This window comes from Bacillus sp. UNC437CL72CviS29, from assembly GCF_000482345.1.
Classification (GTDB): domain Bacteria; phylum Bacillota; class Bacilli; order Bacillales; family Bacillaceae_G; genus Bacillus_A; species Bacillus_A arachidis.
The window spans coordinates 57,672-173,014 of sequence record NZ_AXVB01000006.1 but is presented as its reverse complement, the minus strand read 5'-3'; the positions used below and the strand labels follow the sequence as shown (position 1 = coordinate 173,014).

Genomic DNA, 115,343 nt, shown 5'->3' with positions numbered 1-115,343 from the left:
GTTATTTGTTTGGAATAGAACAGGGAATGTGACAAAGTCATTATAAAATCCATAAAACATTGCATTTCCAAATAAAATAAATGACAGCAAAAAGCTTATTCCAATAATAATTCGATTTCGATATTTTGATGCTAATAAAGCTAGACCAAAAAATAAAAGCAATGAAGCAATTGGATTAAACAAAAGCATCATTTCTTCGAAGAAGCTATCAATTTTAATATCGAAGGCTAGCTTGTACACAATATATGTTTTGATCCATAATAAAACGACTGCAACAAGTGCAAATCGTAATTTTGGGAACAAATGTTGTAACATAATATACTCCTCTCCTATACTTATGACAGTTATAGTGATTGTACCTTACTGAATAGAAGTTTCACTATATATACGAACAGCCCTATATGATTATGATTATTATACTATGTGTACTATTATACGAGAACAAAGCGGGATTGTGGATGATTTTTGTAATAATCGAGTAGAAAAAGAGAAGTGGGAGAAAATAAAATGAAACTTTAATTCATGGATGCTGATCCATTGATTAAAATAATGGGATGAAAACGTTGCGTAAGAATATGGAGGTTGTAATGAAAAAGTTACTTTGTTTAGCATTATGTAGTGTTTTTATATTATTTTCTTCTCCAGCAGCGATTGCAGCACAATATGATGTACCTTTAATGGAGGATGCCCTCTATTCTGTATTGTTTCCAAAAATAAACGCTGCGATTGAAAAGAATTATGGAAAACTAAAGCCATATGATTGTCCCAAAATCGTGAGTTTAAAAAAAATTTATAGTGGTACATATGTATTTCAAGCTGTAATTGAAGTGACAAAATATGAAGTTAAAAGGGGAAAGGTGCTTCCGCCATTTGAAAAAATAAGAATTACGTTTGATAATGATGAGGGAGAATGGACTGTGAAAAAAATAGATATAAAGCGCTTGCCGAATGATACGAAATTAAATTGTAAAAAATTAATGTAAAAAATTGTTTGACAAATAAATTATTCGTTTGGTATTGTTAATACCAATATAAGCTGTTTGAAAATTAAATAGTATTACCTCATCTACTCTCAAAGGTAGAGGCCGCGATAGGAAAGAGTAAGCTATGGGAGATTTAGTGGAATCTGTGATCATAGATTGAAAGGGACTATTGCCGAAATATAAGATTGACCACATCATTCATATATTGGGACTACATTGAATAAATGTAGTACTGTCATAAAATTTTATTTTATGGAGAGCTATTTGGAGATGTTGATGCGGTTTCTTATTTGAGAAGATAACAACTCGTTTATTTTTTCATGATATATGATTCCTAATAAGAAACGCGTGTGAACATTGTTCCGCGCGTTTTTTGTTTATCCAAAAGCGTGCTGCAATGAATAGAAGACTGGGGTTATAAGTTGTAGAGGGAATAAGGGAGGAATTCAAATGTATTTACACGGCACAAGCCGAATCAATGAGCAAGGACACTTAGAAATTGGAGGATGCGATACAGCGCAACTAGCTAAACAATATGGAACACCACTTTATGTATACGATGAGGCTTCTATTCGTGAAAAATGTCACGCGTTTCATCGTGCTTTCCAGGAAAGTGGATTCTCTTATCAAGTAGCGTATGCAAGTAAAGCGTTCTTGTGCATGGAGATGTGCCGAGTAGCTCGTGAAGAAAATATGTCGTTAGATGTTGTTTCTGGCGGTGAATTGTATACTGCTCTGCAGGCGGGCTTTCCTGCATCGCGCATTCATTTTCATGGTAATAATAAGACCGAAGAAGAAATCATAATGGCACTACAAGCAGATATTGGATGCTTTGTAGTAGACAATTTCTTTGAAATGGAAGTATTACATGATTTAGCACAGCAGTATGGAAAAATTGTAAATATATTAATTCGAGTTACACCTGGGGTAGAGGCACATACGCATGAATATATTACAACAGGGCAAGATGATTCGAAATTTGGTTTTGGGGTTTCTACTGGCCAGGCAATGCAGGCAATTCAAATAGCGTTAGGAAAATCAAATTATAATGTGTTAGGCATTCATTCGCATATTGGGTCACAAATTTTTGAAACAGCAGGATTTGTTCGGGCGATTGAAGTATTGTATAACTTTTTAGAAGAAATAAGAGAACAGACTGGTTATGTTGTAACGGTGTTAAACGTCGGTGGAGGTTTTGGGATTCGATATACGGAAGCTGATACACCACTTACACTTGAAACATATGTGCATGCTGTCACTGATGCAGTGAGAGAACAATTTACACGAAATAATTATCCCCTTCCTGAAATATGGATTGAACCAGGTCGTAGTATCGTTGGGGATACAGGAACAACAATTTATACAGTAGGAGCTGTAAAAAATATTCCTGGTATTCGTAAATATGTGTCAGTCGATGGTGGAATGACAGATAATTTAAGACCAGCTTTATATGGAGCACGTTATGAGGCGATCTTAGCAAATCGAGGGAAAGCAGCGGCTGAAGAAGTTGTTTCAATTGCTGGAAAGTGTTGTGAGAGTGGGGATATGCTTATTTGGGATATAGAATTGCCACAAGTTGCTCCAGGAGATCTGTTAGCAATTTCTTGTACAGGAGCATATGGATATTCTATGGCGAACAATTATAATCGCATTCGTAGACCAGCTGTAGTATTTGCAAAAGATGGAGAGTCGCAAGTTGTTGTTGAACGTGAAACATATGAAAATATAATTGGGAACGATCGCATACACATAAAAGAGCTTGTGTAATCAATAAGAAGGAGTTGCTTAGACTGAGCAACTCCTTTAAAAAAGAAAAAATATAAAATATATCGGAAAACTAGGATTGAAAAAAATCAGAATTATGATAAAATACAGATACAAAGCTTATCAAGAGAAGCGGAGGGAACTGGCCCTACGAAGCTCAGCAACCTGCTTATGAAAGCAAGGTGCTAAGTCCAGCAAAATGGCATCCATTTTGAAAGATAAGGTAAAATATATTACCGAACAGTCTTTTCGAAATGGAAAAGATTTTTTTTATGAATAAAAAGGGGGGCTGTTCGTGGGAGTACGTGGACATTTTGACGAAGTAGCTGAGAAAATTCAAACGATGCTTGCAGGTATGAAATATGGTTCCATTACAATTGTTGTGCAAGATGGAAAAGTGATTCAGCTTGAGAAAAGTGAAAAAGTACGCTTAAAGTAAAAAGCGCTGACTAGAAAAACTAGAGGCGGTTTTAATCTATTTTATTAGGTTAAAACCGTCTTTTTGTGTTATAGGGGGAAATAACATGCTGACGTATGAAACGTGGAAAGAGGATTTCATTTCTTTTTCTGAGGAAGATGAAACGAAGGGAGCATTACAAGTATTAGAATGGGCTTATAAACATTATGAGGATGATATTGTATACGCATGTAGCTTTGGTGTAGAGGGGATGGTGTTACTACATCTTATAAATCAAGTAAATCCATCTGCAAACGTTGTATTTTTGGATACAAACGTTCATTTTCAAGAAACATACGATTTAATTAAGCGAGTGCGCGAAAGGTTTCCGAATCTCAAAATTACTGAAAAACAACCCTCGCTAACGCTTGAAGAGCAAGCAAAGGAGCATGGGGATAATCTGTGGGAGCATAATCCCAATCTTTGTTGTAAATTAAGAAAAATTTTACCGCTGGAAGAGTCTTTATCAAGTAGGAAATCTTGGATATCGGGACTAAGAAGGGAACAATCTGAAACACGTAAACATACAAGATTTATCAATCAAGATCATCGCTTTCAATCTATTAAAATTTGTCCACTCATTCATTGGACGTGGAAGGAAGTGTGGCGTTACGTATTTAAGCATCATTTACCGTATAATCCGCTGCACGACGTTGGGTATCCAAGTATAGGTTGTGAAAAATGTACATTGCCTATTGGAGAAGGAGGAGATTCCAGAGACGGACGATGGGCTGGAAAGTCGAAAACGGAATGTGGCCTTCATTATCAATAAGAATTTAAGCACTTTTAAATATATGTGAAAGAGGCGGACAGGAAAATGAGTAAAACAAACATATTAGTAAATCGCGTTGATGAATCATATGAAATAAAGGGAGTTACAAAAGAAATTGAATTAGACCAAATGGCTTTAAGTGATTTAGAGCTTCTTGCAGTAGGTGGTTATAGCCCCCTTACAGGATTTTTAGGGAAAGAGGATTATCAATCTGTAATAGAAACAATGCGCCTAGTAAAAGGGAGTGTATGGAGTATCCCTATCACACTACCAATAACGGAAGCAAAGGCGAAGCAATTAAAAATTGGTGAAGAGGTTCGTCTTGTCAAAGAGGGAATCACGTATGGTGCCATTCAAATAGAAGATATTTTTACACCGGATAAAGAGAAAGAAGCGTTGCTTGTCTATAAAACCACTGATATTGCCCATCCAGGTGTGAAAAAATTATATGATAGACCGAATATTTATGTTGGAGGAACAATCACGCTTGTAAAGCGTTTTAAAAATGATAAGTTTGCTTCTTATCACTTAGATCCAAGCGAAACTCGTGCAGAATTTAAAAAGCGAGGTTGGAAAACGGTAGTAGGTTTTCAAACAAGAAACCCTGTCCACCGTGCACATGAGTATATTCAAAAGTCTGCACTGGAGATTGTAGACGGCTTATTTTTGAATCCGCTTGTTGGTGAAACGAAATCAGATGATATTCCAGCTGATGTGCGTATGGAAAGTTATGAAGTGCTGTTGAAAAATTATTATCCGAGTGATCGTGTCTTTTTAAGTGTTTTTCCAGCGGCAATGCGTTATGCGGGACCACGTGAAGCGATATTTCATGCGCTAGTTAGAAAAAACTTTGGCTGTACACACTTTATTGTCGGACGTGATCATGCGGGGGTAGGTAATTATTATGGCACGTACGAAGCGCAAGAGATTTTTGCGAACTTTACAGTAGATGAGTTAGGGATTACACCACTCTTTTTTGAACATAGTTTTTACTGTACCAAATGTGAAGCGATGGCTTCTACGAAAACGTGTCCACATAGTAAAGATGACCATGTTATTTTATCTGGTACAAAAGTACGAGAGATGTTACGAAATAGAGAAATTCCGCCAAGTACATTTAGCCGTAAAGAGGTGATAGAAATATTAATTCGTGGTTTGCAAAAAGAAGTCGTTACAAAATAAGGAGAGAGTAAGATGGGAAGAAATATTACTTGGCATACAGCATCTGTTTCAAAAAAAGAAAGACGGAAGAAAAGTGATCACCACAGTTTTGTGCTCTGGTTCACTGGATTATCAGCTTCTGGAAAATCAACAGTAGCCAATGTGGTTGCTAAAAAGTTGTTCGAAAGAAATATAGGGAATTATGTACTCGATGGCGATAATATTCGTCATGGTTTAAATAAAGATTTGGGCTTTTCCGAAAGTGATCGGACAGAAAACATTCGTCGTATTGGTGAAGTGGCGAAGTTATTTGTAGATCAAGGGACAATTGTATTAACAGCATTTATTTCACCATTCCGAGTGGATCGTCAGCAAGTACGCGATATTCTTGAAACGGACGAATTTATCGAAGTGTTTGTAAAGTGTCCAATAGAAGAATGTGAGAAACGTGATCCGAAAGGACTCTATAAAAAAGCGAGGCAAGGCGATATTAAGCAATTTACTGGTATTGATTCGCCGTATGAGGAGCCTGTAGAGGCAGAAGTGGTAGTAGAAACAAATCTTTATTCAATCGAACAATGTGCAGAACAAATTATTGGTTACTTACAAGAGCGTAGCTTTATATAGGGGGAATAAAAATGAGTTATGAAAAAGTGTGGGCAAACAATGAAAAGTTAAATGCTACAGAGAAAAAGAAATTAGAAAAAGACGGGTTAGAAATTTTTAAAGCGATTCCGTATTATGCTGAACATGGATTTGATTCTATTCCAAAAGAAGAATGGGATTCATTTAAATGGGCGGGGTTATATTTACAGCGGCCAAAAGAAGCGGGATATTTTATGATGCGCGTGAATATTCCTTCTGGTATTTTAACGAATGAACAAGTGGAGGTATTGGCTTCGATTGCGGAAGATTATGGTCGTGATGTTCTGGATATTACTACAAGGCAGGCGATTCAATTCCATTGGCTTGAAATTGGTCAAATACCAGATATTTTTGACCGATTAGAAAAAGTAGGATTATCATCAGCTGGAGCTTGCGGTGATATTACAAGAAATATCATTGGGAATCCTCTTGCTGGTATTGATGGTGACGAATTATTTGATACAGCACCAATTGTAAAAGAAGTGTATGAGTTCTTCCAACATAATGAAGAATTCTCGAATTTACCTCGAAAATTTAAAATGTCAATCAGCACAAATGTATATAATGCAGCAAATGCTGAAATTAACTGTGCTGCCTTTATTCCAGCTACAAAAGAGATTGATGGAAAAACAGTGGAAGGATTTCATTTACGAGTAGGCGGAGGATTATCTGCCCGTCCGTATTTAGCGCAAGAGCTAGATTTGTTCATCCTTCCTGAGCAAGTGAAAACAGTAGCGATTGCAATTGCTACAGTTTTCCGTGATTTCGGATATCGTGAAAAACGACATTTAGCACGTTTGAAATTCTTAGTTGCCGATTGGGGACCGGAAAAATTTAAAGACAAATTATTAGAATATACAGGGCCTTTACATGATAAAGGAAAAGATGCTTTAAAAGGGTGGAACGCGGGTTATTTCTACGGTGTTCATAAGCAAAAACAAGGTGATTTATCATACGTTGGTTTTAACGTACCTGTTGGACGTTTACATTCTGAGGAGTTCTTTGAAATTGCTAGAATTGCGAAACAGTACGGAAATGGAGAGATTCGTACATGTAATTCCCAAAATTTAATCATTCCGAATATTACGAAAGAAAATGTGGAGGGACTGTTAAAAGAACCTTTATTTGAATCTATTTCTGCAAGTCCAAAATCTTTTATAGGATATGCAGTATCGTGTACAGGGATTGAATATTGTAACCTTGCATTAGTGGAAACGAAAGAAAGACTACGTAATATTGCAGATTATTTAGATACGCAGCTTGTTTTAGATGTTCCGGTTCGTATTCATATGGTAGGGTGTCCAAATTCATGTGGGCAAAGACAAATTGCAGACATTGGTTTGCAAGGGGTGAAATTGAAAACGAAAGAAAAAGGAATTGTGGAAGCGTTTGAAATTTATGTAGGTGGTACGTTATTAGATGGTGGCGTCTATAACCAAAAATTAAAAGGGAAAATTGATGGGGAAGACCTTCCAAATGTTCTTGTATCATTTTTAACATATTTTAAAGAGCATAAACTGCCAGCTGAAACATTTTATGAGTTTGTTGGACGCATTGGTATAGAAGATTTACAATCCGCGTTAAATGTTATTTTAGAAGAAGTGATTGCATCATAGGGGGGAGGGCAATATGGATTTATATCGTTTTGAAGCAGTATTGGAAAATGGTGTTATTCCTGTAGTAGTTGTTGCACAAAGTGAAGAACAGGCATTTAGACTTGTGGAAGTAGAATTAGAGAAGTATTTTTTACCGCTGCCAGAAGTTAAGGAAATCTCTCTATATGAAAAAAAGAAGATTCGAAAAGGGGCAGCATTTGTCATTCATGAGCAAGAGACGTCGTAATACAAAATATTGGAAAGTTGGTAGAAAACGAGTGGAAATCCCACTTTGTTCTTTATAGTCATGACGTAAATGTCAGTAAATCAAAATGGGTATATATTGAAACTTCCATTCGTAATAGGGATGGAAGTTTCACTTTATAGTAGAAATGAGGAGAGATGATGGGAAAAGTATATATTGTTGGCGCAGGGCCGGGAGATCCAGATTTAATTTCTGTAAAAGGAGTCAAGTGTATCAAGCAAGCAGATGTCATTTTATATGATCGTCTTGTAAATAAAGAATTACTTTCTTATGCAAAGCCAAATGCAGATTTAATATATTGCGGGAAGCTCCCAAACTATCACACGATGAAACAAGAAACAATTCATGCGTTTCTTGTTAAATATGCGAAAAAAGGGAAAATTGTAACGCGCTTAAAAGGTGGGGATCCATTTGTATTTGGAAGAGGGGGAGAAGAAGCTGAAGTATTAGCGAAGCAAGGTATTCCATTTGAAATTGTACCTGGTATTACAGCTGGGATTGCTGCTTCAGCATATGCAGGTATTCCTGTTACTCATCGAGACGCGAGCGCGAGTTTTGCTGTTGTGACAGGGCATCGAAAAGATGGTGCTGAAGAAGAAGTGAAGTGGGAAAACTTAGCGAAAGGGGTCGACACGCTTGCTGTTTATATGGGAGTAAGTAATCTTCCTTATATATGTGAACAACTTTTGAAACATGGAAAAGAGGAAGATACACCTGTTGCTATTGTGGAGTGGGGAACTACATCATCTCAGCGAACTATTACAGGAACGTTGGGAACAATTGTAACGATTGCCGGGAATGAGCAGATTCAAAATCCGAGTATGATTGTGATTGGGGAAGTTGTTCGTTTTCGTGAAAAAATTCATTGGTTTGAACAACAGGCTGATACTACGTATCCAGTAAGTGGAGTGTTATAAAATGAAAGCTGTATTATATATATGCCATGGAAGTAGGCTCCGAGAGGCGAAAGAGGAAGCAATAGATTTTGTTTCTTCTTGTATGAATCGTGTGTCAGCTCCTATTCAAGAGCTGTGCTTTTTAGAGTTAACAAGGCCTTCTATTTCAGAAGGGTTTGCCGCTTGTGTAAGAAGAGGAGCAACAGAAGTTGTTGTTGTTCCTGTTTTTTTATTAGCAGCAGGGCATGTGAAAGAAGATATTCCAAATGAATTGAAAAAACTGCAAAATAAATATCCGCACATTGCAATTACTTATGGAAATCCGTTTGGTGTTTCAGAACCCCTTGTATCAGCTACGTACGAGGGAAGTGGCATTAAAGTTTCTGAAAGCGAAGTGACTTTATTACTTGTCGCAAGAGGAAGTAGTGATCCTAGGGCATTAGAAGATATGAAACGTATTGCTTCTTTGTTTGAAAAAGAAGAGAAAGTTAAAAAGGTAGAAGTATGTTATTTAGCTGCAGCAGAACCGCGATTTGAAGAAAAGTTAAAAGAAGTTGTAAAACGAGCTAATGAGAACATCGTCGTTCTTCCTTATTTATTATTTACAGGATTGCTAATGAAACATATTGAACGAGAAGTTCGCAATTATAGTAATTTGAATATATATGTAAGTCCTTATTTGGGAAGAAATCATGTGTTTCAAGAGGTATTGATCCAGAAGACGGAAGAAATTTTAAGGGGAGATGAACGTGTATCCACTTACAGTTCGAATTACAAATAAACGAGTTATTGTCATTGGTGGTGGACGAGTAGCGTCATATAAAATAGCTCCTTTACTAAAAGAAGGAGCGGATATAGTTGTAGTGAGTCATGATTTAGATCCGAGCTTAGTGAAGCTTGTAGAATCAAAGCAAATTCGTTGGTTTCAAAAGGACTATGAAAAAAGTGATTTAGAAGATGCATTTTTAGTAGTAGCAGCTACAAGTGATGCGATATTAAATGAACATATTGCACAAGATGCATCATTAAACCAGCTTGTTAATGTAATTACTAACCCTGAAAGTGGAAATGTTCATTTTCCAGCGACTATTCATAGAGGGAAGCTCAATGTTGCTGTTTCTACTGGAGGTGCAAGTCCAAAACTTGCGAAAAAAATTCGAGATGATATTGCGGAAAAATATGATGATGTGTATGAAGGGTACCTTGATTTTTTATATGAGGCGAGAATGAAGGTGAAGAAATTGTCTCTAGAAAAAAGAAGACAGCACATTTTATTACAAGAAGTGTTGAAGTCTGAGTACATTCAAAATCCGCAAAAAAGGGAAAGATTTTTACAAGAGTTAGATGAAAGGGGATATAAAAGAATAGATTAAATACTTCTTTACAAACATAGCAATCTACTCTATAATCACTAGTAACTTCAATATATGAAATCGATGAGCAAGAAGAGTACGTATATTTGATGCGTTCAGAGAGCTGGGATAAGGTGTGAGCCCGGTACGATAAAATATACAGAATGGGCTTGCGAGAGGTATGCTGAACATTTTAGTAGGCAGCCCGGGTTCCGCCGTTAAAAGGATAGGGTATCGGATGTTTCCTGTACCTGAACAAGTGGGATTGTTTAATCCAATTGAGGTGGTACCACGGTATTCTATTACATATATCGTCCTCTACATGCATAGTAGCGTGTAGGGGACTTTTTTATTTTCTAAAGGAGGTGTGCGAGTATGAAATGAAAGTGTATAATTAATAAAAGTGTAAATATTCAGAAAAGGGGATTTTATCATGAAAGAAACACAGCAATGGACGTCGAAAATAGGTTTTGTACTCGCAGCAGCCGGAGCCGCAGTAGGACTTGGAGCGATATGGAAATTTCCATACGTTGCAGGTAATGGTGGAGGAGGAGCATTTTTCCTAGTCTTCTTATTATTAACTTTGTTTATTGGTATGCCTCTTCTTATAGCTGAGTTTGTTATAGGTCGTAGTACACAAAAAGAAGCGGTTACTGCATATAAATTGTTAGTACCAAATAGTAAATTATATCCATGGATTGGTCGTATGGGCGTTGTTACTTGTTTTAGTGTATTATCCTTTTATAGCGTCGTAGGTGGATGGATTTTATTATATCTATATTATAGTGTGACAGGGGATTTTTGGAGCGGGGCAGTTGAATATGGAAAATTGTTTGAACAAACAATTTCGAATCCTGCTAGTGCAGTAGGCGCTCAGCTGATCTTTATGCTTTGTACTATTTTCGTTGTAAGTAAAGGTGTAGAAAAAGGAATCGAAAAAGCAAGTAAGTATATGATGCCGCTATTATTTATTTTGTTTATTGCTATTATTATCCGTTCTCTTACACTTGATGGCGCATGGGCCGGGGTAGAGTTTTTCTTAAAACCTGATTTTTCAAAGTTAACAGCAGATACGATTTTATATGCGATGGGACAATCTTTCTTCTCGTTAACGGTAGGAGCCTCTGTGATGGTAACGTATAGTTCGTACTTAAAGAAGGAGGAGCATTTAGCGAAATCAGCAACATCCATCGTAAGTTTAACTGTTTTTATTACAGTACTTGCAGGTTTAGCGATTTTCCCGGCGATCTTTGCATTGGGGGTTAAACCAACAGAAGGACCGGGATTACTGTTTATCGTTCTTCCTGCTGTATTTGCGAAAATACCATTCGGACAATTTTTCTTTATTATGTTTTTAATTTTATTCTTCTTTGCAACTTTAACTTCTGCAATCTCGATGCTTGAAATTGTTGTCGCGTCTGTAGCGAAAGATAATGAGAAGAAACGTCCTTCAGCATCATTTATTATCGGATTACTCATTTTTGCCGTTGGAATTCCATGTGCTCTATCATTTGGTGTTATGAGTGATGTAAAAATCTTTGGGAAAACATTTTTTGACTTAGTAGATTTTACGGTAAGTAATGTATTGCTGCCGTTAGGAGTACTAGCGATTTCATTGTTTGTGCCAAATAAAATGAGTAAAGATTTATTAATGAAGGAGTTAGAAGTTACAGAAACAAAAGGAAAAACATTATTTAACGTGTGGTTTTTCTTGTTACGCTATATTATTCCAGTAACAGTAGTAATTGTATTTTTGAATGCAATTGGTGTGTTTCAAATGTTTACAAAATAAAAAGGCGAGGGGGATTCCCTGCCTTTTTATTTTATCCCGCTATTCGCGGACAGTAATACTCTCGTTGGTTAAAGTTTCACTTTATTGTGATGTAGATGTTTGTAATAAACGAGTATATGTCTTATAAGCTGTAGCAATTGATATAACGGAACCAATTAAAAATAGGATCGCACTACCAAGCGTAAATAATCGGCCAACATATGTTTCTTTGGCTTCTTGTAGTTCTGCTTGTTGTTCTATATTCATGTGTATCCCCCCAGATGAATAGGCATTTTGTTTTAGTTTATGTAAAATGCCTATAAAGTGTTAAAAACAAAGGGGCTTATAATAAAGAATATAATTTGGACATAAATAAAAAAACTCGGTATGCACCGAGTTTTTTATTTATAATCCGATATAAGGAGAAGGATCAACGGCATTTGTTTTACCTACATTCCATTCACCGATATGAAGTTCGAAGTGTAAATGCTGTCCGAAAGATTGGCCAGTGTTTCCCATGAATCCTAATTGTTCGCCTTGTTTTACAGTTTGTCCGTTCGATACAGAACGACTGCTCATATGAGCGTATACTGTTGTATAAGTTTTACCATTGATACGATGTGATAAATACACGACATTTCCGTAACTGGATGACATCTCGGAACGAATGACAACGCCATCAGCAGCTGCAATAATTGGAACTGTTCCGGAAGCAGCGATATCAATTCCTTTATGGTTATCTAAAGAACGTGCGCCGAATCCAGATGTTTTTGAACCGGCTGCTGGCTTAATAAATCCACCTTTGTTTGTATCTTGTGGTGTTGGAGCAGCTTCTGAAGATGTAGTAGCTTGTTTCAAAGTTTCCTCTACCTTACGTGCCTCTTCAGCTTTCCGAGCTTCTTCTGCGCGTTTTTCTTCTTCAATCGCCTTTTGAACAGCTTGACGTTGATTTTCTAAAATACTTTTTGATTCTTCTAATCCTTCAATCTCAGAATCTACTTTTGATACTTTGGTATGTAAATCGTTAATAAGTGTCTGTTGTTCTTGTTGGTTTTTCTGAAGTTCTTGTTGTTTTTGCTCCAATTGTTGCTCGGATTCTTTTAGTTGTTGTTCTATTTTTTCAACGGCCTCTTTTTCTGCCTTTACAGTTTCTTGATCAGTTGTTTGCTTTTTTACGATGTCTGTGTCGTTATTTAAAATTAAACTAACAGAATACACATTATCGACAAGGTCGGCAAAATTGTTTGAGTTCATCAATACTTCAGTTATGATGTTTGTTCGTGGTTTCTCTTGCATAGATTGTAGTCGTTGTTTAATGACATCTTGGCGAGTGTCAATATTAGTTTGTAATTGCTCAATATGTTTCTTTTTTTCAGCAATTGTTTGTTGTGTTTTACTAATTTCTTTTTTTGTATCGTTTAATTCAGTTTCGTTTTTATTAATAGAAGTCGTTAAATCATCGATTTTTTTCTGTAATTCTTGTATTTCTTTTTCAATTTGTTCTTTCTCTGCTGATTTGTCCTGTAATTCTTGTTGATTGCCTTCTAACTCGGCTTGAATATTAGATAATTTATCTTGACTTGTTTCTGCATATGCTGGTGATAGCAAAGGAGAAACAAAAATAGTCCCTGCGGCTAAAACGCTGAAAGCTGCAAATTTCTTCTTCATTGTTGTCTAGCTCCCTTCTCTATGAATGTATATATCATAAGGAGAAGAAGAGTGTCTATTGTTGTAATCATAATGTAAAGGAAATTTTATAAAATTGCTAAGATTTGTCGGAATTTAGCATGATTTGGAGGAGTTTGTCATCAGTTTGAAACTATGTAATGGGATCCAAAATCGGATTTAAAAATTTTTTTGATGTGAAACGAGTGAGAAATGTTGGCATTTTTCATAATGAAATCGTTTTTTTGAAACCTATAAATCACTAGTGAGGAATCGTTCTCATGTTAGGTTTTCTGACATGGGTTTTGTTTTTGTCAAGAAAATTATTTGTATTCATGCAAAGTTATTTTGTTGTCAGATTTAATTTTATGATTTATCATTTTAAACAGGGACAAATGTAGTGAATTGTCGAATAATATGTAATACTCTTAATTTCACTGTTTCATAACAAACGAGAAAAATAGAGTAAAAGCATCTAAGAAGGGGGTTGCAGCAAGTATGAAAAGAATTGGACTTGCATGGCAAATTTTAATAGGTCTTGCGCTGGGTATTGCGGTAGGGGCGATTTTTTATGGCAATACAGCAGTTGTAGGATACTTACAACCAATTGGTGATATTTTCATTCGATTAATTAAAATGATTGTTGTACCAATTGTCGTAGCGAGCATCGTTGTTGGTGTTGCTGGCGTAGGTGATGTAAAGAAGCTTGGACGATTAGGCGGAAAAACAATTATTTATTTTGAAATCATTACAACAATTGCAATCGTTGTAGGCCTACTGGTAGCGAATATTTTCCAACCAGGACAAGGCGTAGATATGAGTAAATTAACAAAGACAGATATTTCTAAATATACACACACGACAGAACAAGTACAGAGTCACTCTTTTGCAGATACATTTGTAAACATTGTTCCGACAAATATTGTGAAATCTCTAGCTGATGGTGATATGCTTGCTATCATTTTCTTCTCTGTACTATTTGGTTTAGGCGTTGCAGCAATTGGTGAAAGAGGAAGACCAGTTCTTCAATTTTTCCAAGGTGTGGCAGATGCGATGTTTTATGTAACGAACCAAGTTATGAAATTTGCACCGTTTGGTGTATTTGCTTTAATTGGTGTTACAGTTTCTACATTTGGTCTATCGTCATTAATCCCATTAGGGAAATTGCTCATTGTCGTATATGGAGCAATGATTTTCTTCGTTGTCGTTGTATTAGGCTTGACAGCGAAAATATTCGGAATTAATATTTTCCAATTCTTCAAGATTTTGAAAGATGAACTTATTTTAGCATATTCTACTGCAAGTTCAGAAACGGTTTTACCGAAAATTATGGAGAAAATGGAGAAGTTTGGTTGTCCAAAAGCAATTACTTCTTTCGTTATTCCGACAGGCTATTCGTTTAACTTAGATGGATCTACATTATATCAAGCAATTGCAGCAATTTTCTTAGCGCAAATGTATGGTATTGATTTATCAATTTCGCAGCAAGTTACATTATTGCTTGTATTAATGGTGACATCTAAAGGGATTGCGGGTGTACCAGGCGTATCATTCGTTGTATTGTTAGCAACACTTGGCACAGTAGGTATTCCGCCGGAAGGCTTAGCATTTATCGCAGGTATTGACCGTATTTTAGATATGGCTCGTACAGCAGTTAACGTAGTTGGTAACTCTTTAGCAGCTGTTGTTATGTCTAAGTGGGAAGGTCAATATGATGAAGCAAAAGGACAAGCTTATCTAAAAGAACTTTCAGAGAAGCGAGCAGCTTAATTGGTAATGAATAAAGCCCTCACAATAGAGTGAGGGCTTTTCTGCATAGAGAATGGAGAGGGAATAATGAAAAGAAAGTATGGGGATGGTTCTTCTTGGAATCGGTTAATAGAGAAAACATATGAAGTAAAGGCAATAGAGCAAGGTATGTTAGGTATATTGCGTATACAAAAGGTAAAAGAGCCGAGCTATAAGAAATATAATGATCGAGAGCTTTGTATTGTAGATGCAGGTTATACGTGGGTGCAGTATTTTATAAACAATAAGAACTTTGCCATCACAGCTATGTTAAATGAAAAAAGGGAATTAGTGCAGTATTATATTGATGTGGCTAAAGAATATAAAATAGATGAGCGAGGTATGCCATATTTTGATGATTTATATTTGGATGTAGTGTTATTACCTAATGGGGATATATATTTGCTTGATGAAGATGAATTAGAAGAGGCATATAGAGATGGAGATATTTCTAAAGAGGAATATAATGAATCGGTGGATACAGCAAAATGGCTTATCGAAGTAATTGAAAAAGAAAAATTCCCTTGGATTACACTTTTAGAAAAAGAAATTCAAAAATTAAAATGAATATTTTTCGTTTGTAATGCTTGATTTATTCGTACTTTTGTATAAATATCAAAAAAATACCAACTATTTTTATACAAATAATAATTGACTTTTGATTAGTAAGCGGGTAAAGTTAGGGAAGAAATTATTATTAAAAAATAAAATATGAAACCTTCTTATAAAGAGAGGCGGAGGGACTGGCCCTACGATGCCTCGGCAGCGGACTCACGATAGAGTGCTGTGCCAAATCCAGCAAGCATGTGCTTGAAAGATGAGGAGAGTGTTTCTTATAGATGTATAAGACCTCTTCTCTTTGGAAGAGGTCTTTTGTTATTGGATAGAAAAGGTTTAGAATTAGGGGAGAGATGTTATTTTGAAACAAACGAGAGGAAATGGCTTAGCATTATTACCACTTGGAATATTTTTAGCACTATTTATTGGTTCTGGAATCATTACAGGTGATTTTTATAAATTGCCGATACTAGTAGCGATTTTAATTGCTGTAGGAATTGCATTAGCGATGAATAGAAAAGAAAGTTTTACAGCAAAAGTAGAACGGTTTGCCAAAGGGGCTGGTAATCCGGATATTATGATTATGGTGTTAATCTTTGTACTTGCAGGTGCGTTTTCTGAAACAGCAAAAGGAATGGGTGGAGTTGATTCTACAGTTAATTTAGCGCTGTCTATTTTACCGCAAGGATTTATCGTTGCTGGAATTTTTGTTATAGGGTCCTTTATTTCATTAGCAATGGGAACTTCAATGGGAACGATTGCTGCATTAGCACCAATTGCAGTCGGTATTAGCCAACAAACAGATATTTCTATTGCACTAGTAATGGCAACAGTTGTTGGCGGAGCGATGTTTGGTGATAATTTATCATTTATTTCTGATACAACAATTGCAGCGGTTCGCTCGCAAGGTACGGAAATGAAGGATAAGTTTAAAACAAACTTTTTAATTGTATTACCAGCTGCTGTTATTACCATCGTATTATTGGTTGTGCTTACACTTGGAAATGATGCAGAAATAAAAGCTCATGCATTCGATTGGGTGAAAATTTTACCGTATGCGGGTGTGTTAATAACCGCGTTACTTGGTTGGAATGTACTTATTGTATTAACGGGCGGAACGGTTTTATCAGGTATTATTGGTCTTATTGATGGGAGTTACACATTGGCAAGCTTCTTTAAAAGTGTAACAACAGGAATTAATGGTATGATGGAGCTAGTACTTTTATCGATTTTAATCGGAGGAATGGTTGAAATCATTCAATATAATGGTGGTATTCAGTATTTAATGGACGTATTAACACGTAATATTCGTTCGAAAAAAGGTGCTGAATTTGGAATTGCTGGTTTAGTAAGCATGACAAATATGTGCACAGCGAATAACACGATTTCTATCATATTTACTGGCCCTCTTGCAAAAAACATTGCGGATCAATATGAAATTGATCCACGAAAATCAGCAAGTGTATTGGATCTTTTCTCATGTTGTATACAAGGGTTGATTCCGTATGGTGCTCAAATGTTAACGGCAGCAGGATTTGCAGCATTGTCACCGGTTGAATTGTTACCATATGCGTTTTATCCAATTTTGGTTGGGATTTGTGGTGTGATTTCTATCTTAATAGGCTTTCCGCGATTTTCAAAAGTAGCAGAAAAAAAGCAATATCATAAAACAGCTTGACCTTAATGTGAATCGTATAGAATATAAAAACGCTCAGCCAATAAATGCTGGGCGTTTTTTGCTACTTATAAATCCTTCTTTAAATAGTAATGCTTATAGTCTCTTCCTACATTATCAAGAATACCAAATTCTTGATAACCGTGCTTTTTATAAAAGTCTAAGGCTTGAAAGCTTAAAGTATCAACTTTTATAAAATCACAACTTCTTTCTAAAGCAATTTTTTCTACTTCTAACAACAATTTGGATCCATATCCTAATTTGCGGATGTCTTCATCAATCAAAAGAGTATGAATCTCTAACCAGTTCCAGCAAACTTCACCTAATAGTCCTCCGCGGACCTTGTCATTTTCATCTTTAAGAAATAAATGAATTTCTGAGTATCTTCCTCTTAAATCTGGTGGGAAATGTTTTAAATTATATTCGTAAAGAGCATTGTTGATATAGTTTTTATCGGCAGTATTCATTTCTTTTACAATATGAAAATTCATAATATAAGTCTCCCTTTATTTGGATATAGCCTTCTTCCTCATTTTAACATATTTTTCAAAGTTAATTTCTAAAAATTTTGATTTTGTGTAAACTTCACTATATTTAACTTTAAAGCGAATATTATCATTCAAAGTAGCAAAAAAGTCTTTGTTTCTATATATATGAGATTTGTAAAGGGCTGAATGCGACTCAGTCTTAAGTCCGAGATGAAAACGGTTCTTAAGCTCGTTATGGAAAAACGAAAAAATAGTTAAGATAAGAGTATCAAATCGAAGGGAGGCAAGCACAAGATGAAACAATTTCTAGCGTTTATCGCAGCTGGTATTTTGGCTTTAATTGCTCTTGGAAGTCTTGCTGGTATAGTAGGATTCGCAATTGGAGCAGGAATTGTGTATTGGAGCTATAAATCATTTGTGCGGGCACAATCATTTTTTGGGAAATTAGCTTGGGGTATTGGTGGTTTAATCGGCTTGTCAATCGCCCTATCTCATTCACCGGCATTAATCGGTATTGCGGCATTAGTAGTTCTATACTACGGATACCGTGAGTGGAAAAAAGAAAAACATGTAGTAGTTGATTCTGCTTCAGAAGGTTCTAAACCATATAGTAACTTTGAAGATGAATGGAATAAGTTAATGAAAAACTAATATAAAACAACTTAAATCATAAAATAAAAGAGAGGAAGATTTATAATGAAACAATCTTTATTCGGACGTGTGCGCGATGCAATTTTAGCAGATTTTCATAATGTATTAGATGAGAAAGAAAGAAAGAATCCAATCGCTATGTTAAACCAATATTTACGCGATAGTGAGCGTGAAGTAACAAAAATTGAAAAGTTAATCCAACGTCATAAAACATTAAAATCTAACTTTGCTCGTGAACTTGAACAGGCTCGTTACTTCGTAAATAAGAGATCAAAGCAAGCTGTAATTGCGCAAGAAGCAGGAGAAATGCAATTGCATGAACGTGCATTAGAAGAAGTAGCATACTACGAAGGGCAAGTGGCTCGACTAGAAGAAATGTATGCAGGTGTAGTGGAGCAAATTGATGAATTAGAACGCCGTCTTTCTGAAATGAAAAATAAGCTAAAAGAAATGAATGCAAAGCGTATGGAATTAATGGCACGCGAAAATATGGCTCATGCGAACCGTCGTATGAATACAGCTCTTCATAAAATGGATGAGAATAATCCGTTCTTACGATTTGAAGAAATTGAAGATCACATTCGTGATTTAGAGCTTCGTATGAATGAGGATCATGAGCGTGATACATTTGATATGAAAATTGCAAAACTTGAACGCGAAATGAAAGAAAAAAATGAAGTATCTTTAGACAAAGAAGTAATAAAATAATTGTAGTATATTATAAAATGAGCTTATGATATAGTGGTAGAAGAAAAGGTGTTGGAAAGCAATACCTTTTTCTTCTATTTATATGTAACAAGAAGGGGGGAGCTGAAATGAAGAAACAATTTTCAAAAACACAATTATTGGGGATGCTCCTCATCGTATTTGGATTTGGTCTTTTTCTTGATATGGTTCTCGGACATTTTGAACCAGGGGCCCTTATTTTTGCGTTTATTATGATTATGTTCGGAAGGCATTATCGGAAAAAGAATCGTTATGTGAGAGGGAATGTGTTTTTATTTGTTGGGGGGATTGTTTTTTTATTCTTCCTGTTTTCATCAGCGGCCTTCGTGCTAGTTGTATTTGCTTGCATAGCTTTTATTGGTTATCAACTTATTCAAGGACAGCAGAAACCAAAAACTATACAAGTTGAAATTAAGGAAAAAGGATATATAGATGAAGAAAAACAAATCTATCGCACAGAACCATACCTTAAGAATATAATGGTTGGTAACATAAGAATGATGGACCATATTTATGAGTTAGAAGATATTAATGTCCAGTACGGAGTCGGTGATGTTGAAATTGATTTGACAACGGCAATGATTCCCGAAGGAGAAACGGTCATTGTTATTCGTGGTGTTATTGGGAACATTCGTTTATATGTTCCGTATGATATCGAACTATCTTTAAACCATTCTGTCATCATGGGGAGAGTTTCGCTTCCGGGGCATGAAGAAACAGGTTTTAATCGAAATGTGACGTTTAGGACAGAACAGTATAAAGAAACTTCTCGCCGAATTAAAATTATTTCTTCGCTTGTCGTAGGCGATACGGAAGTGAGGAAAGTATAATGAAAAAGCAAGGAAATATTTCATGGATGTACATTCGTTATTCTATGTTATCTTCTGTTAGTATTGCACTTATTTGTACAGTTGTATATGTATGGAAAAGCGGACAGGATGTATATGATTTATTATGGAAAGAATCCATTGCTTCTGTTCCAATCGGCTTGTTAATTATAAGTACAAGTCTTCTTATGGGTGGAATTGTAGGATATGCGATTGGTTATTATATGCAGCAGCGTATTCAAGGCTTGAATACTTTCTTGTTTGAAGTAGAGCGTGGGAACTTTCCAAAGGATGTTTCGTTTACTGCAGAAGATGAATTTCATGAAGTAGAACGAAAAGTAATTGCGCTTGCTCGAAGATTAGAGGAACAAGCTGGATTATTTCAAAAGGTAACGAATGAACGAGCTCATTGGAATGAAGAAATGAGACAAGAAGCGATTTCTCAGGAAAGGCATCGACTAGCAAGGGAACTGCATGATTCAGTGAGTCAGCAGCTTTTTGCAATGTCTATGATGATGTCAGCGATTAATGAACAAGTAGATCATATGCCAGAAACAACGAAAAAACAATTACAACTTGTAGAAAATATGGTTGTCAATGCGCAATCGGAAATGAGAGCATTACTTCTCCATTTACGTCCTGTACAACTTGAAGGTAAAAAGTTAACAGAGGGTATAGAGGAGTTGTTAACAGAACTTTCTAGAAAACAACATATGAAAATTGAATGGTTGATTGAACCGATTCAATTAAAAAAAGGTGTAGAAGATCATTTATTCCGTATTGTACAAGAGGCATTGTCTAATACATTACGACATGCCAAAGCGAAGAAAACGGAGGTACGCCTTCGCCAAATTGATCAATATGCGATTTTGAAAATCATTGATGATGGTGTTGGATTTGAAGTAGGTGTCAATAAAGCTGGATCATATGGTCTAAGGTCCATTCAAGAGCGTGTTCATGAAATTGGTGGAACATTAAAGGTGCTAAGTTTTCCGAATAAAGGTACACAAATTGAAGTGAAAGTACCAATTATGATAGAGAGAGAGGAAGAGTAGCATGATTAAAGTATTGCTTGTTGATGATCATGAAATGGTGCGGATGGGTGTATCAGCATATTTATCCACTCAGCCGGATATTGAAGTTGTTGGGGAAGCTGAAAATGGAAGAAAAGGTTCAGAATTAGCATTAGCATTAAAGCCAGATATTATTTTAATGGACCTTGTTATGGATGAAATGGATGGTGTGGAGGCAACGCGTACGATTATTCAAGAATGGCCAGAAGCAAAAATTGTTGTCGTGACAAGCTTTTTAGACGATGAAAAACTATATCCTGTCATTGAAGCAGGGGCAACGAGCTATTTATTAAAAACATCAAGAGCGAGCGATATCGCAGATGCAGTACGAGCGACTTATGATGGAGAAACAGTACTTGAGCCGAAAGTTACTGGAAAAATGATGTCTCGTATGCGTCAAAAGAAAGAACAGCCACTTCATGAAGATTTAACGGAACGAGAGTTTGAAATCTTATTATTAGTTGCAGAAGGAAAAAGTAATCAAGAAATAGCAGATGAGCTATTTATTGCACTAAAAACTGTGAAGACACATGTAAGTAATATATTAAATAAATTGAATGTAAGTGATCGTACGCAGGCGGTTATTTATGCTTTTAGACATCAGTTAACGAAATAAGATGGAGCTTCCACTGGATATGACTGGTTTCATTAGTGGAAGTTTTTTATCTTATGATTGGTGGACAGAAAGATCTCCACTTCCCACCGATTAAAGTTTCACTTTATTGACGAATTCATTTGAGAGCGCTATCATTTGAGTAGAAACGAGTAAAAAAGAAAAGTTAGGAAATTACGTGAATGTATTGCAAGCACTTAAGGAACAATATGATATTGTAAAAGTGGAAACAGTTGATACGAACATTAAGTATTATACAAAAGCATATAAAATAAGTAGTTTCAATCATACTTCTTATCAAATAAAAAAACTCCCGTTTAAGGGAGTTTTTTTATTTACCCGCGATACCACCCTAGTTCATACATATAGAAATATATTTATATGTACGAAGCTTTGCAACGTACAACATGATACGTGTTCTTCGTAACGGGGGACGACAGGTAAGAACTTGCTACATCGTTCGGTTCTACTTCTTAGAGATGATTTTCGGTTACGCGCTGAGCATCGCCTTTCAGCAAGATGCCTACTCTTTGGGGAACAGCTGTATAACGTACACGTTCTCGTCGATGAATTTTGTTTAAGTATTCTGAAAGGACTTTCATATGTCTTATTTAAAAGTCAATATGTTTTTTGAATAGAATTTTGAGGAATTGTATCAATATGAGAAATGGAACGAATATAATTTGCAAAAGCTTCTTGATCTGTCGGGCCTTCTATACGATTTCTTCCTGATTTGAAAGTTATAAATTTATCTCCTCCGTTTGCTAAAAAAGAGTTGGCCACAACAGAGTATGTTTGATCATCTTGCAGAGGAGTTCCATTTTCTAATGAAATAGATTGGATTAAATTATTTTTCCAGCTATAACGAAGGCCAGAAATTTGTAGCATGCGAGTTTCTTCTTTCCATTGTTCTTGCAAGATGTTTCGAATTTCTTTTCCTGACAACTCCATCTTGATTAATGGGTTACCGAATGGTTGTATGAGGAAGGCATCTTCCCACGTAATTGTTCCTTTTTGTAAATCGTGCCGAATGCTCCCGGGATTTACAAAAGCAATATCCGTTTGCATAGTTTGACGTTGAGCTATAGCAAGAAGGGCGCCTAATTTTGATTCGCCACGTTCGTTTCGATCACGGGTTAATTCGTAGTTTGCTATTCCTAATTGTTCTTCTATTTTAGAATGGATTTTAGATGTATAAGAATCTATCCATTTTCTTATATGAGAATCAGGAGAAAGCGTATTTTGGTAGACTGGGACAATAGTTGCATCTTTTCTTATAATGTCTTTGGTTTTACGATTTAATGTAACAGTGACGTTTGAAAAAGCTTTTCCATATGAATAAGCTTGAACAAGGAGTTTCCCGTTTACGTTTCCATTTACATAAGAATGGGTATGTCCACCAAAGATAATATCGACGTCAGTATCTAGGTTATTTGCTAAATTAACTAGAGCTCCAGTGGTATTATCACCGGTTGTATTACCACCAAGATGAGCAAGAATTATAAATGCATGAATGCCTTTCTTTTGTAGTTGATGTACATAGGAATTAATGGAAGTAGCTTCATCCAAAAAGAGGACAGAAGACATATTGGTATGCATTGTTAGAAATGGAGTATCTTTTGTGACGACACCAATGAATGCAATGGGAATACCATCGATCCATTTAATTGTATAGGGAGGAAAGAGTGCCTTTTTTGTTTTACTATCTAAAGCATTTGCACATACATAGGGGAATGAACTGCCTGAAAACGAATTTATTTGTGCAGTAGATTCACCACTAATGAGTTGCTGAAGAGCAACTGGTCCTCTATCAAATTCATGGTTTCCAATTGTACCAACATCAACTTGAAGCTTATTTAAAAATTCCATCGTTGGTTTATCATGAAACAGTGCCGAAATCGGAGGACTCCCGCCAATCATATCTCCTGTATGAACAAGTAAGGTGTTGGGGGTTTTATCGCGGTAGGATTGAATGTAGGCGGATATGTAATCGGCGCGTCCTACAGCTTTACCATGCAATGTTGAAGTGGTATTTAATTGGCCGTGCAAATCATTGAGGCCAAGGATCTGCACGGATATGTCGGCAGGTAGAGAAGGAGAGAATAGCACGGGAAAAATCAGTCTGATAAGAAATGGGAATAATATGAAATAGTTCATATTGACACTCCTCTATTAAACATATTTTAGGATGCGGAAGTTTCACTTTATTGTATGAGGAGTGAAAGGGAATCTTTTGTAAAAAAATCGTAAAGTATAGAGGGAATGTAAATTTTTTGAGAAATATGACAATTGAGATGGAAAGGCAGGAATCTTTTTTATCAATAGCGAATAATACTACAATCCACTTACGGAAAAGAACAGACCAAAAAGAGGTGACGGAAATGCTTGCGATGGGTATATTGTTTGGAATTGTAGTAATTTGTGGTTTCATATGGTTATATTATTCGCGTTCGTTTAAACAAGCAGAAGTGTTGCTCTTTCAAAAAGGAAGTTTGTTGACCAATCAATCTAGATACTTAGTGTGTCCAAAGTGTGGAAGTGCACAGGCTAGAAGTGGAGGATATCAAGAGTGTTGCAAAATTAGGTTATGAAAGGAGAAAGCCTCACAAAATTATGTGAGGCTTTCTTAAGATTTTGTGGCACTCCAAATGGTCCAACGATCTTGTTCGACAATGGGAGCTATGTTGTGTAGCTTAGAGCGGATATGGTGGAGTAATTGAGAAAGTTCTTCGTCTGTTAATTCGTATAAAATAGATCGGCCTGTCCGTGGTGATAAATCTTGTAGTAATGTTTCAATGGAATCATGGATTTTTCGAACTTCCCAAATTGTTTGAAGGGGAAGTGGATGCATACCGTTTTGTGTGATTAATTGCTGTATATAGGTTGCTTTTGGTCTTCGCTTTTCCTCTATTGGAATGAGCTTAGGATAGACGGAGAAGAAATACCCACGAATATGTTCTGGGCTTCCTAGAATTGTACAATCTTCAATGGTACGATCTTGAAGAATAAGCATGCCATTTTTCTTTAAGATACGTGAGGCCTCTTGTAAAAACTTTGGGACGTCTTGTAAATGATGAACAACAGCACGAGAAATTACAATATCAAAAGTTTCATTAGCAAATGGCATATGGTGGGCATCACCGTGAATGAATGAGATGTTTTGGATGGAAGCGCAATTTTCTATTGCTGCTTGTAGCATTTTTTTTGAGAAATCGAAACCAACGACATTGCTAGCTCCCATGAGAGCCAGTTCTTTCGTATAAATACCACCACCGCATCCAATATCAATTATGCTTTTACCTTTTACATCAATTATATTTTGGATTATTTCACACCAAGAAATATCTGCTTTTCGTGTGGCATAAGTGTACCTATTATTGGCATCATGAAAATTAATGGACATGTAAAAGCCTCCTTTCGTGTATAGTATATCTCATTTCATCATACATAGCGTTTTTGTTTCATTTTCAAGGACAATAAGCTTTTCTTATTGTTCTATATAGGAGGGCGCGGAGTGAGTAAAAAATATTTGCTAATTATATTCATTTTTTTATTAGCATCGTGTAGTCAGTTTGAACAAAAAAAGGAGAAAAAACAAGTAGAAAAGACGGTGAATTCTGTGCAGGAAAGTATACAAGTAACAGTTATACAAAAAGGAAAGCTCGAGAAGGTTTTAAGCCAAGAGGAAGCAAAAGAAGTAGTGGAGATTATTAATAAGGCTGAGAAACAACAAATAACAGGGAGTTTTGGAGAGCCAGAGTATGAAATACAAATTGAGAAAAATGGAAAGAAGAAAACATATCGTGCATGGTTAAGAGGAGAAGATCGACGTGGTTGGTTACAAGATGAAAAGGGTACGTATATGCTCACAAAATCTGATACAGAACAACTGTTATCTATACTTCCGACTGTGCCTGAATCAACAAGTGATGATACGAAAGTAAATACATTAACAGAAGTGACAAAAAAGGATTTACAAATTACTGCTTTTCACATTAAAACAAATGAAAAAAGCATAAATTATACAGTATTTTATACGATTTCGGATTCTTTATATAAAACGTTGGAGAAAGATAGGGAGTACTATTTTCAATTGACGTTTCCTTCTAAAGTACAACAAGTGATTGGAAAGAAAACAAGTGAAATCATGCAAGGTGAGAAAGTGAAAGAGGGGTATAAACAATATGAAGTGAGTATTGTTGTACCAGTAGAGCATGTATCAACCTCTCAAATAAAAGCATTAGAAACTTATTACGATGAGTATGATTTACAAGTATTAAATTACAAAAAAGAAAAAGTAGGAGCGTTTCAAAATATTATTCAGATTGTAAAAGATTATGGTGAAAAAATGAATTTGCAAAGATAGCTAAACTCTTTCCTAGGAAATGAAAAATAGAGTGAACTAAAAGGTTCACTCTATTATTTTGTTTTTGCAGATGGTTCGTTCATTGATTTTCGTGTAATAAGATAGGAAATCATAAGAGCAGAAAGGACAATAAGAGCGATAAACAAATGATTGGGTAACCAATCTAATAATAGTAAATAGCCAACTGTATAAAAAATTAGTGTTGAGGCTAAAAAGGATAAAGTGCCAATCATGAGAGATTGTAATGACATTTTATGTCTACCTCCTTCCGTTATTTTTCTGTTCTCAAGCAATCAATCTTAGTATTGTATTGAAGAAAAAGAAGAATAACTGCTTGAAACATATTCTTTTCTTATTTTTGGCTAATTTTGGATTATATAAACGTCATTTCTGATAAAAGAAAAAATATGACATACATAGAAAGAGGGAGAGATAGGAATCATCTAGTGTAGAGGTTTCAAAAACGAGAACCGTTTTTAAAAGATATAATACGGAAATAAAAAAGAAGCAGATAAAACAAGATGTAAGGCGAAGTTTAAGGTTTTGAAAAAGGGGATAGAAGTCAGGAAGAGTGAATACGTCGTTTATGCTCATCGTGTTTACCACGACTTAATAGTATTATAAACAAATATACAGGTGAAACAAATATATGGGGATATACTGAGTTTGGGAACGGAAAAGGTATACAAGTAATCGAAGAATATCTTCAAGCCCAGTCTTAAGTTGGGGAATTTTGGTTAGTTTGTTTTCTTTTAGAAAAGATAGGATGGGATATAAAGCAAAAATTTGTTTGGTTTAGCAGCAAATAACAGGATAAATCTAAATCGTTCATACATTTTTCACAAAAATACCGTGTTTATAGTGATTAAAATCACAACATCCAGTGAACATTCCATTTACACTAACAATAGTTAAAGAAATAAAGGAGTGGGATACAATGTTAAGTGCAAAAACAATTGAAATTGTAAAATCAACAGTACCATTATTACAAGAAAAAGGCGTTGAAATTACGACACGTTTTTATCAAATTATGTTCTCGGAACATCCGGAATTATTAAATATTTTTAACCATACAAATCAGAAAAAAGGAAGACAGCAACAGGCGTTAGCAAGTGCAGTGTATGCAGCTGCTACATATATTGATAATTTAGAAGCTATTATTCCTGCTGTAAAACAAATTGGTCATAAGCATAGAAGTTTAGGAATTAAAGCAGAACACTACCCAATCGTCGGAAAATGTTTATTACAAGCGATTAAAGAGGTAGCAAATGCGCCACAAGAAGTGTTAGATGCTTGGGGAGAAGCGTATGGTGTAATTGCTGATGCATTTATTAGTATCGAAGCAGAAATGTATGATGAAGCGGCAAAAAAAGAAGGCGGTTGGAAAGATTTCCGTAACTTTGTTGTTGTGAAAAAAGAGAAAGAGAGCGACGTAATTACATCGTTTTATTTCAAACCAGAAGATGGTGGAGAACTGTCAACATTCTTACCTGGTCAATATGTAACGATCCAATTAAATATAGAAGGTGAAACATATACACATAATCGTCAGTATAGCTTATCAGACGCTCCTGGAAAAGGCTACTATCGTATTAGTGTGAAACGAGAAATAGCTGCAGAAACACCTGATGGAAAGGTATCTAATTATTTACACGATCATGTTCAAGAGGGAGATATCTTGCCACTAAGTGCACCGGCGGGGGATTTTGTATTAAATATGGATTCAAATTTACCGATTGTGTTAATCAGTGGCGGCGTTGGTATTACGCCGATGATGAGTATGTTAAATACATTAATTGAGCGAGATTCAAACCGCAAGGTATACTTTATTCACGCAGCATTAAATAGCAAAGTGCATGCCATGAAAGAACATGTGCAGCAAGTAGAGAACGACCATGAACAAGTAGAAGTATACACTTGCTATTCTTCACCAACAGAACAAGATTTACAAGCGAAAAACTTTGATAAAGAAGGTTTCATTGATTTAGATTGGTTACAATCAATTATTCCTACAAATAAAGCGGACTTTTATTTCTGTGGCCCGGTACCATTTATGAAGCATATTAATAAGGATTTAGTAGAATGGGGCGTTTCACCTGAACACATTCATTATGAATTTTTTGGGCCGGCAGCAAGTTTATCATAAGGCAAACAAAAAACGAGGTGTTAGTTCCCCTCGTTTTTTACTTGTTCTCGTAACAAGCGATTTACTGTTTCACGACGTACACCGATCAGTTGTCCGATTTCTGTTTGTGTTAATATTTCATAGATTGGAATTTCCCCTAAATATAGTGAGAACCACTCTTGTAAACGGTAGAGACGTTCTTTCGGAGAAACAGTTGTTAATTGATCGATTCGCTGCTGCATCATTCGTAATTTTGTTTGTAGTTGCATGGCGATATCAGCGTATAATTCTGGATTCTCCTGTAGTTTTTCGTACCATGTATTACATGCAATGGGCTGGACCTCTGTTTTAATTAAAGCAATTGCTGTACCATGATACTCCTTTGGTGAAATTAAAGAATGGTGAGGGATTGTCTCACCTGGAACAATAATGTTAAATAAAAATGGTGTTCCGTCTTCTTGTAATCGAATAACTTTTAATAGTCCCGTTTTAATAAAATATAAGGGACCTTCTTCACCTTGACGAAATAATGTATCCCCTTTATGTAGAATCAATGTTAGCACCTCATTTAATCATTTCTATTCGTTCATTGTACCCGATTTATAGTCTGTTTGTATTAAAAAATAGATGAATAAAAGAAGATAAGCTTACAAAACAGCAATTTAATTGACGGAATGTATGCTATTACAGTAGTATACTATTTAGTGTGTAATAGTACTAGCAATAAATACGCTGTAGGGGGTTTACTATATTGTTAGATGCGAAAATGACTGATATGAAAATTCCAGCTAATGCTGTAATACATGTGGAAGAGATGAAAGGTGGAGTCGTTCTATCAGTTGAAATAGATGGTCAAATTATCTATACAATGGCTTATGATGAAGAAACGGATAGCTACGCTGAATTGTATGATAGGAATGATAAACGAGCACGTCAAGTACATGAAGATTTTATGGGATGGTCACTCCTTCACTAAAAAGATGTCAATATGACATCTTTTTTTGTTGAATCGATAGATTATACAAGCAGATGCAATAAACTGATAAAATTTGTAATAATTGCTTTTGCATTGTTAGCGCTTTGTAACAGCACACCCTCTGTTTTTTCGCTATCATAGAGGTAATAGTCACAGCTATAGAAGTGGAGTGATCAACTTGGGTAAATTGCATATTTCAAATTTGACGTTGTTTTGTATGTGTACGGTATTATGTTTTATTTTTGGGGTGTTTTTGTATTCCTGCGTATAAAAAAACGCATTCTAAAAAGAACGCGTTACAAGAAAGAAATGATAATTAATCTAGTTCCAAGAATAATTAATGTGACACGCAATAATTTGATAATCGCATTACCGCTTAATTTTGTATTGATGAAAGCTCCAATTTTTCCGCCAATCCAAGCGCCTGGAATAAGAATCAATGCATAAATCCAGCTAACATTGCCAAGAGAAATATGAGTCATAGAACTTACGATTGCTGATAAAAAGACAATAAACATGGAAGTTGCGACAGCAATTTGTGCAGGGAATGCAAAAAGAAGCATCATCGCTGGAACGAGTAATGCACCGCCACCAATGCCAAATAATCCAGATATAAAACCAACTACAAATGCGATAATAATCGAAAGAAACGGTGGGAATTGATAATGAACGGTGTTACCTTCAGCATCTGTGAAAGATCGTTTAATAACATTTGCATTTGAGAGGGAAAGAGGTTTCAATTTATCGCGTAACATGAGAAGGATAGATACGAAAATAAGGAAAATTCCAAAGTATAATGAGAAAGAATCCTGATTCAAAAATTTGTTTGCCCACGATCCAATAATACCTCCAGGGCCGCTCCCTATAAATAAAATAAGTCCACTTTTATAATCTACTCGCTTATGTTTCATATAAGTAAGAGTAGAGGAGAGACCAGTGAAAACTACGGTCACCATTGATGTACCAACTGCGAGTTGTGGTGATAAACTATGCAACCCAATCAGTAAGGGGACGATAATAATTCCTCCACCAAGTCCTACTAAACTTCCGACTGTTCCTGCGATTAATCCAATGAAAAGTAACATGATGTATTCCAAAATTGCCAACTCCTCTGTATCACTAATACAACATTTATTATACATGCTTTTTGAAAAGAAATAAGATTGTTCACAAAAAAGTCGCCTTCCTAGAAAAATAAGGAAGGCGACTTTGTATTAGAAAATAAAATGTAATAGGTAATAGAATAAGGCTGCTAATGAAGCAGAAATTGGAAGTGTAATTACCCATGTAATTAACATACGTTGCGCAGTTCCCCATTTTACACCTTTTACACGATGGGAAGCACCTACCCCTAAAATAGAAGAAGAGATAACGTGCGTTGTACTAACTGGCAAATGAATAAATGTAGCACCAAAAATAACAAGTGATGATGATAAATCGGCAGCTACCCCATTTACAGGACGAATTTTCATAATTTGTCCACCAACAGTTTTAATAATTTTCCATCCACCGACAGAAGTACCAAGACCCATTGCAAGAGCACATGAGAATTGAACCCAGAAAGGAATATCTCCAGAACTATGAAGGCCATTTGTCATTAAGGCCATTGTAATAATACCCATTGCTTTTTGAGCATCGTTTGTACCATGTGTATAAGCTTGTAGTGCCGCTGTAAACACTTGGAATAAACGGAAGTTTTGATTCGTTTTCGTTAAATTAAAGTTTTTAAAGACAACTTTAAAAATACTATATACGATAAACCCAATAACAAATGCAACGATTGGCGAAATAATTAAAGCTTCAAGAATTTTAATAAATCCTTTGAAATTAATTGAACTTAATCCAGCAGCAGCAATTGCAGCACCTGCGATTGCACCAATAATTGCATGCGAAGAACTACTTGGGATTCCATAGTACCAAGTAATTAAGTTCCAAGCAATTGCAGCAAGCAGAGCGGCTAAAATAACATATGATCCATGTTCTAAAGCAAATGGGTCAACAATGTCTTTTGTAATTGTTTTTGCTACACCTGTAAATGTCATTGCACCTAAAAAGTTCATAATAGCTGCCATAATTATAGCTTGTCTCGGCTTTAATGCCTTCGTTGAAACAGCCGTTGCAATCGCGTTTGCTGTGTCGTGAAATCCGTTAATAAAGTCGAAAGCTAAAGCACAAATGACTATTAAAACAGTCAATATCAAGAGTGTATCCATGATCAAACTCCTTATGCGTTCTTCATAATAATTGTTTCTAATACGTTTGCAACGCTTTGACAGCTATCAGCTACTTCTTCTAGCTCTTCATAGATCTCTTTGAATTGAATGATCTTAATTGGATCTTTTTCACGAGAGAATAAGTTCTTAATAGCATGGCGACGGATATCATCACACTGTGATTCGTAATCCTTAATTTTAATTGCATTTGTGCGAATATCCACTAATTTCTTATTCGACATAAGTTCAACGGAATTTGCAATCTCAATTGCACATTGATTAATTGCCTCCACAAATTTAATCATGTATTCATCTGCTTCTGTAATAGAATACATTTCGAATAAACCTGCACTGTGGTCTAGTCCATCAAGTACATCATCCATGCTCATCGCAAGTTGCAGGATGTCTTCACGTTCAATAGGAGTAATAAACGCTTTGTTTAGCTCCATAATGATTTCGTGAATAAATGAGTCACCTTTTGACTCGTATTCTTTCATGCGCATAGAAAATTCTTTTAGATCGCTGGCATTTTTAATTTTATACTCCACGAAAAATTGCGCGCCTTCTTTTAAATTTTCGGAAACATTCATTAACATTTCGGAAAATTTATCTTTTTTAGATTTAAAGACCATTATTGTTACCCCCACGAAAAGTAATATATGTAAAATATATTGGCTAGTCAATTCTAACAAAAAACTGTCGTTTTTTAAAACATTTTATCGAAAAGTTTACAAAAACTTAACATAACTCACATTGATGTATTAATAATATTAATAATCAATAATGAATATCTTACTTGTAGAATGTCCTTTTCTTGTAAAAAGTATGAATGTAAAAGAAATGCTTTACACTTGAGGAACTAATACGTTATTATAATAAATTCAAAAAGAGGACATTTTTTCCTTTTTTAATCGAAAGTGTAGACTCATGGAGGAAGTGAATAAATGAAATTGAACAACACTCATTTCAAAAAAATGCTTGAGTGGTTCAACAAGAGGAAGAAATTGCGCAACATATTATTAATTTTTTCCAGTTTTTTTGTTACCCTATTTATTGCAGTAAATATAATGATCTCCATTCAAGACATATCTGCATTAAAACAAGCTGTTCCGCAGCCGACACTTATTTATGATGCTAATAAAGAAGTGGCAGCAAAGTTATCTTCTTCCAAGGCGGAAGGAATCAAAAGAAAAGATATTCCTGATATTATGATTCAAGCAGTTGTAGCAGTAGAGGATAAAGAATTTTTTAGCCATCATGGTATTGACTATAGTGGGATTATGAGTGCCTTGTTAAAAAATATTACTGCTGGAGAAGTAGTAGCTGGTGGGAGTACAATTACACAACAGCTTGCGAAAAATGTATTTTTAACACAAGAACGTACATTTTCACGGAAGTTTAAAGAATATTTTTTAACAAAAAAGATAGAGCGTACGTATACAAAAGATGAAATTATTGAGATGTATATGAATCAAATTTATTTTGGTGAAGGAGCTTGGGGTGTAAAAAAAGCGGCTAAATCATATTTCAATAAAGAAGTAAAGGATTTAACAATAGCAGAAGCTGCGACAATTGCAGGGTTAATTAAGGGGCCATCAATTTATTCACCATATAAAAATTTTAATAAATCAATCGAAAGACGTAACGTTGTTTTAGCATTAATGAAAGAGCAAGGATATATTTCAGAAGAACAGTACAGCAATGAGAAAGAAAAGGGCCTTGTATTACGCCGTGGCGTTGATGATAAGTATAAGGGCAAATACTCGCAATATGTAGATTACATTGTCAGAGAAGCGATGGAGAAATATGAATTGACACAAAATGAAATTTTAGCTGGTGGATATCGTATTTATACAGAACTTGATCCGAAAAAACAACAAGCAGTGGAAGATGTTGTGAATAATGATAGTTATTTTCAAGGGAGTAATGCTGATCAACTTATGCAAACGGGCATTGTTCTGATGGATCCGAAAACTGGTGGTGTACCCGCACTAGTTGGCGGGAGGGGAACGTATCAATTTTTACAATTTAATCATGCAACACAATTAAAAAGACAGCCTGGCTCGACATTAAAGCCTCTCGCAGTATATGTACCTGCATTAGAACAGGGATATGAAGTATATGATGTTTTAAAGGACGAGCCACTTCATATAAAAGATTATACGCCTCAAAATAGTGATCATACTTTTCATGGCGATGTGACAATGTATGAAGCAATTGCTAAGTCTTATAATGTTTCAGCAGTTTGGTTGTTAGAACAAATTGGATTAGACAAAGGGTTGAAGTCATTAGAGCGTTTTGGTATTCCATTGCAAGAGGAAGATCGTACCCTTCCTATTGCTTTAGGGGGAATGCATACGGGAACTTCACCATTCATAATGGCTCAAGCTTATGCAACTTTTGCAAATGATGGAGTACAAGTTGAAGGGCATGCAATTCGTGAAATACAGAATGCTGAAGGAGAAATAGTAGGAAAGTGGTATAAAAAAGAAACACGTGTAACAAGTGAAGAGGTTGCTCAAAAAATGACGTATTTATTAAAAGGCGTTGTTGAAAAAGGAACAGGTGAAAAAGCAAAGGTAAAAAATATAGATACGGCTGGTAAAACAGGAACTACTCAGCTTGTAGACGGTCCGAGTAGCGGAGCGAAAGACTCATGGTTTGTTGGTTATACACCTGACCTTGTCGGTGCAATTTGGGTAGGGTATGATAAAACGGATAGAGAGCACTATATTCCAGGCGGTAGTCAAATTACAACAACAATGTTTCGAGATATTATGAAAAAAGCTGATGCCAACCCTAGTCAAAAAGCATTTCAATTATCACTAATATCAGAGACTGACTATGCAAAACAATTAAAGAAAATTGAAGAAGAAAAAAGAAGAAAAGAGGAAGAAAAAAAGCGTCAAGAACAACAAAAAGAGTGGATTGATAAAGTAAAAGAGTGGATTCCATTTTTGTAAGAATAAAAAGAGGCGAATGATTATTATATTCGTCTCTTTTTTATATGAATTGAAAATTTTTTCAGCGGGTGTATTTACTGTTCAGTGAGGCGAATAATGATGTTAGAATGGGATTGTGAATTATAAAAAATTGAAATTGTTGCTTTGCTAATTGGCTCAAAAGGTAAGTCATCTTCATATTTTCCAGTATTTTTATTGTGAATGGATAATGTAATTTCATCGATTTTTTGGTTATTATATTGTTCTTTAATTCTTTTTGCAATCTGATTCAGGTCATGATGGGAAGAAGCTTCTGTAATAATCATTCCTTTAATAACTCTTTTTTCTTTAGATAAAGAAGATGAGAGAGGTACTATATTTTGGTTTGCATATAGCAGTTCGTATGAAGCAATGTTACTGTTTTCTGCTGCTTTTGATGCAGAGGTGCATTCTAAAGTCAAAAAGAGTGCTGAACATAAAATTATACATGACATAAGGACGATCCCAAAGCGTATTGACGATAAGGTGTTCATTTTCATCCCTCTTTCATATCATTGTCTTTGTTCTCTATCATACAGAATAAGCGTTAAGGTAGAGTAAATTTGAAGTAAAGAAACGTAAAGAAGGACATCTAACATTTAAGATGGGAAGAATAGCCTCGAGTTCATTCTTACCGGAGTGTGTTGAGTTTGGAATGAAAGAAGAGACATTGAACTCATTAAGTTTTGTGGTATTTCTATATGAAAGAGGAAAAAATATAGAAGACATGTGGATTAAGAGATTGAGTAGTGAAGAACTTGGGGCATGTGAAAAAACATAAAATTGTATATTTTGAATATATTTACGTAGTTATATCAGTGGGGCTTTATCCCCACTGATTCTTTTTTAGAAGATGCTATAAGCCCGCTTCTTTTTGTGCCAATGGAATGGAGATGATAAATGTTGTTCCATTTTCATTACTAGAAACTTTTAGAGTTCCATTGTGATTTTGAATGATTTTTTTTGTTACTGATAATCCGAGGCCAGTTCCGGTATCTTTTGTAGAAAAGAATGGATCAAATATATATTCTTGAATGGATGGAGGAATACCAAATCCATTGTCTTGGAAAGTGACGCGAGCAAAATTATCCAAACGATGACTAGTGATTTGAATGGATAAAGGTCTATCACTTTTTGCATCCACAGCATTTTGGAATAAGTTTAGGAAAACTTGAACGAGCTCATATCGATCAATATTTACTAATATGTTTTCTAAATCGGAAGATAAATTATATTCAATAGAAATGTTATGTAAAAATACTTCACTAGCTAGTAGCTGTTGGATATATTCACGTAAAAAAGTATTGATGGGAAATGGTTCTCTTTTAAATTCGTGTGCTTTTGAAATAGATAAAAATTTAGTGATGATACTATTTGCACGATCTAATTCAGGAATGAGCAGATTTTGAAAGAGTTCTTTATTAGAAGGTGAAACACTTTCTTGTAAAAATTGTAAATAACCACGTACTGTTGTAAGTGGATTACGAACTTCGTGTGCAATTCCAGCTGCAATTCGACCAGCTAATGCAAGTTTTTCAGCATCACGCTCGGTATTTAAATAATGAAAAACACTGATAACACGGAAAATTTCTCCATTATAATCACGAATAATGCGATTGTTTATAATACCATAGTTTAAGTCTAATACTTCTTCATTGTAAATTTCTTGCCCGCTGTGTAATGTTTCTAAAGCTTTAATTTTTTCTTCTGGTAAGTTTAATAACTTTTGGATTGGTTCACCAATTATATCATTTCGTAATACGCCAAGATCGTCTGCTGCAGATTGGTTGCATAATGTAATGATACCTTTATTGTCAATGAAAGTGACATGATGTGAAAATGCATCAAATATATGAACAAAGTACTTTTCAAGTTGCTCAAATAGAAATAAGGAATCACAAGTTAGTACAAGATTTGATTCTATATCTTCTTTTGGGATGTGATGAATGAAATGAGAAGTTCCTTTTTTATGTAATTGTAAACCTAGTTGTGAATTTTCGTATGTGAAATGATGGGGTAATTGATTTACCAACTGTTCATAAAACTGCACTTTCTTTTCTAATTCTTTTATTTGATTTTCATGAGATAAAGTAGTATCCTCTTGAATCATAAATAAATAACTCCTCAATTTAAAAATTCTTCCATCTAGTATATCATATTTTTATAAGGATGCTCTTGAGGAAAGCTGAAACTTTTTTATCAGGCTGAACTATTTGTTTTCGTTAATTCAGTATGTATGGATTGACAAAAATAGGATAAGGAGGGATAAGGGTGATTTCTATTGGATTAACAGGATGGGGAGATCACGATTCTTTATATACGGATTCCTATGGAAATAGAAATAAATTGCGAACATATAGTGAGTATTTTCCTATTGTAGAAGTAGATAGTTCGTTCTATGCGATGCAACCAGTTAAGAATTATATGAAATGGGCCGGAGAAACACCAAAAGATTTTTCATTTGTTGTCAAAGCCTATCAGGGGATGACAGGACATATGCAGGGAGAGATTCCATTCTCTAATTTCGATGAGATGTTTGAAATATTTAAACAATCTATTGTTCCGCTTCAAGAGGCACATAAATTAAAGGCGATATTATTTCAATATCCACCTTGGTTTGATTGTCAGAAGAAAAATGTCGATTTACTCCGTTATACAAAAGAAAAAATGGAAGGATTACCGTGTGCTATAGAGTTCCGAAATCAAACATGGTTTAATCCACATATGCATGATAAAACATTACAATTTTTAGAGCAGGAAAAGTGGATCCATACGATTTGTGATGAACCACAAGCTGGAATTGGTTCAGTTCCAATTGTATTAGAAGCGACTCATTCTGAAGTGACATTAATACGCTTTCATGGCCGCAATTTTCATGGATGGCTTGATAAAGGAGAAAATTGGCGAGCTGTGCGCTGTTTGTATCGTTATAATAAAAAAGAGTTAGAAGAATGGGTAGAAAGGTTACAGGTATTGCAGAAAAAGACGAAGAACATATATGTGTTATTTAATAATAATTCCGGCGGGGATGCTGCTGATAATGCAAAACAGCTTATGACGATGATGCACATTACATACGGCGAACCAAAACCGGAACAACTCAATTTATTTGAATAAAATTAAAAAAGAAAAACACTGTACAAACAGGGGGAATGTACAGTGTTTTTCTATATGAAAAAGAGGGGTAACAATGTTACTGAGCGTTTGTTTGATTCATCAATTGTTGGTTTCATAATAAATGATAATGGTTATCATTATCATTGTCAATACTTTTCTTAATGTTTTTTGTGGAAAATTTAAATTTTACAAAAAATTAATTTAATAATATAATGAAAACGTTTATTTGATAATAATTATCAATGTTAATTAAGGGAGCGGGAATGAATGAAAAAGCCATGGAAAGTCATGACGACAGTTGCTGTTGTTTCTTCACTTCTACTATCAGTAGGGTGTGCAGGGAAAAAAGAAGAAACGTCAAAAGAAACAAATACATATCGTATACCAGTAACTGATTATTCGTTTGATACAGCAGCAAATATGTTTGCATATACGGAATTTGAATTGTCTGGGGAACCATTAGCAGAAGGACTTGGATTAGATTTAGACATATTGGATGCACAAAAACGAAATAAACCAACGAAATTTGATTACATGGCTGGAATTGAATCTTATGAGTACTCAGAAGAAGCAATGTATGAGGTTGTTGAGAAATCCGGTCTTGGACTGCATTTACTGCACGCACCAATTGTACAAAAAATGACAAAAGCAGAAAATAAAGATGTTCCTACTTGGTTAGAGAGTCGATTTTATACATTAGCTGATAGTGTAGGGTATCCACGTAAAGAAATATTTACAAATATGTACCCGACATTTATGGAATATGCTGGCGGTGATCCGCATTATACACAAAAGGTGGATACTTCTGTATATGCAGAAAACGATGATAAAACATATGTACCAGCGTACCAAATGGATTTTAAAACATTACGCTGGGATCGTACGAAAATGAATAAAACGTTAACACCAGCAGCGTACGGTTCAACGTTTTTAAAACAAACATTATGGGCTGGGGACTTTTTAGGTGGTTTCCATACATTAGATAAAGATGAAGAGTTAGAGGCAACATCAAGCACACAAGATAAAGATGCAAATATTCGTCTTGGAAAAAGTAGTGCAGATGGTATGCAAGGAGTGATTTTAACAGAAGAAATTTGGAATAAGCTTGCATATATTCGTGATGGATTATTTTATGATGCGAATGCAAAACAATTAACGAGCGGAATTGGAAGTAAATATAATCCAGATAACGGCCTTGTTTATTTACCACATGAGATTAAAGTAAATGAAGAAGAAAAAGGCGGAATTGCAAAAGCTGGCGGATTAGAAGTGAAAGATGCACGCAGTATGCTTCGTGATCAGTGGATGATGTTATGGCCAACAGCAGAATTTTTCGGAATGACGGATCAACGTCCCGATAATAAAAATGTAAATCCAGCCTTCCAAGCGACATTCGATGGTGCGCCATTTGCCAAAGCGGTAGCAGAAAATACAGATCTTGATGTAGTGAATGATGTAAAAGCAGATGACCCATATTCTTTAAATCGTGATGTAATGCTACATGTATTTAAAAATATTGAAGCGATGCACTACAATAAAGAAACAGGAGCATTTGTTGCAGAGCATAGCGGAACAGAGCAAGGAAAACGAATTGATACATTTGATGCAAGTTATATGGTAGAAGCACTTCGTATGTTCCAGCGTGCGATTGATGGAATGCCAGTGGGATATGCCAGTGGTGCAGAGGCACAAGGGTTACAAACAGAAGAAGGAAAACGTGCACTTACTATGATTAAGACACAAGCAGACTTTTTGTTAAAAAATATGAAAACAAAAGATGGTTTCATAGCAAATGGCTATACAATCGGTAAAGGGGTAGATGAGGAACCTGTAACACTAGAAGCACAACTAGGAGCAATTCGTGGGTTAACAGCGGCCTTTCTAGCAACGAAAGATGAAACGTATCGCGTGGAAGCACGTAAACTATATGATTTAGTTGATCGTAAAATGTGGAATAAAGAAGCTCGTGCATATGAAACGAAAAAAGGTGAAATGAAATATACACCATATACAGCTGGTAGCGTATCAGCAGTTTTACGCGTTGCATTACAAAACTTAAGTAACACAGATGCAGATAAAACGAAATATGATTCATTGGAACAAAAAGTAATTACTTCTCGTTATGTTGATTTTTATGAGCAAGTAATCAATGGACCATCATTAAAAGAAGGAATGCAAACAAGTGAATTTTGGGATACTGGAGATGTTTATATAAAAGGAAAGCTTGGAAATGCTGATAAGGATAACGTACCACAAATTCAAGCTGGGCATGGTAAGAATGGTATTGCTCCGGTTCTTGTAAATGTTGAAGTGAAAAAAGAGAAATAAGAAAAACAAGAAAAAGCAATTCATGGTAGTATTAAGACCGAACAAGTGTAGAAACTTGTTCGGTTTTTGTGAAGTAAGGGTGTAGTAAGATGATACATTCATTGATGAGATTTTATAGACTAGTATCCACCAGTTTAATTGTCAATTTTTAAGTGGTAGGAATGTTGTCTAATGAGGGATAAGAAGGAAGGGTCAGATGATGAAGCGCTTGTTTATTGCGGTTGTGTTGCTTCTATGCATTGGGGTGTTTGCGAGTTGCGAAGTGAAAATGTCAGGAAAAGAAGTAAAACGCGACGAAGCTGTTCATAGTAATAATATTATAGTAAGCAAAGATGGAAAATGGATTTATACTGCAAATATTGATGTAAATACTGTAACGGTGACAGATGTAAAAAGTAGAAAAGTAGTATCGGAGATTCCAGTTGGAAAAGAACCGAGACAATTAACAATAAGTCCAGATGAAAAGACATTATATGTTTCTTGTATGTATGATAATAAGATAGATGTTGTATCATTGGAAAAGAAAAAAGTGATTGATCGAATTGTAACAGAAATAGAGCCATTTGGTATTGTTACAAATCCAGATGGGACAAAGTTGTACGTATCAAATTTCCGTTCAGGGAATGTATCAGTTATTGATATTGATAAGAAAAAAACAATTCAAAAGATTCAAATTGGCGACCGTCCACGAACGTTAGCGATGACAAAAGACGGGAAAAAATTGTATGTGCCACATTATTTAGAGGGGAAAATTAGTGTTGTAGATACAGAGAGTAATAAAGTAAAGAAAGTAATTACGCTTGCTCCTTCCCCAGACAAAGAAGACCGTAAAAAGAGTCAAGGGGTTCCAAATACATTAGAGCAATTTGTAATTGCACCAGATGGTAAGACAGCTTGGGTGCCACACATGCTGACGAATACCGATACACCAATTCAATTTGAGGAAACTGTGTTTCCAGCTGTTTCAATTATCGATTTAGAAAAAGATGAAGAAGTTACAAAACAACGTAAGCAATTATTTGAAGCGATGAATGTGAAAGATACAAAGAATGAAACAATGATTGTGTCTAATCCATACGATGTAGTTTTTAATGAAAAAGGGACGAAAGTATTTGTTGTTATGTCAGGTAGTGAAGATCTTGTCATGTTTGATCTAACTCGCGGTGGCAATGCGACACAAATTGTAAGACGCATTCCAGGAAGTAACCCGCGGGGGATTATTTTACTTCCAAAAGAAAACACGTTGGCTGTTCATAATGCAATGAGTCATGACCTGGCATTTCTACAAACAGGTGGCGATGATTCATACGCAAAGGTGAAAGCTGATAAGAAGACAGTTAAATTAATTGAAAAAGATTCTTTACCAAAACTAGTACGCGAAGGGAAAGAAATTTTTTATAGTGCAAATAGTGATAAGTATGCAACAACAATAACCGGAAACAACTGGATGAGTTGTGTGACGTGTCATAGTGATGGAGAAATTAATGGGTTATCATTGATGACACCAAAAGGGAAACGAAATGTACCAAGTAATGTTTTAACTACTCAAACAGGTTTATTTATGTGGGATGGATCACGTGATGATTTCACAGATTATATTCACACTGTACAAGGTGAAATGGGGGGGATGATGGAATTAGATCCAGGAAAAGAGATTCCAAAAGATGCCCAGCATATGTATGATGCGCTGCAGGCATTTTTAGATGATCCTAATTCATTCCCAGTACCAAAGAGCCCGTATCGTCAAGCTGATGGCTCGTTAACTCCTACGGCCAAAGACGGAGAGCAATTGTTTAAAGGAAAGGCAAATTGCTTAACATGCCACGGCGGAGAGAATTTGACCAATAGTACAAAAGCGATAGATGAAAATGGAAAGTTGACAACGAATAATACAAATTTCCTTTATAATATTGGAACTGCGAATGAAACAGATACAGGCTATGAGGGTGACGCACGCGGTGGTTTTCAAAATAAGCGGCAAAAAGGATTTTTTGATCCACCAACACTTCGTGGTGTAGGGGCAACAGCACCATATTTACATGATGGTAGTGCAAAAACAATTGAGGAAGCAGTGGAGAAGCATCAATATGAAGAAAAGCCACAGTTATCTAAACAGGAAGTTCATGCAATTGCAGAATATGTAAAAGCGATTCAATAGAAAAAGAACAGCTTAGCGCTGTTCTTTTTCATTTACATATTGTTGTAAATCAAATGGAGTTATTTCTTGAATAAACTCTCTTGAGATAAGTGATTGAACAAGAGTGCTTTCTGAAATTGTAGCACCTGTTTTCTTTTGATATGCTTGTTTTAATAAGCCGAGTTTTTCTGCTGTTTCTTTTGGTAATTCAATTGTTAGTGTGTTCATAATTTCTCCCCCTTATTACTAGAGTACCACTACGAAATAAGAGAAACAAGAAAAGAGAAAATGAAACATAAAAAAGGTTACCAAGTTTAAAGTTGGCAACCTTTTTTATGTATAAGAACCATGTTTGTTTTTATGCAATACCGATATATTTTAAAGTTTTTGATGGGGTACTGTGATCAAAGAAGTGTTGTAAGAATGCAATATCAACACCAGATTTGTATGCACAATATCCCCAAGTTTTTCGCAGTGTATGTGAGCTAATCCCTTCTAAACCAACTTCTTTTGCAGCTTTGTTTAAAATATACCATGCATGCTGTCTTGTAATGGATTTTGTTCCTTTTTGCGATTTTAATAATGGTTCATTTCGCTTCCATATTTTACGCTCTCTCATATAATCTTCGATTGCATGCTGTAAATCTTCATTTACAGCAAACCATTTATGTTTTTTTACTTTTTCATTGTAAAATAAAATGGAGTGACGAACATTTTCATTTTCATCGATGACATCACCGACTTTTAATTGTAAAATCTCACTTACTTTTAGACCGGAATTTACAGCTAGTACGAATAGTAAGCCATCACGTTTCGAAGATTGTAAAAGTATATTTTTGATTTTTTCTAATTGTGTTTCGTTTTGAATAGGTTGTCCTGCTTGTTTCATTTCACGCACTCTCCTCTGTTATGTGTGTAAAGGAAAGGATTAACTTGTTTATAACTATAAAGGGAGAGTGTGAATTTCATGTGAACTCCTGGTGAAGTTAAGACAAATTATTTGACTTCTTTTATTTTTTGTAAATCAAAATAAAAAACGACGCTATCATTAGTATTATACACACCGTATTCGGCATGATGAAGTTCTAAAATGTTTTTTACGATTGATAGACCAAGTCCAGTTCCTCCAGTATGGCGGCTACGGGAAGCATCTAGACGATAGAAGCGATCCCATATTTTTTCTAAACTTTCATTTGGGATTGGATTACCAGTGTTTTCAATTTCCACTTTTACTTTTTCTTCATTTTCTATGATGCGAATACGAATCTCTTTACCATCAGGTGTATAGCGAATTGCGTTACTGAGTAAATTTACAACAACTTGCTCAATTCGATTGCGATTTGCTTCAACATGTATAGAAGGATTTGCATCAATTTCTACTTGTAAGTGTTTTTCCTCCATACTAAATAATAGCTTTGTATACACTTGGTGAACAAGTTCACCGATTGAAAAAGTATTCATTTCTAGTTTATACGTACCAGATTCTAGCTTTGCTAATTCTAACATTTCGACGATGAGTCGATTCATGTTTTCTGTTTCCTCTAAAATCACATCTGTATAGTAAGTAGTATCTTTGCTGACACCATCTTTAATTCCTTCAGCAAAGCTTCTAATCACACTAAGTGGCGTTTTTAATTCATGAGATACACCAGAAATGAATTCTTTTCTCGTCTTTTCTAATTGACGTTCTCGCTCGATGTCTTGCTGTAATTTTGTATTTGCAACGTTTAATCGATCTATTCGATCTTTTAGGTTTACGGATAACGTATTAATACTACTAGATAAACCAGCGATTTCATCATCCGCTGAAACAGGTAATTTTTCACTGAAATCGAAGTTAGCCATTTTTTTGGTCACTCGATTTATTTTAATAAGCGGTTTGACAATCATCTTTGAATAATAAAAAGATAATAAAATAATAACGAGAAATACGATAATTAATGCATAGACATAATAATCTTTTAAAACAAGCATTGCTTCATTTACAGGTTGTAAGGAGGTCGTTGCAAAAGCAAACTCTTTAATTTTACCGTTTTCCATGACTGGCTTTACAAAAATTTGGCTTTTTCCATTCTCCTCTTCTCCGATTGTAAATGTTGTCAATTCATTGGAATTGGTTTTACCTAGTATTACAGATAACTCCCAATGTTGAATCCCTTGTAATGTCTCTAAATTATTTGCGAGACGAAGGTCGTTTTTAGAAGGAAGATGTATTTTTGATACAATTCCTTCAAATGTATGAATGCCAAGTCTTGTGTCTTTTGCGTATTTGTTTTTCTTAGCGTTTGTCCAATCAATATTGAATAATTTAAAGTCAGAAATGATATTATCATTTTTCCATGAATTATAACGAGTCGTAATCGTAACGGGTATAATTACGTCTTTTTTTAAAATTCCATCTATGAGAATAACATCATTATTTTTTAACTGTAAATTCATAAACTTGGTATATTCATCAATTGTTAAAATATTGTTGAGTGGAATGGAATACGTTTTATTGGATTTATCGACAATCTCAATATAGTAATTATTTTCATCTTTTATAATTCCATTTGGATCTAATAAAACGACATCAGCGTTTGTTTTTTCGTGAAAGTCTTGTTTGAGCTTCCTTATTTCCTCAAATGTCCTGTCACTTTTTTCATAATTTGATAAAAACTTTTCAAAAGCAGTTTGAACGGTTTGAACTTTTTTATTAATATAAAATTTTTCTAAAAACAACGATTGCCCAAGGAAAAAAAGGAGGAAGGTAACAGTAAATAATGTTGATGTTAATAAAAATAGTTTAAAGACAATACTTCTCTTTTTCACTTCTTCACCTCACAAAAGAATACCCGTATAAATATTTTCTTTATTATAACAAACGAAAAAAGAAAGAAGAGACTAAAAATCTGTCTCTCTTTGAAGCAGTTTTTTTTTAAAAGTCATATAAAGTAATTCTTTAATTTAGAAAATGACAAAAAAGAACTCGCCAGACGTATGACAAGTTCTTTTTGCATTATTATTGAATCGCCGCGTCTAAAGCAATTTCAATCATTTCGTTAAATGTAGTTTGACGTTCTTCAGATGTTGTTTCTTCTCCAGTGAAGATGTGGTCACTTACTGTTAATACAGATAATGCATTTACACCGTATTTCGCCGCTAATGTATAAAGTGCAGTTGTTTCCATTTCTACAGCTAATACGCCGTATTCACCAAGTTTTTTTACCATGTCCATGCTCTCACGGTAGAACACATCTGCTGTTAAAACATTACCAACGCGAACGTGTAATCCCTTTTCTGTTCCAGCATCATATGCTTTCTTTAAAAGATCGAAGTTTGCAGCTGGTGCAAAGTCAAATCCAGGGAATGTTAAACGATTCATGTTAGAGTCTGTACAAGCCGTCATTGCAATAATTACGTCGCGAACTTTTACATCTTTTTGAATCGCACCACATGTACCTACGCGAATTAAGTTTTTCACTCCATAGCTTTGGATTAATTCGTTAACATAAATAGAAATAGAAGGTACACCCATGCCTGTTCCTTGAACAGAGACACGTTTCCCTTTGTAAGTTCCCGTGAATCCTAACATACCACGTACATTGTTATAGCAAGTTACATCTTCTAGAAATGTTTCTGCGATATATTTTGCACGTAATGGATCACCAGGTAGTAAAATAGACTCAGCAATTTCACCCTGTGTTGCTTCAATATGAACGCTCATAAAAATCCTCCTTGTTATGTATCGATATAAATCAACATCATTTGCATTATATACTAGGAATTCTATCAAGTGAACTACTCGCCACGCTAATGCGTAAAGTTGGGAGTTTCTCAGTTCCAAGCCGAAAGTAACCTTTTATCTGCTTAAGCGCTACTTTCCGTAGTCTCTACGGTAGATAACTGACGATTGGAGATTCTTTCTGGTGCCTGGAGTATTTCACGAGTAGAAGCGTTCGCTTTTTTTCGCATTTTATTTGTCCACTTAACTGTATATAATCAATTGTCAAAGAACACTTCATAATTAGAGTATAACAATAAAAGATATGCTTTGCTACGTAAAAAGTCAATACATCCTCCGTCTATTTGTTTGGATAATGCACCTTCACATGAGTTACAGAAGAAGACTTTAAGTTTGTTGAAAAATTTTACTTGTTTGTAGTATATAAGATACCCTATTTTGAATAATTGGCTATGTAATTTGCAATTTGGCGATATTTTTCTTCTAATAGGAACTTTATTGTATTTCATAGAGGATTTTTATAAAAAAAATAGAATGAATTTTTTTATAATATTCTGTTCAGAAAGATAGTTGTATGAATTGCGTCACGATTTATAAAATAGTATGGCAGGTGATTATTTGAAAAATCTTGTCATTGGGCTAATTGCTTTACTACTTATTGTAGCTGGTGGATTCTACATGCAAAAGTATAAAGGAACGAAAGAAACAGCAGGAGACATTCGAGAAGTAAAATGGGATATGAAAAATGGAGAGGGAACTGAAAAGGTAGATATTATATTTCAATTGTTTAATAAGAATAACAACGAAATTCGTGGAGTAAATGATCGTATTCGGGCTATTATTGTAGATGAGCAGTTAAAGGGAATTCAGCACATTAAACCTGCATTTGCTGGAAATGGCTCTTATAAGCTATCGGCAAGTGGAGCGAAAGGTAAAGCTTATACGGTTTTCTTATATGAGGATCATAGTAAAACAGAACAGTCCTTTTCTAAGAAAAATTTTGGGGGAGAGGAAAAAGAGAAGAAACAAAAGGATTTAATAGAAGACACAGTACTTACAAAAAAAATTGGTGATTACCAAATGTCACTTTTATTTGAAGCGTTACACCCAAATGAAGCTGCTACACTGACATTTCAGCTGCAAATGAAAAAAGGAGAAAGTGTGAAATTTAGTTCAGGTACTGGAGAAAATGCTGCACTTTATATCGTAGATGAAAAACGTGAACATTTCTTATATGCATTCCCTGTAAATGAAGAAGAGCAGCTGCAATATCGTATTACATTTCCAGAAGAAGGGACATATAAAATGTGGGGCACATTTTATATAAATGGAAAAAAGTATGAAAAGGAATTTATAATAAGAGTTCAGAAACGAAAAAACAGCTAGTATCTCTAGCTGTTTTTTCGTTTTCCTATTAATTTTGTTACGGCAAGCATTGTAATTGGTAAGGAATGATTTTTTCGGAATGCTAAATATTTCCCACTCCAAGTTGGTTTGTATTTCTCTTTAAAATGTCGTAATCCACTAAAGCTATACGTATAACGAACATTATTGAAAATTGCTGCAGCGACACGCTCAGACCAAAAGGATTGTGTAGATAAACCAACATTAGAAAGTGGAGCCATACCAATGTTAAAGGAATGATAATCGTTTTCTTTTGCCCATTGGAATAAATGGATAAAGATTGTATCCATAATCCCTCCAGGTGCATCAGGGTAATAGCGCATTAAATCAACAGAAAGTTTACCAGGTTGGTAAACGGGCATAAACGTTGTAAATGCAATGATTTTTCCCTCAGTATCAGATAAAGTTGCAATAGGGGCACGATTTATATACTCACGATCAAAGTATCCAAGAGAAAAGCCCTTTTCTTTTTTTCCTCCAAGCCAAGCGTCTGAAACTATTTTTAATTCCTCATATAACTCATCTGAAAATGGTGGTTGATGGATGGAAAATGTATAACCTTCCCGTTCAAAACGGTTAAAAGTTGCACGTAATCCAGCACGTTTTTTCCCTGATATAGTAAACGTATTTAAATCAACAACAGCCTCTTCACCAAGTTTAAAGAAGTTATAGCCAAAGTCATGATATAAGCTCATCCATTTGCTTTCAATTTGATAGAAAACGCAAATATATCCGAATCGATCTGCTTCAGCTAAAAATTCTTGTAGTACTATGCGGAATGAAGACGGATTCCCAATTGGATCGCCAAGTACAACAAGTCTTTTCCCTGTTGTTGAAAATAAAAGAAGTGCTTTTCCATCACTACTAAAGAAGAATTGCTTATCTCCTAGAAAACCGAGATGACTTAGTACATTTCCGCCATATTCATCTAAGAAGTTTTGCAAACGTTTAGCGCTTGCTGGTTGCCCAGGAAATACGCTACGGTACCGATTCGCGATAAGAGAAGCGATGAGTAAAAAGGTTGGAACAAAGAAAGCAGCTGCAAGTGCACTTTGCTTTACTTGTGTAATGTTACGAACGACAAAATCAGGTTTGAAAGCTTCTTTTGCTCCTGCAAATAGGATACCTAAATTTTTATATAAGTATAATGTTAGCAGTAAAAATATAAATACTTTTACTACATCAGAAAGTGAAACTTCCATTTTCTCACGCACAAATCTTTTGCGAAGCATATATAATACGGCAAGTACGATTAGTAAAATAAAAGTCTCTTCAATGTCGATTCCTTTTAGCGTATTAAAAATGGCTGCTCCAATTAAAGAAATAATCGTCATATAGTAGGAACGTTTTGTCCCATAATAAATACCTCTTGATAGAATAAGGAGTAGAATTCCAAATGTTAATGATAAGCTAAAAGAAAATTGAATGAGATATTTTGGAGCTAAAATATGTAATGCATGAGCACGATTTACACTCGTCGGTAAAATGGTTGATAAGATAACCATTAAGCCAGCAAAAACTGTTAAAGCTGCGGATGCCCATGAGCCTAGCTTTCCTAAAAAATCACGTTGCAATGTCCAAATGACACCTGTTGTTTCCAGGGCAGGTGCAATAAATGGTTTATCTTCAATCTTTTTTAGAGCAGCTCCAGTCATTTCGAAAGCCGCAAAAATTAAACCGAGGCAAAATGGTAAAATATAGTATACAAGTCGGTATAATAACATGGCAGGTAACAGTACACCTGTATCAATACCGTATTGACCCATCCCAGATAGAAAGACAAGGTCAAATGAACCGAGACCACCTGGTACAAGACTGACCACCCCTGCTAATGCAGCAATAACATAAACACCTAAAAACTTTCGGAAATCAATGTCAATTCCAAATAAAATTAAAATAACATACATGACGATGCCGGCAGAAACCCATTCCATTAACGAAACAAGTGAATATAGAACGGTTGGATTCTTTTCCTTTGTTTCTTCTTGTCCTTCTATGTGTTGCTTTTTTCGATTTTTAATTTTGGAGAACCCAATATAAAGCGGTACAAAAAGAGCAAAAAAGATGAGGACAGGCCATAGCCAAGGTTTTTCATGTAATATAAAGGTTGTATCTAGTATTCCTATAAGACCGAGGAATGAGAGAAGGGATAATCCATTTATAAAAGCAGTTGTCATCCAAGCAATGCTTTTGATAAGTTTACCATTCTCTTTTACGTGAGGGCGATATAACATTGTCCGTATACCCGCTCCAACAAGTCCACCAAAACCGATAAATCCATTCAAGGTGTTAGCAATCCAAGAAACACGGAAGATCTTTTGAACAGGCACATCTGCTTTTAAATAGCGGAGCATAACAAAGTCATAAAAGAACATTGTTGAAACAGCAAATGCACCGAGCGTAATAGCTAAAAAGACTCCTCCAGTCGGAATGTTTTTAATTGTTTCAATAGCTTCTTGAAATGAAATACCTGACAATTCTTTCTTAGCTTGAAAGAATACAATTGTCAAGACAACAAATGGGAAAATGATTTTTCCAATTTGTAAGAAACGTTTCCACGAAAACGACATAAATACAACTCTCCTTGCATAAGAAAACTGAGACAATATTCTTATTATGACAAACTTCATGGAAAATAAAAAGGTAAATTGCAGGATATATAAACTATTTTTTATATAAATATAAAAATATCATATATTTTTTACTAAGAATGAATAATGAATTAAAATTTGTTTGTTCAGAAAAATAAGTTAAAATGAAACAAAATAAGGAAGAGGGGGAAAGTGGATGGTTATTATAGGTTACGCAGGCTATGAGCTAGAAAAAGCACAACCTAATACATCAGAAGATTTCTTTAATCGATCTGAAGTAACGTATATTTTGGGTGAACAAGAAAAAACATTTTCTGTCTTATATGTGCGTTATTTTGAAGAAATTTTGCAAGAAATTACTCCGTTTGAAGGAAATCCAGTTTTTAAAATAGAAGAACAAGACATATATTTACGTGATATCGTTGCTTTAGCTTGCTTTATTAAGAATAAAGAACTTCGTGGACAAAAGCGTGTATATATTAATGGAATAGAGGAGTTTCAAAAATATTTTGATGATGAAACAGTGGTAAAAGTACAAGACATAATGATTCAGTTACATAAAAATAAAAAAGTAGAAATAGCGTAAAATGGCAAAGGAGAGAAAAGGATATGTCTAATTCAATGGTTGAAAATCAAACGCATCAAGTTTCTGAATTTTTAGAAGAAGTTGTTGATTTAATGACGGATTTTGTTAATTATCATACATTACCTTCTTTATTAGAAGAGTCACCAGAAGGGAATAAACATTATTATGAAGGTTTATTATCATCATTAAGACGACTCCTTGTATTTTGTGAAGAAGGCTTGGATGCGTGTCTTGTTTTATTGAGTAGTCAACCATTTCGAAAAATGGCTGCCGAGAAAACATTATATAAAATTTATCATCAAGTAATTGCTGAATTCTTTTCACCAAAAAGTGATCAGTGGTATGAAAATAGTCGGTCGGCATATACAGGGAAAAATTCCATTGCATTTCAACAAATACCACCTCGCTCAATCGAAAAGGTAATGCAAGAATTAGAAAGTAAGTTCCAAACAATGCGTGAGGAGCTGGAATATTACGAAACGGACTATCAAACAAAGATGTTACACAAGTATTAGTATAAGATTGGAAGGAAATTATTTTCATTAGGTGGGAGAGAGGATTTGGCCATGGATAGAGGCGGTCAGATCCTTTTTTAGCCTTATCCGAAGTGAGAACAAAAGAAGAACATCAGTAGGGCTTTCTTTTTATCTACATAGCAGTGATTTGCAGGTACAAAGCATTTCTGAATTGACGAACTGATAGAAAATTATTTTTTAGATGGGGGTTGGGCTGAACGTAAACATTCGATTGGTGAGGGTTGATTAAAGTTTCAATTTACATAAGTATTAGAGAATGCTAAAAGAAGCTAGCGAAAGACTAGCTTCTTTTACTTTTTTGTAGGGTATATACAATGCGGACGCTGAATATAGTTAAAGTGGATAGCGTTGAGGGGGTGTCGTATGAATCAGCAAGGGGTATTTACGGATTACTTTTATGAAGTAGAAAGTTGGTGTGAAAGTGTGTTACATGTATTAGATAGTCGTGCAACTGAAGTGTATGACGTCCATATGCTTGCTTATAAAATTCAAACGCTGCTAGATCGTATGAAAGAAAATGAGTATGAAACAGATGCTGAATTACTGTATGAGATAAGTGATGATGTGGAACATATTCAAAATCATTTACAAGAAGTATTTATGCAAGAAAGTGAACAATATGAATTGCATGAAAGAACGTATGCTGAACGATCTGTTCCAATAGGGGGTCACACGCTTCCGCCACTACCCTATCCATACAATGCACTAGAACCATATATTTCTCGAGAAATTATGATGTTACATCATGATAAACATCATCGGAGTTATGTGGAAGGGCTGAATAAAGCGGAAAAAATGATGGAAGAAGCAAGGAAAACAAACCAATTTGATTTAATAAAGCATTGGGAAAGAGAAGCGGCTTTTCACGGTTCAGGCCATTATTTACACACGATATTTTGGAATAACATGAAAAAAGATGGGGGTGGAGGTCCAAGAGGGGCATTATCTCGAGAAATCGAGAATAATTTTGGAAGCTTTTTACGTTTTCAGAAGCACTTTACAGAAGCTGCATCGAAGGTAGAAGGATCTGGGTGGGCTATTCTTGTATGGGTTCCTCGTGCGGGAAGGTTAGAAATTCTACAAAGTACCCTTCATCAATTATTCACACAGTGGGATACAATACCGTTACTTGTGCTTGATGTATGGGAACACGCATATTACTTGCAGTACCAAAATCGAAAAGATGAGTACATTAAAAATTGGTGGAATGTTGTAAATTGGCCGGATGTGGAAAAGCGCTATGAAAGTGCAAAACAGCTTGAGTGGACACCGTATTAGACGCATATTTGTGCGTCTTTTTTTGCTGGTAAAAAAGAATATTTCGTTCATATTTTAAAGGGCCAAGCATACACTTGTACAAAAAGTGTCAAAAGGACGTGGTGGGGAATATGAGACGAATTTGGATTGTAATTGCACTTGTTTTAATGGGTGCAAGTATTATACCGGTTCATACATATGCACAAATGAATGATGTAAGCGCCCATAATGCCGTATTGATGGAAGAACATTCAGGACGTGTTTTATATGGAAAGCTAGAACATGAACCACAAAAGATTGCTAGCATTACAAAAATTATGACTGCCTTACTTGCTGCTGAATCAGGAAGAATGAAAGAGGCTGTACCTATTAGCGATAAGGCTGTTCGAGTAGAGGGTTCGGCCATTTATTTAAAACCTGGAAATAAAGTACCGTTAGAGGATTTAGTGTATGGCCTAATGCTTCGTTCAGGTAATGATGCGGCACAAGCAATTGCTGAAAATGTTGGAGGGAGTATAGAAGGATTTGTTTATTTGATGAATGAAAAAGCGGAACAAATCGGAATGAAAGATACACATTTTTCAAATCCACATGGTTTAGATGGGGACGGTACGCACTTTTCATCTGCATATGATATGGCCCTTTTAACACGTTATGCAATGGGAAATGAAACGTTTCGGAAAATTTTCGGAACAAAAACATATCAATCGAAAGCATGGGATTATCCATGGAAAAACAAGCATAAACTTGTAACTTCTTATTATGAATTTGCAACAGGAGGAAAGACGGGATTTACAAAGAAAGCTGGTCGTACACTTGTTACAACAGCTTCGAAAGATGGTTTAGACTTAATTGTAGTGACGCTTAATGCATCTAATGATTGGGACGACCATATGTCGTTATTTAATCAAGGATTTGAACAGTATGAGTCAACGAAAGTTCTAGGAAAAGGGGCGCTTCCTGGACTACAGGAAAAGAAATATATAAATCATGTTTATATAAAAAATGATTTCTCAGTGCCGCTAAGGAAAGAGGAGAAGAAGCAAGTTAGGCTAGAGCTTGAACTTGATAGAAATGCAACATTAGTAGATGGAGAAAAAGTGGGTAAGACAATTGTGTATATTAATGAAGAGAAAGTAGGAGAGCGTAACTTATTTTATAGCAAGCGCAAGTTGGTTGCTACAACCGGAGTATATTGGAATGACGTGAGAGAAATCTTTTCTCATATGTTAGGTGTTGGAACAGATGGTTAACATCGTATGGGTAGCAATGGCGGTTATTGGGATCGTATATGCGATGGTGAACGGTACGATGGAGGAAGTAAATAAAGCGGTCTTTGAAGGGGCGAAAGATGCGGTAACAATTTGTATTGGGCTGATTAGTGTTTTAGTCTTTTGGCTAGGTTTAATGAAGATTGCTGAAGAGGCTGGCTTATTAAAGAAATTGGTTTCGTTTTTTATGCCAGTTGTAAAGAGACTATTTCCAGAAATACCAAAGGATCATCCCTCGATGGGATTTATTTTATCAAATATGATGGCAAACTTTTTTGGACTAGGAAATGCAGCGACACCACTTGGTATTAAGGCTATGGAACAGCTCAAGGAATTAAATGGAGGAAAGGATTCTGCAAGCCGTTCTATGGTAACGTTTCTGGCGTTAAATACATCTGCCATTACATTAATCCCAACTACTGTAATTTCAATTCGGATGACGTATGAATCGGCAAACCCGACAGAAATTGTTGGGGTTACGTTTATCGCACAAGTATTATCGATGATTGGAGCGATTTGGATTGACCGCTATTTTTACCGAAGACGGAGTAGAAAGGGGCGGAAAAAGTGAGCGTTGTGAATACAATTTCATTATGGGTGATTCCGTGTGTTATTGGTTTTATTTTATTATATGGAACGATAAAAAAAGTTCCAACGTACGAATCGTTTGTAGAAGGTGGAAAAGAAGGGATTCAAATTGCTGTCTCTATTCTACCATTTATGGTAGGAATGCTTGTATCTATTTCTATTTTTAGATCATCAGGTGCACTAGATGCGATGATATCAGTAATGAAGCCGATGTTAGATATGATTCGTGTACCAGCAGAAATTGTCCCGCTCGCACTTATACGCCCGATTTCTGGGTCGGCCGGTTTAAGTATTACGACAGATTTAATCGCTACATATGGACCGGATTCATTTATTGGAAGGTTAGCGTCTACGATGCAGGGTAGCACAGATACAACATTTTATATTTTAACGGTATATTTCGGCGCTGTTGGAATTCGTAAAATGGGAGATGCATTAAAGGTTGGATTATTTGCAGATTTAATAGGTATCATTTGTTCAATCGTATTTGTTTCCCTATTGTTTCGTTAAACCTATTCATTTTTTGCTTTCATTCGCTTATAATACGTATACGACCACTATTAAGGTGTAGCTTAATAGTGGTTTTTTTGTGGGGTGTTTTTGACAAAATAATGAACTTTTGTTGTAAGCAGTGAGTAGCAGGTAAACAATAATAAAGGATAAAAGTAGCATTTGACCTTTAAAAGTTTGCACTATAGCTATGTGGTTTACGGTGGAAGAGGAAAAACGCTGTAAACCTTAGGCGGTTGCCAACTCTTTCTAATGAAGGTAAGATAAATTTGAGGTGAATTAAGGAAATGGAACGATTACAAAAAGTGATTGCGCAAGCTGGAATTGCGTCAAGAAGAAAAGCTGAAGAACTTATTCAGCAAGGAAAAGTGAAAGTTAACGGTAAAGTAGTGTCTGAGTTAGGAACGAAGGTAACTCCTCAAGATAAAGTAGAAGTAAATAATATCCCTCTTGAAAAAGAAGAACCAATTTATTTCTTACTATATAAACCAACGGGTGTTATTTCGAGTGTATCAGATGACAAAGGAAGAAAAGTTGTCACAGACTTTTTCCCTGAAATTACGCAACGTCTATTCCCAATTGGTCGTTTAGATTATGATACGTCTGGCGTACTCCTTATGACAAACGATGGAGAGTTTGCAAATATATTAATGCATCCGAAATATAAAGTTGAGAAAACATACGTTGCGAAGGTGAAAGGTCCATTAACAGGAGAGAAAATTCGCATGTTAGAAAAAGGTGTTGTATTAGAAGATGGAAAGACAGCGCCAGCACGTGTGAAAATCCTTTCTTGGGATAAACGTAAAGAGATGGCAATTGTGCAATTAACAATCCATGAAGGACGTAATCGTCAAGTTCGTCGCATGTTTGAAGCGCTTGGCTGTAAAGTAATGAAATTAAAACGTGAACGTTATGCTTTCTTAGAAGCAGGAAGCCTACGCCCAGGTGATGCAAGAGAGCTATCACCTCATGAAGTGAAACAATTACGTGCGCTTGCCTCTACAAAACCGAGATAAGCGATAAAGTGAAACTCCCATCCGTGGGGTACTTTATATCCCTCGGATGGTTAATTAAATCGCCCGTTTTGGTGAGTGGTTATGGCAACATAAATACTAAAGTGAACGAAGGACAAGTCATTAGTTACAGAAATTGTTTACATATAAATTCATCAAAGAGAGGAGAGAGAGTATGAAGAAGAATCGCTTAATATTCCGTATTTTCATTTTGCTTATTTTGAGCGTGGCAGTAGGATTTACACTCTATCAAGGTTTTTTTGTTGATAAGGAAAAAATGCAAATTGGGAAACAAGCGCCTAACTTTGTTGTTTCAGATTTAGAAGGAAAGAAAATCGAGTTACATGATCTAAAGGGAAAAGGTGTGTTTTTAAACTTTTGGGGAACATGGTGCAAACCGTGTGAAAAAGAGATGCCTTATATGAATGAGTTATACCCTAAATATAAAGAAAAGGGCGTTGAAATCATTGCATTAGATGCCGATGAAACGAATATTGCAGTGAAAAATTTTGTGAATCAATATGGATTAAAGTTCCCTGTTGCAATTGATAAAGGGCAAGAAATAATCGGTACATATGGCGTTGGGCCACTCCCGACAACATTTTTAATTGATAAAGAAGGAAATGTAATCGAGAAAATTACTGGTACGCAAACGAAGGAGCAAATGGAGGAATACTTAAAGAAAATTACTCCTTAATAAAGAAAGTTTTTATATAATGTGATAGTAAGTTTGATAGATGAAGGTGCTTTGCTTCGTCTTAGTGCCTGTTTTGAAAATTCTGAGTATTGAGGTAACTTGTGCTTTGACGGTACAATAGAAACAAGAGGCGGTGAGGATGTTGGAACAAATTAAGTGTGAATGTGGGCACGTAAATCCAATAGGCACAATTTTTTGTGAAGCTTGTGGGAAACCTTTTGAAAACAAAGAAGGTACAAGATTATTAGATATGCGATATGAGGGGAGTGCTAGGCGCTCTATTACTCATACAAAAACGATAGTCGATAAAGTTTGGAGTTTTTTTTCTTCTGTCAAAGTAGGGGTATGGCTCATTGTTATCACTCTGTTAGCATCAGCAGTTGGAACTATATTTCCACAAGAAATGTACATACCTCCGGGTGTTACGCCGAGTGAATATTATGAACAGGAATATGGTTTTCTAGGACAACTATATTACCAATTAGGCTTTAATAAGTTATATAGCTCATGGTGGTATATGATTTTAATTGCTTCAATTGGTGTATCACTTGTGATATGTAGTCTAGATCGAGTAATTCCACTTTATAAAGCTTTAAAAAAGCAGGGAGTAAAAAGACACCCAAGTTTTTTAAAGAGACAAAGGTTGTATGGGACAGGTTCTCCGAAAGAGGGGGATCTAGAACAGCTTCAAACTAATTTAAAGAAGAGAAATTATAATGTAAGAGTCGAAGGCGAAAATATTTTAGCGGAAAAAGGAAGATTTTCTCGTTGGGGTCCATATGTGAATCATATTGGTCTTATTATTTTTTTATTTGGAGCAATGCTACGATTTCTTCCAAGTATGTATGTGGATGAATCGCTATGGCTACGTGATGGAGAAACAAAAGAAATACCAGGAACAGATGGGAAATATTATTTGAAGAATGAAAAGTTTATAAAAGAGGTTTATGACAAAGGTAAAGATGATAAAGTATTCAATGATGCAATTGATCGTGTAGGCGATAAAATGATTGCTAAAAACTATCAAACAAATGCCGTATTATATAAAACGGTAGGAGAAAATGTTGCAGGGCAGAAACCAAAGTTAGAAAAGGTAAAAGAAAGTGAAATTAGAGTAAATGAACCACTCAAATTTGATCAGTTTGCTATATACCAACTTGATTTTAAAGAGAATGAGTTTAGTAGCATGTCGTTTACTCTGCAGAAAAAAGATAATAATCAAAAGCGGGGACCTATTAAAGTTAACTTAGAAAACCCAAAAGAAACCTATGATTTAGGGGATGGATATTCTATAAAATTATTAAGTTATTTTCCTGATTTTTATTTTGATGAGAATGGTCAGCCAAATACAAAAACAAAGATTCCAAACAACCCAGCTTTCGTTTTTAAAATGTTTACACCAGAGACGCCAGAAGGAGAAGTGAGTTTTGTAGGTATACAACAAAATATAGAACCTGAAGGAAATAATCAATATAAAATGACCTTTGCAGGAGTAGAAATGCGAAATGCAACAGGGCTTATCGTAAGAAAAGATTTGACACTGTGGATTCTTGGTGTTGGCGGATTTATCTTCATGATTGGTGTGATTCAAGGAATGTATTGGAATCATCGTCGTATCTGGATACAACGTGTTAAAGATGAATGGTGGATTGCTGGCCACACAAATAAAAATTGGTTTGGCTTGCGGAAAGATATTGAAAAAGTACTTGAAGGAACAACAATTCCACAACCATACGACAAAGTAAATGATCAAAAAATTAGTTAAGGTGGGGAGAATATATGGTGCAAATAAGTAGTAATTTCCTATTTGCTGCTTTCATCTTGTATTTAATTGCAACACTGTTCTTCGGGGGAGCAATTAAAGAAAAAGGCCGGAAGTGGGCGAGTATAGGTATAACGATAACAATTTTAGGATTTGCCGCTCAGATTGTATACTTTGTAACGAGATGGATCGCTTCAGGGCATGCGCCAGTAAGTAATTTCTTTGAGTTTGGTACATTCTTCGGCATGATGCTTGTTGGTGCTTTTATTGTTATGTATTTCATGTACCGTGTAAGTATAGTGGGATTATTCGCTTTACCAGTGGCACTTTTATTAATCGCATATGCAAGTATGTTTCCGAGAGAAATTTCACCGCTTATTCCGTCGTTGAAAAGTAACTGGCTACATATTCATGTAACAACAGCGGCAGCTGGACAAGCTATTTTAGCAATTAGTTTTATTACAGGTGTCATGTATCTGCTTAAAAATGTAGATCAGTCAAAAAGGACTAAACGAACATTTTGGCTAGAAACAGTTGTGTTTACGCTCGTTTGTACTGTCGGGTTCATAGCGATAACAACAGTTTATTCGGCAACGAAATATGAAGCGACGTTTCAATGGGTGGATAAAAATGAACAAAAGGCCGAGATGAAATATAACCTTCCTGCGCTTGTTGGACCTCATGAAGGGAAGTTAATAACTACCGGAAAACTTGAACCTATTGCAGAAATGCCAGCTATCATTAATGCAAAGAAATTAAATACAGTAATCTGGTCACTACTTATTGGGACGGGATTATATATTGTATTAAGATTAATTTTACGAAAAAGAGTATCAGCTGCCCTTCAGCCAGTGGTTAAAAATGTTAACAGTGATTTGCTTGATGAAATTGGATACCGATCTATTGCAATTGGATTCCCAGTCTTTACGTTAGGAGCCTTAATTTTTGCGATGATTTGGGCGCAAATTGCATGGACGCGCTTTTGGGGATGGGATCCAAAAGAGGTATGGGCACTCATTACATGGCTCTTTTACGCTGCTGTTTTACATTTACGGTTATCTAAAGGTTGGCATGGCGAAAAGTCGGCATGGCTTGCAGTAATTGGATTTGCTATTATCATGTTTAACTTTATAGCCGTGAATTTAATCATTGCTGGTTTACACTCATATGCGTAAGGTATTATCTCTATTTTAGAAGAGACATACTGTTTAGTTGCACATGATAAAATAGGAAAGTGGTTGTCACTTTCCTATTTTATTTTTGTCAATTTCTTTTCTTTTTTGAGAAAAACATGGCAAAATAAAGGTTGGTTTTGTAAAATGATGTCGAGGCCTAAATGCCCTGGTCAAAAAAAATACATATTTTTGGAAAAGAAATGAACAAACTTTATTATTCTTGTGAAGTATAATTGTTAAAGTGGAAATTTAACACTTTAGAATTGTCTATTATGAGATAAGAGTAAAAACAGTATTATATTGTAGAAAGGTAGGTGTGAACCGTTGTCATGTTTTTGAGGCAGCGGGAAACAATGGAAAATGAACCGAGAATTTTAATTGTGGATGACGAAGATCGTATTCGTCGTTTATTGAAAATGTATTTAGAAAGAGAACAATATACAATCGATGAGGCTGATAATGGTGATACAGCTTTAGAAAAAGCATTGCAAAATGACTATGATTTAATCTTATTAGATATCATGATGCCTGGAATAGATGGAATTGAAGTGTGTAAAGGGATTCGTGAGAAAAAAGCAACGCCAATTATTATGCTTACAGCTAAAGGTGAAGAAGTAAACAGGGTGCAAGGATTTGAAGTTGGCTCGGATGATTATATCGTAAAGCCGTTTAGTCCACGTGAAGTGGTTCTTCGTGTAAAAGCGGTCCTGCGACGTTCTGTGCCAACAACATTCTTTACACAAGATACAACAACAAAAGATGTTATTGTATTCCCGCATTTAACAATTGATAACGATGCACATCGCGTTACAGCTGATGGTGATGAAGTCAATTTAACACCAAAAGAATATGAATTGTTACTATTTTTAGCGAAGGCTCCTGATAAAGTATTTGATCGTGAGCAATTGTTAAAAGAGGTATGGCAATATGAATTCTTTGGAGATTTACGTACAGTAGATACGCATGTAAAGCGTTTACGAGAAAAATTAAGTAAAAAATCATCTGATGCAGCGAAAATGATCGTAACTGTATGGGGTGTTGGTTATAAGTTTGAGGTTGTGAACGACTGATGCTTTGGAGAAGTGTAGTAGGAAAGCTATGGATGACAATATTGCTTCTTGTTTCATTTGTTCTAGGTTTTGTTTCCATTTTGCTTTCACAGTTTTTTGATAATTACTATATTGAAATGAGTGAAACAAGGCTTACAAAAGTAGCGACAAGCGTTTCGGAATTAATTGAAGAAGGTGCAGACGAAAAGACGATTGAGAATATCGCATATAAGTTTGCCGATCCACTCTCCCGTATTATTGTTGTGAAAGAGGATCGTGAGGCTTCTTCTTCACCGAAACAAGAAGGATTAGTAGATCTTACAATAGAGGACTTGAAAAAAGATAAAGATTTGGCTGCAGTTTTTATAGATAAAAAAGAAAATAAAGAAAAAATAAAAAAAATGTCTGATAACAAAACGAATAAAAATTCCGAAAATGATATTATGATTGTTGGCAAACCACTGCAATCATCAAAGCATAGTGCGGTGTTCGTGTATCAGTCATTGCAAGTTCCGAAACAAGGTATGGAAAAAGCGACAGATTTTATTTTTCTATCAGCGGGAATTGCAATTATTTTAACAACGTTCTTTGCATTTTTCTTATCGACACGAATCACAGCCCCACTTCGTAAAATGCGTGAAGTGGCGTTTGAAGTAGCGCGTGGGAAATTTGATACGAAAGCCCCTATGGTTTCACAAGATGAAATAGGGGAGCTAGCAACGGCCTTAAATCAAATGGGGAAACAATTAAAGTTTAATATTAATGCACTGCAGCAAGAAAAAGAGCAACTTTCTAGTATTTTAAGTAGTATGGCTGACGGGGTTGTAACGCTGAATCAAGAGGGTGAGGTTGTTGTTATTAATCCGCCGGCAGAACATTTTTTACAAGTTTGGCAAGAAGAAAAAGAATTAGAATTAAGTAGGAATTTACCACCTGAACTTGTAGAGTTGTTCCACCTTGTAGTAGAAAGTGAGCAACAGCAAGTTATTGAAATTAACTTACAAAAGGGTAATTACGTTGTCCTTATGACGCCGCTATATAATCAAACGAAAATTCGTGGTGCTGTGGCGGTACTTCGAGATATGACAGAAGAACGTCGTCTTGAAAAAATGCGTAAAGATTTTATTGCGAACGTGTCTCATGAATTGCGCACACCGATGGTTATGCTACAAGGGTATAGTGAGGCAATCTTAGATGATGTTGTTCAGTCGAAAGAAGAAATAAACGAGTTTGTACAAATTATTTATGATGAGTCCGTTCGTTTAGGTCGTCTTGTGAATGAACTTTTAGATTTAGCCCGAATGGAAAGTGGTCATGTAGAGCTGCATATATCTGAAGTGGATATTCATCCATTTGTTGAGAAAATTGGGCGGAAATTTCAAGGGATTGCGCAGGATAAAGAAGTGCAGTTAACGGTTGAGTTCTGTAATCCAATTGTAGAGCATTCGTTTGATCCAGATCGTATGGAACAAGTATTAACAAACTTAATTGATAATGCGATTAGACATACAAATACAGGTGGTCATGTTAAGCTTGTAATTGATACGAAAAATAATGGTTTAGTTTTTGAAGTACAAGATTCAGGTGCCGGTATTCCGAAAGAAGATATTCCGTTCTTGTTTGATCGTTTCTATAAAGCTGATAAAGCAAGAACACGTGGGAAAACAGGTGGGACTGGTCTAGGTCTTGCGATTGCTAAAAACATTGTTCAAGGTCATGATGGGAAAATCTCTATATCAAGTACCGTTGGAGAAGGGACAACATTCTCCGTATATTTACCAGGTCAATCAATATAAATGATATTGTTATGAGTGAATATTGAAGTTCTAGTATTTTTTATTCTTTTTGAGTTTATAATATTTTCTCAATGGAATGAAGAATATTAGAGCTTTTTGTTTTATTGTGCTATTTGTAGATGATAGTCTCTTTATGAAAGTTGATTGAAGGATAAATAGAATAAAGAATAAATCCATGTTGATTTGCTGGCATATCAGTCGCGGCTATGAAAATAAAAGGAGATTATTACTTATTTACTCCTGTTGCTTCACATGGCATGGTGCTGAAAAAAGGATTTGACCGTTTCTATACAGGTCGGATGCTCTCTTCCATCAAAGAGAAAGGTTTAGGTCGTTTTTTCAATGTATACTTACATTTGTGATGGAATAAAAGTTGAAAAGAGAGGTGTAGAATATTTGAAACTATATACAAAAACAGGAGATAAAGGACAAACGAGTATTATTGGTGGGCGAGTTGATAAAGATCATATTCGTGTAGAAGCATATGGAACCATTGATGAGGCGAACTCTTATATTGGATATGCGATGACTATGATTCAAGAAGAACGCTTTCAAGACATATGTGATGAGCTTGAAAAGATTCAGCATGAGTTGTTTGATTGCGGTGGGGATTTAGCAATTGTACAGCAAAAAATGCCGTATACAGTAACGGAAGAGATGGTGGTGTATTTAGAAGAACGAATTGATCGCTACATAGAAGAGGCTCCGCCACTAGAGCGTTTTATTTTGCCCGGCGGGAGCTCGGCATCCGCCATGATTCATGTTGCACGTACAGTAACGAGAAGAGCTGAGCGTCATATTGTATCGTTAGGAAAGCAAGAAGAAATAAATGAAATTGTCTTGCGATATGTTAATCGATTATCCGATTATCTATTTGCAATTGCTAGAGTGATAAACGCCCGACTTAATGTGAACGACGTCGAATATAAACGAAGTGCAATTGTTTTTCGTAGTAAGGAAGAGGAGGAAGTGGAGTAATTCACTTTCTTTTTTTGTATACTTTTTTCCGAGATATACAACAATAGAGAAAGTGTGACGGTTATTAAAAAATGGAGGATGTATATGAAAGGCTTAAAAATCGTGGTACTTGTCTTTGGATTGTTTTTTAGTTCTCAATCATATGCTTATGCCGAGGATGGGAGATGGATATGGCCTGTAGACGGAAGAATTAGTGACTATTTTGGAACAAGAAATGGAAAACACTATGGTATTGATATAGCAGCGTCAATTGGTACGCCGGTTGCAGCGATTCGAGGTGGAACAGTAACAAAATCCTATTTTTCCAATAGTTATGGACATGTAGTGTTTATTAAACATGGAGAATATGAGGCTGTGTACGCTCATCTAAATAAGAGATATGTATTTCAAGGGGATCAGATTGCAAGAGGTGAGATAATTGGTGAAGTGGGAAACACAGGTGAATCACGCGGGGCACATTTGCATTTAGAAGTTCATAAAGGTACTTGGACATTTGGGAAAAGAAACGCAATGAATCCATTGCTTGTTTTAAATGAAGAAAGAGATCAAGTAGCCTCAGTATCAATGTATATTGTACAAAAAGGGGATACATTGGTCAGTATCGCACGGAAGTTTGGCATGACTGTTCATGAGATAAAAGTGAAAAACACACTGCAACAAGATCAAATTTATCCAAATCAAAAGTTATATATAAATTAAAAAAGAGCTAGCAAAACTAGCTCCTTTTTTACCAAAAAATAAAGACACATATAAATCCGGAAATGACTAAATAGCTATAATAATAAAAGACCTTTGTCCTCGTTTTTTCCTTCGTTCGAAATAATACAATAGTTGGTTCGATTAGCCCAATTGTAAAGCAAAGTAGACCAAGGAGCATACAACCGATAGAAAAAGAATACAAGGCAACTTGTATTTTGTGGAATGGAATAATCCATTTTAATAAAAATGCAATAAGTACGGTATAACATATGCTACCAATGTATTTGTTTAAAGTTGTATTAGAACGAAAACCAGGAAGCTTTTTCAAAAAGGATCGGGAAACAACTTCTGTCTGTAAAGAAGTATGCTCTTCTATTATTTTTTGTGCTTCTTTTCCTTTATGAAAGAGAGAAAGAATCCAATTACGCTTTCCTTGGAAAATAAATTGCGATGTTGTTAAATAGTGATCAATTTTCACTTTATCCCAACTGCTCCATGGATGACGCTCACATAGCTTTAGTTTACTTTCTGTTGTTTTATCATACTGATAAACACTAATTCCTTCTTCATCAAAAGTAGCATAGTATGTTTCTCTTGAAAATGCGCCTAAATCAATTGGACAGTAGAAAAGTAACACCTTTTTTAAATAAAAGTATTCTTTTCTAAGGTTTTTTTTCATCGTTTCTTGAATAGAGTGTCTTTTTTCTTTTTTCATGACATTTCCTCCGTATTAAGAAAATGCTCTTATCTTAACAATTCAATATCTTATCATTTTTCTGTATAGATGACTAGGGAGTAGCGTAGGAAAAAGTCGGATTGTAAAAAATATGGGTTAAGTTGTCAAATAATTCGACGGATGCTTTATCCTAAAATTTGTAGGCAGTAAGGCTCGATTGGTAAGGGTTAATAATCAGTAGGATGAAGAATAAAGCTACTGAGTAAATTTTCACTTTATATGGTCTTCAAAATAAAAAACGCACTTACTATTTGTAAGTTATAAACGTTTTTGTTCACAATTGTATGATGATGTTGTATAATAGTGAAGAAAATAGAATATCGGTCTATCTTCGGGGCAGGGTGAAAATCCCGACCGGCGGTGATGAACAGTTGTTTTTCGTTCTAAGCCCGCGAGCCGTTAAGGCAGGATTTGGTGAGATTCCAAAGCCGACAGTACAGTCTGGATGGGAGAAGATGGAGGTTCAAGCGTTCAAAAAAGATAGTTCTTTGAACGTCTGTTTGATGTGCCTAAAAATTCTCCCTTTGTGTAAAACACAAAGGGTTTTTTCATGAGATGAAAAAATAGGCATAGCAGAACCTTTCCACTTTCCATGAGATGATCGATGGAAAAGGAGAGAGAAGGATGAAACAAAAAAACAGTGTAGTACAAATGGTGAGTGTAGCAATGCTTAGTAGTATTGCATACTTACTTATAATGTTGGATTTCCCATTTCCAGGACTTCCGCCGTTTTTAAAAATTGACTTTAGTGATGTGCCAGCTTTAATTGCAGCGATTATTTTTAGTCCGATTGCAGGTGTAATTGTAGAAGCAATAAAAAATATTCTTCACTACGGAATTCAGGGGAGTTTAACGGGGGTTCCAGTTGGAGAAATAGCGAACTTTATTGCGGGATGTTTATTTATTGGACCAGCAGCTTTCTTATTCCGAAAGTATCGTACAGTAAAAAGCTTAACAACAGGGTTAATGTTAGGGACGGTTACAATGGCGGTAATTATGAGTGTGTTAAATTATTTTATCATTTTACCAGCTTACACTTGGTTTTTAAATCAGCCTGCTATGTCTAGTAGTGGTATGCGACAAATGATTGTAGCGGCAATTTTACCATTTAATTTAATTAAGGGAATTGTTGTAACAGTTGTATTTGTAGCACTGTTTTCACGTTTGAAAGTGTGGGTATTTGCAAAAATGAAAAATGCATAGAAACTTTGGCCATCAGCGGGAGCGTACCGCTGATGGTCTTTTTATTTGTGAGTTAGATGAATAACAAAAAATCCCCCTCATTTTATGAGGGGGGTTTTTTTGAAGTTAATAAAAAGACTATTCGAATTTTAAAGCATCGCCATCGAATGATTCGTCAGCAACTTTAATTGAGTCAGTTGGGCAACCTTCAAATGCGTCCATCATGTCATCAATTAATACATCTGGAATTTCAACGATACCTTGGTTATCATCTAATGTTACAAATGCAATACCTTCATCATCGTAGTCATAAATATCTGGTGCAGCAGCTCCACAAGCTCCGCATGCGATGCAAGTGTCTTTATCAACGATTGTATATTTTGCCATATTTTTTTCCCTCCTGATAATATGTATGTGAAAATAGTCGCCATAAAAATTATAACCTTATTGTAAAACGGTTTTTCGAACTTTTCAACATAAAATTATAATGATAATGCTTATCAATTAGAGTGTCAACTTATTTTTGATTTATTTCACAAGATTTTCAAAATGCCTAAATGGTGTACAGTTTGATACAATAGACAATATAAAGTAAAGCTTCCATCAATGGAAGCTTTTCATCCCTAGCTGATGGCGAACCTTCACCAATTAGGCTGTTACTGTCAGCGCATAACAAGATAAATGTAATTGAAAGGTGGAAGCGGTGATGCAGTTACAATATACTTTATTGTATTGTATAAAACAATTAGATGGTGAACGAACTGTTTCTTCCATTTATCACCTTTTAAAAGGAAAACGTTCTTCACAAACGTTACAAGACGGAAATATATTTCACATTTCTTTTTTATTTGGAATATACAAATCATTACAACGTTCTGATTATGATCAGGAAATTGAAAATGTATTACATAAGGGTTGGATTCAAATTGTAAATGAAAATACATACATATTAACTAATGCTGGGAAGAAGCAACTAGGAATTTTTGGGAAAACCCTTCCTTTTCCGCAGTATTTACACGGTTTGAACTATGGAGATATTGGTGAAATCTTTTGGAAACGACTTTCATTAATTATCCAAACTGTGTCAAATTTACAACAACAGAATGCGAAGTTTCTTCCAATTCAACAAGATACAGAGGTAATGATGTGGGTCAAGCAGTTTCTCACCAAGATACCATATGCAAGAAGTAAACTTGCAGAAGGTTTATGGAAAGAGGTACATATGCTGTTGAAAGATACCTTGCCAATAGAAGCAACAATTTTTACATATCGACTAACAGGATATGAACGAATTGGATATACAGTAAAACAACTTGCAGAAATTACAAACCAAGATGTATTTCGTGTATATCTTTTATTTTGGGGTACCATTCATTTCTTTATTCAATCCGTTCGAGATAATGAAAAAGATTTTCCATTATTAACAAAGATTATTTCTTATCCGAATGAAAGGGCAGATTTGTTTAGTTTATCAACAAAGAAAACATATCAGCTTTGGAGACAAGGGCGTTCTTTAGACGAGATTGCAACAATTAGAAATTTAAAGGTTGCAACAATAGAAGATCATTTTGTTGAAATTGCATTAAGAGAAAGAGACTTTTCTATTGAAATATTTATGGAAAAAAATAAAATCAAGCATGTACAGCGCATTATTGAGACATTGCAAACACGTAAGTTACGTGTATTAAAGCAAGCTGTAGGAGAAGAGATTTCTTATTTTGAGATCCGTCTTGTGTTAGCGCAAATGGAGGTTGTAAATGAATCTTGAGAATTATCTGTATAAGTGGTTTGGTTATAGCGAATTTCGGCCTGGGCAGAAAGAAGTGATTGCAGATTTATTGCAAGGAAAAGATGTTGTAGCGATGCTTCCAACTGGAAGAGGAAAATCAATGTGTTACCAGCTGCCTGGTCTGATGCAAGATGGAACAGTACTAATTGTTTCTCCATTACTGTCCTTAATGGAAGATCAGGTAGCACAGCTGAAATATGTAGTAAAGAATCGTGTGATTGCGCTGAATAGTTTTCGGACATTAAACGAAAAAAAGGAAGCGCTAAGGAAATTATCTACTTATAAATTTGTCTTTGTCTCACCTGAAATGTTGCAATCTGAAGTAATAGTAAGAGAACTAAGAAGGATTCATATTTCGCTATTTGTTGTAGATGAAGCACATTGTATTTCCCAATGGGGTTATGATTTTCGAACGGACTATAAAAAACTAGATCAAGTTATAGTGGCTATTGGGCATCCTCCGGTATTAGCATTAACAGCTACTGCAACAAAAGAAGTATTACAAGATATTATAAAAACTTTAAAACTTACGAATGTAGCAGAGCATTTGTATTCGATTGATCGCCCCAATATTGCAATGGAAGTACAATTTGTACAAACGATAGAGGAAAAAAAGGAAGCACTTCTTACTCAAGTGATTAATTTACAAGGACCAGGAATCATTTATTGCTCTAGCAGGGCTTGGACGGAGCGCTTAACAGAATATTTAGGGAGTAAAGGTATAGCGGATGTTGCATTTTATCATGGTGGAATGGAACATGAAGAGCGAATGCTAATTCAACAGCAATTTATGAATGATCAACTGCAACTTGTTATATGTACAAGTGCATTTGGTATGGGGGTAAACAAGCCAAATACAAGGTATATTATTCATTTTCATTATCCAACAAATATTGCTTCTTATTTGCAAGAGATTGGTAGGGCGGGAAGAGATGAAGAGGCCAGTATTGCGATTCTACTTTGTAGTCCAATGGATCATGATCTACCAGTTTCTATTATTGAGGATGAATTACCAAATAAACAGCAAATTCAATTTTTGTTTTCCTTACTACAAGAAAAGATGTACCAAACGAAAGCTTTGCCAATAGAAGATGTGAAAGAAATTTGTTATAATGCTGCAAGGTTTAGTGAACAACATTGGCGTTTTGTACGATATCATTTAGAAAAGATGAAAATCATACAAGGGAAGAAGCTCATTATGGAATCCTTGTCAGATGAGATAATGAAAAGATTAATGTTAGAAGTGGAAGGGCGTCTTCGGAATAAATATAGTCAATTAGAAAATATGAAATCCTGGATACAGTTTAAAGGGTGTAGACGTGAAAAAATGCTACAGCAATTTGGTTATAGGAAGGAATTTGAGATAAAAAACTGTTGTGACTATTGTGGTATTTCAAAAGAAGAGTATAAAAAAAGACGAGCAAGACAACCAATTTTCGACTATAATTGGGAAACAGAGTTACAGTTGCTCTTTGGTATGAGAGAACGGAGGAATGATGAACATTCAAAGGCGTAGTATTGAAGACATAGGTCCGAAAGAAATACGGCTTAATCTCTATATAACACAATTAATAATTATAGGTGTTGGCTGCGCGTTGGCCTATATACTATTTCCAAATAGGAATGAATTTTATGATTTGTGGAAATGGGAGCCTGTTTCCATTCTCGTAATAGGCAGTGTGGTTGCAGGCGGTGTTGTCTTACTTGATTATATTGCAATGCAAATACTACCAGAATCCTGGTTTGATGATGGTGGAATTAATGATCGAATGTTCAAAGGAATTTCTGTAATACAATTATTCGTTATTACGTTTGTTATTGGCTTTGCTGAAGAGTTTTTATTTCGAGGGGTATTGCAGACTCAGTTTGGACTTGTAATTGCAAGTGTTATTTTTGCTGTGTTACATGTTCGGTATGTGAAGAAGCCATTTTTATTTTGCTTTGTATGTATGATCAGTTTTGTGTTTGGGTATGTGTTTCAATGGACAGGAAATTTGTTTATAACAATCTTTGCACATTTTCTTGTTGATTTTATAATGGGTCTTCAATTAAGGAGATAAATGGAAGGTGGGGTGAACATCATGAGAAAACAAATTCCTGATTTTGAAGAAGAACTTGAAGAAACGTTAGAAGACGAGCAGACGGAAGAAGGTTTACCGCCGCGAAGTGAAATTCATCAAAATAAAGAAAAGAAAAAATCTAAATTTAAGATTAACCATTTTTTTGTTCGGATTTTAACATTTCTATTTATTTTGTTGCCACTTAGTATTTTATGGTATACGGATAAGTATATCGAGGTAAAAAGTGCAAAAGAGAATAATGCCCCTGGAAAAAATGCATTTGATGTGATTTTTTTCGATTCAAATAAACATGGAGAAGGAGAAAAGAAGCACTCAGAAAAATTTGAAACGCATATTGTAAAGAAAGGCGAGACATTCGAAAGTATTGGGAAACAGTATTTTCCGAATAAAGATGGGGCTACAATCATTAAAAATTATAATAATTTACAAGATAATCAGTTAGAAGTGGGAAAAGAATTAAAAATTCCTATTAAAGAAAAGAACGGGAAAGAATAGAGGTAAAACAGTTTTAATATGAGTGAATTGAAAAAATGAATGAAGCATTCAATTTTATAGCAATATGATTTAAAGAGATTCTATTACATTTTGTTGAGAGGGAAGTATATGGTATGGATTTTAGGTGGTATGTTCATATGTATAGGCTTTATTTGTCTTTTTATGATGTATAGAGAAGCATTACGTGATACATTGCTAGAACACACTTTCTCATTTATGAATTTCCCGGAGAGCTTTGGAAAAGTTAGGATATTCTTTATTTCAGACATTCATAGGAGAGTTGTTTCTCCTTCTTTAATTGAAAATGTAAAAGGAAAAGCTGATCTTGTTATTATTGGTGGGGATTTAGCAGAGAAAGGTGTATCGTTATCACAAATTGCGGCTAATGTTCAAACGTTAAGTGAAATTGGTCCCGTATATTTTGTATGGGGAAATAACGATTATGAAATTGACTATCATGAATTAGATGCGTTATTACTAGAACATGGTGTCAAAATTTTAGATAATACAAGAGTACTATTTGAATCAGAGTGCGGCGACAAGCTTTGTCTATTAGGAGTGGATGATGTTGGATTAGAAAGGGATCGTTTAGACTTGGCGCTAGCAGATTGTCAAGAAAATGGCTTTCGTATTCTTATTAGCCACAATCCTGATATTGTGAACAAAATGTCTGGACAAGAACAAATTTCGCTCGTATTAAGTGGTCATACACATGGAGGACAAATTCGTATATTTCATTCTAAACGTTATTTAAAAGGTGGTGTGTATGAGTATCCGAATACAACTTTGTTTGTGAGTAACGGATATGGAACGACATTTATACCGCTACGTTTTCGGGCTCCATCTCAAACGCACTTAATTACGTTGCAAGGGGAAATTAGGAGATGCTCGGTTTAAAGGATAGAACATACGCCAACTTTAAAAGGGAAATATAAAAATTGTTTCGAATATGCACGGAATTCAGCCAAGTACGCTGTGAGCTTGGGAGAGGTCATATCATATTATCGATCAAGCAGTCCAGCTATCAGAGAACAATCGGTTGCAAAATCATAATTTAGTTGAGAGGGCGTACAGTCAAGAAGTGTTTTTAGTAGACGATATCCTACAGTATTTGCTAGAATTTGATGAAATACATGCCCGTGAATTATTAAACGTGGCATTTGTTATTTATACAATAAAAAATGAAATAGGTGGTTAAAACTGCCGGAATAGTTGTTCGAAAAGAACCATCTATTTTCTATTTCATATAATAAAAATTAGATACAATGGTTACGTAGGGAGGTTACAAGATGAGGCTGGAACGTTTGAATTATAATAAAATCAAAATTTTCATAACGTTTGATGATTTATCTGAGCGAGGGTTGACGAAGGAGGATTTGTGGAAAAATGCTCCAAAAGTGCAACAGTTATTTCGCGATATGATGCAAGAAGCAAATAAAGAACTTGGGTTTGAAGCAGATGGTCCAATTGCAGTTGAAGTATTTTCTTTACAGGCGCAAGGAATGGTTGTGATTGTTACAAAAGAAAATCATGAAACAGATACAGAAGATGAGTTTCGTGATGAGTATATTGAGATGCAAGTAACTCTAGATGAGAGTGAGCATATATTATATGAATTTGCAACGTTTGAAGATGTGATTACTTTGGCAAAACGTTTGTATCATCTCGGAGTAACCGGAGGCAAACTTTACACATGGGATGGACGTTTTTATCTTTGGATGGAAGAGGAAACACCATTATTAAAGGCAGATATCATTGCGATTTTAGCGGAATATGGTAATTCTTCAACGGTGACAATTTATCGCATTATGGAATATGGAAAAGAGTTAATGGATTCTCAAGCAATTCAGCAAATATACAAGTATTTTGTCTCAAAACAAAACCTCAGCTAATATGAATAGCTTGAGGTTTTATTAGTATTTTGTGATATTGGAGAGACTAAAATACAGTATGGTATAAAAAACATTTAAATATTTAAGTATTTTACTTTTCTAAAAGCAATAAAAGGACTATAATAATAGTGAAAACGCTTGCAATAAAAAATAGTTTGTATACATTTGTTAGCGTTTTCTATTGCATTCCAAATTTAACGGTGTATACTAGGCAATGAAGGTTTACTAAACAAGTGAAATTACAGGGGGTTTACTTACTATGGTAGCCGAAAAGGGAGCTCAAACACAAACACAACAGAGGGAACAACATTTTGAATTATTAAATTCAACACAAATTGTTATTAATGAAGCCCTAGAAAAGTTGGGTTATCCAAACGAGGTATATGAATTACTTAAAGAACCAATTCGTATGATGACAGTGAAAATTCCAGTTCGTATGGATGACGGGACTGTTAAAATATTTACAGGATATCGCGCGCAGCACAATGATGCTGTTGGTCCAACGAAAGGTGGAATTCGCTTCCATCCAAACGTAACAGAAAACGAAGTGAAAGCACTTTCTATTTGGATGAGTTTAAAATGTGGTATTGTAGATTTACCATACGGTGGAGGTAAAGGTGGTATCGTTTGTGATCCGCGAGAAATGTCTTTCCGTGAATTAGAAAGATTAAGTCGTGGGTATGTACGAGCAATTAGCCAGATTGTTGGTCCAACAAAAGATATTCCTGCTCCAGATGTATTTACAAACTCGCAAATTATGGCATGGATGATGGATGAATATAGCCGCATCGATGAATTTAATTCACCTGGATTTATTACAGGTAAACCGCTTGTATTAGGTGGATCTCATGGGCGTGAAACAGCGACTGCGAAAGGTGTAACAATCTGTATTCGCGAAGCTGCGAAAAAACGTGGCATCGAAATTAAGGGCGCTCGCGTTGTTGTTCAAGGATTTGGGAACGCGGGTAGTTTCCTAGCTAAATTTATGCATGATGCTGGTGCGAAAGTAATTGCAATTTCTGATGCTTACGGTGCATTACATGATCCAAATGGATTGGACATCGACTACTTGCTAGATCGCCGCGACAGCTTCGGAACGGTAACGAAATTGTTTAATAATACAATTTCAAACAAAGAGCTGTTAGAACTTGATTGTGATATTTTAGTTCCAGCTGCAATTGAGAACCAAATTACAGAAGAGAACGCTGCAGATATTAAAGCGAAAATTGTTGTAGAAGCAGCAAATGGTCCAACTACATTAGAAGCAACTAAGATTTTAACAGAACGTGGTATTTTACTTGTTCCTGACGTATTAGCAAGTGCTGGTGGTGTTACTGTATCATACTTCGAATGGGTACAAAATAACCAAGGTTACTACTGGTCAGAAGAAGAAGTAGAACAACGTTTAGAAAAAGTAATGGTAAGATCATTCGATTCTATTTATGAAACATCACAAGTTCGTAAAGTGAACATGCGTTTAGCAGCGTATATGGTTGGTGTACGCAAAATGGCAGAAGCTAGCCGCTTTAGAGGTTGGGTATAATAGAACGGAAAGTTTAGAGAGAACGTGGTTTCCTTTTGAGGGAACCACGTTTTTTATTGGAATATATAATAGGGATTAAAATATTATTTTCAAAATGGATGTACGATTATAAAAAATAAAAAAGAACACTTGTTCCTACAGAACGTTTGTGCTATACTTTCCTTAGATAAACAAAACGGAAACAAAATAAGGAGAGATAAATAATGAAAATCATAGCAGACCAAAGACTTATGATGCCAACAGATGTTATGAAACGGGTAGAGGTTTTACGAAAAAAAGATGTGAAACGTTCATCTTTGTTACAATCTGTGAATAAATTTTTCGGTTTAGATACTAAAGAAGATCGTGTTTGGTTTTATGGGTTTTATGGAACAGCTGTAAGTATTTTATTATTTATGGTGTTTACTTCAAACATTTTTGATTTTCTCTTTGCGTAAAGAAATGTGCTATATAGATATTGAGGTCGAATACATATATAAGGAAGAAAGGTAATTTTCTAGAGCGGAGTTGATAGACATGGTTATGTTCCCTATAGAGCGGAATTATATTGGGTACGGAAGCTCACGGCCAGGAATTCGCCTTTCGAAGGTGAAATTTATTGTAAGTCATGATACGGGGAATCCTGGGAGCAACGCGATAGGAAATCGTGATTACTTTAACGAAGTACAACCAAAGGCATCGGCGCATACTTTTATAGATGATAGGACCATTTTAGAAATTATCCCAATTGATGAGGTAGCGTATCACGTAAGATATAGTGTACCAACGGATAATGATTTGTTTGGTTATGATGCGAACAAAGCAGCGATTGGTGTTGAAATGTGTTATGGAGGTAATGTTAATTTTTGGGATTCTTACACGCGGTTTACATGGTACCATGCCTATTTATGTCATACATTCAATCTAAATCCTAAAAAGGATATTGTATCTCATAAAACGCTTGATCCTACGAGAAAAATTGATCCAGAAAATGTATTAGGGCAACAAGGAATAAGTTTTAGACAGTTTTTAGCGGACGTCTATCGAATGTACGTATCGTATAGATGACAAATATATGAAAAATGAATACAATGAAGATAGGTGCCTACTGCTGAAAGTAGGTTTTTTCTTGTTTTATAATAAATAGAGATTGAAGCAGAAGACTAGGAGTGAACCGGGTATGCAAAAAGAAACAGCTATTATAATCGGGGGCGGACCGTGTGGATTAGCAGCAGCGATTTCACTGCAGCAAGAAGGAATCAATCCACTAGTAATTGAAAAAGGAAATATTGTGAATGCAATTTATCATTATCCAACTCACCAAACTTTTTTTTCTTCTAGTGAAAAACTAGAAATTGGTGATGTTGCTTTTATTACAGAAAATCGTAAGCCAGTTCGTAATCAAGCGCTTGCTTATTATCGTGAAGTGGTAAAGCGTAAAGGAGTACGGGTAAATGCCTTTGAACGCGTAGAACAAGTGCAAAAAGATGGGAACTTTTTTAGAGTAAATACGACGAAGCGTGATGGGAACAAGGAGATATATACCGCAAAATATATTGTAGTGGCAACAGGGTATTATGATAATCCAAACTATATGAACGTTCCTGGAGAAAACTTAGATAAAGTTTCCCATTATTTTAAAGAGGCACATCCATATTTTGATCGTGATGTAGTTGTAATAGGAGGGAAAAACTCAAGTATAGATGCAGCGCTAGAACTTGTAAAAGCTGGAGCGCGTGTAACGGTGTTGTATCGTGGGGGGGAATATTCACCGAGTATTAAGCCGTGGATATTACCTGAATTTGAAGCATTAGTACGTAATGGTACAATTCAAATGCAGTTCCATGCTCACGTGAAAGAAATTACCGAACATACACTTACGTATACAAGTAAAGGAGAGGCATTTACAATTCAAAATGATTTTGTATTTGCGATGACAGGATACCACCCAGATCATAGTTTCCTAACAAAAATGGGAGTAGAAATTGATAAAGAAACAGGGCGTCCGATATTTACAGAAGAAACAATGGAAACGAATGTTGAGAATATCTTTATTGCGGGTGTTATTGCAGCGGGCAATAATGCAAATGAAATTTTTATTGAGAATGGAAGATTTCATGGTGGAGCAATTACACAAACAGTTGTATCAAGAGAACAAAAATAAGCTGTCGAATTTCGACAGCTTATTTTTTAATCCTGCATAAACATTTGTTGGATTTTGTCTTTAGAATCAGTACATTCTAAAGCAACAAGTAGTTTAATACGAGCTTTTTGGGCGTTTAAACCATATGTGAAAACAATACCCATATCTTTTAACTGTTTTCCCCCACCTTCATAGGAATATACATCTTGGACAATTCCGTTAAAGCATCGGGAAACAAGAACAATTGGAATTCCTTTATTTATTAAGCGTTGCAAACTAGAGAGCGTTCGTGGTGGTAAATTACCTTGACCAAGTGCTTCAATTATGATCCCATCTACCGGTAGGCTTTCAATTGCTGTTAATAATGTATCATCCATACCAGCGTAAGCTTTTAACACAACGACATTTTTAGAAACTTGTCCAACTTCGTATGTTTCATGATGTACGAGAGCGTGATGGAAGACAACCCCGCGCTTTGTTACCATACCGATTGGTCCGTATTGAGGGCTTTGGAATGTTGCGACATTACTTGTATGTGTTTTTGTTACATTTGTTGCACAGTGGATTTCGTCGTTCAACACGACAAGAACACCTTTTCCAAGTGCTTCGCTACTACTTGCAACCTTTACAGCGGATAAAAAGTTATATAAACCGTCAGCGCCTAATTCGTTGCTAGAGCGCATTGCCCCCGTTACAACAATTGGAATGTTCGCTTGTACAGTTAAATCTAAAAAATATGCAGTCTCTTCTAATGTATCTGTACCATGTGTAATGACAACACCATGGATGTCTTCATTTTTTACTCTTTCGTCAATGATGACTTGTAATTGTAACATCTCACTAGGAGTCATATGAGGTGATGGAAGATGAAAGACATCTTCAACAATTAAATCAATATTACCCTCTAAATCAGGAATGAACTTTAAAAGAGGATTTTGTTTTCCAGGTTGTACAACCCCAGTTTCTTTATCTTCTTCCATTGCAATTGTTCCACCTGTGTGTAAAACTAGGATTTTTTTCAATGCTTATACCCCTTTCTAGTCGAAAAATACATTAAGAACATACCACGTTTTTGCTAGATTCGACAATGGAAATGTATAAAAGTTTGTATTAAAAATGAAAATAAAGTTAGCTACTTTATATTTGAGATATATAGAAGTGAGAGGATTTTTAGTTTTGTATTGTAGGTTGTTGAAATGAATAAAAAAATGAGAAGAGGACATTTTTTGAAAAAAATTGAGGGAGTTTTAATTCGTATAGTATTAGTTCAATTTATTTGTCTTTGCATTATTCAATTGCTTTTTATGCAAGAATCTACAGTGAAATATTTATCGAAAATTGTTTATTATGAAGGTGTTGTAGATAAAGGTATAACGAATGTTTTACAAGTGAATAAGTAGTTTTCATTTTCTTCTAGTAAGGATTGTGCTACAATAATTGAGGATTTAATCGACATGAAACAAGCGCAGAGAAGCAGGGGATTTGTACCTGCTTTTCATTTTGTTTTACAAGTGAAAAAATGAGGTGTTACAATGGATAAACGAATTTCAATTGCGATAGATGGTCCAGCGGCTGCTGGAAAGAGTACAGTTGCAAAGATTGTTGCGAAAGAACTTTCTTATGTGTATATTGACACAGGTGCAATGTATCGTACACTTACATACGCTGCTCTTCAGCAAAATGTAGATATTGAGAATGAAGAAAGTTTAATGGAAGTTTTAAAAAATGTAAATATAGAGTTTCAACAAGGTGAAAATACACAGCTAGTTTTCTTAAACAACCAGGATGTATCCGACGCGATTCGTACACCGGACGTAACAAATCGCGTATCAATTGTTGCTAAGCATCGTCTTGTTCGTGAAGAGATGGTACGTCGTCAACAAGCTCTAGCAGAAAAGGGCGGCGTAGTAATGGACGGGCGTGATATCGGTACGCATGTGCTACCTAATGCGGAAGTGAAAATTTTTATGCTTGCTTCTGTTCAAGAAAGAGCGGAGCGGAGACATCTTGAAAACACGAAGAAAGGTTTCGCTTCTAGTTTAGAGCAACTGAAAAAAGAGATTGCTGAGCGTGATAAGTTGGATTCAGAGCGTGAAGTTTCTCCACTGAAAAAAGCGGATGATGCATTGGAATTAGATACAACTTCTTTATCAATTGAAGAAGTTGTCCGAGAAATCATGGATATTGTTTCTGTAGCATTTTCAAAATAAAGAAAGGGGGAATCCTCTTTCTTTTTTATTTTGAAAATATCAGTATAGTGAGACGCTTTCCTTGACAAATAAGTCAATTTGTAAGAAGTTAGTAAAAGAAGAGGAACTGTCAGAATATATTCGCTATTATATTTTAAAACATACTTTATTCAAGGAGATTTTGCTGTATACTATTTATATAGGTTACTATATCTTCTATAAAGTGTAGGATAAACAATAGGTTGTTGTATGTATTAGAAGCGAGTATATGCTAAAACATTCTTATAACATGCAAATGAAAGCATTTGTTTTCATTTCGTGTATACATAAAAAAGCTTTGTCAATTCTGTAGGGAGGTATTTCCATGGTAGAGAAAATGAATGAAGAAGTTATGGATTCAAAAGTATTACAAGTGGGTGACGTTGTTACGGGTTCTGTAACAAAGGTTGAAGAAAAACAAGTTCTTGTAAATGTTGGATACAAAACAGATGGCGTTATTCCGATTAGTGAATTAGCTAACGTTCATATTGAAAAAGCGAGCGATGTTGTAGAATTAGACCAAACTCTGGAATTAAAAGTTATTAAATTAGAAGATGATGATCTTGTGTTATCGAAACGTGCTATTGATGCAGAAAAAGCATGGGTAGAGTTGCAAGAGAAATTCACTTCAGGTGAAGTGTTTGATGTTACTGTAAAAGATATTGTGAATGGTGGTTTAGTTGTGGACCTCGGTGTCCGTGGATTTATTCCAGCTTCACTTGTAGAAATGCACTATGTAGAAGATTTTACTGATTATAAAGGAAAAACATTAGCGGTGAAAATCGTTGAATTAGATCGTGAAAAGAATCGTGTTATTCTTTCACATAAAGCAGTTGTCGAACAAGAATTAGATTCGAAGAAAAAAGAAGCAATTTCTTCTTTAAAAGAGGGGGACGTTGTGGAAGGTACAGTTCAACGATTAACTGACTTCGGTGCTTTTGTGAATGTTGGTGGCGTAGATGGTTTGGTACACATTTCACAAATTTCTCATGATCGTGTTGCACAGCCTTCTGATGTGTTAACACAAGGACAAGGTGTTAAAGTTAAAGTGTTATCAGTTGATGCAGATACGCAGCGTATTTCTTTATCGATTAAAGCAGCACAGCCAGGACCTTGGGAAAACGTTTCTGCTGAAGTTAAAGCAGGTGATATTCGAGAAGGTGTAGTGAAGAGAATTGTTACCTTCGGTGCTTTCGTTGAAATTTTACCAGGTGTAGAAGGCCTTGTGCATGTATCACAAATTGCAAATCGTCATGTGAAAAACCCAAATGAAGTACTGGAAATGGGACAACAAGTGAAAGTGAAAATACTTGAAGTGCATGCGGCAGAAAAACGAATTTCTTTAAGTATAAAAGAAGCTATTGAAGAAAATAATGAAACAGAAGATTATAGCCAATATGAGCCGACTTCTGAATCTGCAACTTTCCAATTTAGTGATATTATTGGTGAACAACTGAAAAAATTAAAAAAATAAAGAGGGATACAAGTGGTAAGGGCGAAACGAAAATTAGAACATATTGAATATGCTCTTTCCACCGGACAGTCTCGTATACATGGCTTTCATGACATTGCTTTTGTCCATCAAAGCTTGCCAAATTCAAGTTATGAAAGCATTACATTTGAAACAAAAATCGGCGAACTTTCATTAAGTTCGCCGATTTTTATCAATGCAATGACTGGTGGTGGGGGAGATCACACATTACATATTAATGAGCAGTTAGCACATGTGGCAAAGTATCACAATCTTACGATGGCTGTTGGTTCTCAAATGGCTGCTTTAAAAGATGAAACAGAAGCCTCCTCTTATCGAATTGTTCGAAAGGTGAATCCAAATGGAATCATTTTTGCAAATTTGGGTAGTGAAGCAAGCGTTGAACAAGCGAGGCGTGCAGTTGATATGATTGAAGCAAATGCGTTGCAAATACATTTAAATGTCATTCAAGAATTAACGATGCCAGAAGGCGACCGAGATTTTACAGGCGTATTGGAGCGAATTGAAAAAATCGTAATAAGTTCACCGGTTCCAGTTATAGTAAAAGAAGTAGGGTTTGGTATGAGTAAAGAAACGGTACAACAACTAGTTAATGTTGGCGTTACAGCTGTAGATATTGGTGGTTATGGTGGCACAAACTTTGCCGCAGTTGAAAATGAACGAAGGCAGCGAATGCTTTCTTATTTTAATGATTGGGGCATTCAGGTGGCTACCTCAATAATAGAAGCGTCCTCTACAAATAACACCCTCTCCCTTATTGCATCTGGTGGTATACAAACGGCACTTGATGTAGCAAAAGCAATCGCGCTAGGTGCGCAAGCGACGGCTTTTGCTGGTTATTTTTTACGTATATTAATGAATGATGGTGTAGACAAGTTAATCGAAGAAATAGAACTTTTACATACAGATTTACAATTTATTATGACGGCCCTTGGAGCGAGAACGATTTCTGAGCTTCAGCGAGTGCCACTTATTGTGAAAGGTGATACGTATCATTGGTTAGCACAACGTGGAATTGATACTACATGTTATAGTCAGAGATAATACACTCTTACATCAGGATTTTTCCATGGGCTATTTGTTAATTATAAGGTGAAATGATTAATATATACACGAAACTTCAAGTTTCTAATCGTGTAGAAGCAATTAAGAAAGCGATGAAAATTGGTTTAATAACATAATGAACTTTGAGACGATGAAATGAAAAAACAGCCAACATTGGCTGTTTTTTCATTTCATTTTGTTTAATGCTGATTTTGTTTACGAGCTTGTTCTGGTGTATCAAGACCAGTTGCACCAGGATATTGTAATGATTGGTCACGATCTGATTCAACACGGCGTGATTGTTTTAACTTCTTTTCTTGGCGGTCTTTTCCCATTGTTGTATACACCTCCTTAATAGAAAGTGTTGCTGTTATAAGAAAAACTATGCAAAAAGAAGAAAAGGATTAGTTTTCATAAAAAGTTCCCATAATGGAAATGATAGGAGGGAAAAATATGGAGGGAAGTTATTTTTATTTCGTAGCATGGATGGGTTGGATTGTTACAACATTTTTTTTGAGAAAAGATGAAATTCGTTGGAAAGTCAGTGCTGTTATATTAATGTTTATTATTTGTTCCCAGATAACCGTATCTATTGCTTCTTTCACTATATCAGTAAATGCTCTTATACTTGGTGTTATTTCTTTTTTGGGGGTTGCTCTATATTCTATATGGAAAAAAGTGTACGCTTTATTGTCGGCACTTATTATTGCTATGTTATACACGAGTTTTCATTTATTAGAGGTGTACGACCCGATTTGGATTGTTATTGATCGAACCTTTATGTTAAGTGGTACTCTTGTGTATGCATCGATTTTATTACATAGAGATCGTTTATTGCGTCTATGTTCCTTGTATGCCGGAGCGCTACAAGGAGAAATATTGGTAACATTTATTTTTCGCAGGCTTCATTTTCCATACGAATTTGGTAGTTTGACATTTTTTGATATCATTGCTGTTTCTACGCTACTTGTAATGCTGATGTTTTATATCGTAAAAATATCGGCGTATAGAGGACTGTTTAGGAAAAAACATGTAAAAGAAAGGCAAGGGTAATACATGACTGAATATACATCAGCCATTTTATGTGGCGTCATAGCTGGAACGCTAACACGAATTTTGATGCTTCGTACAGATACGAGGCAGTATCCGACACGTTTACATGGAAAAATCATTCACGTTGCTATGGGGCTAATTGCAGCAGCTTTAGGAGCGATTGCTATTCCGTCTATTTTGAAGAAGGACTTTTCAGCAATCACCTTTTTGACGTTAGCTGCGTCTCAATTTCGAGATGTTCGAAATATGGAAAGGAATACGCTGCAGCAATTAGATGGATATGAGCTTGTACCACGTGGAAATACGTATATTGAGGGGATAGCCCTTGTGTTTGAAAGTCGCAACTATTTAGCGATGTTAACAGCGTTTGTGACAACATTTACATATATAGGATTTCATTCATGGATTGCTGGTGTAGTTGCTGGCTTAGTGGGATTCTTTATTGCAAAAACATTGATGTCTGGTAAAAGGTTACGTGATCTTGTAGACATTGAACATGCTCCTCTCCGTTTTGAAGGAGCAGGACTATATATTGATAATATTTATATTATGAATATTGGATTGCCAGCAAGACAAGAAGAAATTATGAAGTATGGAATGGGCTTTATTTTAAAGCCTAAGTCTATTGATGCAAGGGTAACGATTTCCAATCTTGGACAACGACAAGCAATCTTGCATGATGTTTCGGTTGCGTTAGGCGTATTTAGAGATTCTGGAACTCCAGCGTTAGTCCCATTGGCTAAACGTGATTTAGAAGATGGAAGGGTAGGGTTATTTGTACTCCCACAAGACCAAGATGTAAAAAAAGCGATTGCAGTAATAGGAAGTGTGCCAACGTTAGAAAGTGCTGTTCACATGTCATCAGAGGCCCCGAAAGGAAGGGGAGATATGAGATGAGGTTAGAAAGTTATATTCTTGCTGTAATTACAACAACGCCAGAAAAGTTCGCTGGTGGAGCGCCTTTATTTATGTGTGATTCAAAAGAAGAAATGGAATTTGTAGCAAATAATTTAGAAGCGATTTTAGACGGTATTGCACACCGCCTACAAGAGAATGTATATATTATTGTGAAACATTAGTAACGTGTGATATAATATGAGGTGTTTTGATACGATGAGAAATATTCTGGAATGCAAATCCCTTCTTGCACAAAGAAGGGTTTTTTACATAATAAACAGAAGCAAGTTGAAAGGATGAAATGATATGCCGAAACCAGTAGTGGCAATAGTAGGACGCCCGAACGTAGGGAAATCTACTATTTTCAATAGAATTGTTGGAGAGAGAGTTTCAATTGTAGAAGATATCCCAGGGGTAACGAGAGATCGTATTTACAGTGCGGGAGAATGGTTAAATCATGAATTTAACATTATTGATACGGGTGGAATTGATATTGGAGATGAGCCGTTTTTGACACAAATTCGTCAACAAGCAGAAGTTGCGATTGATGAAGCGGATGTTATCATTTTTATGACAAATGGTCGCGATGGTGTAACAGCTGCGGATGAAGAAGTAGCAAAGATTTTATATCGTTCTAAAAAGCCGGTTGTACTAGCGGTGAATAAAGTTGATAATCCAGAGATGCGTAATGATATTTACGATTTCTATGCATTAGGATTTGGTGAACCATTCCCAATTTCAGGTACACATGGATTAGGTTTAGGTGATTTATTAGACGAAGCAGCAAATCATTTTCCAAAAATTGAAGAGGAAGCATATGATGACGATACAATTCGTTTCTCACTAATTGGTCGCCCAAACGTAGGGAAATCTTCACTAGTAAATGCATTGCTTGGTCAAGAGCGTGTAATCGTAAGTAATGTAGCAGGAACAACACGTGATGCTGTCGATACACCATATAGTAAAGATGGCCAAGATTACGTTATCATTGATACAGCTGGTATGCGTAAAAAGGGAAAAGTATACGAGAGCACTGAAAAATATAGTGTACTTCGTGCACTAAGAGCGATTGAACGCTCTGACGTTGTCTTAGTTGTTTTAGACGGCGAAGAAGGAATTATTGAGCAAGATAAAAAAATTGCTGGCTATGCACATGATTCAGGACGAGCTGTTATTATCGTTGTGAATAAATGGGATGCAGTTAAAAAAGACGAAAAGACAATGAAAGCATTTGAAGAAAATATTCGTGCGCATTTCCAATTCTTGGATTATGCACCGATCGTATTCTTATCTGCGAAAACGAAAAAACGTACACAGACATTATTGCCAGTTATTAATGAAGTCAATGAAAGTCATAGCATTCGCGTACAAACGAATGTACTAAATGATGTAATTATGGATGCGGTGGCAATGAATCCAACACCAACACATAATGGTAGTCGCTTGAAAATTTTCTATGCAACACAAGTTGCAGTGAAACCACCAACATTTGTTGTGTTTGTAAATGATCCAGAACTAATGCATTTTTCATATGAACGTTTCTTGAAAAATCGTTTGCGTGAGTCGTTTGGCTTCGTAGGAACGCCAATTCGAATTATTTCTAGAGCAAGAGACTAATGGAGAGGATGTGATTTTATGAAAAAAATCACAGTAGTAGGAGCAGGTAGCTGGGGAACAGCGTTAGCGATGGTATTAGCTGACAATGGTCATGATGTACGTATTTGGGGGAATCGTTCAGAGCTTATGGATGAAATTAATATGAAGCATGAGAATAGTCGATACCTTCCAGGAATTACATTGCCAAGCACAATCGTAGCCTACTCTTCTTTAGAGGAATCGTTAGTAGATGTAGATACGGTACTTTTAGTTGTACCGACGAAAGCTTATCGCGAAGTATTAAGAAATATGAAAGATATTGTTTCACAGCCAATTACTTGGATTCATGCAAGTAAAGGAATTGAACCAGGTACTTCAAAACGTATTTCAGAAATGATTGAAGAAGAAATTCCAGCGCATCTTATTCGTGATGTTGTTGTTTTATCAGGGCCAAGCCACGCGGAAGAAGTAGGGCTTCGTCAAGCGACGACGGTGACTGCTGCTGCGAAGCGAATGGAAGCGGCTGAAGAAGTACAAGATTTATTTATGAATAGTTATTTCCGAGTGTACACGAATCCTGATATTGTTGGAGTAGAGCTCGGTGGAGCGTTAAAGAATATTATCGCATTAGCCGCTGGTATAACAGATGGCCTTGGGTTAGGTGATAATGCAAAAGCCGCTCTTATGACGCGTGGCTTAACGGAAATTGCCCGTTTAGGAAGAAAGATGGGTGGTAATCCGTTAACATTTGCTGGTTTAACAGGAATGGGTGACTTGATTGTAACTTGTACAAGCGTGCATAGCCGAAATTGGCGTGCAGGGAATATGCTTGGAAAAGGATATTCATTAGAAGAAGTACTCGATAGTATGGGTATGGTAGTTGAAGGTGTACGAACAACGAAAGCGGCATACGAAATGGCTGAGAAAATGGAAGTTGAAATGCCGATTACGTCAGTTTTATATGATGTACTATTCAATGGGAATAATGTGAAAGATGCAGTAGGATCATTGATGGGACGTGTTCGTAAACACGAAGTTGAAGCGATACCTGATTTATTATAGGTAAAAGCTGTATACGTGCAGAAAAGCGCGTATACAGCTTTTTGTTTTTCTGGGTCTTTTCACCATTTGTTTCTTTTTGCATACGATGGATTGTAACTTGAAGAGAGGGTGAAGGGAATGGATAATAACATTTTCAGTAATATTGAGAAAGAAGCAAAAGTAAATAAAGACGATATTTTTAAATTAGCGTCATCTGTACAAAATGCAAATTTACGCGATGAGAAAGTACTACGTCAATTAATCCATCAAGTCGCAGTAATGGCAGGGCGAGAGGTACCAAAAGAACAAGAAGATCAAATTGTAAAAGCGATTATTAATAATAACATGCCGACAGACTTTAGCTCGTTAAGTAAAATGTTTAAAAAATAAAGTATGGGAAACAAAGGACTTAAGGATTGCATACGATAGCTATGAAGAAACGGGGTTAGAGCTGTTTGTGGGCATATTTGGTCAACCGAGGCGAAGGGGATATATTCGCTTCGGTTTTATTTTTGTTTTTTTACGATTAGCTGTGAGCGGTAATATTTTGTCTTAAAGTTTAACTGAAAGTAAAGGAGTGAGAGAAAAAGGGATTTTCATTAATGGAAGCTTACTTTTATTGATTGTATAGAAATCTATTTTGATTTTTAGATATACAAGTTACTGCTACGAAAAATAAAAGGTGACCCGTACTCATATACTCTCTTTGCCTTTATATGACATGGGACTGCTCTCTCCCACCTAAAAAAGAATGGTCTTATATTATTTTTCTATTTGTTTAAAATTTTTAATTTGTTAAAATAATATAAAAATAGATTAATAATTAAGGGGTGTACATATGTCTGAAGGACTTATCAAAATGTGGTTTTCTTTAGGGGCTATGGGGTTTATGTTTATTGCTGTGGTTTTCATTTTATTAAGCAGACATAAAATGAAGAATAAAATTTTGAAAGGGATTACAGCGAGTATTGCCTATACACTTATGATTGTATCCGGGATTGTTATTTTCCTTGTAGTGTTTAGTGGACCGGTTGAACAATAAGAATGAATCATCACCACTCTTTGTTTTCAAATAGATTGTGAGGAGGTAGGTGCAGATGTGTAAACAAATTTTAATGGATATGAGTGAGAAAATAAAGGATGGATTGTCTGTGAAAAAAACTTATATTATTTTAATATTTTGTTGTATAAGCCTTTTATCGGGGTGTATGTATCCTAAAGAAAATTTGAAACAAAATGCTGTCCCTTATGAAGATCAATTGCAAGCTGTTCAAAAGGCAGTTAATACATATAAGGAACAAAATAGTGGTTTATTACCAATCAAAACACGTGATATGAACACACCGATTTATCAAAAATACCCCATTGATTTTCAAAAAATTGCACCACGTTATATACAAGAAGCGCCTGGGAATGCGTATGAAAGTGGTGGGGTGTATCAATACGTATTAGTAGATGTAGAAACAAATCCAACAGTGAAGTTACTTGATGTCAGAATGGCGGAACAAATACGAGATGTTCAGTTGAAGTTGCAAATGTATCGCGATGATCATCAATATCCTCCTTTTAAAAAGGTGATTGCAGATGGTGTTTATGAACTAGATTTCAAAAAAATGGGATATAAAGATGTACCACAAGTAAAAAGTCCGTATTCTGGAAAGGGATTACCGCTTGTAATCAATGAAAAAGGAGAGATTTTTGTTGATTACCGAATGGATTTATATGAAATATTACAAAAAAATGGAGAAGAAATGAAAGAGGGAGAAGATATTCGGGATATGCTTTTAAAAGATACACCATTTGTGCCTGCATACTCTTTACCGTATACAGTAAAAAACGGAGAACCAATTTTTTTTAAATGATAAGTCATGAACCTTTCTTTTAGCGAATAAATTCTAGAAGAAAGGTTTTTTTCATGTAATACAACTTATGATGAAAACAAAAAGTTTCTTTTTAAATAGTCATATGAAATTAGGACAAAATCATATGATATATTGTCCGCACTTCTAGAATCCTTTATAGGATAGGAAACATCAATGAAAGGTATTGTTTGTGAATACAAACTTGTATTATTCCCAAAAATTTCGAGGGAGGGAATCAATTGGAAAAGGTCGATATTTTTAAAGATATCGCTGAGCGCACAGGCGGTGATATTTATTTAGGGGTTGTAGGAGCTGTTCGAACAGGGAAATCAACATTTATTAAAAAATTTATGGAGCTTGTTGTTATTCCGAATATCGAAAATGATTCAGATCGTCAGAGAGCACAAGATGAATTACCTCAAAGTGCCGCTGGACGTACAATTATGACAACAGAACCGAAATTTGTTCCAAACCAAGCAGTTTCCATCCATGTTGATGATGGTCTTGAAGTAAATATTCGATTAGTAGATTGTGTAGGTTATACGGTTCCTGGAGCGAAAGGCTATGAAGATGAGAATGGCCCACGAATGATTAATACACCGTGGTATGAAGAGCCTATCCCGTTTCATGAGGCTGCTGAAATTGGAACGCGTAAAGTAATTCAAGAGCATTCTACTATTGGGGTTGTCATTACAACTGATGGAACGATTGGAGAAATTCCGAGAAGGGATTATATAGAAGCGGAAGAACGTGTTATTAATGAGTTAAAAGAAGTAGGTAAACCGTTTATCATGATTATTAATACAGTACAGCCATATCATCCAGATACAGAACAGTTGCGCCAGAGTTTATCAGAAGAGCATGATATTCCTGTACTAGCAATGAGTGTGGAGAGTTTACGAGAAACAGATGTTTACAATGTACTTCGTGAAGCTTTATTTGAATTCCCTGTTTTGGAAGTGAATGTGAATCTTCCAAGTTGGGTCATGGTGTTAAATGAAGGGCATTGGTTACGCCAAAGTTATCAAGAAGCTGTTCAAGAGACGGTTAAAGATATAAAACGCCTGCGAGATGTAGACCGCGTTGTCTGGCAGTTTAGTCAATATGAGTTTATTGATCGGGCGAGCCTAGCTGGGATTGATATGGGGCAAGGTGTTGCGGAAATTGATTTATACGCACCAGATGAACTGTACGATCAAATATTAAAAGAAGTTGTAGGAGTAGAAATTAGAGGGAAAGACCATTTGTTAAAGCTTATGCTTGATCTTTCTCATGCAAAAACGGAGTATGATCAAGTTTCAGATGCTTTAAGAATGGTCAAACAAACAGGATATGGTGTGGCTGCGCCCGCCTTGGCTGATATGAGTCTAGATGAACCGGAAATAATTCGTCATGGATCGCGATTTGGTGTGAAATTAAAGGCAGTTGCACCGTCTATTCATATGATTAAAGTAGATGTTGAATCTACATTTGAACCAATTATTGGTACTGAAAAGCAAAGTGAAGAGCTTGTTCGCTACTTAATGCAAGATTTTGAGGATGACCCGCTTTCTATATGGAATTCTGATATCTTTGGACGTTCGCTTAGTTCAATTGTCCGAGAAGGGATTCAAGCAAAATTGTCTTTAATGCCTGAAAATGCACGTTATAAATTAAAAGAAACGCTAGAAAGAATTATCAACGAAGGATCTGGCGGATTAATTGCTATTATTTTATAAACAAAAGCTCCCTGCTGGCAGGGGGCTTTTGTTTTTTTATCTCGCTATTTGCAGGTGGTAGGATGCTCACGGTAAGGTTCAAAGAAAAGAGAGGAAGATAGATGGGAAGGTAACGATTCGTAAATACTTGATTCGTGAGGAGAGTTTTACTTTGTAGGGGAATAGATAGAAATAGACATTATCTAATACTTTGTAGCATATTGTCAAGTTTCATCGTTTTTTCACATTTTCGGGGTAACAATTTCTTTAAAAATATTGAATTATACAGGAGAATCGTATAATATAGGCGTTGATAATGATTTATCTACATCTTTGTAGTATAGAATTTGTAAAAATTGCCTACAAATGAAAGTAAGACTCATTTTATGATCATTATACAGTCTTATCTTTGGGAGGAGGTGAATGGCATGAACAAGACAGATTTAATCAATGCTGTTGCAGAAGCAAGTTCCCTTTCTAAAAAGGACGCAACAAAAGCAGTTGACGCTGTTTTTGATTCTATCTTAGAAGCTTTAAAACAAGGTGATAAAGTACAATTGATCGGATTCGGTAACTTCGAAGTTCGTGAGCGTGCGGCTCGTAAAGGACGTAACCCACAAACTGGTGAGGAAATTGAAATCGCTGCAAGTAAAGTACCTGCATTCAAACCTGGTAAAGCGTTAAAAGATGCGGTTAAATAATCCTTACATATTAACAGGGAAGAAGAGTTTCCTTTTTGGGAACTCTTCTTTTTGCTTTTAAAATCATAAATATGCTAGAATGTGTTCGTATCACTTTTAGGTTTTTCGGGAGGGTTAAGCGGATGGCAAAAGTTAACTTAGAACAAATCGAGCAAGCAGTGCGTCTTATTCTAGAAGCAATTGGAGATGATCCAAATCGTGAAGGAGTACTTGATACGCCGAAACGTGTTGCGAAAATGTATGCAGAAGTATTTTCAGGTATGCATGAAGATCCAAAGGAACATTTGCACAAAGTGTTCGGAGAAGATCACGAGGAGCTTGTATTAGTAAAAGATATTCCATTCTATTCGATGTGTGAGCACCATCTTGTTCCGTTTTACGGAGTTGCTCATGTTGCATATATTCCACGTGGTGGAAAAGTAACAGGTTTAAGTAAATTAGCTCGTACTGTAGATACAATTGCACGTCGTCCACAACTTCAAGAACGTATTACGTCAACGGTCGCTAATTCTATTATGGAAGTACTAGAACCTCATGGTGTGATGGTAGTTGTTGAAGCGGAGCATATGTGCATGACAATGCGCGGCGTGAAAAAGCCGGGTGCAAAAACGGTAACTACAGCAGTGCGCGGTGTGTTAGAAAATGATGCAGCGGCACGTAGCGAAATTTTGTCTTTTATTAAGACAAAGTAAAGGAAAGCGGGAAACTGCTTTTCTTTTTTATTTATATTATTTTATTTTAATAAGAGTTTCCTGTCGATGCAGGCTATTTGTAAGAAGAAATATCAGTATCAAAAAAAGAGATTAGGTGGAGGACTACGGCTTGTAAAATTTACATGTTTATAGTGAGGTAGATAGAAAGGAAACTTTCACTTTAATGTGAGTTTATTAAGGAAATATAGTCTTTGAACAAGGGTTATATTTTTTTATGGTTGTTCAAAAACTTATAGGTGAATGAAATTTTGTTTTTTTATGCGTATCGCACGAATAGAATTCTAAATTGTAGTTTGTTTTGATTCCCTAAGTTTTGGTTATAGAAAATAGAGTGTATGTGTTATAATAGGTTTTATGAATTAGAAAACAAGGGTGATTTTTTGTGTGTGACATCTACGGAGGGTATGCGGATATAAAGGAGCAGTTGTTATCAAACCTGCGCCATCCTTATTTTATAAACTATATTGAAGAACCATTTATTGATGAAGAAAAGGTAGTACTTTTATATGCTGCTTTAAAAAGTGCAAATTTACATAAAGACCAAATCGATCACTATGTTGTGACGATTATGCTTGTACAAATCGCTCTTGATACACATGAAAAAGTATCAAACAAGGCAGATGAAGAAACAAGTGGATTCCATAAGCGTCGTCAGCTTACAGTACTTGCAGGTGATTACTATAGTGGATTGTATTATTATTTACTTTCAATGAATTGTGATATTGTATTAATTCGTGCGCTTGCTGAGGGGATTAAAGAAATTAATGAACATAAAATTATGTTATATCAGAGAGCATATGAAACAGTAGATGAAGTAGTTAAAAGTGTTATGACCATTGAATCGGCACTTTTACAAAAAACGTGTGATCATTTTCATTTATCACATTGGAAACCGTTTATAGCGTATATGCTAGGGAATAATCGGCTTCAAAAAGAGTATCAATTGTATGCTGAAAGAAAAAATACACCTGTTTTTCAAGCGGTTCAAGCAGTATTGTCAAATGATGACAAAAATGTGGAAGCTGTCTTTACAGAGTGGATGGAAGAAATGAATAAACAAGAAAAAATATTTCTACAAAGTCATAAAGAAATTGATGGGGTAGTTTCTGCTTTAAAAGATAAATTGAAAACATAAGCAACTTTATATTGGAAGAAGGGTAAGCGCATGCAACAATCAAAAGAAGAAAGAGTACATGACGTATTTGAAAAAATCTCTGATAAATACGATGTAATGAACTCAGTTATAAGTTTTCAAAGGCATAAAGCATGGCGAAAAGAAACGATGCGAATTATGGATGTGCAGTTAGGAAGCAAGGCGTTAGATGTGTGTTGTGGAACTGCTGATTGGACAATTGCACTTGCTGATGCGGTTGGAACGACTGGGAAAGTATATGGATTAGACTTCAGTGAAAATATGCTATCTGTTGGGAAAGAGAAAGTTGAAGCTTTAAATTTAAAACAGGTAGAACTTATGCATGGGAATGCAATGGAACTTCCATTTGAAGATAATACATTTGATTATGTAACAATTGGCTTTGGTCTTCGTAATGTTCCTGATTATATGCATGTACTAAAAGAAATGACTCGAGTAGTAAAACCAGGCGGCAAAGTAATTTGTTTAGAAACATCTCAACCAACAATGATTGGTTTTCGTCAGATGTACATTTTGTATTTCAAATATATTATGCCGTTGTTTGGTAAAATGTTTGCGAAAAGCTATAAGGAATATTCATGGCTTCAGGAGTCTGCTAGCACATTCCCTGGGATGAAAGAATTAGGGAAGATGTTTGAATCTGCAGGGCTTGAGCATGTACAAGTGAAACCATTTACCTTTGGTGTAGCAGCTATGCACTTAGGATTCAAACCAAAGTCAAAATAGAAAAAAGAAAAAAGACGTTTTTAGGTTAAGGTGAACAATATGAAGTTACAACTTATGTACTCTTTTTTACGATCGGATATTGATGTAATAGAAAAAGAATTAAAAAAGGTTGTTGCCTCAGAGCAACAACTAATAGAAGATGCGGCATTACAGCTTATCGAAGCTGGTGGTAAACGAATTCGTCCTGTTTTTGTGCTTCTTGCAGGCAAGTTTGGAGACTACAAGTTAGATGCAATTAAACATGTTGCAGTTGCTTTAGAGCTCATTCATATGGCTTCTCTTGTTCATGATGATGTAATTGACGCAGCACTCTTACGAAGAAGTAGTGCAACCGTAAATGCAAAATGGGGAGACCGTATTGCAATGTATACGGGAGATTATTTGTTTGCAAAGTCTCTTGAGTGTATTACAAATTTAGAAGTTCCTGAAGCACACCAGGCATTATCGTATACAATTTTGGAAGTATGTAAAGGTGAAATCGAACAAATTAAGGATAAATATAATTATAATCAAAATTTAAGAACATATTTACGACGGATAAAGAGAAAAACAGCATTGTTGATTGCGGCTAGTTGTCAGTTGGGAGCTATTGCTTCTGGTGCGAGCCGTGATACAGTAAATCGTTTGTTTTGGTATGGTTATTTTGTTGGTATGTCTTATCAAATTATTGATGATATTTTAGACTTCGTTTCAACAGAAGAAAAATTAGGAAAACCTGCTGGTGGAGATTTGTTGCAAGGGAATATTACACTCCCAGTTTTGTATGCAATGGAAGATCCAAAGCTTCGCGCGAAAATAGTTTCTGTGCATGAAAATACAACTGCAAGTGAGATGAAAGAAATTATTCATGATATTAAAACAAGCTCAGCAATCGATCGGGCATTTGCATTTAGTGAACGTTATTTACATAAAGCATTAGAGGTAATAAAACCATTGCCACGTGGACAAGCAAAATATGCTTTGCAAAATGTTGCAAAGTATATTGGGAAACGAAAATTTTAATGACTTTCTTTTATAAATAAAATAATCTCTCTATTTCAAAACTATTGCACAATTGTGACAAGGGTGATAATATGTGTGTGGGGATATACAATTACATACATAATTCAGAAGTGGAGAGATTTTTTATGGAAAAAACATTTCTAATGGTAAAACCAGATGGTGTACAACGTGCCTTCATTGGGGAAATTGTAGCTCGTTTTGAGAAAAAGGGCTTTCAATTAGTTGGTGCGAAATTAATGCAGGTTACTCCAGAAATTGCAGGAGAACATTACGCTGAGCACAAAGAAAGACCTTTCTTTGGTGAATTAGTAGATTTTATTACATCTGGTCCTGTTTTTGCAATGGTATGGCAAGGTGAAGGTGTAGTAGATACTGCTCGTAATATGATGGGTAAAACAAGACCTCATGAAGCGGCACCAGGTACAATTCGTGGCGATTTTGGTGTAACAGTTGCGAAAAATATTATCCATGGTTCTGATTCTCTAGAAAGTGCAGAACGTGAGATTGGTATTTTCTTTAAAGAAGAAGAATTAGTAGACTACTCAAAATTAATGAATCAATGGATTTACTAATTATTTTAAAATAATTTGTAAACGCTTTAATTACTGTGGTAACAGTGAAAAGTGCAAGGGGAGTGTGAATACTCCTCTTGCACTTTTTTAGTTTCAAATAGTTACGAAGTAAAGGTTGGTATGATATATTGATACATAAAGTGGAACTTCTATAAATGAAGAATAACTTTGGAATAACTATACAAATTGAAAAAACGATATAAACTTTTTCTTTTTTAGGAAGAGATCATCGGGCCATGCATAAAAGCGGTCAGAGCCTCTTCCCGCCCGTTAATGTGGGATAAAAGAATTACAAGAAAAGGGGGAATAACCGATGCGATATATTACAGCTGGTGAATCTCATGGTCCGCAACTTACGACAATTTTGGAAGGTATTCCAGCAGGGTTACCTTTAGTAGCAGATGATATAAATGAAGAATTAGCAAGAAGGCAGAAAGGTTACGGACGTGGCAGACGCATGCAAATTGAAAAAGATCAAGTGCAAATAGTTAGTGGTGTCAGACATGGTCATACGCTTGGTTCTCCCATTACACTCGTTGTTGAAAATCGAGATTTTACTCATTGGACAAAGATTATGGGAGTAGATCCGTTAACTGAACAAGAAGAAAAAGAGATGAAGAGACAAATTACAAGACCGAGACCTGGTCATGCTGATTTAAATGGTGCAATTAAATATGGACACCGTGATATGAGAAATGTACTTGAACGTTCTTCAGCACGTGAAACAACGGTTCGAGTTGCAGCGGGAGCTGTTGCAAAAAAACTTTTAGCAGAACTAGGTGTAAAAGTTGCTGGACATGTAATTGAAATTGGTGGTGTGCAAGCAGAAAAGTTTACATACGAATCAATAGAACAACTAAAAGAAATTACAGAAGCATCTCCTGTTCGGTGTTTAGATGAGGAATCGTCTGAAAAGATGATGCAGGCAATTGATGATGCAAAAGCAAGTGGAGATTCAATTGGTGGGGTTGTAGAAGTAATTGTAGAAGGAATGCCAATTGGAGTAGGGAGTTATGTACATTATGATCGAAAACTCGATGCGAAATTAGCAGCAGCAGTAATGAGTATAAATGCTTTTAAAGGTGTGGAAATTGGTATTGGATTTGAAGCAGCACATAAGCCAGGGAGTCAAGTACACGATGAAATTCTTTGGGATAAAGAAAAAGGATATACGAGACGAACGAATCATGCAGGTGGATTAGAAGGTGGCATGACAACAGGAATGCCGGTTGTTGTTCGCGGCGTCATGAAACCAATTCCAACTCTATATAAACCGCTTCAGAGTGTTGATATTGATACAAAAGAATCTTTTTCAGCGAGTATTGAACGATCTGATAGCTGTGCTGTACCGGCAGCTAGCGTTGTGGCAGAAGCAGTTGTTGCATGGGAATTAGCAGCGGCTTTAGTAGAACAATTTGGAGCAGATCGTATGGATTGTATTCGTGAAAATATAAAGAAACATAATGAATATGCGAGGGAGTTTTAATGGAAAAAATACATATTCAAACACAGTCTAAAGAGTATGATGTATATGTCGGAAAAGATGCGCTGTCACATTTGACAACGCTTGTTCGAAATATGAAACCAATTGTTTCTAATATCATGGTCATTTCTGATGAATCTGTGGCATCATTCCATTTAGAAGCAGTTATGAATGCATTACAAGTAGAAAAACATGTTTTTTCATTTATTGTTCCAAGTGGAGAGAAAGAAAAATCATTTGAAAATTTTTATGCGGCTCATACATCAGCACTTGAAAATGTGATGGATCGACATTCTCTAGTTGTTGCACTTGGAGGAGGAATGATTGGTGATTTAGCTGGTTTTGTTGCGGCTACATTTATGCGCGGTATTCGCTTTATTCAAGTTCCGACAACTTTACTGGCACATGACAGCGCAGTTGGTGGAAAAGTTGCCATTAACCATCCGCTAGGGAAAAATATGATTGGAGCGTTTCATCAACCAGAAGCAGTTTTGTATCATACTCCATTTCTAAATTCATTACCGGAAAAAGAGTGGCGTTCAGGGTTTGCTGAAGTAATTAAACATGCCTTTATCGGTGATGTTGAATTGTATCATTGGTTACAGCGAGAAGTAAAAGGATTAGAAGATATACGGGATGAAAAATTAATTTATATACTAAAGCGAGCAATTCCTGTAAAAGCGAATATTGTAGCACAAGATGAAACGGAAAAAGGTGTACGTGCTCATTTGAATTTTGGACATACATTAGGACATGCTCTTGAAAAAGAGATGGGGTATGGAAAAATTACACATGGTGATGGAGTAGCGATTGGTATGTTATTCGCTATATTTTTAAGTGAACAAATTTACAAGGTAGACCTTGGTTATAAAGAAATACAGCGTTGGTTTTCTCAGTATGGTTATCCGCATATGCCAAAGAACCTACATATAGAACGTCTTGTGCAAGTAATGAAGCAAGATAAAAAAGCGAACGCAGGAACAATTCGTATGGTACTTATGCAGGAATATGGGGTAGTGAATGTCGTATCTATTTCTGATGAGACTGTTCATACTGCATTAGAAGCATTTCAAAGAGATGCGGAATCCATTTGATTTGTGTAATTTACGGCGCAATTACAGGTAAGGATCGTGTAGTTGAGGAGATATTGACTGTAGCAGAGCGTTTAATGAAAAGAATAAAAAATGATAATGGAACCCTATCCCACTGATACTGTATCGATGGCTGACATAAATGCATGTTTTCTGGCATCGTGAAGACGCTTGGAAGGCTTTACTTATGTATGAGTGATGTGTGTAAAAGACATAGATACATCGAATGCTTTACTTATGTATTCGTATGATGACAGTCATGACAAAAAAGTTGCAGCATGAAGTAGAGCATATGTATTGTGAAAAGGCGATTGTATTACGGTCTGATCTAGTAAAATGACAGGGGGAACTAAAATGAGAGTAAAAGAGCAATTGTTAACTTTGAAAGCATATGTGCCTGGTAAAAACATTGAAGAAGTAAAAAGAGAGTATGGGTTATCTAAAATTGTAAAATTAGCATCTAATGAAAACCCGTTTGGTTGTTCAAAACGTGTAGGAGAAGCGTTAGCTGCATTAAGTACACAATCCGCTCTGTATCCAGATGGAGCAGCGTTTGAACTTCGTGAAAAAGTAGCTGCACACCTTCATGTGAAACCAGAACAACTTTTATTCGGTAGTGGTTTAGATGAAGTGATTCAAATGGTTAGTCGCGCCTTATTACAAAAAGGTACAAATGTTGTGATGGCAAACCCAACATTTTCACAATATCATCACCATGCTGTAATTGAAGGGGCAGAGGTTCGTGAAGTGCCGCTTAAGGATGGTATTCATGACTTGGATGCGATGTTAAAGGAAATTGATGAAAAAACGCAAATTGTATGGATTTGTAATCCGAATAACCCGACAGGAACATATGTAGAAAAACAAAAATTACTTTCATTTTTAGAGGCAGTTCCCAAAACTGCCCTTGTTATTATGGATGAAGCATACTATGAATACGCAGGAGCGGAAGACTATCCTCAAACATTGCCGCTTCTTGAAAAATATGAAAACTTTATGGTGTTACGTACATTTTCAAAAGCATATGGTTTAGCTGCTTTTCGTATTGGATATGCTGTGGGGAATGAAAAACTTATACAGCAATTAGAAGTAGCAAGATTACCATTTAATACTTCATCTATTGCGCAAGCAGTTGGTTTGGCAGCGATAGAAGATCAAGAATTTTTACGAGAATGTGTGAAACGAAATGCTGAAGGGCTAAATCAATATTATACGTTCTGTCAGGAGTACGACGTTTTTTACTATCCATCACAAACAAATTTCATCTTCTTAGATCTTGGGATCCCTGGTAATGAAGCATTTGAAAGATTAATGCAAAAAGGGTATATAGTTCGTTCAGGTGCTGCGTTTGGATTGCCAGATGGTATTCGTATTACTGTTGGTTTAAAAGAAGAGAATGATGAGATTATTGGATTGCTTACGGAACTTGTGAAAGAGCAGAAAAAGAAAGAAGAAACATATTCTTAAGAAAAGTCACGGCTCCTCATTATAGGAGTCGTTTTCTTTTAGATCATATTTGCGCGATGAAGACGGAAAGCAGTACAATAAAGATATGTACATATAAATTGAAAAACTGACATAAAATCTAATCTTTAGGTGAGAGAGAGGATTCGGCCGTGCATGGAACCGATCAGTGTCTTTTTTAGCCATGTGCTAAGGGAAGATCAAGAGAGTAAAAGAGTAAAAGAGTATGGATCACCTTTTGCTCTTTATAACAACTTATATGTTAGAAAATCAACATGAATATATAGCGATGATATAGGTGTACAAAAGTATATATTATTTGTAATAGAGGTGATAAAAAATGAGGAGAATCATGAGGCGGAAGAATGGTTTGAATGGCACAATTGCTGTACCTGGAGATAAATCAATTTCGCACCGTGCTGTGATGTTTGGAGCTATAGCAGAGGGTACAACAAAAATTTCAAATTTTTTATTAGGAGAAGACTGTTTAAGTACGATTGCTTGCTTTCAAAAATTAGGCGTAATGATTGAACAAGATGGTAACGATGTCAATGTATATGGAAAAGGATTAGCTGGATTACAGGAACCAAAAGAGATACTAAATGTAGGTAATTCAGGAACCACCATTCGTCTTATGCTCGGTATTTTAGCAAATACTCCTTTCCATTGCACTATCATTGGCGATGAATCTATTGGAAAACGTCCTATGAAACGTGTTACGGCCCCTCTTCGCGAAATGAATGCACAAATTGACGGAAGGGAAGAGGGACAATATACGCCTTTGTCGATACGTGGAGGAAATATAAAAGGTATACACTATCATTCTCCTGTAGCAAGCGCGCAAGTGAAATCAGCGGTTTTACTTGCTGGTTTACAAGGAGAAGGGATAACATCAGTAACCGAACCGCTACAATCACGTGATCATACGGAGCGAATGCTACGGGCATTTGGATGTAAAGTAGATGTGAATAGTCGAACAGTTTCATTACAAGGTGGTCAATCGCTTAGGGGATTGGAAATTGAGGTTCCAGGTGATATTTCTTCAGCAGCCTTTTTCTTAGTAGCGGGTGCAATTGTACCGAATAGTAAACTTGTATTGAAAAATGTTGGCTTAAATCCAACAAGAACAGGGATTCTAGATGTGTTATCAGAGATGGGAGCGCGTATTTCAACTCACAATGTTCGAAATGAAGAGTTTGAACCATGTGGAGATATTACAATTGAAACTTCTGAGCTGAAAGGAATGGAAATTGGCGGTTCACTTATTCCAAGATTAATTGATGAAATTCCTATTATTGCCTTACTGGCGACACAAGCGATCGGGACAACAATTATTAAAGATGCTGAGGAGTTAAAAGTAAAAGAAACGAATCGTATTGATACAGTTGTGTATGAACTTCAAAAACTGGGAGTGAAAATTGAAGCGACTTCAGATGGCATGATTATTAATGGAAATCAGAAATTACAAGGAAATATTGTTGATAGTCATGGAGACCATCGCATTGGTATGATGCTTGCAATTGCGTCCTGTATAGCAGAAGGCGAAGTGCAAATTGAAAATGGTAATGCAGTCGCTGTATCCTATCCGGAATTTTTTGATCAGTTAGAATCTCTGTGAAGCAAAAGAATCTTTTCAGTTGGGAAAGGTTCTTTGCTGTTTCCTTTTAGTTGCGTACGTGGTGACAGTTGTTTATTATTAATGAACAGAAGAGAATATTATAAGAGTTAAAGGAGAAATTTATGCAAAAGTTTGAACAAGCTGTTTCTTACATTGAAAACGGTGAAGCGGAAAAAGGATTAGAACTATTAAAAGAATTGGTAAAACAAGGGACGGACGAAGAAAAATATGATATCGCCCGTTACTATCATACACTTGGATTTATTGATGAAGCGTTAGCTATTACAGAAGACCTACGTTTGTTATATCCCGAAGAAAGCGAGTTTACAATATTTTTAGCAGAATTATACATTGATTTAGATAAAGAAGACGAGGCGATCGAAGTACTTCATGATATTCCTGAAGATGATGAACTATATGTTCAATCTCTATTACTTGTTGCAGATTTATTTCAAATGCAGGGTTTCGATGATGTTGCGGAACAAAAACTATTAAAAGCAAAAGAAATGATGCCAGAAGAGCCTGTTATTACTTTTGGATTAGCAGAACTCTATAGCAGTAAAGGTGAAGAGCAAAAAGCGATTGCCTATTATGAGTCATTACTTGCTGAGCATAAAGTAATGGGAGGGGTTGTGATTGCTCTTCGTTTAGCTGAAACGTTAAGTGCAATTGGAAACTGGGAAGAAGCCATTACGTATTATGAAGAAGGGCTAGAAGAGCAGAAAGATATTCATTCTTTATTCGGCTATGCATTTACACTTTATCAAGGCGAAGAGTATCAAAGAGCAATTGGGGCTTGGAAAGAATTAAAAGAATTAGATCCAGAATATGCTTCTTTATATATGTATTTAGCTAAATGTTATGAAAAAGAAGGGATGCTTCAAGAAAGCTATGAAACACTTCATGAAGGAATTAAAATTGATGAATTATCCGTACCTCTTTATGTAGAACTTGCAAATATTGCAGCGAAGATAGGAAAGCTAGCAGAAGCAGAAGAATTGCTTCAAAAAGCATTACAGCTTGATCCGGGACATTTAGGTGCGATATTAAAATATGCATATATCTTAAAAGAACAAGAAAAATATGAAGAACTAATTGCTGCTGTAGAAAATGCAATGGATAGTGGAGAGCAAGATACACAATTACTTTGGGATCTAGCATTTGCGAAAAAACAATTAGAAATGTATTCTGATGCATTAAAACACTATGAGAGTGCATATACTTCTTTTAAGAATCATCCAGATTTCTTGGAAGAGTACGGTTATTTCCTGTTAGAAGAAGGCTTACGAAGAGAGGCAAAAGAAGTATTTACACGCTTACTACAACTGGACCCGACACAAATTCACATCGAAGAATTGCTATATAATTTAGAGGATTTTTCATAAGTTGGAAGGAAAGTGCATGCTGCTTCTTGAATCTAAATAAAAAAAGAAAGACAGAGGAGGGACTAAGCGCTATGAATACCCCTGTTTCTGTAAACGAGAAGAAGGATTTTGTAAAGTGGTTTTTAAACAATTACCAACTGAAACAGCGTGAATGTGTATGGATTTTAAATTATTTAATGAGTCATGATCAATTAATGCACAAAGTCCACTTCGTAGAACATGCAAAATACTGTCCTCGTGGTTTAGTGATGTCAGCAAATTGTGTAAAAGATACACCGTTTCACTTCTTTAAACAAAATGTTATGACGACGGATGCAGAAAAATCGTTTCATGACATCCGTTTAAATCGAGATGAGGACATTTATATTCAGCTTAATTTTAAATCATCGTTCCAAAATGCAAATTATGTAGCAGTATTAGAAGAAAATCCGTACTTACCAAAGCATATTGAAGTAAATGAAAAAGATCGTTTACTTGCGGAACGATTTTTAGAAGAGAGTGTATTTTCATTTCGAAGAGACCGACTTTTAAAGCAAATTGATGAAGCGCTCGACAATCAGGATAAGGAAACTTTTTGTAAGTTAACCGAGGAATTAAAAAGCTTATAAGGAATAATTTTTTATTTAATTTTGACAAATTTCCGACTACTTAAAGAAAAACTACCTATATTAGGTAGTTTTTCTTTTTTTACCCGTTTTAGTATGGTTTAATAGATATAAAGTGAAAGTTCTGTCATTTAGATTGAAATAACAAGTAAAGGAGGGAATTATGATGAAATGGGTTGTAAAAGATGCGGAGCAATTTGAACAAGCTAGGGAGTATGTGGATACTGGTATTATACCCCTTCTTTCTATTTCCGTAGCAAAAGAAATGAAGGGGATTGTAGAGCAAGGAGAATTTATTCAAACTTTAAGTATGGAATTAGAAAGAGAATATAAAGGAAGAGTACTCTTACTACCTCCTTTTACTTATTTAGCGGAGCAACAAAAGAAAGAGCAAGCGCGATTGCAAGAGTGGGCAAGCCATTTACAAGACCAAGGACTGAAACATATTGCGTATGTTACCAGTGATTTGGGATGGAAAGAGGCTGAAGATATGCTACCAGGTCATTTGTTTTGGTTACCATCTCTATCGTTAGAACAATTTAGTGATCAAGCGAAAAGAGAAGTAATTCAGGCACATGTAAAAAATATAATGTCTCTATTGACTGAAAAGTGGGAAAATAAATAATAAACAGATAGTTCTTATGATTATGAGTAGTATGATATTGACCTGTGCATGTGGGTATTATATCATGAAAGTGTCCTATTTTTTATTTTTTATACTGGTTTGTCACGAGGGGACAATTTCTGATAGAGGGGGGAAATTTTCGTGAGCGAGAAAGAACATCGTGTGTCAAGAAGACAGTTTTTAAACTACACGCTTACAGGTGTAGGGGGGTTTATGGCAGCTGGTATTTTAATGCCGATGACGCGTTTTGCACTTGATCCGGTTTTAAGGAAAGAGGCGGGGGGAGAGATGGTTCCTGTTGCACAAGTTAAAGAGATTACAACAGAACCAAAACGCTTTGACTTTAAGGTAAAGCAGGTTGATGGTTGGTACAAGTCCGAAGAACCTAAATCTGCTTGGGTGCACAAAGATGAAAGCGGAGACATTGTAGCGTTTTCGCCAGTGTGTAAACATTTGGGGTGCACGGTTAACTGGAATTCCGATAAGTCGCATCCTAATCAATTTTTTTGTCCGTGTCACGGAGGACGTTACACAAAAGATGGCATAAACATAAAAGGAACGCCGCCTCTTGCTCCACTTGATGTGTATGAATCTAAAGTGAAGGATGGAACGCTTTATTTAGGAAAAGCAAAGCCAAGAGGGGGTGCGAAATAGATGTTAAATAAAATTTATGATTGGGTGGACGAGCGGCTAGATATTACACCGATATGGCGTGATATTGCAGACCATGAAGTACCCGAACATGTAAATCCGGCGCATCATTTTTCTGCATTCGTCTACTGCTTTGGGGGACTTACGTTTTTTGTTACTGTAATTCAAATTTTGTCAGGAATGTTTTTAACAATGTATTATGTACCTGATATTAAAAATGCTTGGGAATCAGTTTATTATTTACAAAATGAAGTTGCATATGGGCAAATTGTTCGTGGCATGCACCATTGGGGTGCCAGTCTGGTAATTGTAATGATGTTTTTACATACACTTAGGGTCTTCTTCCAAGGTGCATATAAGAAACCTCGTGAATTAAACTGGATTGTCGGTGTTCTTATTTTCTTTGTTATGCTAGGTCTTGGTTTTACTGGATATTTATTACCATGGGATATGAAAGCACTATTTGCAACAAAAGTAGGGATTCAAATTGCGGAGCAAACACCGCTTATCGGCCCTTATATTAAAACATTACTTGCTGGTCACTCCGAAATTGTCGGGGCTCAAACATTAACTCGCTTCTTTGCTATTCACGTCTTCTTCTTACCAGCAGCACTTCTAGGTCTAATGGCCTTCCACTTCATCATGATTCGCAAACAAGGTATTTCTGGTCCGCTATAAGAGATTGCTAATTTAAAAGAATAGAAGAAAAACTGAATTAAAGGAGGGAGATTATGCATCGCGGTAAAGGGATGAAGTTTGTGGGAGATTCACGAGTACCTGTAGCACGTAAACCGAATATCCCAAAAGATTATTCTGAATATCCAGGGAAAACAGAAGCTTTTTGGCCGAACTTCTTGTTAAAAGAATGGATGGTTGGTGCGGTTTTTTTAATCGGTTATTTATGTTTAACAGTGGCGCATCCGTCACCACTTGAGAGAATGGCGGATCCTACAGATGCAGGATATATACCACTTCCAGACTGGTACTTCTTATTTTTATATCAATTGTTAAAATATTCATACGCATCAGGCTCATATACTGTAATCGGTGCATTTATTATGCCAGGAATTGCGTTTGGAGCATTGTTATTGGCTCCATTTCTCGATCGAGGCCCTGAAAGACGTCCGTTGAAGCGTCCAGTGGCAACTGGATTTATGCTATTAGCGATAGCTTCTATCATCTTTTTAACATGGGAGTCTGTGGCACATCATGACTGGGAAGCTGCAAAAAAACAGGGTGCAATTGTTAAAACGACACAGGTGGATAAAAATGATGATGGTTATAAATTAATGCAAAAAAATACATGTTTAACATGTCATGGTGATAACTTACAAGGGGGTGCAGCAGCACCAGCATTACAAAACTTAACGTTAAAACCAGAAGAAATTGCAAAGATTGCGAAAGATGGAAAAGGTGCAATGCCTAAAGGGGTATTTAAAGGTACGGATGAAGAGGTAAAGAAACTTTCAGAATTTATTGCGAAATATAATAAGAAATAAGTGAAGGCTGACTGCAATTTTTTGTAGTCAGTTTTTCTATTTGGAAGAGGAAGTTTGTTATAATATATATACATTTTGTTTTTCAATTTAAAAGTGTCTGCTATGAAGAACAAAAGGTAATCGCTATTTGTTTTCTCGTTGTGTTTCTCACTTGGCATGAGGTAAAGGATCTGACCACTACTATGCATGAACGGATGCTCTCTCCTACTTAAAAGGACTGGTTTTTATAAAGAATTACTATATTTGAAAGGTGTTGTACATATAGATTGGCTTATTTGTATGCATTATTAAGACAGCGTTCAGTTTTAATATTTTTACTTATTATTAATATTCTAGGAACAATATTTGGTTTTGTTTGGTATGGAGAACAACTGATGGAAACTTCAATGATATTCTGGCCATTTGTTCCGGATAGCCCTATTGCAAGTTTATTTTTTGTAATCGTGTTATTCGCATTTTTACGAAATAAAAATTGGGGACTAATAGAAGCGTTAGCAATCGTTTCGTTAATGAAATATGGTATTTGGGCTGTTGTTGTAAATGGTATTATGTTTATGGTTCAGGGCGATCTTGGGTTTATGGGCTATATGTTGGTATTTTCTCATTTTGCAATGGCCGTGCAAGGTTTATTGTATGCTCCGTTTTACCGTATTAAAAAGTGGCATTTCATTGTAGCGAGTATATGGACATTACATAATGATGTAATCGACTATTTATTTTGGCAAATGCCGAGATATGGTATTATGCATTTGTTTGTTGAACAGATTGGTTATTTTACATTTTGGCTAAGTATTGTTGTACTAGCTATTACATATTATTATTGTTTGAGAAGGAATCGAAAGCAGTTTTTGTTATGAATTTAAATGAGGAATTGGGGGAAATGAATGAATGCAAATAAGATAGGACCAAGAGTGCTGGATAGCTGTATAAATTCTATTGTCTCATACTGTATCGCATTTTTTATTTTTGCTGCTGCAACTACAATTGTTGTATATGGAAAATGGATATATTATGCAGATATACATTTTTTAAATATACCAGATTTAGCAAATATGACAGAGTCTGAAATTAAGAGAAACTATGATGTGCTGATTACATATCTTTCTCCTTTTTATCAAGGGTCATTACAGTTTCCTACACTGGATATGTCAACAAGCGGAAGAATTCATTTTGTTGATGTGAAAAATATTTTAGTGAAAATTCAATACGGAATGTGTATGGCGCTTGGTATTGTTTTATTGGGTGGGTGGTACTTATTACGAAAAAGAAAGGTGAAGTTTTTATTACATGGTGCAATTTTGACTATTATATTTCCGATTGCGCTTACTTTACCCATTGCCATTAATTTTGAAAAGAGTTTTGTACTATTTCATAAACTTCTTTTTACTAATGATTATTGGCAGTTTGATAGTGAAACGGATCCGGTTATTTTAATGCTACCAGAACAGTTTTTTATGCATGCAGCATGTGTTATTTTATTATTGATTTTATGCGGTAGTGCGATTTGTTATTTTATGTATCGTTATTTACGAAAAAAGAGTAAAACTTCAATGAAGAATCTTTATTCATAAAGTAAAACTTTCATTAGTCGAGAGTTCATCCCTTAACAATTAACATAAAATATTTTTCAACCTTGTTCTGTTCTATTCTTGTCCACCTTAACATATTTTGTACTAGTAGTTATAGGGGGGACCGGGATGAAAAGAGTCTTAATTGGAATGATAGCATTTCTGATTATATTGTTTCCAGTACGCATATATGCTGAAAAATGGACTGAGTTAACGGTACTACTAGATGATTCCTTACAACTTGTAAAACAGGAAGAATATGAGAAAGCAACGCAAGTATTGCGAAGTTTTTCAGAGCGATTTGTATTACGAGAGAACACAAAGGAAAATAAACTAACACCTATGCATTTTCGCATAATTTCTTTAGCATATGACAAGGCACAGCAATCGCTTGGAGAAGAAAGTGTAGATCGTCAAATAAAAATAGATGATGTATTAGCATTACAACTGGCGGTAGATGCGGAGGTATCTAAGTATCAACCGCTTTGGATAGAACGAGAAGGACGTGTTATGGGGGCTTTTGCTAAAGTTGAAAAAACACTTCAAGCAGGAGATAATGAAGGTTTCCAACGATCGTTAAATACATTTCTACGTGAATTTGATGTGATTTATCCAAGTTTAATGATTGCATTGCCAGAAAATCAATCGCAGCGTGTAAATGCGCATTTATCGTATTTGGATGAATTTCGTAATGTTATGTTAAAAAATAAAAGTGGACAAACGCAATTAGGGATTATAAAAGAAGATTTACAAAAAATATTCCAAACAGCAAAGAAAGATGAAGTGGATTCGTCTCTCATATGGTTTATGACAATTACAGGTGGGATCATTTTGTTTACATTAACATACGTTGGCTGGAGAAAATATAAGGGAGAGAAAGCAAAGCGTACCAGCGGGATGCATTCTAAAAATCGATAATATTACGAATATAGACAAGGATTGTAAGGTTTCTTTATTGACAATGTGTAAAGAAGAAAATAGAATGGAAAGTACTAAATAATTAAGACTTCACTGGAGGTTCATGATGTTTTATTTAATTTACTTCGCGATCATTATGATCATACCGTTGTATGCACAGTCTAAAGTACGTAGTGCTTACAGTAAGTATTCACAAGTGTATTCAACATCCGGTATGACAGGAGCGGAAGTGGCTCGGAAAATTTTAGATGAGAATGGATTATACAATGTAGCTGTAGAAGAAACACCAGGTCATTTATCAGATCATTATGATCCAACAGCAAAGACCGTTCGTTTATCAACGGATAACTATTATGGTCATTCTGTTGCGGGAACAGCGGTAGCGGCTCATGAAGTAGGACATGCGATTCAAGATGCAAATGATTATAACTTTATGCGTCTTCGTCATTCATTAGTGCCTATGGCGAATTTTGGATCAAATATGTCATGGATTTTTATCTTAATTGGTATGTTTGCACAAATGACTGGTTTATTGTTACTAGGGATTATTTTAATGGCTGCAGGTGTACTGTTTCAACTTGTTACATTACCAGTTGAATTTGATGCATCCAAACGTGCAATGCAGCAAATTGAAGCTCTTGGAATTGTATCGACAGATGAATATGGGCAAGCTCGTAAAGTATTAAACGCAGCAGCATTAACATATGTGGCAGCAGCAGCAGTTGCAGTATTTGAATTGCTTCGTCTAGTGTTAGTATATACGGGTATGCAACGTAGTGACGATTAAAGGCTATCAATTTTGATAGTCTTTTTTATTATGCTTGGATTTTAGGGGAATTTGGCAACTCAAACTTAACTGTTGGAACGAATTCTAATGTGAATTTTTGTAGAGATGAAATTCATCTTTATAGAATAAGAAGATGGGAATTTTTTTACTAGGTTTAATTTCATTTGTTTTTTTGTTCTACGTGTAATTCGGTAATAGAATTCTAGAGAGAAAGTTATAATAAGAATAGGTAGAATGATTAAGATTAAAGGTGATGAGTATGCAATATCCAGCTTCATTAGTGATGCATGTGAAAGAGCGTAGTGTTAACTATGCCGTAGAGGGATTTATAAGTGGACAAGGTCCTGAAAAGCCGAAATTGATGCTTGTTGGAGAAGCACCTGGAGAAACTGAAATTCATAATGGTATTCCATTTAGTGGAAGAGCAGGAGAGCAGTTAATGGTTTTTTTAGAACATATTGGTCTAAAAAGAGAAGAAGTATATATTACAAGTGCTGTTCGTAGTCGGCCTTATACGTGGAGAGAGAAAAGAGAGCGGAGCGGGCAAATTATTCAGAAGAAATACAATCGAACTCCTAATCAGAGAGAAGTACTTGCACATGCTCCTTTGTTAGATTATGAGATAGAGCATGTGCAAGCGCCGGTTATTGTCACACTTGGAAATATTGCACTAAAGCGTTTAGTGGGATCAGGTAAAAAGATTACTGATGTTCATGGGGAATTATTACAACAACCAGTGCGGAAATTGAAAAATAATCAAAGCACAGATTTTGTATGGACTGAGCAAGTGTATAATATCTTTCCGACATTTCATCCAGCTTCAATTTTTTATAATAGAAGCTTATTGGAATTAATTTATGCTGATTTAGAAAAGTTGAGGGAGTATATAAAGTAGAATGGTAAAACACCTAGAAAAGCTTATTTGGGCTTGAAAGCTTTTCTAGGTACACATATGGGTTTACGCTTGAAGAATTCATGTAGTTAATTATGTAAAGGGTTTTTATTCTCATCTAGTGTAAATCCTTCACCAACTACATCATGTACATCGCTTACTGCAACAAATGCATGAGGATCCACAGAAGTGATAATATTTTTTAATTTTACGATTTCATTTTTTGCAACAACACAATAAAGGACATTTCGTTCAATCTTTGTATAGGAACCAACAGCTTTTAAAAAGGTAGCCCCGCGCTCCATTTCGGATAGAATTTTGGCTGCGATTTCGTCATTTTTGTCAGAAATAATGGTTGCTCCTTTCGCTGCATATGCCCCTTCTTGCATAAAATCAATCACCTTCGCTCCGATAAAGACAGCAACTAACGTATACATGCCTTCGCGATAAGATAAGTATGTGAGAATTGAGATGACAATGACAACAGCGTCAAACATAAACATCGTTTTTCCCATGCTCCAGCCAATATATTTATGTGCTAATCGCGCAATAATATCGACACCGCCAGTTGTCCCGCCGTATTTAAATATAATTCCGAGGCCAATGCCAATAAAGGCACCTGCGAACAATGCAGCTAACGTCATATCGTTTTGCAAATTTAAATGTAAATTTAATGATTCATAGCGTTGGAAAATCCAAAGAAATAAAGAAACACTAAATGTTCCGATTAATGTATATAAGAAAGTTGTTCGTCCTAGTAACTTCCAACCGACGAAAAAGAGAGGGATGTTTAAGAGTAAATTTGTATATGATGGATCAAGTGAAAATAGAAAATAAAGTAATAACGTAATTCCTGTAAAGCCACCTTCTGCTAAGTGATTTTCAATATTAATATTTACGATGCCAAAAGAGAAGATAGCGGAACCAATCAAAATAAATATAATGTTTTGAATCTTCAAGTTAGTTTTCATGCCGTAAGCCCCCTAATATGTAATTGTTACTTTGCTCCGCTAAAACGATAAAATACAGAAAATAGTTTTACTTTGCCCTGCGCCAACGGTTGGTAGGAGATAAAGCTAAGAATGGGCGGACCATCCGTAAGAGTCAGATTGGCTAGGGCTAATCTTTTGCAAGAAGAGCGTTTGCGAAAGAAAGTTTCACTTTATTATAGTCTATCCAAAAATACGTGGCAAATAGGGGGGAAGAGGAATAATATTTGTCAAATCGCCATGAATTGGCTAACATGAAAGAGGAAGGATTAGAGGTGAACAATATGGAACAAAAAACGATGAAAGATATGCAGAAAGAAGTTGATGCATATATTAGTCAATTTAAAGAAGGTTATTTCAGTCCGCTTGCAATGATGGCACGTTTGACAGAAGAAATGGGTGAACTTGCAAGAGAAGTGAATCACTATTACGGTGAAAAACCGAAGAAAACGACTGAAAAAGCTCGAACAATTGAAGAGGAACTTGGAGATGTATTATTTGTTATGATCTGTATGGCAAATAGCTTACATATTGATTTAGAAACAGCACATAACATTGTAATGAATAAATTTAATATACGTGATAAAGATCGCTGGACACGTATTGAAGAGGGAGAGAAAGAGTAATGAAAGATATTAAAGTAATTATTGCTGGACCAAGAGGACGCATGGGATATGAAGCTGTACTTCTAATGGAGAGAACACCACATTTTCAATTAGTAGCAGCAGTTGATTATAAACATGGTGGTGACAAAATTTCAAATCTTCCAGGAATGCCAGCATTAGATGCCCCAATCTATGCGGACTTACATACTTGTTTAAATGAAGTAGAAGCGGATGTATTGCTAGATTTAACGACACCAGAAATCGGAAAAAAACACGTTACACTTGCTGTTGAACATGGTCTTCGTTCTGTTATCGGTACGACAGGGTTTACAGAAGAAGAACTTCAACATTTAACAGATACTGCGAAAGAAAAACAAGTAGGTACAATTATTGCTCCAAACTTTGCAGTTGGTGCAGTACTTATGATGAAGTTTTCGCAAATGGCAGCGAAATATTTCCAAGATGTTGAAGTGATTGAATTACATCATGATCAAAAACTAGATGCTCCTTCGGGAACAGCTGTAAAAACAGTAGACTTAATCCGTCAAAATCGTGAACCAAAACAACAAGGTCATCCAAATGAAACAGAACAATTAAAAGGAGCACGTGGTGCGAATGTAGATGGGATTCACATTCATAGCGTACGTTTACCAGGCCTTATTGCGCATCAAGAAGTATTGTTTGGTGGAGACGGACAGATGTTAACGGTTCGTCATGATTCATTCAATCGAGCATCATTTATGTCTGGAGTAAAATTATCTATCGAAACAGTAATGAATCTTGATCATCTTGTATATGGATTAGAGAATATCATCGATTAAAGGGGAGAAAACGGATGAAGATTGCCTTAATCGCACACGACAAAAAGAAGGATGATATGGTTTCGTTCGCATACGCATATAAACCAATCTTTGAACAACATGAACTTTTTGCAACAGGAACAACAGGTCTTCGTATTATGGAAGCGACAGGTTTAGAAGTTACAAGATATCAATCTGGTCCTCTTGGTGGTGACCAGGAGATTGGTGCAATGATTGCAAAAAATGATTTAGATATGGTGATTTTCTTCCGAGATCCATTAACAGCACAACCACATGAACCGGATGTAAATGCGTTGCTTCGTTTATGTGATGTATATGCAATTCCGCTTGCAACGAACATGGCAAGTGCAGAAATGTTAATGCACGCATTAGATCGAGGGGATTTGGACTACCGAAAGTTAAGAAAATGAGGGGAACAATTATGAGTGGATTACATATATTAGCGTTTGGTGCCCATGCCGATGATGTTGAAATCGGCATGGCAGGCACCATTGCAAAATATACGAAACAAGGATATCAAGTTGGCATCTGTGATTTAACAGAGGCTGATTTATCTTCAAACGGAACGGTCGAATTAAGAAAAAAAGAGGCCCAGACAGCTGCTCGTATTATGGGAGTAGAAACGCGGATTAATTTAGCAATGCCGGACCGTGGTTTGTATATGAAAGAAGAATATATACGGGAAATCGTAAAGATTATTCGTACATATAAACCAACGCTAATTTTTGCACCATATTATGAAGATCGTCACCCAGATCATGCGAATTGTGCAAAACTTGTGGAAGAAGCGGTATTTTCAGCGGGTGTTCGTAAATATATGCCAGAAATTCCGCCACACCGTGCGCAATCTTTTTATTATTATATGATTAATGGTTTTCATAAACCCAATTTCTGTATAGATATTAGTAAGCAGCTTTCTGAAAAGATAGCAGCGTTAGAAGCGTATGAAAGTCAGTTTACAACTGGAAGTGATGGGGTTAAGACACCTTTAACGGAAGGGTATGTTGAAACGATTATCGCTCGTGAGAAAATGTTTGGAAAAGAAGTTGGAGTTATGTATGCTGAAGGATTTATGAGTAAAAAGCCAGTTTTATTACATGCTGATTTAATAGGGGGATGTAAATGAAATTGAAAATAGGTATAACATGTTATCCTTCTGTGGGTGGTTCTGGAGTTGTGGGTACGGAACTTGGAAAGCAATTGGCTGAACGAGGTCATGAAATTCACTTTATTACCTCTGGAGTTCCATTCCGATTAAATAAAGTATATCCAAACATTTATTTTCATGAAGTAACGGTAAATCAATATTCTGTCTTTCAATATCCACCTTACGATTTAGCATTAGCAAGTAAAATGGCAGAGGTGGCGCAGAGAGAAAACTTGGATATTTTACATGTGCACTACGCAATACCACATGCAATTTGTGCATACTTAGCGAAGCAGATGATTGGAGACGATATTAAAATCGTTACGACGTTACATGGAACTGATATTACTGTACTTGGTTCAGACCCTTCTCTAAATAATTTAATACGGTTTGGTATTGAGCGATCTGATGCTGTTACAGCTGTATCTCACTCGTTAATTCAAGAAACAAATGAGCTTGTAAAGCCAAATAAAGAAATTCAGACTGTATATAATTTTATTGATGAGCGTGTCTATTTTAAGAGAGATATGTCCCAACTAAAAAAAGAGTATGGCATACGTGAAGGTGAAAAGGTATTAATTCATATTTCGAATTTTCGTAAGGTCAAGCGTGTACAAGATGTTGTCCAGTCATTTGCTAACATTGTAAAAGAAGTGGATGCGAAATTATTACTTGTTGGTGATGGACCAGAATTTTGTACAATTGTACAGTTGGTGAAAAGCTTACATATTGAAGAACATGTTTTGTTTTTAGGAAAACAGGATAATGTTGCAGAGCTTCTTGCCATGAGTGACTTAATGTTACTTTTATCGGAAAAAGAAAGCTTTGGTCTTGTTTTACTAGAAGCAATGGCTTGTGGTGTGCCATGTATTGGAACACGGGTTGGGGGCATTCCAGAGGTTATTAAACATGGTGAAACGGGATATATATGCAAAGTTGGTGATACGTTAGGCATAGCAAAACAAGCAATACAACTCCTTAAGAATAAAGAGCTTCATCAAAATATGGCAGAGCAAGCGATGGCAGCTGTATATGAGCAATTTGGTTCAGGAAAAATTGTTTCACAATATGAGGAGATTTATTATGACATACTAAGGGATGACAAACATGAAACGATTTAAGCAGGCTGCAGAGATTATTGAAATATTAAACCGACATGGACATGAGGCGTATTTCGTTGGTGGAAGTGTTCGTGATTTTATTATTGGTAGACCGATTGGTGATATTGATATTGCAACATCGGCTTTACCAGAAGAAGTAATGAATCTATTTCCGCGTCATGTTCCTGTCGGTCTTGAACACGGTACTGTTATTGTTTTACAAGAAGGAGTTCCTTATGAAGTGACAACCTTTCGAACAGAAAGCGAATATGAGGATTTTCGACGACCGAGCACTGTTCAATTTGTGCGTTCATTAGAAGAGGACTTGCAGAGACGTGATTTTACAATGAATGCAATTGCGATGACTGAACAGGGAAAAATCATTGATTTATTTGGTGGGCAAGAGGCGATTAAAACGAAAGAAATTATAACTGTAGGAGATGCATCTTCTCGTTTTCAAGAAGATGCACTACGTATGATGCGTGGTATTCGCTTTGTTAGTACTTTAGGCTTCTCTTTAGAGGAACAAACGAAGTATGCGATTGAAAAGTATGGACATTTGTTGGAACATATAGCGATTGAAAGAATTACGGTTGAGTTTGAAAAGCTGTTGACAGGTACATATTGTGTAAAGGGGCTTCAAAAACTAGTAGAGACAAAATTATTTACGCATTTACCGTATTTACAAATGTCAGAAGAGAGAATTTTAAAAGCTGCGCAATATAAATGGGATTCTTTTGAAACGGAAATTGAGGCGTGGGCATTTTTCCTATATTGTATTGGTGAAGAACATCCATCAGTTTTCTTGCGTCAATGGAAATTTTCAAATAAAAAAATAAAAGATATTGTAGCTGTTATATTAGCAATCCGTTCTAGAAAAACAAAGTCTTGGGATGCAGTCTTTCTATACAAAACAGGTTTGCAGACTGCTTTAATGGCTGAAAGAGTATATCAAGCTATTATAGAAAAATATGATATGTCTTCTGTAAATCAAGTGCAGTCATTATTTAATTCATTATCTATCCATAATCGTCAGGAAATGAAGGTAAGTGGTAATGATTTATTAGGTTGGACAGAAAAAAAGCCGGGACCATGGGTGGCAGAAGTGTTGCAAAGAATTGAAGAAGAAATTTTACAAGAACGATTAGAAAATGAGAAAGAAAAAATAAGGGAGTGGCTACACGGATGCAATCTACTATAAGAAAACAATTATTACAAGTTTTTTCTGAAGCGGATGGTGAGTTTGTATCTGGTCAAATAATTAGTGACAAGCTTGGCTGCTCAAGAACCGCTGTTTGGAAACATATGGAGGATCTTCGAAGTGAAGGGTATGAACTAGAAGCTGTACGCCGTCTTGGCTATCGGATTGCTAGTAAACCAGATAAAGTAACAGCGAATGAAATTCAATTAGGCTTACAGACAGAATTTATAGGGAGAACAGTTTATTTTGAAGAATCTGTAGAGTCTACGCAGCATATTGCAGCAAAACTTGCTTATGAAGGTGCAGCAGAAGGAACGATTGTTGTGGCGGAAGAACAAACGGCAGGGCGCGGTCGTTTGAGTAGAAAATGGCATTCACCAAAAGGGACAGGAATTTGGATGAGTATCATTTTGCGTCCGGCTATTCCAGTTCATCATGCGCCTCAACTTACACTATTAGCAGCTGTTAGTGTAGCTCAAGCGATTGAAAAATGTGTAGGTGTACATGTTGGAATTAAATGGCCTAACGATATTTTAATACAAGGTAAAAAGGCTGTTGGTATTTTAACAGAGATGCAGGCTGATCCAGATAAAATTAACGCTGTTATTATGGGAATAGGCATTAATGCAAACCAGGAGCAAGAGCATTTTGCTGATGAGATTAAGCAAATCGCAACTTCTTTAGCGATTGAATCAGGTAAACCAATTGTTCGAGCGGAGCTGATGCAACAGATCTTTTTACAAATGGAGAAGTTATATCAAGAATATGTAACGAATGGTTTTTCGGTTATTAAACTTCTTTGGGAAAGTTATGCGATAAGTATAGGAAAAGAAATTACGGCTAGAACGATGAAAGATACGATTACAGGTATCGCAAGAGGAATTACAGCAGATGGTGTACTTATGTTAGAAGATGATAAGGGGCAGATCCATCATATTCATTCTGCGGATATAGAAATTAAGTGAAGAGAAGTTCCAATTTGGGAGCTTCTTTTTATTTGTATATTTGATGGATAGGAATCAAATTGTGGATAACCGTTAATTGGTATTTTGAAAATTTCACATACTGTAATAAAATAGAAAATTATTTTTTCAAAAAAATGTAGTAATTTTATTTCTTTGTTTGCTATAATTAGTTCGAACATGGGCAGTATCTGAGTGAACTGCACCGTTATTTCAAGCGATGAAGAAAAATAATTTGGATTCTGCCTTGATCCAACAACGGACTGGGACAGAGGGATGAATTTTGCCGACTAACACAACCCTTCTGCTCTTTTGTGGCCAGAGGGGTTTTTTATATGATTTCGGTCATCTCCTCTCTCCTGAAATAAAGGAGGAGTAATTTTTGAAAACGACAACAGATTTTTTGAAAATGAAAGAGAAAGGTGAGCCGATTACGATGCTTACTGCGTATGATTATCCATCTGCTAAGCTTTCAGAAGAAGCTGAAGTCGATATGATTTTAGTAGGGGATTCTCTTGGAATGGTTGTACTTGGATACGATTCAACGATTCCAGTAACTGTAGATGATATGATTCATCATACGAAAGCAGTGCGCCGTGGAGCTAAGGACACTTTTATTGTAACGGATATGCCGTTTATGTCTTACCATGTATCTTTGCAAGAAACAATGCATAATGCACGTCGTATTATTCAAGAGAGCGGAGCACATGC

118 protein-coding genes, 3 pseudogenes, 4 riboswitches and 1 other annotated feature (2 of these 126 cut by a window edge) are annotated in these 115,343 nt (G+C 35.6%); of the genes and pseudogenes, 98 read left to right on the top strand and 23 right to left on the bottom strand.

The window, feature by feature from the left end:
* Positions 1-315, bottom strand: partial view of an LTA synthase family protein gene (locus tag M014_RS0108185; RefSeq protein WP_026591283.1) — the beginning only. The gene continues 1,572 nt to the left of window position 1, outside the view; only the first 315 of its 1,887 coding nucleotides appear in the window; it begins with the start codon at positions 313-315; its stop codon lies off the left edge, out of view.
* A 272-nt stretch (positions 316-587) separates the two neighbouring features.
* Here M014_RS0108185 and M014_RS0108180 point away from each other — a divergent pair, with 272 nt between their 5' ends.
* The 12 genes from M014_RS0108180 to M014_RS0108125 all read left to right on the top strand — a co-directional run bounded on the left by M014_RS0108180 (position 588) and on the right by M014_RS0108125 (position 11,682).
* Positions 588-983 (top strand): DUF3888 domain-containing protein, encoded by a 396-nt coding sequence (locus M014_RS0108180; protein ID WP_026591282.1) that lies wholly within the window; start codon positions 588-590, stop codon positions 981-983.
* 88 nt (positions 984-1,071) lie between these two features.
* Positions 1,072-1,254, top strand: a riboswitch (Lysine riboswitch).
* 179 nt (positions 1,255-1,433) lie between these two features.
* Positions 1,434-2,750, top strand: coding sequence for a diaminopimelate decarboxylase (lysA, locus tag M014_RS0108175; protein ID WP_026591281.1), 1,317 nt, complete (start codon positions 1,434-1,436; stop codon positions 2,748-2,750).
* 114 nt (positions 2,751-2,864) lie between these two features.
* Positions 2,865-2,972, top strand: a riboswitch (SAM riboswitch).
* A gap of 70 nt (positions 2,973-3,042) precedes the next feature.
* Positions 3,043-3,186, top strand: coding sequence for a YezD family protein (locus M014_RS28090; RefSeq protein ID WP_081810990.1), 144 nt, complete (start codon positions 3,043-3,045; stop codon positions 3,184-3,186).
* 85 nt (positions 3,187-3,271) lie between these two features.
* A complete protein-coding gene (locus M014_RS0108165; RefSeq protein WP_026591280.1) occupies positions 3,272-3,976 on the top strand; it encodes a phosphoadenylyl-sulfate reductase in 705 nt (234 codons plus the stop codon).
* Between the two features lie 45 nt (positions 3,977-4,021).
* Positions 4,022-5,158: a sulfate adenylyltransferase gene (gene sat, locus M014_RS0108160; RefSeq protein WP_026591279.1), complete on the top strand. Its 1,137-nt coding sequence runs from the start codon at positions 4,022-4,024 to the stop codon at positions 5,156-5,158.
* A 12-nt stretch (positions 5,159-5,170) separates the two neighbouring features.
* Positions 5,171-5,764, top strand: coding sequence for an adenylyl-sulfate kinase (cysC, locus tag M014_RS0108155; protein WP_026591278.1), 594 nt, complete (start codon positions 5,171-5,173; stop codon positions 5,762-5,764).
* Between the two features lie 11 nt (positions 5,765-5,775).
* A complete protein-coding gene (locus M014_RS0108150) occupies positions 5,776-7,398 on the top strand; it encodes a nitrite/sulfite reductase (protein WP_026591277.1) in 1,623 nt (540 codons plus the stop codon).
* A gap of 13 nt (positions 7,399-7,411) precedes the next feature.
* Complete coding sequence (locus M014_RS0108145; protein ID WP_026591276.1) at positions 7,412-7,624, top strand: DUF3906 family protein; 213 nt, start codon at positions 7,412-7,414, stop codon at positions 7,622-7,624.
* Between the two features lie 158 nt (positions 7,625-7,782).
* Complete coding sequence (gene cobA / locus M014_RS0108140) at positions 7,783-8,559, top strand: uroporphyrinogen-III C-methyltransferase (RefSeq protein ID WP_026591275.1); 777 nt, start codon at positions 7,783-7,785, stop codon at positions 8,557-8,559.
* 1 nt (position 8,560) lies between these two features.
* Positions 8,561-9,319 (top strand): sirohydrochlorin chelatase, encoded by a 759-nt coding sequence (locus M014_RS0108135; protein WP_026591274.1) that lies wholly within the window; start codon positions 8,561-8,563, stop codon positions 9,317-9,319.
* Complete coding sequence (locus M014_RS0108130; protein ID WP_026591273.1) at positions 9,288-9,911, top strand: NAD(P)-binding protein; 624 nt, start codon at positions 9,288-9,290, stop codon at positions 9,909-9,911. The genes M014_RS0108135 and M014_RS0108130 overlap by 32 nt, the downstream gene beginning before the upstream one ends.
* A gap of 54 nt (positions 9,912-9,965) precedes the next feature.
* Positions 9,966-10,212, top strand: a binding site (T-box leader).
* Between the two features lie 111 nt (positions 10,213-10,323).
* A complete protein-coding gene (locus tag M014_RS0108125) occupies positions 10,324-11,682 on the top strand; it encodes a sodium-dependent transporter (RefSeq protein WP_026591272.1) in 1,359 nt (452 codons plus the stop codon).
* 81 nt (positions 11,683-11,763) lie between these two features.
* Here the strand turns inward: M014_RS0108125 and M014_RS29585 are convergent, their stop codons facing one another.
* Positions 11,764-11,928 (bottom strand): hypothetical protein, encoded by a 165-nt coding sequence (locus M014_RS29585; protein WP_170833661.1) that lies wholly within the window; start codon positions 11,926-11,928, stop codon positions 11,764-11,766.
* Between the two features lie 138 nt (positions 11,929-12,066).
* The gene (locus tag M014_RS0108115) at positions 12,067-13,329 is read right to left on the bottom strand and encodes a murein hydrolase activator EnvC family protein (protein ID WP_026591271.1); all 1,263 of its coding nucleotides are present in this window, start codon (positions 13,327-13,329) and stop codon (positions 12,067-12,069) included.
* Positions 13,330-13,824: 495 nt separating this feature from the next.
* On the opposite strand from M014_RS0108115, the gene gltP reads away from it, so the two are divergent.
* The 3 genes from gltP (at position 13,825) to M014_RS0108100 (ending at position 17,350) form a co-directional block, all read left to right on the top strand.
* Positions 13,825-15,096, top strand: a complete 1,272-nt coding sequence (gene gltP, locus M014_RS0108110; RefSeq protein WP_026591270.1) for a glutamate/aspartate:proton symporter GltP — start codon at positions 13,825-13,827, stop codon at positions 15,094-15,096.
* Between the two features lie 66 nt (positions 15,097-15,162).
* Entirely contained in the window at positions 15,163-15,681 is a 519-nt protein-coding gene (locus M014_RS0108105) for a DUF402 domain-containing protein (RefSeq protein WP_026591269.1), read from the top strand.
* A gap of 152 nt (positions 15,682-15,833) precedes the next feature.
* A riboswitch (SAM riboswitch) is annotated at positions 15,834-15,938 on the top strand.
* Between the two features lie 95 nt (positions 15,939-16,033).
* Positions 16,034-17,350, top strand: a complete 1,317-nt coding sequence (locus M014_RS0108100) for a Na+/H+ antiporter NhaC family protein (protein WP_026591268.1) — start codon at positions 16,034-16,036, stop codon at positions 17,348-17,350.
* Positions 17,351-17,415: 65 nt separating this feature from the next.
* On the opposite strand, the gene M014_RS0108095 is transcribed toward M014_RS0108100, so the two are convergent.
* Positions 17,416-17,838: a GNAT family N-acetyltransferase gene (locus M014_RS0108095; RefSeq protein WP_026591267.1), complete on the bottom strand. Its 423-nt coding sequence runs from the start codon at positions 17,836-17,838 to the stop codon at positions 17,416-17,418.
* Between the two features lie 291 nt (positions 17,839-18,129).
* Here M014_RS0108095 and M014_RS0108090 point away from each other — a divergent pair, with 291 nt between their 5' ends.
* The 6 genes and pseudogenes from M014_RS0108090 to M014_RS30000 all read left to right on the top strand — a co-directional run.
* Positions 18,130-18,486, top strand: coding sequence for a lmo0954 family membrane protein (locus tag M014_RS0108090; protein WP_026591266.1), 357 nt, complete (start codon positions 18,130-18,132; stop codon positions 18,484-18,486).
* Between the two features lie 45 nt (positions 18,487-18,531).
* On the top strand, positions 18,532-19,194 hold the full coding sequence (locus M014_RS0108085) for a PspA/IM30 family protein (RefSeq protein ID WP_026591265.1): 663 nt from the start codon (positions 18,532-18,534) through the stop codon (positions 19,192-19,194).
* 107 nt (positions 19,195-19,301) lie between these two features.
* Positions 19,302-20,042, top strand: coding sequence for a cell wall-active antibiotics response protein LiaF (gene liaF, locus M014_RS0108080; protein WP_026591264.1), 741 nt, complete (start codon positions 19,302-19,304; stop codon positions 20,040-20,042).
* Positions 20,042-21,094, top strand: coding sequence for a sensor histidine kinase (locus M014_RS0108075; protein WP_026591263.1), 1,053 nt, complete (start codon positions 20,042-20,044; stop codon positions 21,092-21,094). Before liaF ends, M014_RS0108075 begins: the two co-directional genes overlap by 1 nt.
* A gap of 1 nt (position 21,095) precedes the next feature.
* Entirely contained in the window at positions 21,096-21,728 is a 633-nt protein-coding gene (locus tag M014_RS0108070) for a response regulator (protein WP_026591262.1), read from the top strand.
* A gap of 157 nt (positions 21,729-21,885) precedes the next feature.
* Positions 21,886-22,029: pseudogene (locus M014_RS30000) on the top strand (DUF3992 domain-containing protein); the annotation flags it as partial.
* A 314-nt stretch (positions 22,030-22,343) separates the two neighbouring features.
* On the opposite strand, the gene M014_RS0108065 reads toward M014_RS30000, so the two are convergent.
* Positions 22,344-23,882, bottom strand: coding sequence for a bifunctional metallophosphatase/5'-nucleotidase (locus M014_RS0108065; RefSeq protein ID WP_035414738.1), 1,539 nt, complete (start codon positions 23,880-23,882; stop codon positions 22,344-22,346).
* 224 nt (positions 23,883-24,106) lie between these two features.
* On the opposite strand from M014_RS0108065, the gene M014_RS0108060 reads away from it, so the two are divergent.
* Entirely contained in the window at positions 24,107-24,316 is a 210-nt protein-coding gene (locus M014_RS0108060) for a hypothetical protein (RefSeq protein ID WP_026591260.1), read from the top strand.
* Between the two features lie 35 nt (positions 24,317-24,351).
* On the opposite strand, the gene M014_RS0108055 is transcribed toward M014_RS0108060, so the two are convergent.
* Positions 24,352-25,128: a class I SAM-dependent methyltransferase gene (locus M014_RS0108055; protein ID WP_026591259.1), complete on the bottom strand. Its 777-nt coding sequence runs from the start codon at positions 25,126-25,128 to the stop codon at positions 24,352-24,354.
* Positions 25,129-25,239: 111 nt separating this feature from the next.
* Here M014_RS0108055 and M014_RS0108050 point away from each other — a divergent pair, with 111 nt between their 5' ends.
* Positions 25,240-26,091, top strand: a complete 852-nt coding sequence (locus M014_RS0108050) for a hypothetical protein (RefSeq protein ID WP_026591258.1) — start codon at positions 25,240-25,242, stop codon at positions 26,089-26,091.
* 53 nt (positions 26,092-26,144) lie between these two features.
* Here the strand turns inward: M014_RS0108050 and M014_RS0108045 are convergent, their stop codons facing one another.
* The gene (locus M014_RS0108045; protein ID WP_026591257.1) at positions 26,145-26,342 is read right to left on the bottom strand and encodes a hypothetical protein; all 198 of its coding nucleotides are present in this window, start codon (positions 26,340-26,342) and stop codon (positions 26,145-26,147) included.
* 204 nt (positions 26,343-26,546) lie between these two features.
* Here M014_RS0108045 and M014_RS29995 point away from each other — a divergent pair.
* A pseudogene (locus M014_RS29995) lies at positions 26,547-26,813 on the top strand (hypothetical protein); the annotation flags it as partial.
* A 215-nt stretch (positions 26,814-27,028) separates the two neighbouring features.
* Positions 27,029-28,237 carry an NO-inducible flavohemoprotein gene (gene hmpA / locus M014_RS0108040; protein ID WP_026591256.1) on the top strand — a complete coding sequence of 403 codons (1,209 nt, stop codon included), beginning with the start codon at positions 27,029-27,031 and terminating at the stop codon, positions 28,235-28,237.
* Between the two features lie 20 nt (positions 28,238-28,257).
* On the opposite strand, the gene M014_RS0108035 is transcribed toward hmpA, so the two are convergent.
* Complete coding sequence (locus M014_RS0108035; protein ID WP_026591255.1) at positions 28,258-28,770, bottom strand: Crp/Fnr family transcriptional regulator; 513 nt, start codon at positions 28,768-28,770, stop codon at positions 28,258-28,260.
* 197 nt (positions 28,771-28,967) lie between these two features.
* On the opposite strand from M014_RS0108035, the gene M014_RS0108030 reads away from it, so the two are divergent.
* Positions 28,968-29,192 (top strand): hypothetical protein, encoded by a 225-nt coding sequence (locus M014_RS0108030; RefSeq protein ID WP_003196257.1) that lies wholly within the window; start codon positions 28,968-28,970, stop codon positions 29,190-29,192.
* 296 nt (positions 29,193-29,488) lie between these two features.
* On the opposite strand, the gene M014_RS0108025 is transcribed toward M014_RS0108030, so the two are convergent.
* The 3 genes from M014_RS0108025 to M014_RS0108015 form a co-directional block, all read right to left on the bottom strand.
* Positions 29,489-30,289: a sulfite exporter TauE/SafE family protein gene (locus tag M014_RS0108025; protein ID WP_026591254.1), complete on the bottom strand. Its 801-nt coding sequence runs from the start codon at positions 30,287-30,289 to the stop codon at positions 29,489-29,491.
* A 117-nt stretch (positions 30,290-30,406) separates the two neighbouring features.
* A complete protein-coding gene (locus M014_RS0108020; protein WP_026591253.1) occupies positions 30,407-31,405 on the bottom strand; it encodes an inorganic phosphate transporter in 999 nt (332 codons plus the stop codon).
* Between the two features lie 11 nt (positions 31,406-31,416).
* A complete protein-coding gene (locus M014_RS0108015; RefSeq protein ID WP_000231449.1) occupies positions 31,417-32,037 on the bottom strand; it encodes a DUF47 domain-containing protein in 621 nt (206 codons plus the stop codon).
* A 312-nt stretch (positions 32,038-32,349) separates the two neighbouring features.
* Between M014_RS0108015 and M014_RS0108010 the strand changes: the two genes are divergently transcribed.
* Complete coding sequence (locus M014_RS0108010) at positions 32,350-34,368, top strand: transglycosylase domain-containing protein (protein ID WP_026591252.1); 2,019 nt, start codon at positions 32,350-32,352, stop codon at positions 34,366-34,368.
* A gap of 74 nt (positions 34,369-34,442) precedes the next feature.
* On the opposite strand, the gene M014_RS0108005 is transcribed toward M014_RS0108010, so the two are convergent.
* Complete coding sequence (locus M014_RS0108005) at positions 34,443-34,880, bottom strand: hypothetical protein (RefSeq protein WP_026591251.1); 438 nt, start codon at positions 34,878-34,880, stop codon at positions 34,443-34,445.
* A gap of 362 nt (positions 34,881-35,242) precedes the next feature.
* A complete protein-coding gene (locus M014_RS0107995; protein ID WP_026591250.1) occupies positions 35,243-36,496 on the bottom strand; it encodes an ATP-binding protein in 1,254 nt (417 codons plus the stop codon).
* A 161-nt stretch (positions 36,497-36,657) separates the two neighbouring features.
* Between M014_RS0107995 and M014_RS0107990 the strand changes: the two genes are divergently transcribed.
* The 3 genes from M014_RS0107990 to M014_RS0107980 all read left to right on the top strand — a co-directional run bounded on the left by M014_RS0107990 (position 36,658) and on the right by M014_RS0107980 (position 41,989).
* Positions 36,658-37,503, top strand: coding sequence for a DUF72 domain-containing protein (locus M014_RS0107990; protein WP_026591249.1), 846 nt, complete (start codon positions 36,658-36,660; stop codon positions 37,501-37,503).
* 267 nt (positions 37,504-37,770) lie between these two features.
* On the top strand, positions 37,771-39,831 hold the full coding sequence (locus M014_RS0107985; protein ID WP_026591248.1) for a hypothetical protein: 2,061 nt from the start codon (positions 37,771-37,773) through the stop codon (positions 39,829-39,831).
* Positions 39,832-40,027: 196 nt separating this feature from the next.
* Positions 40,028-41,989 (top strand): beta-propeller fold lactonase family protein, encoded by a 1,962-nt coding sequence (locus M014_RS0107980; RefSeq protein ID WP_026591247.1) that lies wholly within the window; start codon positions 40,028-40,030, stop codon positions 41,987-41,989.
* 12 nt (positions 41,990-42,001) lie between these two features.
* On the opposite strand, the gene M014_RS0107975 is transcribed toward M014_RS0107980, so the two are convergent.
* The 4 genes from M014_RS0107975 to deoD form a co-directional block, all read right to left on the bottom strand.
* Positions 42,002-42,196 (bottom strand): DUF3924 family protein, encoded by a 195-nt coding sequence (locus M014_RS0107975; protein WP_026591246.1) that lies wholly within the window; start codon positions 42,194-42,196, stop codon positions 42,002-42,004.
* 130 nt (positions 42,197-42,326) lie between these two features.
* Entirely contained in the window at positions 42,327-42,857 is a 531-nt protein-coding gene (locus M014_RS0107970) for a tyrosine-type recombinase/integrase (RefSeq protein ID WP_026591245.1), read from the bottom strand.
* A 107-nt stretch (positions 42,858-42,964) separates the two neighbouring features.
* Positions 42,965-44,779 carry a sensor histidine kinase gene (locus M014_RS0107965; RefSeq protein ID WP_026591244.1) on the bottom strand — a complete coding sequence of 605 codons (1,815 nt, stop codon included), beginning with the start codon at positions 44,777-44,779 and terminating at the stop codon, positions 42,965-42,967.
* Between the two features lie 190 nt (positions 44,780-44,969).
* The gene (gene deoD / locus M014_RS0107960; protein ID WP_026591243.1) at positions 44,970-45,674 is read right to left on the bottom strand and encodes a purine-nucleoside phosphorylase; all 705 of its coding nucleotides are present in this window, start codon (positions 45,672-45,674) and stop codon (positions 44,970-44,972) included.
* Positions 45,675-46,295: 621 nt separating this feature from the next.
* On the opposite strand from deoD, the gene M014_RS0107955 reads away from it, so the two are divergent.
* Positions 46,296-47,078 (top strand): hypothetical protein, encoded by a 783-nt coding sequence (locus M014_RS0107955; RefSeq protein ID WP_026591242.1) that lies wholly within the window; start codon positions 46,296-46,298, stop codon positions 47,076-47,078.
* A gap of 5 nt (positions 47,079-47,083) precedes the next feature.
* Here the strand turns inward: M014_RS0107955 and mprF are convergent, their stop codons facing one another.
* On the bottom strand, positions 47,084-49,666 hold the full coding sequence (gene mprF / locus M014_RS0107950; RefSeq protein WP_026591241.1) for a bifunctional lysylphosphatidylglycerol flippase/synthetase MprF: 2,583 nt from the start codon (positions 49,664-49,666) through the stop codon (positions 47,084-47,086).
* A 217-nt stretch (positions 49,667-49,883) separates the two neighbouring features.
* On the opposite strand from mprF, the gene M014_RS0107945 reads away from it, so the two are divergent.
* The 14 genes from M014_RS0107945 (at position 49,884) to M014_RS0107880 (ending at position 63,604) form a co-directional block, all read left to right on the top strand.
* Positions 49,884-50,273 (top strand): hypothetical protein, encoded by a 390-nt coding sequence (locus tag M014_RS0107945; protein ID WP_026591240.1) that lies wholly within the window; start codon positions 49,884-49,886, stop codon positions 50,271-50,273.
* Positions 50,274-50,296: 23 nt separating this feature from the next.
* Positions 50,297-50,788, top strand: coding sequence for a DUF3907 family protein (locus M014_RS0107940; protein WP_026591239.1), 492 nt, complete (start codon positions 50,297-50,299; stop codon positions 50,786-50,788).
* Between the two features lie 384 nt (positions 50,789-51,172).
* A complete protein-coding gene (locus M014_RS0107935; RefSeq protein WP_026591238.1) occupies positions 51,173-52,087 on the top strand; it encodes a superoxide dismutase in 915 nt (304 codons plus the stop codon).
* A 110-nt stretch (positions 52,088-52,197) separates the two neighbouring features.
* Positions 52,198-53,319, top strand: a complete 1,122-nt coding sequence (locus tag M014_RS0107930; protein ID WP_035414733.1) for a D-alanyl-D-alanine carboxypeptidase family protein — start codon at positions 52,198-52,200, stop codon at positions 53,317-53,319.
* Entirely contained in the window at positions 53,312-53,908 is a 597-nt protein-coding gene (spmA, locus tag M014_RS0107925; RefSeq protein WP_026591236.1) for a spore maturation protein SpmA, read from the top strand. Before M014_RS0107930 ends, spmA begins: the two co-directional genes overlap by 8 nt.
* Positions 53,905-54,435 carry a spore maturation protein SpmB gene (gene spmB / locus M014_RS0107920; RefSeq protein WP_026591235.1) on the top strand — a complete coding sequence of 177 codons (531 nt, stop codon included), beginning with the start codon at positions 53,905-53,907 and terminating at the stop codon, positions 54,433-54,435. Before spmA ends, spmB begins: the two co-directional genes overlap by 4 nt.
* Positions 54,436-54,722: 287 nt before the next feature.
* On the top strand, positions 54,723-55,451 hold the full coding sequence (gene rluB, locus M014_RS0107915) for a 23S rRNA pseudouridine(2605) synthase RluB (RefSeq protein WP_026591234.1): 729 nt from the start codon (positions 54,723-54,725) through the stop codon (positions 55,449-55,451).
* A gap of 172 nt (positions 55,452-55,623) precedes the next feature.
* Positions 55,624-56,145 carry a thiol-disulfide oxidoreductase ResA gene (gene resA / locus M014_RS0107910; protein WP_026591233.1) on the top strand — a complete coding sequence of 174 codons (522 nt, stop codon included), beginning with the start codon at positions 55,624-55,626 and terminating at the stop codon, positions 56,143-56,145.
* Between the two features lie 139 nt (positions 56,146-56,284).
* Complete coding sequence (locus tag M014_RS0107905; RefSeq protein WP_026591232.1) at positions 56,285-57,910, top strand: cytochrome c biogenesis protein ResB; 1,626 nt, start codon at positions 56,285-56,287, stop codon at positions 57,908-57,910.
* A 14-nt stretch (positions 57,911-57,924) separates the two neighbouring features.
* Entirely contained in the window at positions 57,925-59,082 is a 1,158-nt protein-coding gene (ccsB, locus tag M014_RS0107900; protein WP_026591231.1) for a c-type cytochrome biogenesis protein CcsB, read from the top strand.
* Positions 59,083-59,435: 353 nt separating this feature from the next.
* A complete protein-coding gene (gene resD, locus M014_RS0107895; protein ID WP_026591230.1) occupies positions 59,436-60,152 on the top strand; it encodes a DNA-binding response regulator ResD in 717 nt (238 codons plus the stop codon).
* Positions 60,152-61,927, top strand: coding sequence for an ATP-binding protein (locus M014_RS0107890; protein ID WP_026591229.1), 1,776 nt, complete (start codon positions 60,152-60,154; stop codon positions 61,925-61,927). The genes resD and M014_RS0107890 overlap by 1 nt, the downstream gene beginning before the upstream one ends.
* A 396-nt stretch (positions 61,928-62,323) precedes the next feature.
* On the top strand, positions 62,324-62,905 hold the full coding sequence (locus M014_RS0107885) for a cob(I)yrinic acid a,c-diamide adenosyltransferase (protein WP_026591228.1): 582 nt from the start codon (positions 62,324-62,326) through the stop codon (positions 62,903-62,905).
* Positions 62,906-62,989: 84 nt separating this feature from the next.
* Complete coding sequence (locus M014_RS0107880) at positions 62,990-63,604, top strand: peptidoglycan DD-metalloendopeptidase family protein (RefSeq protein WP_026591227.1); 615 nt, start codon at positions 62,990-62,992, stop codon at positions 63,602-63,604.
* Positions 63,605-63,632: 28 nt separating this feature from the next.
* On the opposite strand, the gene M014_RS0107875 is transcribed toward M014_RS0107880, so the two are convergent.
* Complete coding sequence (locus M014_RS0107875) at positions 63,633-64,319, bottom strand: hypothetical protein (protein ID WP_026591226.1); 687 nt, start codon at positions 64,317-64,319, stop codon at positions 63,633-63,635.
* 344 nt (positions 64,320-64,663) lie between these two features.
* Positions 64,664-64,801, top strand: a riboswitch (FMN riboswitch).
* 163 nt (positions 64,802-64,964) lie between these two features.
* Here M014_RS0107875 and M014_RS0107860 point away from each other — a divergent pair.
* Complete coding sequence (locus M014_RS0107860) at positions 64,965-65,543, top strand: ECF transporter S component (protein ID WP_026591225.1); 579 nt, start codon at positions 64,965-64,967, stop codon at positions 65,541-65,543.
* A gap of 117 nt (positions 65,544-65,660) precedes the next feature.
* Here the strand turns inward: M014_RS0107860 and M014_RS0107855 are convergent, their stop codons facing one another.
* Entirely contained in the window at positions 65,661-65,909 is a 249-nt protein-coding gene (locus tag M014_RS0107855) for a ferredoxin (RefSeq protein ID WP_003206564.1), read from the bottom strand.
* A 319-nt stretch (positions 65,910-66,228) separates the two neighbouring features.
* Here M014_RS0107855 and M014_RS0107850 point away from each other — a divergent pair, with 319 nt between their 5' ends.
* The 10 genes from M014_RS0107850 to M014_RS0107800 all read left to right on the top strand — a co-directional run bounded on the left by M014_RS0107850 (position 66,229) and on the right by M014_RS0107800 (position 75,465).
* Entirely contained in the window at positions 66,229-67,290 is a 1,062-nt protein-coding gene (locus M014_RS0107850; RefSeq protein ID WP_026591224.1) for a helix-turn-helix domain-containing protein, read from the top strand.
* Positions 67,280-68,827, top strand: a complete 1,548-nt coding sequence (locus M014_RS0107845; RefSeq protein WP_026591223.1) for a RecQ family ATP-dependent DNA helicase — start codon at positions 67,280-67,282, stop codon at positions 68,825-68,827. Before M014_RS0107850 ends, M014_RS0107845 begins: the two co-directional genes overlap by 11 nt.
* Positions 68,808-69,371: a CPBP family intramembrane glutamic endopeptidase gene (locus M014_RS0107840; protein WP_026591222.1), complete on the top strand. Its 564-nt coding sequence runs from the start codon at positions 68,808-68,810 to the stop codon at positions 69,369-69,371. Before M014_RS0107845 ends, M014_RS0107840 begins: the two co-directional genes overlap by 20 nt.
* A 21-nt stretch (positions 69,372-69,392) precedes the next feature.
* A complete protein-coding gene (locus M014_RS0107835; protein WP_026591221.1) occupies positions 69,393-69,887 on the top strand; it encodes a LysM peptidoglycan-binding domain-containing protein in 495 nt (164 codons plus the stop codon).
* A gap of 108 nt (positions 69,888-69,995) precedes the next feature.
* Positions 69,996-70,784 carry a metallophosphoesterase gene (locus tag M014_RS0107830; RefSeq protein ID WP_026591220.1) on the top strand — a complete coding sequence of 263 codons (789 nt, stop codon included), beginning with the start codon at positions 69,996-69,998 and terminating at the stop codon, positions 70,782-70,784.
* A 392-nt stretch (positions 70,785-71,176) separates the two neighbouring features.
* Entirely contained in the window at positions 71,177-71,779 is a 603-nt protein-coding gene (locus M014_RS0107820) for a genetic competence negative regulator (protein WP_026591219.1), read from the top strand.
* A gap of 259 nt (positions 71,780-72,038) precedes the next feature.
* On the top strand, positions 72,039-73,322 hold the full coding sequence (gene gudB / locus M014_RS0107815; RefSeq protein WP_026591218.1) for an NAD-specific glutamate dehydrogenase: 1,284 nt from the start codon (positions 72,039-72,041) through the stop codon (positions 73,320-73,322).
* A 200-nt stretch (positions 73,323-73,522) separates the two neighbouring features.
* Complete coding sequence (locus M014_RS0107810; RefSeq protein ID WP_026591217.1) at positions 73,523-73,759, top strand: DUF3961 domain-containing protein; 237 nt, start codon at positions 73,523-73,525, stop codon at positions 73,757-73,759.
* Positions 73,760-73,838: 79 nt separating this feature from the next.
* Positions 73,839-74,369 carry a peptidoglycan recognition protein family protein gene (locus tag M014_RS0107805; protein WP_026591216.1) on the top strand — a complete coding sequence of 177 codons (531 nt, stop codon included), beginning with the start codon at positions 73,839-73,841 and terminating at the stop codon, positions 74,367-74,369.
* 112 nt (positions 74,370-74,481) lie between these two features.
* The gene (locus tag M014_RS0107800; protein ID WP_026591215.1) at positions 74,482-75,465 is read left to right on the top strand and encodes a YpdA family putative bacillithiol disulfide reductase; all 984 of its coding nucleotides are present in this window, start codon (positions 74,482-74,484) and stop codon (positions 75,463-75,465) included.
* Between the two features lie 26 nt (positions 75,466-75,491).
* Here M014_RS0107800 and M014_RS0107795 read toward each other — a convergent pair whose 3' ends face one another.
* Positions 75,492-76,466: an asparaginase gene (locus tag M014_RS0107795; protein WP_081810986.1), complete on the bottom strand. Its 975-nt coding sequence runs from the start codon at positions 76,464-76,466 to the stop codon at positions 75,492-75,494.
* Between the two features lie 204 nt (positions 76,467-76,670).
* Between M014_RS0107795 and M014_RS29580 the strand changes: the two genes are divergently transcribed.
* The 4 genes from M014_RS29580 (at position 76,671) to fni (ending at position 80,208) form a co-directional block, all read left to right on the top strand.
* On the top strand, positions 76,671-76,844 hold the full coding sequence (locus M014_RS29580) for a DUF5359 family protein (protein WP_090691103.1): 174 nt from the start codon (positions 76,671-76,673) through the stop codon (positions 76,842-76,844).
* A 132-nt stretch (positions 76,845-76,976) separates the two neighbouring features.
* On the top strand, positions 76,977-77,654 hold the full coding sequence (cmk, locus tag M014_RS0107785) for a (d)CMP kinase (RefSeq protein ID WP_026591213.1): 678 nt from the start codon (positions 76,977-76,979) through the stop codon (positions 77,652-77,654).
* A 343-nt stretch (positions 77,655-77,997) separates the two neighbouring features.
* Positions 77,998-79,146, top strand: coding sequence for a 30S ribosomal protein S1 (gene rpsA / locus M014_RS0107780; protein ID WP_026591212.1), 1,149 nt, complete (start codon positions 77,998-78,000; stop codon positions 79,144-79,146).
* A 12-nt stretch (positions 79,147-79,158) separates the two neighbouring features.
* A complete protein-coding gene (gene fni / locus M014_RS0107775; protein ID WP_026591211.1) occupies positions 79,159-80,208 on the top strand; it encodes a type 2 isopentenyl-diphosphate Delta-isomerase in 1,050 nt (349 codons plus the stop codon).
* A 200-nt stretch (positions 80,209-80,408) separates the two neighbouring features.
* Here the strand turns inward: fni and M014_RS28070 are convergent, their stop codons facing one another.
* Positions 80,409-80,543 carry a YpzI family protein gene (locus M014_RS28070; RefSeq protein WP_003206535.1) on the bottom strand — a complete coding sequence of 45 codons (135 nt, stop codon included), beginning with the start codon at positions 80,541-80,543 and terminating at the stop codon, positions 80,409-80,411.
* A 118-nt stretch (positions 80,544-80,661) separates the two neighbouring features.
* Here M014_RS28070 and M014_RS0107760 point away from each other — a divergent pair.
* From M014_RS0107760 to M014_RS0107615, 30 genes and pseudogenes are all read left to right on the top strand, one after another.
* Positions 80,662-81,272: pseudogene (locus tag M014_RS0107760) on the top strand (YphA family membrane protein).
* Positions 81,265-82,158 (top strand): YIEGIA family protein, encoded by an 894-nt coding sequence (locus M014_RS0107755; protein ID WP_026591209.1) that lies wholly within the window; start codon positions 81,265-81,267, stop codon positions 82,156-82,158. The pseudogene M014_RS0107760 and the gene M014_RS0107755 overlap by 8 nt, the downstream one beginning before the upstream one ends.
* On the top strand, positions 82,155-82,340 hold the full coding sequence (locus M014_RS0107750; RefSeq protein ID WP_026591208.1) for a capping complex subunit for YIEGIA: 186 nt from the start codon (positions 82,155-82,157) through the stop codon (positions 82,338-82,340). The genes M014_RS0107755 and M014_RS0107750 overlap by 4 nt, the downstream gene beginning before the upstream one ends.
* 124 nt (positions 82,341-82,464) lie before the next feature.
* Positions 82,465-83,775, top strand: a complete 1,311-nt coding sequence (gene der / locus M014_RS0107745; protein WP_026591207.1) for a ribosome biogenesis GTPase Der — start codon at positions 82,465-82,467, stop codon at positions 83,773-83,775.
* An 18-nt stretch (positions 83,776-83,793) separates the two neighbouring features.
* Entirely contained in the window at positions 83,794-84,816 is a 1,023-nt protein-coding gene (locus M014_RS0107740) for an NAD(P)H-dependent glycerol-3-phosphate dehydrogenase (protein WP_026591206.1), read from the top strand.
* 117 nt (positions 84,817-84,933) lie between these two features.
* On the top strand, positions 84,934-85,185 hold the full coding sequence (locus M014_RS0107735) for a stage VI sporulation protein F (RefSeq protein WP_026591205.1): 252 nt from the start codon (positions 84,934-84,936) through the stop codon (positions 85,183-85,185).
* A gap of 448 nt (positions 85,186-85,633) precedes the next feature.
* A complete protein-coding gene (locus tag M014_RS0107730) occupies positions 85,634-85,837 on the top strand; it encodes a DUF2768 domain-containing protein (RefSeq protein ID WP_026591204.1) in 204 nt (67 codons plus the stop codon).
* Positions 85,838-85,946: 109 nt separating this feature from the next.
* A complete protein-coding gene (locus M014_RS0107725) occupies positions 85,947-86,657 on the top strand; it encodes a hypothetical protein (RefSeq protein WP_026591203.1) in 711 nt (236 codons plus the stop codon).
* Between the two features lie 239 nt (positions 86,658-86,896).
* On the top strand, positions 86,897-88,375 hold the full coding sequence (gene spoIVA, locus M014_RS0107720; RefSeq protein WP_026591202.1) for a stage IV sporulation protein A: 1,479 nt from the start codon (positions 86,897-86,899) through the stop codon (positions 88,373-88,375).
* Between the two features lie 407 nt (positions 88,376-88,782).
* Entirely contained in the window at positions 88,783-89,055 is a 273-nt protein-coding gene (locus M014_RS0107715) for an HU family DNA-binding protein (RefSeq protein ID WP_001043860.1), read from the top strand.
* A gap of 122 nt (positions 89,056-89,177) precedes the next feature.
* Positions 89,178-89,747, top strand: a complete 570-nt coding sequence (gene folE, locus M014_RS0107710) for a GTP cyclohydrolase I FolE (protein ID WP_026591201.1) — start codon at positions 89,178-89,180, stop codon at positions 89,745-89,747.
* Positions 89,748-90,150: 403 nt separating this feature from the next.
* Positions 90,151-90,903, top strand: a complete 753-nt coding sequence (locus M014_RS0107705) for a heptaprenyl diphosphate synthase component 1 (RefSeq protein WP_026591200.1) — start codon at positions 90,151-90,153, stop codon at positions 90,901-90,903.
* Positions 90,904-90,933: 30 nt separating this feature from the next.
* Complete coding sequence (locus M014_RS0107700; RefSeq protein WP_026591199.1) at positions 90,934-91,647, top strand: demethylmenaquinone methyltransferase; 714 nt, start codon at positions 90,934-90,936, stop codon at positions 91,645-91,647.
* Positions 91,648-91,686: 39 nt separating this feature from the next.
* The gene (gene hepT / locus M014_RS0107695; protein WP_026591198.1) at positions 91,687-92,649 is read left to right on the top strand and encodes a heptaprenyl diphosphate synthase component II; all 963 of its coding nucleotides are present in this window, start codon (positions 91,687-91,689) and stop codon (positions 92,647-92,649) included.
* A gap of 125 nt (positions 92,650-92,774) precedes the next feature.
* Positions 92,775-93,221, top strand: a complete 447-nt coding sequence (ndk, locus tag M014_RS0107690; protein WP_000415880.1) for a nucleoside-diphosphate kinase — start codon at positions 92,775-92,777, stop codon at positions 93,219-93,221.
* Positions 93,222-93,534: 313 nt separating this feature from the next.
* A complete protein-coding gene (aroC, locus tag M014_RS0107685; RefSeq protein ID WP_026591197.1) occupies positions 93,535-94,707 on the top strand; it encodes a chorismate synthase in 1,173 nt (390 codons plus the stop codon).
* Entirely contained in the window at positions 94,707-95,798 is a 1,092-nt protein-coding gene (aroB, locus tag M014_RS0107680) for a 3-dehydroquinate synthase (RefSeq protein WP_026591196.1), read from the top strand. Before aroC ends, aroB begins: the two co-directional genes overlap by 1 nt.
* Before the next feature lie 351 nt (positions 95,799-96,149).
* On the top strand, positions 96,150-97,262 hold the full coding sequence (hisC, locus tag M014_RS0107675) for a histidinol-phosphate transaminase (RefSeq protein ID WP_026591195.1): 1,113 nt from the start codon (positions 96,150-96,152) through the stop codon (positions 97,260-97,262).
* 337 nt (positions 97,263-97,599) lie between these two features.
* Positions 97,600-98,877: a 3-phosphoshikimate 1-carboxyvinyltransferase gene (gene aroA / locus M014_RS0107670; protein ID WP_051588559.1), complete on the top strand. Its 1,278-nt coding sequence runs from the start codon at positions 97,600-97,602 to the stop codon at positions 98,875-98,877.
* A gap of 122 nt (positions 98,878-98,999) precedes the next feature.
* On the top strand, positions 99,000-100,262 hold the full coding sequence (locus M014_RS0107665; RefSeq protein WP_026591193.1) for a tetratricopeptide repeat protein: 1,263 nt from the start codon (positions 99,000-99,002) through the stop codon (positions 100,260-100,262).
* Between the two features lie 71 nt (positions 100,263-100,333).
* Positions 100,334-100,870 carry a ReoY family proteolytic degradation factor gene (locus M014_RS0107660; protein WP_026591192.1) on the top strand — a complete coding sequence of 179 codons (537 nt, stop codon included), beginning with the start codon at positions 100,334-100,336 and terminating at the stop codon, positions 100,868-100,870.
* A 160-nt stretch (positions 100,871-101,030) separates the two neighbouring features.
* The gene (locus M014_RS0107655; protein ID WP_081810985.1) at positions 101,031-101,492 is read left to right on the top strand and encodes a YpiF family protein; all 462 of its coding nucleotides are present in this window, start codon (positions 101,031-101,033) and stop codon (positions 101,490-101,492) included.
* A 141-nt stretch (positions 101,493-101,633) separates the two neighbouring features.
* A complete protein-coding gene (gene qcrA / locus M014_RS0107650) occupies positions 101,634-102,146 on the top strand; it encodes a menaquinol-cytochrome c reductase iron-sulfur subunit (protein ID WP_026591190.1) in 513 nt (170 codons plus the stop codon).
* Positions 102,147-102,821, top strand: coding sequence for a menaquinol-cytochrome c reductase cytochrome b subunit (qcrB, locus tag M014_RS0107645; protein WP_000932700.1), 675 nt, complete (start codon positions 102,147-102,149; stop codon positions 102,819-102,821). It begins immediately after the preceding gene.
* 53 nt (positions 102,822-102,874) lie between these two features.
* Positions 102,875-103,642: a menaquinol-cytochrome c reductase cytochrome b/c subunit gene (qcrC, locus tag M014_RS0107640; RefSeq protein ID WP_026591189.1), complete on the top strand. Its 768-nt coding sequence runs from the start codon at positions 102,875-102,877 to the stop codon at positions 103,640-103,642.
* A 266-nt stretch (positions 103,643-103,908) separates the two neighbouring features.
* Positions 103,909-104,499 carry a DUF1405 domain-containing protein gene (locus M014_RS0107635; RefSeq protein WP_026591188.1) on the top strand — a complete coding sequence of 197 codons (591 nt, stop codon included), beginning with the start codon at positions 103,909-103,911 and terminating at the stop codon, positions 104,497-104,499.
* A gap of 27 nt (positions 104,500-104,526) precedes the next feature.
* Positions 104,527-105,213, top strand: coding sequence for a lipoprotein intramolecular transacylase Lit (gene lit / locus M014_RS0107630; RefSeq protein ID WP_026591187.1), 687 nt, complete (start codon positions 104,527-104,529; stop codon positions 105,211-105,213).
* 126 nt (positions 105,214-105,339) lie between these two features.
* Positions 105,340-106,128 carry a sporulation protein YpjB gene (gene ypjB, locus M014_RS0107625; protein ID WP_026591186.1) on the top strand — a complete coding sequence of 263 codons (789 nt, stop codon included), beginning with the start codon at positions 105,340-105,342 and terminating at the stop codon, positions 106,126-106,128.
* A 103-nt stretch (positions 106,129-106,231) separates the two neighbouring features.
* Complete coding sequence (locus M014_RS0107620) at positions 106,232-106,915, top strand: zinc metallopeptidase (protein ID WP_026591185.1); 684 nt, start codon at positions 106,232-106,234, stop codon at positions 106,913-106,915.
* A gap of 253 nt (positions 106,916-107,168) precedes the next feature.
* The gene (locus tag M014_RS0107615) at positions 107,169-107,810 is read left to right on the top strand and encodes a uracil-DNA glycosylase (protein ID WP_026591184.1); all 642 of its coding nucleotides are present in this window, start codon (positions 107,169-107,171) and stop codon (positions 107,808-107,810) included.
* An 86-nt stretch (positions 107,811-107,896) separates the two neighbouring features.
* On the opposite strand, the gene M014_RS0107610 is transcribed toward M014_RS0107615, so the two are convergent.
* A complete protein-coding gene (locus M014_RS0107610; RefSeq protein WP_026591183.1) occupies positions 107,897-108,778 on the bottom strand; it encodes a YitT family protein in 882 nt (293 codons plus the stop codon).
* A 302-nt stretch (positions 108,779-109,080) separates the two neighbouring features.
* Here M014_RS0107610 and M014_RS0107605 point away from each other — a divergent pair, with 302 nt between their 5' ends.
* The 8 genes from M014_RS0107605 to panB all read left to right on the top strand — a co-directional run.
* Positions 109,081-109,422, top strand: a complete 342-nt coding sequence (locus tag M014_RS0107605) for a nucleotide pyrophosphohydrolase (RefSeq protein WP_051588565.1) — start codon at positions 109,081-109,083, stop codon at positions 109,420-109,422.
* Positions 109,422-110,222 carry a 4-hydroxy-tetrahydrodipicolinate reductase gene (gene dapB, locus M014_RS0107600; RefSeq protein ID WP_026591181.1) on the top strand — a complete coding sequence of 267 codons (801 nt, stop codon included), beginning with the start codon at positions 109,422-109,424 and terminating at the stop codon, positions 110,220-110,222. Before M014_RS0107605 ends, dapB begins: the two co-directional genes overlap by 1 nt.
* Before the next feature lie 14 nt (positions 110,223-110,236).
* Positions 110,237-110,632: a methylglyoxal synthase gene (mgsA, locus tag M014_RS0107595; RefSeq protein ID WP_026591180.1), complete on the top strand. Its 396-nt coding sequence runs from the start codon at positions 110,237-110,239 to the stop codon at positions 110,630-110,632.
* An 11-nt stretch (positions 110,633-110,643) separates the two neighbouring features.
* Positions 110,644-111,348 carry a bacillithiol biosynthesis deacetylase BshB1 gene (gene bshB1, locus M014_RS0107590; protein WP_026591179.1) on the top strand — a complete coding sequence of 235 codons (705 nt, stop codon included), beginning with the start codon at positions 110,644-110,646 and terminating at the stop codon, positions 111,346-111,348.
* A complete protein-coding gene (gene bshA, locus M014_RS0107585) occupies positions 111,345-112,490 on the top strand; it encodes an N-acetyl-alpha-D-glucosaminyl L-malate synthase BshA (protein WP_026591178.1) in 1,146 nt (381 codons plus the stop codon). The genes bshB1 and bshA overlap by 4 nt, the downstream gene beginning before the upstream one ends.
* Positions 112,477-113,670 (top strand): CCA tRNA nucleotidyltransferase, encoded by a 1,194-nt coding sequence (locus M014_RS0107580; protein WP_026591177.1) that lies wholly within the window; start codon positions 112,477-112,479, stop codon positions 113,668-113,670. The genes bshA and M014_RS0107580 overlap by 14 nt, the downstream gene beginning before the upstream one ends.
* On the top strand, positions 113,655-114,635 hold the full coding sequence (locus M014_RS0107575) for a biotin--[acetyl-CoA-carboxylase] ligase (RefSeq protein ID WP_026591176.1): 981 nt from the start codon (positions 113,655-113,657) through the stop codon (positions 114,633-114,635). The genes M014_RS0107580 and M014_RS0107575 overlap by 16 nt, the downstream gene beginning before the upstream one ends.
* Positions 114,636-115,014: 379 nt before the next feature.
* Positions 115,015-115,343: the start of a 3-methyl-2-oxobutanoate hydroxymethyltransferase gene (gene panB, locus M014_RS0107570; protein ID WP_026591175.1), read on the top strand. The gene runs 508 nt beyond the window's last position; only the first 329 of its 837 coding nucleotides appear in the window; its start codon is at positions 115,015-115,017; its stop codon lies beyond the right edge, outside the window.

Excerpts from the sequence above, each read along its gene's own strand:
- M014_RS0107840 (WP_026591222.1), top strand. The coding sequence starts at position 68,808 with ATGAACATTCAAAGGCGTAGTATTGAAGACATAGGTCCGAAAGAAATA.
- qcrC (WP_026591189.1), top strand. The coding sequence starts at position 102,875 with ATGCATCGCGGTAAAGGGATGAAGTTTGTGGGAGATTCACGAGTACCT.
- M014_RS28070 (WP_003206535.1), bottom strand. The coding sequence starts at position 80,543 with ATGGGAAAAGACCGCCAAGAAAAGAAGTTAAAACAATCACGCCGTGTT.
- M014_RS0108045 (WP_026591257.1), bottom strand. The coding sequence starts at position 26,342 with ATGTCATTACAATCTCTCATGATTGGCACTTTATCCTTTTTAGCCTCA.
- spmA (WP_026591236.1), top strand. The coding sequence starts at position 53,312 with ATGGTTAACATCGTATGGGTAGCAATGGCGGTTATTGGGATCGTATAT.
- M014_RS29585 (WP_170833661.1), bottom strand. The coding sequence starts at position 11,928 with ATGAATATAGAACAACAAGCAGAACTACAAGAAGCCAAAGAAACATAT.
- M014_RS0107730 (WP_026591204.1), top strand. The coding sequence starts at position 85,634 with ATGTCTGAAGGACTTATCAAAATGTGGTTTTCTTTAGGGGCTATGGGG.
- rluB (WP_026591234.1), top strand. The coding sequence starts at position 54,723 with ATGGAACGATTACAAAAAGTGATTGCGCAAGCTGGAATTGCGTCAAGA.
- deoD (WP_026591243.1), bottom strand. The coding sequence starts at position 45,674 with ATGAGCGTTCATATTGAAGCAACACAGGGTGAAATTGCTGAGTCTATT.
- M014_RS0107665 (WP_026591193.1), top strand. The coding sequence starts at position 99,000 with ATGCAAAAGTTTGAACAAGCTGTTTCTTACATTGAAAACGGTGAAGCG.
- aroC (WP_026591197.1), top strand. The coding sequence starts at position 93,535 with ATGCGATATATTACAGCTGGTGAATCTCATGGTCCGCAACTTACGACA.
- M014_RS0107940 (WP_026591239.1), top strand. The coding sequence starts at position 50,297 with ATGTCTAATTCAATGGTTGAAAATCAAACGCATCAAGTTTCTGAATTT.
- M014_RS0108180 (WP_026591282.1), top strand. The coding sequence starts at position 588 with ATGAAAAAGTTACTTTGTTTAGCATTATGTAGTGTTTTTATATTATTT.
- M014_RS0107860 (WP_026591225.1), top strand. The coding sequence starts at position 64,965 with ATGAAACAAAAAAACAGTGTAGTACAAATGGTGAGTGTAGCAATGCTT.
- M014_RS0108085 (WP_026591265.1), top strand. The coding sequence starts at position 18,532 with ATGAAACAATCTTTATTCGGACGTGTGCGCGATGCAATTTTAGCAGAT.
- M014_RS0107800 (WP_026591215.1), top strand. The coding sequence starts at position 74,482 with ATGCAAAAAGAAACAGCTATTATAATCGGGGGCGGACCGTGTGGATTA.
- aroA (WP_051588559.1), top strand. The coding sequence starts at position 97,600 with ATGAGGAGAATCATGAGGCGGAAGAATGGTTTGAATGGCACAATTGCT.
- M014_RS0108165 (WP_026591280.1), top strand. The coding sequence starts at position 3,272 with ATGCTGACGTATGAAACGTGGAAAGAGGATTTCATTTCTTTTTCTGAG.
- M014_RS0107835 (WP_026591221.1), top strand. The coding sequence starts at position 69,393 with ATGAGAAAACAAATTCCTGATTTTGAAGAAGAACTTGAAGAAACGTTA.
- M014_RS0107580 (WP_026591177.1), top strand. The coding sequence starts at position 112,477 with ATGAAACGATTTAAGCAGGCTGCAGAGATTATTGAAATATTAAACCGA.
- M014_RS0108105 (WP_026591269.1), top strand. The coding sequence starts at position 15,163 with ATGAAAAGAAAGTATGGGGATGGTTCTTCTTGGAATCGGTTAATAGAG.
- hmpA (WP_026591256.1), top strand. The coding sequence starts at position 27,029 with ATGTTAAGTGCAAAAACAATTGAAATTGTAAAATCAACAGTACCATTA.
- M014_RS0107855 (WP_003206564.1), bottom strand. The coding sequence starts at position 65,909 with ATGGCAAAATATACAATCGTTGATAAAGACACTTGCATCGCATGCGGA.
- M014_RS0107845 (WP_026591223.1), top strand. The coding sequence starts at position 67,280 with ATGAATCTTGAGAATTATCTGTATAAGTGGTTTGGTTATAGCGAATTT.
- der (WP_026591207.1), top strand. The coding sequence starts at position 82,465 with ATGCCGAAACCAGTAGTGGCAATAGTAGGACGCCCGAACGTAGGGAAA.
- hepT (WP_026591198.1), top strand. The coding sequence starts at position 91,687 with ATGAAGTTACAACTTATGTACTCTTTTTTACGATCGGATATTGATGTA.
- M014_RS0107610 (WP_026591183.1), bottom strand. The coding sequence starts at position 108,778 with ATGAAAACTAACTTGAAGATTCAAAACATTATATTTATTTTGATTGGT.
- M014_RS0107755 (WP_026591209.1), top strand. The coding sequence starts at position 81,265 with ATGACTGAATATACATCAGCCATTTTATGTGGCGTCATAGCTGGAACG.
- M014_RS0107605 (WP_051588565.1), top strand. The coding sequence starts at position 109,081 with ATGGAACAAAAAACGATGAAAGATATGCAGAAAGAAGTTGATGCATAT.
- M014_RS0107980 (WP_026591247.1), top strand. The coding sequence starts at position 40,028 with ATGATGAAGCGCTTGTTTATTGCGGTTGTGTTGCTTCTATGCATTGGG.
- mgsA (WP_026591180.1), top strand. The coding sequence starts at position 110,237 with ATGAAGATTGCCTTAATCGCACACGACAAAAAGAAGGATGATATGGTT.
- bshA (WP_026591178.1), top strand. The coding sequence starts at position 111,345 with ATGAAATTGAAAATAGGTATAACATGTTATCCTTCTGTGGGTGGTTCT.
- resA (WP_026591233.1), top strand. The coding sequence starts at position 55,624 with ATGAAGAAGAATCGCTTAATATTCCGTATTTTCATTTTGCTTATTTTG.
- M014_RS0107970 (WP_026591245.1), bottom strand. The coding sequence starts at position 42,857 with ATGAAACAAGCAGGACAACCTATTCAAAACGAAACACAATTAGAAAAA.
- M014_RS0107985 (WP_026591248.1), top strand. The coding sequence starts at position 37,771 with ATGAAAAAGCCATGGAAAGTCATGACGACAGTTGCTGTTGTTTCTTCA.
- M014_RS0108005 (WP_026591251.1), bottom strand. The coding sequence starts at position 34,880 with ATGAACACCTTATCGTCAATACGCTTTGGGATCGTCCTTATGTCATGT.
- M014_RS0107750 (WP_026591208.1), top strand. The coding sequence starts at position 82,155 with ATGAGGTTAGAAAGTTATATTCTTGCTGTAATTACAACAACGCCAGAA.
- M014_RS0107805 (WP_026591216.1), top strand. The coding sequence starts at position 73,839 with ATGGTTATGTTCCCTATAGAGCGGAATTATATTGGGTACGGAAGCTCA.
- M014_RS0108070 (WP_026591262.1), top strand. The coding sequence starts at position 21,096 with ATGATTAAAGTATTGCTTGTTGATGATCATGAAATGGTGCGGATGGGT.
- M014_RS0108115 (WP_026591271.1), bottom strand. The coding sequence starts at position 13,329 with ATGAAGAAGAAATTTGCAGCTTTCAGCGTTTTAGCCGCAGGGACTATT.
- M014_RS0107830 (WP_026591220.1), top strand. The coding sequence starts at position 69,996 with ATGGTATGGATTTTAGGTGGTATGTTCATATGTATAGGCTTTATTTGT.
- mprF (WP_026591241.1), bottom strand. The coding sequence starts at position 49,666 with ATGTCGTTTTCGTGGAAACGTTTCTTACAAATTGGAAAAATCATTTTC.
- M014_RS0107850 (WP_026591224.1), top strand. The coding sequence starts at position 66,229 with ATGCAGTTACAATATACTTTATTGTATTGTATAAAACAATTAGATGGT.
- M014_RS0107715 (WP_001043860.1), top strand. The coding sequence starts at position 88,783 with ATGAACAAGACAGATTTAATCAATGCTGTTGCAGAAGCAAGTTCCCTT.
- M014_RS0107935 (WP_026591238.1), top strand. The coding sequence starts at position 51,173 with ATGAATCAGCAAGGGGTATTTACGGATTACTTTTATGAAGTAGAAAGT.
- qcrB (WP_000932700.1), top strand. The coding sequence starts at position 102,147 with ATGTTAAATAAAATTTATGATTGGGTGGACGAGCGGCTAGATATTACA.
- M014_RS0107575 (WP_026591176.1), top strand. The coding sequence starts at position 113,655 with ATGCAATCTACTATAAGAAAACAATTATTACAAGTTTTTTCTGAAGCG.
- resD (WP_026591230.1), top strand. The coding sequence starts at position 59,436 with ATGGAAAATGAACCGAGAATTTTAATTGTGGATGACGAAGATCGTATT.
- lit (WP_026591187.1), top strand. The coding sequence starts at position 104,527 with ATGAATGCAAATAAGATAGGACCAAGAGTGCTGGATAGCTGTATAAAT.
- M014_RS0107735 (WP_026591205.1), top strand. The coding sequence starts at position 84,934 with ATGGATAATAACATTTTCAGTAATATTGAGAAAGAAGCAAAAGTAAAT.
- M014_RS0108145 (WP_026591276.1), top strand. The coding sequence starts at position 7,412 with ATGGATTTATATCGTTTTGAAGCAGTATTGGAAAATGGTGTTATTCCT.
- liaF (WP_026591264.1), top strand. The coding sequence starts at position 19,302 with ATGAAGAAACAATTTTCAAAAACACAATTATTGGGGATGCTCCTCATC.
- gudB (WP_026591218.1), top strand. The coding sequence starts at position 72,039 with ATGGTAGCCGAAAAGGGAGCTCAAACACAAACACAACAGAGGGAACAA.
- M014_RS0108125 (WP_026591272.1), top strand. The coding sequence starts at position 10,324 with ATGAAAGAAACACAGCAATGGACGTCGAAAATAGGTTTTGTACTCGCA.
- folE (WP_026591201.1), top strand. The coding sequence starts at position 89,178 with ATGGCAAAAGTTAACTTAGAACAAATCGAGCAAGCAGTGCGTCTTATT.
- cysC (WP_026591278.1), top strand. The coding sequence starts at position 5,171 with ATGGGAAGAAATATTACTTGGCATACAGCATCTGTTTCAAAAAAAGAA.
- M014_RS0107890 (WP_026591229.1), top strand. The coding sequence starts at position 60,152 with ATGCTTTGGAGAAGTGTAGTAGGAAAGCTATGGATGACAATATTGCTT.
- M014_RS0108060 (WP_026591260.1), top strand. The coding sequence starts at position 24,107 with ATGCTTGCGATGGGTATATTGTTTGGAATTGTAGTAATTTGTGGTTTC.
- M014_RS0107820 (WP_026591219.1), top strand. The coding sequence starts at position 71,177 with ATGAGGCTGGAACGTTTGAATTATAATAAAATCAAAATTTTCATAACG.
- M014_RS0107660 (WP_026591192.1), top strand. The coding sequence starts at position 100,334 with ATGAATACCCCTGTTTCTGTAAACGAGAAGAAGGATTTTGTAAAGTGG.
- M014_RS0107995 (WP_026591250.1), bottom strand. The coding sequence starts at position 36,496 with ATGATTCAAGAGGATACTACTTTATCTCATGAAAATCAAATAAAAGAA.
- M014_RS0107615 (WP_026591184.1), top strand. The coding sequence starts at position 107,169 with ATGAGTATGCAATATCCAGCTTCATTAGTGATGCATGTGAAAGAGCGT.
- hisC (WP_026591195.1), top strand. The coding sequence starts at position 96,150 with ATGAGAGTAAAAGAGCAATTGTTAACTTTGAAAGCATATGTGCCTGGT.
- M014_RS0107700 (WP_026591199.1), top strand. The coding sequence starts at position 90,934 with ATGCAACAATCAAAAGAAGAAAGAGTACATGACGTATTTGAAAAAATC.
- M014_RS0107955 (WP_026591242.1), top strand. The coding sequence starts at position 46,296 with ATGGCAGGTGATTATTTGAAAAATCTTGTCATTGGGCTAATTGCTTTA.
- gltP (WP_026591270.1), top strand. The coding sequence starts at position 13,825 with ATGAAAAGAATTGGACTTGCATGGCAAATTTTAATAGGTCTTGCGCTG.
- ypjB (WP_026591186.1), top strand. The coding sequence starts at position 105,340 with ATGAAAAGAGTCTTAATTGGAATGATAGCATTTCTGATTATATTGTTT.
- M014_RS0107740 (WP_026591206.1), top strand. The coding sequence starts at position 83,794 with ATGAAAAAAATCACAGTAGTAGGAGCAGGTAGCTGGGGAACAGCGTTA.
- ccsB (WP_026591231.1), top strand. The coding sequence starts at position 57,925 with ATGGTGCAAATAAGTAGTAATTTCCTATTTGCTGCTTTCATCTTGTAT.
- M014_RS0108075 (WP_026591263.1), top strand. The coding sequence starts at position 20,042 with ATGAAAAAGCAAGGAAATATTTCATGGATGTACATTCGTTATTCTATG.
- M014_RS0108065 (WP_035414738.1), bottom strand. The coding sequence starts at position 23,882 with ATGAACTATTTCATATTATTCCCATTTCTTATCAGACTGATTTTTCCC.
- M014_RS0108055 (WP_026591259.1), bottom strand. The coding sequence starts at position 25,128 with ATGTCCATTAATTTTCATGATGCCAATAATAGGTACACTTATGCCACA.
- M014_RS0108135 (WP_026591274.1), top strand. The coding sequence starts at position 8,561 with ATGAAAGCTGTATTATATATATGCCATGGAAGTAGGCTCCGAGAGGCG.
- cobA (WP_026591275.1), top strand. The coding sequence starts at position 7,783 with ATGGGAAAAGTATATATTGTTGGCGCAGGGCCGGGAGATCCAGATTTA.
- cmk (WP_026591213.1), top strand. The coding sequence starts at position 76,977 with ATGGATAAACGAATTTCAATTGCGATAGATGGTCCAGCGGCTGCTGGA.
- M014_RS0107975 (WP_026591246.1), bottom strand. The coding sequence starts at position 42,196 with ATGAACACACTAACAATTGAATTACCAAAAGAAACAGCAGAAAAACTC.
- M014_RS0108015 (WP_000231449.1), bottom strand. The coding sequence starts at position 32,037 with ATGGTCTTTAAATCTAAAAAAGATAAATTTTCCGAAATGTTAATGAAT.
- ndk (WP_000415880.1), top strand. The coding sequence starts at position 92,775 with ATGGAAAAAACATTTCTAATGGTAAAACCAGATGGTGTACAACGTGCC.
- M014_RS0107875 (WP_026591226.1), bottom strand. The coding sequence starts at position 64,319 with ATGAAAAAAGAAAAAAGACACTCTATTCAAGAAACGATGAAAAAAAAC.
- M014_RS0108095 (WP_026591267.1), bottom strand. The coding sequence starts at position 17,838 with ATGAATTTTCATATTGTAAAAGAAATGAATACTGCCGATAAAAACTAT.
- M014_RS0107880 (WP_026591227.1), top strand. The coding sequence starts at position 62,990 with ATGAAAGGCTTAAAAATCGTGGTACTTGTCTTTGGATTGTTTTTTAGT.
- bshB1 (WP_026591179.1), top strand. The coding sequence starts at position 110,644 with ATGAGTGGATTACATATATTAGCGTTTGGTGCCCATGCCGATGATGTT.
- M014_RS0108010 (WP_026591252.1), top strand. The coding sequence starts at position 32,350 with ATGAAATTGAACAACACTCATTTCAAAAAAATGCTTGAGTGGTTCAAC.
- aroB (WP_026591196.1), top strand. The coding sequence starts at position 94,707 with ATGGAAAAAATACATATTCAAACACAGTCTAAAGAGTATGATGTATAT.
- M014_RS0108090 (WP_026591266.1), top strand. The coding sequence starts at position 18,130 with ATGAAACAATTTCTAGCGTTTATCGCAGCTGGTATTTTGGCTTTAATT.
- M014_RS0107620 (WP_026591185.1), top strand. The coding sequence starts at position 106,232 with ATGATGTTTTATTTAATTTACTTCGCGATCATTATGATCATACCGTTG.
- M014_RS0107945 (WP_026591240.1), top strand. The coding sequence starts at position 49,884 with ATGGTTATTATAGGTTACGCAGGCTATGAGCTAGAAAAAGCACAACCT.
- M014_RS0107655 (WP_081810985.1), top strand. The coding sequence starts at position 101,031 with ATGATGAAATGGGTTGTAAAAGATGCGGAGCAATTTGAACAAGCTAGG.
- rpsA (WP_026591212.1), top strand. The coding sequence starts at position 77,998 with ATGGTAGAGAAAATGAATGAAGAAGTTATGGATTCAAAAGTATTACAA.
- M014_RS0107905 (WP_026591232.1), top strand. The coding sequence starts at position 56,285 with ATGTTGGAACAAATTAAGTGTGAATGTGGGCACGTAAATCCAATAGGC.
- dapB (WP_026591181.1), top strand. The coding sequence starts at position 109,422 with ATGAAAGATATTAAAGTAATTATTGCTGGACCAAGAGGACGCATGGGA.
- M014_RS0107930 (WP_035414733.1), top strand. The coding sequence starts at position 52,198 with ATGAGACGAATTTGGATTGTAATTGCACTTGTTTTAATGGGTGCAAGT.
- M014_RS0108020 (WP_026591253.1), bottom strand. The coding sequence starts at position 31,405 with ATGGATACACTCTTGATATTGACTGTTTTAATAGTCATTTGTGCTTTA.
- M014_RS0108150 (WP_026591277.1), top strand. The coding sequence starts at position 5,776 with ATGAGTTATGAAAAAGTGTGGGCAAACAATGAAAAGTTAAATGCTACA.
- sat (WP_026591279.1), top strand. The coding sequence starts at position 4,022 with ATGAGTAAAACAAACATATTAGTAAATCGCGTTGATGAATCATATGAA.
- lysA (WP_026591281.1), top strand. The coding sequence starts at position 1,434 with ATGTATTTACACGGCACAAGCCGAATCAATGAGCAAGGACACTTAGAA.